Raw genomic sequence first — 115,343 nt, 5'->3', positions numbered from 1 at the left:
GGTCGGCTCGTCCAAGCTGCCCTATCCGAAGTTCCTGGTGTTCAACGTGATCGGCGGCGTCACCTGGGTCCTGACGTTCACGCTCGGCGGCTACTTCGCGGGCGAGGCGTTCGACCACGCCGCCAAGCTCGCGGGCCGGGGCCTCGCGGTCGGGATCGCCGTGCTCGCCGTCGCCGCGCTGATCGTTTGGGGCGTCCGCAAACACCGCCGCGAGAACGCCGAGGAGGCCGAGGTGGAGGCCGAGGAGGCCGCGGAGGGCGCGGACCGCTCGCTGGAGCAGACCCGCCCCTGACCCGTACCGGCCCCGGCCTGCCCCGGGCCCGCCCGGCGGTCAGGACGCGGCGTTCGGGGCGAGGGCGCGGCCGGTGACCAGCGGCAGGTCCAGGAACGTCCGGATGCCGGGCCCGGCCTCGCACACCACGGGGATCGCGTTGAGGGCGTGGGCGGCGGCGGCCGAGATGCCGTTGGACACCCAGTCCTCGCCGGTCGTCAGGGTGATCGACGGGCGGCCGTGCACGCGCACGGCGTAGCCGGGGCGGCCCCAGTCCGGGACGCGGGCGGCGTCGGCCTTGTGCACCGCCTCGACCGTGATCACCGGATGGCCGCCGACCAGCCCGCTGAACGTCCACCGGGCCGCCGCGACCGTCCCGCGCGGGATCCGCCCGGCCGAGATCGTGAAGTCGACGCCGGCCAGCTTGTAGTCCACGTCCACGTCCACCTCGTCCAGGTCGAGGCCGAGGCCGGCCGCGACCAGGTGCAGGCTCTCGCCGAAGCCCGCGCGCATCATGGTGCGCGCCGGGCGCAGCGAGCGCGCGTACGCCTCCTCGGTCTTCCCGAACCCGACCATGTGGTGGACCATCCGCCAGGACGGGTGGCCCGCGAAGTCGGAGCACTCCCGGGCGTACACGTGGGTGATCTGCCGGGCGAGCCGCGACAGCACCAGCGGCATGAGGTCGGCCATGAAGCCCGGGTTGACGCCGCTGCCGTGCACCGAGACGCCGCCGCGCTTGCAGGCGTCCTCCAGCTCGGCGACCAGGCGCGGGCCGTGGGCGTACGGGTAGACGAGGCCGGTCACCGAGATGAGGTTCTTGCCGGACGCCAGCAGCGCGCAGATCGTGTCGAGGTCGGCGTACGGCTCGCCGGGCGAGCCGGGCGCGTAGACGACGCAGTCGGCGTCGAGGTCGACGACGGCGGACAGGTCGCCGGTGGCGGGCACGCCCACCGGGTCCCGCCCGGCGAGGACGCCCGCGTCGACGCCGACCTTGGCGGGGTCGAACACGTGCACGCCCGCCAGCTCCAGGTCCGGGCGCTCCAGCACGCCGCGGATCACGCAGCGGCCGACCGCGCCCGCGGCCCACTGCACGACGCGGTACGGGCGGTCGCGCCGCGGCCGGGCCCGGTGCGGTCGGGGGTCGCCCGGCTGGCTCGCGGGGGCCGGTTTCATGGGACGGTCCTCCGTGCTCTCGCGGCGGCGGCGACGATTGAGGACACTACGCCGAAGATCCCGTCTCATGCAGTGTTTGGCGCAACTTTCACGATCTAGGTCGGCGTGGGGGACGGACCGGAAATCCCCGTGGTCCGCGCGGCGGGCGGGCCGGGACGGCCCGCCCGCGGACCGGCGCCGGGCGGCCCGGGGGTGCGCGGGGAACGTCCGAGGGGGGCGCGGCCGAGCGGGATTCGGTTTAGTGGTACCACTGGGTAACCCCTGGATGGTTTCCTAGGGGACGTAGTCGGTGCGTACGTGAGGAGACAGGGATGTCGGAACTGCGCTATGACGGCCGGGTCGCGGTCGTCACCGGGGCGGGCCACGGCCTCGGCCGCCAGCACGCGCTGGAGCTCGCCGCGCGCGGCGCCAAGGTCGTCGTCAACGACCTCGGCGGCGACCGCGCCGGTGTCGGCGCCGACGCCGGCCCGGCCCAGCAGGTCGTCGAGGAGATCAGCAAGAACGGCGGCGAGGCCGTCGCCAACCCCGACAACGTCGCCACCCCCGAGGGCGCGCAGGCGATCGTCAAGACCGCGCTCGACACGTACGGCAAGGTCGACATCGTCGTCAACAACGCCGGCATCCTGCGCGACAAGTCGTTCAAGAACATGTCGCCCGAGGAGTTCGACTCCGTCATCGCCGTGCACCTGCGCGGGTCGTTCCTGGTGGCGAGCGCCGCGTGGGCGCACCTGCGCGAGCAGGGCTACGGCCGGATCGTCAACACCTCGTCGCCGGCGGGCCTGTTCGGCAACTTCGGCCAGGCCAATTACGCGACGGCCAAGATGGGCCTGGTCGGGTTCACCAAGACCCTGGCCCACGAGGGCGCCAAGTACAACATCAAGGCCAACGCCATCGCCCCGGTCGCCTGGACCCGGATGACCGAGGACCTGCTGCCCGCCGACTTCGCCGACAAGCTGGGCGTCGAGCAGGTCACGCCGCTGGTGGCGTTCCTCGCGCACGACAGCAACGAGGACTCCGGCGAGGTCTACACCGTCGGCGGCGGCCGGATCGCGAAGATCTTCGTGGCCGAGGGGCCGGGCTGGGGCCAGAAGCGGACCCTGTCCGTCGAGGACGTCCGCGACAACTGGGCCGCGATCAACGCCCAGGACCCGCTGACCGTCTTCAAGAACGTGGGCGAGCAGATGGGGCCCCTCATCCAGCAGCTCACGTCCTGATCCGTGGGCGGTCTGAAGCTCGACCGGCGGGACGGGGTGCTCACCGTCACCCTGTCCCGCCCCGAGCGGCTGAACGCGGTCACGAGCGAGCTGACCGAGGAGCTCATCGACGTCCTGAACGGCCTGATGCGCGACCCGGACATCCGCGTGGTCGTGCTCACCGGCGAGGGCCGCGGATTCTGCTCCGGCATGGACCTCCAGGGCGACGGGCCCAGCTCGGGCAGCGGTTCGGGCGGGGATGACGGGTCCGGCGGCGGGCAGGGGCGCGTCCAGCGCATCTACGCGGGCATCGCGCGGGGCGGTGAGGTGACGGCGCGGCTGCGGGAGATCCCGCAGCCGGTCGTCGCGGCGCTGCACGGGCCGGTCGCGGGCATGGGCGTCTCGTGGGCGCTGGCGTGCGACCTGCGGGTCGCCGACCCGACGACCCGCTTCGTCGTGCCGTTCACCGATCTCGGGTTCTCGGCGGGCGACTGCGGGCTGTCGTGGCTGCTCCCGCGCCTCGTCGGGCCCGCGAAGGCCGCCGAGATCGCCTACCTGGCCGAACGGTTCGACGTGCGGCGGGCGGACGAGCTCGGCCTGATCACCGAGCTGGCCGAGGAGGGACGGGACCTGGAGGCCGCGCAGGCGCTCGCGGGCCGGCTGCTCGCCAAGGCCCCGTTCGGCCTGCGGCGGACCAAGGAGCTGCTCAACCTGGCCGTCGACGCCCCGGGCCTGCGGCAGCAGCTCGCGGCGGAGACGGGCGTCCAGACCCTGGGCTTCTTCACCGAGGACCTGGTCGAGGGGATGACCGCGACGCTCCAGAAGCGCCGCCCGTCCTTCAAGGACCGCTGAGCCGGAGGCGTCCGCGGGCGCGCCCGGCCGCGCCGCGCCGCCGTCATGAGCCCGTCATGACGGCGGCGCGCCGCGTTCCGGCGCTGTTCCGGCGCCGTCCGGCCTCGCCGGGGTCAGCCGCCGAGCGCGTTGCTCAGGGCCTCCACGTAGCGCAGGGCCGCGAGGCGCGCGAGGGCCGGGTGGGCTCCGAGCGGGGCCGAACGGCCCGCGCCGACGACGGCCGCGGCGGCGGCGATCCGCTCGTCGTCGGCCTCGGGCCCGATCAGGTGGGGCGCCACCGCGAGCGCGGCGGCGCCGGAGCCGCGCAGCTGCTCGGCGGCGGACTTCAGCGCGGCCTCGTCGTCCAGCGGGGCCGTGAACACCGGCGCGGCCAGCCGGGACGCGAGCAGCACGCTGGTCACCTCGGCCTGCCGGACCGCCGTTGCGTCGCCCGGGGTGGCGACGATGACGCCGGAGGCGGCGGTCACCATCGTCATCATCCGGATCCGGTCGGCGCGGGCGAGGCCCGCGTCGGCGAGCCGGTCGTGCAGCGCCTCGGCGATGAGCGGGTGCGGGCCGAGCGGCTCGGCCGCGACCGCGGGGGCGGGGGAGCCCGCCACGATCTCGCGCAGCGCCGCCTCCGGCGCGGGGTCGGGGCCGGTGATCAGCGGTACCACCACCGCCGCCGGCTCGTCCTGGCGCTGCTGCCGCAGCCCGGACAGCACCGCGCCGAGGTGCGCCTCGTCGCCCTCCAGATGCCCGACGTGCACGGGCTGTCCGGTGTGCTCGATCTCGACGTACCGGGCCAGCTCGGCGGCGATCTCGGCGCCGGGGGGCCGGCGCGCGGGGCCGGGTACGGCGAGCACCAGGGCGGGGGAGCCGGGGGGCAGCAGGAACGATTCGTCGCCGCGATGTCGGCCGCCGCGGGGCGTACGGCGGCGCCGCGACGGAAGTGCCTCGGATGCCTGGCTTTCGGGACTCACGGCGGGAATCGTAACGCTGTCGGTGCCGGGACGGAGATTCCCCGGCCCCGCAACGCCGGGCGATGGGTGCAATTTGGGGTGAACTGGCGTGAAAAGGTCGGAAGTTGGGACGGACGGCGCCCGCGCCCCTATGATCTTGCGACGACCGTCCGTCCGGGGGACGCCCCCGCAACGCCCCCAGCGACGGGGAGCCCGGCGCCCTGGTCCGTTCCAGGCCGGGCGCTCCCGTCAGGGACCCGAGGTGAACCCGATGACGCAGACCAACGGGGCCGGCGAGATGAACTGGCTCCTCAACGACTTCGCCGAGCGCGTGCCGACGGTGCGCCAGGCGGTGATCCTCTCCCGCGACGGCCTCGCCGTCGCGGCCTCGCGCGAGCTCGGCCGCGAGGACGCCGAGCATCTGTCCGCGCTCGCGGCCGGGGTGCAGAGCCTCGCGCGCGGCGCGGGCCGCCACTTCGCGGGCGGCAACGTCCGCCAGACCATCATCGAGATGGACGCGCTGCTGCTGTTCGTGACGGCGGCGGGCGACGGCACGTGCCTCGCGGTGCTGGCGTCCGCCGAGTCCGACGCCGGGCTCATCGCGTACGAGATGGCCGTGCTCATCAAGCGCGTCGGCCGCCACATGCAGGCCGCGCCGCGGGTCGGCGCGGGCGCGCACGCGGGCGGCGCCGCCCCCGGCGGCATGGGGCCGGGCGGGACGGGCGGCGGCATGGGCAGTGGAATGGGCTTCGATCCGCGCGGGTGACCCCGCCGTGCGCGCGGACCAGATCCGAACAGGATTCGGACCGCCGAAACCCCCGGCGAGCCCGACGTAGTAGGCTCCGCCAGACCCCCGTACACCCCGCCTCGGGAGGTTTCCCCGCATGTCGTCCCCCCGACTGCCAGAGGACGCTCTCGCGAGCCTGCCCGAGGACGCCGCCCCGGACCGGATCCCGGGCCCGGACGCCGGCGCCCGCGCCGCCGCTCCCGCGGGCGCGGCCGTGAGCAGGGCCGCGGACGGGACCGGGGCGCCGTGATCGCGCGCCGGCTCTCCTCCATCCGGGCGAGGATCACGCTGCTGGTCCTCGTGCCGCTGCTCGCGCTGGCCGGGCTGTGGATCTTCGCCACGAGCGTCACCTACGGGGACGCCGCGCAGCTGCTGTCGAGCAAGGAGTACCAGGACAAGTCGGTGCTGCCCACGCAGCGGCTGATCGACGCGCTCCAGAAGGAGCGGCGGCTGTCGCTGGCCCAGATCGGCGCGCCCCGCACCGCCGACCGCGGGGCCCTGCGGGCGCAGCGCGAGTCCACCGACGACGCCGCGGACGCCGTCCGCCGCCACAGCGGGGACGGCGGCCTGCGCGACGCGGTCACCCCCGAGGTCGTCGAGAAGATCGACGCGCAGGTGGCGCGGCTCGGCACGCTGGAGGCGGTCCGCCGGGGCGTGGACGACCATGCCGACCGCCCGCGCGTGCTGGAGCAGTACTCCGCGCTCATCGACTCCTGCTTCGCCGTCTACTACGCCACGGTGCCCGGCAACGGCACCGTCGCGATCGACGCCCGCACGCTGACCTCCGTCGGCCGCGCCCGCGAGTACCTGGCCCGCGAGGACGCCCTGCTGACCGGCGCGCTCGCCGCCGGCCGCCTCAGCGCCGCCGAGCGCGGCCAGTTCGCGCAGCTCGCCGGCGCGCAGCGGACCCTGTACGCCGACACGATCCCGACGCTGCCCGGCGCCGAGCGCGCGCGGTACGAGCAGCTGACCTCCTCGCCGGAGTTCGTCCAGCTCCGCTCCCTCGAAGACCAGGTCATCCGCGGCGCCGAGCACCCCGCCCGGACCCCGCGCGACGGCCAGGCCACCGGAACCGGCGGCCACACCGCCCGCACCCCCGCGCAGCCCGAGGGCCAGGGCGAGCGGGGCGCCGCGCCGCGCACCGTCCGCGCGAACGGCACCGTGCCGGAGGCGCCCGTCTGGCGGACGATCGCCGACACGGCCAGCAACCGGCTCTACCAGTTCGAGAACCGCGTCCTCGACCGCGTCACCGACGACGCCGAGGGCATCGCGGTCGGGGTGTTCGTCCGGCTCGGCATCGCGGGCGGCCTCGGCCTGATCGCGGTCGTCCTGTCGGCCTACATCGCGTTCCGCGTCTCGCGGCGGCTGCTGCGCGAGTGCCGCACGCTCGCCGCGGGCGTCGTCGACTTCACCCGGCAGCGGCTGCCGCTGCTCGCCGAGCAGGTCCGCGCCGGGCAGCCCGCGGGCGCCGACCTGAGCGACCTGCCGCGCTACGACTACCGGCTGGAGGAGATCCGGCAGATCGCCGAGTCGTTCGACCGGGCCCGCGAGGCGGTGCTGGTCGCCGCGGCGGGCGAGGTCGCCGCGCGGCGCGGCATCAGCGAGGTGTTCGTCAACCTCGCCCGCCGCAACCAGGCGCTGCTGCACCGCCAGCTCAGCCTGCTCGACACGATGGAGCGCCGCACCGAGGACCCGGCCGAGCTGTCGGACCTGTTCCGCCTCGACCACCTCGCCACCCGGATGCGGCGGCACGCCGAGGGCCTGGTCATCCTCGCGGGCAAGACCGCGGGCCGCGGCTGGCGCCGGCCCGTCCCGCTGGTGGACGTGGTGCGCGGCGCGGTCGCCGAGGTCGAGGACTACCCGCGCGTACGGGTCCAGCCGCTGCCGCGGATCGCGCTGCTCGGCTCGGCCGTCGCCGACGTGATCCACCTGCTCGCCGAGATCGTGGAGAACGCCACCACGTTCTCGCCGCCGCAGTCGCCGGTGCGGGTCAGCGGCCACCCCGTCCCGAACGGCTTCGCGATCGAGGTCGAGGACCGCGGGCTCGGCATGACCGACGAGGCGCTGCGCTCGGCGAACGCGCGGCTGTCGGACCCGCCGGAGTTCGACCCGTCCGACAGCGCGCAGCTCGGCCTGTTCGTCGTCGCGCGGCTCGCGCGCCGCCACGACGTCAAGGTCACCCTGCGGCACTCGGCGTACGGCGGGACGACGGCGATCGCCCTCATCCCGTCCACCCTCATCGTCGAGGCGCCCGACCCCGACACGGGGGGCCGCCGCTCCACCGGGCCCATGCGCACCCTCCCGAAGCCGGCGACGGCGCTGGAGCCGGCGCGCGCGTCGGCGGGCACGCCGCCGCAGACCGCCGGGATCGTCCGGCTGGTCGCGGAGGCCGAGCGGTCGCCCGAACCGGTCCCCGAGCCGCGCCGCGCGCCCGAGCCCGAACGCCCGCGCCCCGCCCCGCAGCACGCCCGCCCGGAGCCCGAGCACACCGAGCACACCGAGCGCGCCGAGCCGAAGCGTGCCGCGCCTGAACGCGTCGAGCCTCAGCGCGCCGAGCCGGAGGCGCAGGCGCCGCTCGCGGAGGGCGGGCTGCCCAAGCGCAGGCGGCAGACGCACCTGGCGCCCCAGCTCCGCGAACGCGTGGACGCGCACCTGGCCGCCGAGGGCCGGGCGCCGCAGGTTCCCGCGGACGCCCCCCTGGCCGCGCCGGTCCCGGACGCCCCGCGGCCCGAGGCCCCAGGCCCGAGGCCCCGCGCACCGAGGCTTGGGCCCCGGACGGCGGCGCGCCGCGTCCGGCTCCGGAGGCGGCGCCCGGGGCGCGGACGGAGAGCGGCGACCTGCCGGACGCCGAGGTCCCCGACGGGGAGGCCGTGGAGGCGCAGCGCTCGCCCGAGGCGATGCGTTCGATGATGTCCGCCATGCAGCGCGGCTGGCAGCGGGGCCGCCACGAGGCGGCCGAGGCAGGGCAGACCCCGAGTGAGCAGGAGGACGACACCACATGACAGAGGCACAGCACCCAGGCCCGGACGCCGCGGGCGCCGCGGGCGGCGAGCTGAACTGGCTGCTCGACAGCCTGGTGCAGCGGGTGGCCCAGGTGCAGAACGCGGTGGTGCTGTCGAGCGACGGCCTGCGGATCGCCGCGTCGCGCGGGCTCGCCCGCGAGGACTCCGACCACCTGTCCGCGGTCGCCGCCAGCTTCCAGAGCCTGGCGCGCGGCGCGGGCGAGTCGTTCGGCGGCGGCGCGGTCCGGCAGACGATCGTGGAGATGGAGTCGGCGTTCCTGTTCGTCACCGCGGCCGGGCGCGGCGCGTGCCTGGCGGTCCTCGCCGACTCCGACGCCGACCTCGGGATCATCGCGTACGAGATGGCGATGCTGGTGACCCGCGTCGGCCAGCACCTGTCGGCCAACCCCCGGGCCGTCCCGCTCGCCGGGCAGGCCGAGCCGGGCGGCGCGTAGGATGTCCCGCTCGGGAGGGACCGGGCCCGGCGGGGCGGCCTGGTTCGACGACGCGGCCGGCCCCGTCGTGCGCCCGTACGCGCTCACCGGCGGGCGCACGCACTACGACGGCGACGTGTTCGACCTCGTCGCGCTCATCGCGTCGGTGGACGGCGGCGGCGCGGCGGGGGACGGGCCGGGGCCGGGCCCGTCCGCGCCGCCCTGGGCGCCGGAACCCGAACATGAGATGATCTTGGAGCTTTGCCGCACCTCGCTGTCGGTCGCCGAGATAGCGTCGGAGCTGGAACTCCCCTCGGGGTCGTCCGGGTCCTGCTCGGCGACCTGCTCGATCACTCGCTGATCCAGGTCAGGCGCCCCGCGCCGGTGGCCCAGTTCCCCAGCGAGCGCGTACTCAAGGAAGTGATCGATGGAATCCGTGCGCTCTGACGCGGGACCGCCTCAGGGCGAGTCCGCGCTGACCGTCAAGATCCTTGTCGCCGGCGGCTTCGGCGTCGGCAAGACGACCCTGGTGAGCGCGGTCAGCGAGATCCGGCCGCTGCGCACCGAGGAGGCGCTCACCGAGAAGAGCGTCGGGATCGACGACACCACCGCCGTGGCGCAGAAGACGACCACGACGGTGGCGATGGACTTCGGCCGGATCACCCTGCCGAACGGGCTGGTCCTGTTCGTGTTCGGCACGCCCGGCCAGGACCGCTTCTGGTTCATGTGGGACGAGCTGGCCAAGGGCGCGCTCGGCGCCGTGGTGCTCGTCGACACCCGCCGCCTGGCCGACTGCTTCCCCTCGGTCGACTACTTCGAACGGCGCGGCGTGCCGTTCATCATCGGCGTCAACCACTTCGAGGGCGCCGGGAAGCACTCGCCCGACCAGGTCCGCGACGCGCTCGACCTGCCGTCCGACATCCCGGTGATCAACTGCGACGTGCGCGACCGCGAGTCGGCCAAGCACGTCCTGATCACGCTGGTCGAGCACATCATGCGGACGATGAGCGGGCGCCGGGACCCCGGAGCGCTCACCTACTGACCCGCTGACCCTCCCGCGCCGCTCGCGTCCCGTCGAGCCCTGGCGCGTCACCGCCCCCGGCCCCAGGGCCGAGGGGATCCGGGCGAGCCCCGGCCGGTGACGCGCCGGGGCTCGCGCCGTCGCACGCCCTGCTTTGTCCTGTGAGTGGAGAAAGTTCGCGAAATCTGGTGCAAAGGTCTTCTCAGCGCGGCGAAAGCCGGTTACGGTCGCGCCAGGCCCGGACGCGGGCCGCCCCGCAGGGCGGCCGGAACGGGCCCCGAGCGGACCCCGAAGGGACGGCGTGATGCGCATGTCGGCTCGACCGCAGAACGTGCACCAGGCACGCCTGCTGCGGCTGCTGCGCGACGAGGGCCCGCGTTCGCGCGCCGAGCTGGGCGACGTCGTCCGGCTGTCGCGCTCGAAGCTGGCCGTCGAGCTGGACCGGCTCGCCGGGCTCGGCCTGGTCGAGTCGGCGGGGCTCGCGGCGTCGCGGGGCGGGCGGCGGTCCGGGATCGTCCGGCTGTCGCCGAGCCTGCGGTTCGTCGCGTTCGACATCGGCGCGACCTCGATCGACGTCGCGGTCACCGACGGCGGGCTGGAGGTCCTCGGGCACGTCAGCGAGCCCTGCGACGTGCGGCAGGGCGCGACGGTCGTGCTGGAGCGGGCCCTGGACCTGTACGCCGGGCTCCGCGACCGGGGCCTGGTCGAGGGCCAGGTGCACGGGACGGGCATCGGCGTCCCCGGGCCCGTCAGCTTCCGCGACGGGATGCCGGTGGCGCCGCCGATCATGCCGGGCTGGGACCGGTTCCCGGTGCGCGAGGCGATCGGGCAGGAGCTCGGCTGCCCCGTCCTGGTCGACAACGACGTGAACCTCATGGCGCTCGGCGAGCTGCACTCGGGCCTCGCCCGCTCGGTGGACGACTTCCTGCTCGTGAAGATCGGCACCGGCATCGGCTGCGGCATCGTCGTGGACGGCGCGATCTACCGGGGCGTGTCCGGCAGCGCGGGCGACATCGGCCACATCCGCGTGGCCGACGACGGCCCGATGTGCGCGTGCGGCAACGCCGGGTGCCTGGAGGCGTTCTTCGGCGGCGCCGCGCTCGCCCGGGACGCGGCCGCCGCCGCCCGCTCGGGCCGTTCGCCGCAGCTCGCCCGGCTCCTGGAGGACCACGGGGAGCTGGCCGCCGCGCACGTCGCCGAGGCCGCCGCCGCCGGGGACGCCGAGTCGGTGCGGCTCGTCCGCGAGGGCGGCCGGCACGTCGGGCAGGTGCTCGCCGGGCTCGTCAGCTTCTTCAACCCTGGCCTGGTCGTCGTCGCGGGCGGCGTCGCGGGCCTCGGGCACACCCTGCTCGCGGAGATCCGCGGCGTCGTCTACCGCCGGTCGCTGCCGCTCGCGACCGGCAACCTCCCGATCGTGCTGTCCGAGCTCGCCGGCGCCGCCGGGGTGATCGGCGGCGCCCGGCTCATCAGCGACCACGTCTTCGACCCCGCCTGACCCCTCACACCCCTCACACCCCTCCGCTGTCCCCCCGTCTTCGCCCAGCCTGACCACACCCCCCGGGAGGCCCCATGGGCCCTGCGAAGAGTCCCCCGACCTGCTCCGGATGCGCGGGATCGTCAAGGAGTTCCCCGGCGTCCGCGCCTTGGACGGCGTCGACCTCGACGTCCGTCCGGGCGAGGTGCACTGCCTGCTCGGGCAGAACGGCGCGGGCAAGTCCACCCTCATCAAGGTGCTCGCGGGCGCGCACCGGCCCGACGCGGGCGAGATCCTGCTGGACGGCGAGCCGGTCCGGCTGGACGGACCGACCGCGGCCATGCGCGCCGGGATCGCGACCATCTACCAGGAGCTCGACCTGGTGGACGGCCTGTCGGTCGCCGACAACATCTTCCTCGGCCACGAGCGTGCCCGGTTCGGGTTCACCCGCCGCGCCGACGCCGAGCGGCGCGCCGCCGAGCTGCTCGGCCGCCTCGGGCACGGCGGGATCCCGCCGCGCGCCGAGGTCGGCCGCCTGCCCGCCGCGCGCAAGCAGGTGGTCAGCATGGCGCGGGCGCTGTCGCACCGGGCGCGGCTGATCGTGATGGACGAGCCGTCCGCCGCGCTCGCGCACGACGAGGTCGGCAACCTGTTCCGCGTCATCCGGGAGCTCACCGCGTCCGGCGTCGCGGTCGTCTACATCTCGCACCGGCTGGAGGAGATCCGCGAGATCGGCGACCGCGTCACCGTCCTCAAGGACGGCCGCGCGGTCGCGGGCGGCCTGCCCGCCCGCACCACCGCGACGGGCCGGGTGGTGGAGCTGATGACCGGCCGCGACATCGAGAGCGCCTTCCCCGAACGCCCCGCGCCCGCATCCGCGCCCATGGACGGAGACGGAGACGGGGACGGGCGCGGCGACGAGGTGCTGCGCGTCGAGGGGCTGTCCCTCGCCGGGACGTTCGAGGATGTCTCGTTCACCGTCCGCGCCGGCGAGATCGTGGGCCTCGCCGGGCTCGTCGGGTCGGGCCGTTCGGAGATCCTGGAGACCGTCTACGGGGCGCGCCGCGCGACCGCCGGGCGGGTGCTGGTCGACGGGCGCCGGGTCCGGCCCGGCGACACCCGCGCGGCCGTACGGCGCGGCATGGGGATGGCGCCCGAGGAGCGCAAGAGCCAGGCCCTGCTGCTGAACGAGACGGTCGCGGCCAACGTCACCGTCGCGGGCCTGGACCGGTACGCGGCGTTCGGCTGGCTGAGCCGCCGCCGCGAGCTGGCCGACGTCCGGCGCCAGATCGAGGCGCTCGACATCCGCCCGCCCGACCCGCGCCGGCCGGTCGCGACGCTGTCGGGCGGCAACCAGCAGAAGGTCGTCCTCGCCCGGTGGCTGCTCGGCGACCGGCGGCTGCTGATCCTGGACGAGCCGACGCGCGGCGTGGACGTCGGCGCCCGCGCCGAGCTGTACGCGGTGGTCCGCGAGCTCGCCGGGCGCGGCATCGCGGTGCTGCTGGTGTCGAGCGAGGTGCCCGAGGTGCTCGGCCTCGCCGACCGGGTGCTGGTCGTCCGCGAGGGCCGGGTGGTGCACACCGGCGCGGCCCGCGACCTGGACGAGCGCGCCGTACTCAACATGATCATGGAGGGGAGCGCGGCATGACCGACGCGAGCGTCACCCGGGCGGAACGGGCCCGGCCCTCGTGGCTGAGGGCCCCACGGACCCCGCGGCCGCCGCGGCCGGGCGGGAAGGGCGCCGGGGCCCGCCGGGGGCCGGGCGAGATCCGGCACGTCGGGCTCGTCGCCGCCCTCGTCCTGCTCGCGGCCGTCGGCCTCGTCACCGAGCCGGACAACTTCGCGACGTCCGGCAACGTGGTCGGGATCCTCGCGCTCGCCGCGACGATCGGCGTCATCACCGTCGGCGCCACGTTCGTCATCATCGGCGGCGGCATCGACCTGTCGGTCGGGGCGGTGATGGCGCTCGCGTCCGTCTGGGCCACGACCGTCGCGACCCAGTCGTACGGCCCGGTGGTGATGGTGGTCTGCGCGCTGCTCGTCGGCGCCGGAGCGGGCGCGGTGAACGGCCTGCTCATCGCCTACGGGCGGCTCGTGCCGTTCATCGCCACGCTCGCGATGCTGGTCGCGGCGCGCGGCCTCGCGCAGCGCATGTCCGACCGCAGGACCCAGCTCGTCAAGCCGGAGAACGACGCGATCGAGGCGCTGTCGACCACGAAGGCGCTCGGGCTGCCGCTCGTGGTGTTCGTCTTCGCGGCGGTCGCCGTCGCCGGATGGCTGCTGCTGAACCGCACCACGTTCGGCCGCCGCACCTTCGCGGTCGGCGGCAACCCGGAGGCGGCGCGGCTCGCCGGGATCGACGTGCGCCGCCACACCGTCCTGCTGTACGCGCTGTCCGGCCTGTGCTGCGGCATCGCCGCGGTGATCATCATGGCCCGGACCACCACGGGCTCCAGCACCCACGGGGACCTGTACGAGCTCGACGCGATCGCCGCCGTCATCATCGGCGGCACGCTGCTCACCGGGGGACGGGGCACCCTCGCCGGGTCGATCCTCGGCGTGCTCGTCTTCACCCTCATCACCAACCTGTTCATCCTGAACGGCCTGGAGACCAGCGACCAGCTCATCGCCAAGGGCGCGATCATCGTGGTCGCGGTCCTGCTCCAGCGCCGCGGCCTGCGCGCCCCCACCCCCTGAAACCCCCCGAGAACTCCCCTGGAGCACGCCATGAGCGACACCGGAAGCGTCCCGAGCCGCAGAGGGCTCCTCTTCGGAGGCGCCGCGATCGCGGCCGGAACCCTCGCCGCCGGATGCACGAGCAACGAGGAGAAGGAGCCCGCCGCCGCCGCGCAGACCGCGGGCGGAGGCGACAACGACAAGCCCGGCAAGCACGTCACGATCGGGTTCTCCGCCCCGGCCGCCGACCACGGCTGGCTCGCGGCGATCACCAAGAACGCGCAGGCGCAGGCCAAGCGGTACTCCGACGTGACGTTCAAGCCGGTCGAGCCCACCAACGACATCAACCAGCAGATCTCGGCCGTCGAGTCGCTGATCTCCGCGAAGGTCGACGCGCTGGTGCTCCAGCCGAACGACGGCGGGCAGCTCAACCAGGTCGCCCGCAAGGCCATGGACGCCGGGATCCCGGTCGTCAACCTCGACCGGGTGTTCCCCGACAAGCTCTCGTACCGGACGTGGATCGGCGGCGACAACTACGGCATGGGCGTCGCCGCGGGCCACTACGTCGGCAGGCGGCTGAAGGAGAAGGGCATCGCCAAGCCCGTCATCGTGGAGGTGCAGGGCATCGCGACGCTGCCGCTCACCCAGGAGCGCAGCAAGGGCTTCGCCGACGCGCTGAAGTCGTACGGCTTCTCGGTCACGGCCCGGCAGGACGCCAAGTTCACCGTCGAGACCGGCAACCAGGTCGCCGCCAACCTCCTCCAGGCCCACAAGAGGATCGACGCCCTGTGGAACCAGGACGACGACCAGGGCGTGGGCGTGCTCGCCGCGATCAAGCAGGCGGGGCGCAAGGAGTTCTTCATGGTCGGCGCCGCCGGGTCGGCGAACGCGATGCGCGAGATCAAGTCGGGCGGCGTGCTGGAGGCGACCGTCACCTACAGCCCGACGATGGCCGGGTCGGCGGTCCGGGTGGCGCGGCTGATCGCCCAGGGCAAGGGCCTGTCCGACCTGGTCGAGCTCCAGGTCCCGCAGTCGCTCACGCTCGCGTCCGAGACCGTGACCAAGCAGAACGTCGACCGCTACCTGCCGCTCGGCTTCGAGTCGTAGGCGGCGGGACACCACCGAAAGGGAGACGATGACGACCGTCGGAGTCGGGATGGTCGGGCACGCCTTCATGGGGCGCGCCCACTCCCAGGCGTGGCGCAACGTCGGGCCGTTCTTCGGCCCGCCGCTGAGCCCCGTGATGGCCGTGCTCGCGGGCCGTTCCGCCGAGCGCGCGGGCGCCGCCGCCCGCGCGCTCGGCTGGGCGGCCGTGGAGACCGACTGGAAGGAGCTGCTGCGCCGCGACGACGTCGACCTGGTCGACATCTGCACGCCGGGCGACAGCCACGCCGAGATCGCGGTCGCCGCGCTCGACGCGGGCAAGCACGTACTGTGCGAGAAGCCCCTCGCCAACACCGTCGCCGAGGCGGCCGCGATGGCGGACGCCGCCGAACGGGCCCGCGCGCGCGGCGTCCGGGCGATGGTCGGGTTCAACTACCGGCGCGTCCCGGCGATCGCGCTCGCGCGCCGGCTCGTCGCGGACGGCCGCCTCGGCGCGGTCCGCCAGGTCCGCGCCCAGTACCTCCAGGACTGGCTGGCCGACGCGGACGCCCCGTACACCTGGCGGATGGACCGCGACCGCGCCGGGTCCGGCGCGCTCGGCGACATCGGCGCGCACATCATCGACACCGTGCAGCACGTCACCGGGCAGCGGATCACCGGGGTCTCGTCGCTGCTCGGCACGTTCGTCCCCGAACGTCCGAGGCCCGGCGGCGGAACGGGCCGCGTCACGGTGGACGACGCGGCGCTGTTCATCGGCCGCACGGACGGCGGCGCGCTCGCCTCGTTCGAGGCGACCCGCGTCGCCGCCGGGCGCAAGAACGCCCTGCGCGTCGAGGTGAACGGCTCGGACGGCAGCCTCGCGTTCGACCTGGAGTCGCTGAACGAGCTGTGGTTCCACGACCGGGCCGAGGACGCGGAGACGGCCGGGTTCCGGCGGATCCTCGTCACCGAGCCCGTCCACCCGTACGCGGGGAAATGGTGGCCGCCCGGGCACCTGCTCGGCTACGAGCACACCTTCACCCACCAGGCCGCCGACCTGCTCACCGCGATCGCGGAGGGCGGCGATCCGAGCCCGTCGTTCGCCGACGGGCTCCAGGTGCAGCGCGTGCTGGCCGCCGTGCAGGCCGGCGCGGAGAGCGGCGCCTGGACCGACGTGGAGGGGAGCGCCTGATGGCACGACCGGTCACCCTGTTCACCGGCCAGTGGGCCGACCTGCCGTTCGAGGAGGTCTGCGCGCTCGCGGCGGGCTGGGGCTACGACGGGCTGGAGATCGCCTGCTCGGGCGACCACTTCGACGTCCCGGCGGCCCTCGCGGACGACGCGTACGCGGCGGGCCGCCGCGAGATCCTCGACCGGCACGGCCTGAAGGTGTGGGCGCTGTCGAACCACCTCGTCGGCCAGGCCGTCTGCGACGACCCGATCGACGAGCGGCACCGGTCGATCCTGCCCGCGCGGGTGTGGGGCGACGGCGAGCCCGAGGGCGTCCGCCGCCGCGCGGCCCGCGAGATGGAGGACACCGCGCGCGCCGCCGCCCTGCTCGGCGTGGACACCGTCGTCGGGTTCACCGGGTCGTCGATCTGGCACACCGTGGCGATGTTCCCGCCGGTCACCGACGCGATGGTCGAGCGCGGCTACGCCGACTTCGCCGCCCGCTGGCATCCGATCATGGACGTGTTCGACGCGTCCGGGGTGCGGTTCGCGCTGGAGGTGCACCCGAGCGAGATCGCCTACGACCACTGGACGACCGTCCGGACGCTGGAGGCCATCGGGCGCCGGCCCGCGTTCGGCCTGAACTGGGACCCGTCCCACATGCTCTGGCAGGACCTCGACCCGGCCGGGTTCCTGTACGAGTTCCGCGACCGGATCTACCACGTGGACTGCAAGGACACGAGGATCCGGCCCGCCGACGGGCGGCGCGGGCGGCTGTCCTCGCACCTGCCGTGGGGCGACCCGAGGCGGCGCTGGGACTTCGTCTCGACGGGGCGCGGCGACGTTCCGTGGGAGGACTGCTTCCGCGCGCTCAACGCGATCGGCTACGACGGCCCGATCTCCGTCGAGTGGGAGGACGCCGGGATGGACCGGCTCCAGGGCGCGCCCGAGGCGCTGGCCTTCGTCCGCGCCCTCGCCTCCCTCAGCCCGCCCGCCGCCCGCTTCGACGCGGCGTTCGCCAAGGACGACTAGCGCGCCGCCGGCCCGGCCGGCCCGGCGGAGTCGCCGGGCGGCCGGGCCGGGGCGGTCAGAGCGCGCGGAAGTCGGCGAAGTCGAAGCCGGGGGAGACGACGCAGCTCACGAGCACCTCGTCCGGCCCGGCGGGACGGGCGGCCTGCCACGTCCCGGCGGGCACGAGGGCCTGCGGCGCCTGCCCGGCCGCGACGTCCGCGCCGAGCGTGACCGTCTCCGGGGCCGCGGCGGGGCGGTCGCCCGTCCCGCCGAGCACCAGCGCCAGCGGCCCGCCGCGGTGCCACAGCCACACCTCGTCGGAACGGACCGCGTGCCAGATCGACTCCTCGCCCGGCGGCAGCAGGAAGTAGATGCCGGTCGCCGAGGCCCGCTCGCCCCCGTAGCCGTCCGGGACGAGGCGCGCGGGCGCCCGCCACGTCTCGCGGTACCAGCCGCCCTCCGGGTGCGGCAGCAGGTCCAGGGCCTCGGCGGTCGCGGGCCGGTCGAGCAGCGCCGTGTGCCGGCCGTCCGGCCCGCGCCGCAGGTAGCGCACGGCGGACGCCCGGGTGCGGTCGACCGCCCCGCGCGCGGGCGCCGGGCCGGGCTCGGGATCGAGGGCGACCGCGATGACCTGCCCGCCGGGGAACGCGTCGTCGGCGACGGCGAGGGCGTCCTCGGCCGGGGCCCAGGCGGCGCCCGCCTCGGGGAGAACGAACCGCGGCCCGGACTGGGCGCGCCAAGCGTCGAGCGTCGTCAGCAGCAGCACGCCCCGAGCCTAGTGACCGTTCCGGCGCGTCCCGGCACGCGGGTGCGCCGGCCGGGCGGCCGGGGGACGCGACCGGGCGGGCGCGGGCGCTGACCGGCCGGAAAACGCGTGGCACGGGTCCCGCGGGGCGTGAGATCATGGGAGGGACGAGTCCGCCGAACGGGAAGGGTGACATGCGCCAGGTCTTCGGAATCTCCGAGAGCCCCATCCGGACGAGAGTTCCCGAGGACTTGCACACCCATGGCCACCCTGAACATCGGCATCCTCGCGCACGTCGACGCGGGCAAGACCAGCCTCACTGAGCGGCTGCTGTTCGACACCGGCGTCATCGGCCGGCTCGGCAGCGTCGACGCCGGCGACACCCAGACCGACCGCGGCGAGCTCGAACGCCGCCGCGGCATCACGATCCGTTCGGCCGTCGCCTCGTTCACCCTGGACGGGCTGCGCGTCAACCTGATCGACACGCCCGGCCACGCCGACTTCGTCGCCGAGGTCGAGCGCGCCCTCGCCGTGCTGGACGGCGCGGTGCTCGTGCTGTCGGCCGTCGAGGGCGTCCAGCCGCAGACCCGCGTGCTGCTGCGGACGCTGCGCGACCTGCGGATCCCCACCCTGGTCTTCGTCAACAAGATCGACCGCGCGGGCGCGCGGCGCGACGGGACGCTGGAGGCCGTCCGGCGCAGGCTGACCCCGCGGATCGTCCCGCTGAACGACGTCACCGGGATCGGCACGGCCTCGGCCGCGCGTTCCGCCCGTCCGGGCCGTCGCTCACGCCGCCGCTGGACGCGGCCGAGGTGCTGGCCGACCACGACGACGGCCTCCTCGCCGACCTGGTCGAGGACCGCGAGCCGTCGCCCGAGGCGCTCCGGCGCGCGCTCGCCGCCCAGACCGCTGACGGGACCGCCCACCCGCTGTTCTTCGGGTCGGCGGTCACCGGGGAGGGCGTCGCCGACCTCCTGGAGGGGATCGCCACGCTCCTGCCGCCCGCGCCCACCGGGGACGCGGAGGAAACCGCGGGCGGAGCCGAGCCGCGCGGCACGGTCTTCGCCATCGAACGCGGCCCGGCCGGAGAGAAGATCGCCTACCTGCGCCTGTTCGCGGGCGAGCTGCGCGTCCGCCAGAAGGTGACCTTCCACGGCGACGGCGGCGAGCACACCGGGCAGATCACCTCGCTCCGCGTGGTCGGCTCCGACGCCGGGCTCCTCACCGCGGGCGACATCGCGCGGCTGGGCGGCCTCGCGGACGTGCGCGTCGGCGACCGGCTGGGCCCGCCCGCCGACGGCCCCGGGCGGCGCGCCTCGTTCACCGCGCCGAGCCTGGAGACGCTCGTGCGCGCGGACCGTCCCGGCGAGGCCCGCCGGCTGCGCGCCGCGCTCCTCGACCTCGCCGACGAGGACCCGCTGATCCGTGCCCGCCCCGCGCCGGACGGCGCGACGTCCGTGCTGCTGTACGGCGAGGTGCAGAAGGAGGTCATCGGCTCCAGGCTGCGCGAGGAGTTCGGCGTCGAGGCCGTCTTCGAGGAGAGCCGCCCCGTCTACACCGAGCGGCCCGCCGGAACGGGCGAGGCGGCCGAGGACATGGACTGGCGCCGCCGCACGCCCGACTTCTGGGCGACCGTCGGGCTGCGCGTCGAGCCCGCGCCGCCGGGCTCCGGGGTCGTGTTCCGGCGCGAGGTCGAGTACGGGGCGCTGCCGCACGCGTTCGACCGGGCGATCGAGGAGACCGTCCACCGCACGCTCGACCAGGGCCTGTACGGCTGGCCCGTGACCGACTGCGAGGTCGTCCTGACCGCCTCGGGGTTCGGCGGGCCGGTGAGCACCGCCGCCGACTTCCGCGGCCTGACCCCGCTCGTGCTGATGCGGGCCCTCGCCGCCGCGGGCACCCGGGTGTACGAGCCGTGCCACGCGTTCGAGACGGAGGTCCCGGAGGGCGCGCTGAGCCCCGTCCTGGCGCGCCTCGCCGCGCTCGGCGCGACGGTCGCCGAGCAGGCGCCCGCCCCGGACGGCTGGACGCTGCGCGGCGAGATCCCCGCCCGCCGGGTCGCCGAGGCCGAGCGGTCCCTCCCCGGCCTGACGCGCGGGGAGGGGGTGTGGACGTCGCGCCCGTCCGGCGACCGTCCCGTCTCCGGCGACCCGCCGACCCGGGCCCGCACGGACGGCGACCCGCTGGACCGGGCCGCCTACCTGCGCCATGTGGCCCGCAACGGCGCCTCCACCTGACCGCGGCGCGGCGAGCACCGGGCGGCGGACGGCGGGCGGGCCGCGGGCGCGGGCCGTTCCTCAGGGGGTGAGGACGATCTTGCCGGTGACGCGGTTCGTCTCGCCGCGCTCGTGCGCCTTGGCGGCCTCGGCCAGGGGCAGCACGGTGTCGATCTCGGCGCGCAGGCGGCCCGCCTCGACGAGCGCGGCGATCTCCTTCATGGCGTGCCAGTCCGGTTCCACGAGGAGCTGCTCGACGCGGATTCCGAGCTCGTCGGGGTCGGCCGCTCCGGCGGAGCCGCGCGCGATCGCGACGAGCACCCCGCCGCGGCGCATGGTGCGCAGGGAGCGCTCGCGGTAGTCGCCGCCGATCGTGTCGAGGACGACGTCCACGTCGCGGAGAGTCTCGGCGAAGTCGGTCTCCCGGTAGTCGACCGGCTCGTCCACGCCGAGGCGGCGCAGCAGGTCGTGCTTGGGCGAACTGGCCGTGCCGATGACGTACGCGCCGAGCGCCTTGGCGATCTGCACCGCGAGGTGCCCGACGCCGCCCGCCGCCGCGTGGACGAGCACGCGCTGCCCCTCGCGGACGTCCGCGGTGTCGACCAGCGCCTGCCACGCGGTCAGCGCCGCGAGCGGGACCGCGCCCGCCTGGACGTGGTCGACGTTCGCGGGCTTGCGCGCGAACGTGCGCGAGGGCGCCGCGACGTACTCGGCGAACGCCCCCGCCGACCGCGGGTATCGCAGCATCCCGAAGACCTCGTCGCCCGGCTTGTAGAGCGTCACGCCGACCCCGGTGGCCTCCACGACGCCCGACACGTCCCAGCCGAGGACGAACGGCGGTTCGAGGACCGACATCTTCGCCGCCCGGTGCTTCCAGTCGGTGGGGTTGAGCCCCGCGGCTTTCACCCGGACCAGGACCTCGGTCGGGCCCGGCTCCGGACGGTCGATCTCGACCTCCTTGAGCACCTCGGGACCGCCGAGGACGTCCTGCCTGATCGCGCGCATACGAGTTGACATGCGGACCAGCCTGCCCGGCCGGGCACCCGCCGTTAAGTGGCAGGATTGCCATTATGTGTAAGGATCCGGCCATGGAACGGCATCGGGTGGTCGTGCTCGCGCTGGACGGCGTGATCCCGTTCGAGCTGGGCATCCCCTCGCGGATCTTCGGCTCGGCGCGGGACGGCGCGGGCGAGCCGCTGTACGAGGTCGTCACGTGCACCCTGGACGGGCGGCCCGTGCGCACCGCCGCCGACTTCGCGATCGCCGCCGACCGCGACGCGTCCGCGCTGGCGTCCGCCGACACCGTGGTCATCCCCGCGCCCGCCCGGTTCGAGGCGCTGATCCCGGACGGCGCGCCCGCCGCGCCGCTCGCCGAGGCGCTCGCCCTCGTCCGGCCCGGGGCCCGGCTGGTGTCGATCTGCGTCGCCTCGTACGTGCTGGCCGCCGCCGGGCTGCTGGACGGCCTCGCGGCGACCACGCACTGGCAGCACGCCGAGCACTTCCAGCGGACGTTCCCGGAGATCAGGGTCGACCCGGACGTGCTGTTCGTCCAGGACGGCCGCGTCTACACCTCGGCGGGCGCCGCCGCGGGCGTGGACCTGTGCCTGCACCTGGTCCGCGCCGACCACGGCAGCGCCCTGGCCAACCGGGTCGCGCGCGCCTGCGTCGTCCCGCCCTGGCGGGACGGCGGCCAGGCCCAGTACGTCGAACGGCCCGTCCCCGAGCCCGCGGCCGCGAGCACCGGCCCGACCCGCGCGTGGGCGCTGCGCCACCTCGACCGCCCGCTCACCCTCGCCGAGCTGGCCGGGCACGCGGGCCTGAGCGTGCGCACGTTCAGCCGGCGGTTCCGCGACGAGGCGGGGACGAGCCCGGGCGCCTGGCTGATCCGGCAGCGCGTGGAGGCCGCCCGGCAGCTCCTGGAGACCAGCGACCTGACCGTCGACCAGATCGCGCGGCGCACCGGGTTCGGGACGGGCGCGTCGCTGCGCCAGCACCTGCACGCGGTGCTCGGCGTGTCGCCCAGCTCGTACCGGCGCGCGTTCCGGGGCGGCGTGCTCGCCGGGTCCTGACCCCGGCGTTCACCCGCGCGGGGAAGCGGGCGCGACCTGCGCGGGAGGCCGGGCGGCGGGGCGCGGGACGAGCATCGTGACCATGAAGACGACGCCCGGCGCGGCAGCGCCCGCCCCTGCCCCTGTCCCTGCTCCTGCCTCCGAACGGTCGCGGCGGCCGGCCCCCGCGCGGACCGGACGGCCGGTGCCGCCGTGGGCGAACCGGGTCGCGCACCTCGTCCCGTTCACGGTGCTGCCGTCGGGGGTGTGGAGGATCGCACTCGGCCTCGGCGTCCCGGTCGGCTTCCACGGCGAGCTGGCGGACCTCTACCACGCGCCCGACTGGCGGCTCACCCCGTACGTGTTCGCGCTCAGCCTCCTCGCCGAGGGCTGCGCGCTGCTGACGCTCGGCCTGGTGCGGCCCTGGGGCGAGGTGTTCCCGCGCTGGCTCCCGTTCGTCGGGGGAGGAACGTGCCGGTGCCGTTCGCCGTGGCGCTCGCGTCGGCGGGCGCGGTCGCCGTCACGCTGCTGTGCACGACCATGCTGTTCCAGGTCAGCGGGCCGGACGCGATGGGCGACCCGGACGCCCCGCGCGGGCTCGCGGCGTGGGTGATGGGGCTCTGCTACGCGCCGATGCTGCTGTGGGGGCCGCTGCTCGCCGTCGTGACCGCCGCCTACTACCTGCGCCGCCGCGGCCTCACTCCATCTCCGACAGGCGGGCGGGGTCGAACGCGACGGGGAACGGCCGCTCGACCGTGATCGTCTCCCCGGAACGGGCCTTGCGGGCGAGGCGGTAGCCGTCGCGGCGCAGCTCCAGCAGCGTCACCATCGGGCGCGGCTCCAGGTCGACCAGCCAGTAGTGCGGGATCCCCGCCGCGGCGTACTCGGCGACCTTGCTGACCCGGTCGGTGTGCTCGTTGCCGGTGCGGGGCGTGACGATCTCGGCGACCAGCAGCAGGTCGGGCCCGTAGTAGGTGCGGGTCCGTCGCTCCAGTGCGGTGCGGGCGACGTCGCGCCCGACCATGAACACGTCGGGCCTGCGGATCCCCGCGGGCGTGGTGACGTACTGCGGCGTCCCCGCGACGTGCACGTCGGCGTCGGCCTGCCGCGCCGCGTCCTTGAGGATGCCCTTGAGCCGCTCGGCCGCGTTGTCGTGCCACAGGTCGCCGGGCAGCTCGGTCAGCCAGCCGTCCGCCAGCTCGTAGCGGCGGCCCTCCTCCGGCAGCATGTCGAGGTCGTACAGCGTGTACGGGCCGTGCGCGTTGCCGACCGCGCCGCCGCCGACGCTCCCCCCGGTGGCGCCGCGCACCGCGCCTCCGCCGATGGCCGTTCCGCCCATGACCGGTCCCCCTCCAAGATCGACGGGCGGCTCCGAATCTAGTGGACGGGTCCGCGCCGGACCCGCAGGCGGGGAGGCGCGTCGGACGGCGGACGCGATCGCGGGTGCGGCCGGAACCGGCGGTTCGCCGGGAAAGTCGGAGAAGGTGAGTTACGATACATCTCGTTTCGCCGTGGACGCGGCCTTACAGCCGTTGGAGGCGCCGGGGTCGGAGGCACCGCCTCGGAGGGGAGATGTGATGAGCGTCGAACAGCGACCGCGCACCGCCGCGGACCCGCGCACCGCCGCAGCGGACCTGCGCGCGTCCGACCGGGAACGGGACGACGTGCTCGTGCGGCTGCACACCGCGTACGCCGAGGGGCGGCTGACCGAGGGGGAGCTGGACGAGCGCATCGACCTCGCGCTCGCCGCCCGCACCCACCGCGACCTGGGCAGGCTCTCCGCCGACCTGCCCGCTGCGCCGGACGAGGCGTCCGCGGGGGAGTGCCCCGGCGGCCGGCCCGCCGTGTCGCTCGCCGGCCGGTTCCAGCTCGCCTACAAGAGCCACGTCCGGCGCAGCGGCCGGTGGCCGCTGCCGACCTCGTTCACCAGCGTCGTCTACAAGGGCGGCTCGCTGCTCGACCTGCGCTGCGCGGAGCTCGGCGGCCCGGTCACCTCGATCCGCGTCCTCGCCTACAAGTCCACGGTCGAGATCCTCGTCCCGCCCGGCGTGCGGGTGGAGTTCGGCGGGCTCGGCGTGTCCGGCGACCTGCGCGGCCAGGCGCCGCCCGGCGCCCCCGTCCTGCGCGTGACCGGGATCGCCTACAAGGGGGCGATCGAGATGAAAGATCATATTCACCGCCCCTGAGGTGATAGGAACGCTCCGCGGCCTATCGGCCGCCGTTCACGTCGTTGTCCGCACGGGCGGCGCCGTGGCGCGGTTTGATGGTGAGCCATCGTTGACGGCTCGGTGGTGAAGGAGCGCGAGTGACGGCGAGGATCCCCGAACAGGACGGTGCCGACGTCGTGGCCGAGGGCCGCGCGCCGGCCGGGGACGGGCCGCTCGGGTCCCGGCGGATCCGCGGCCGCCTCACGTTCGGCGACGCGGCCGAGCTCGGCGGACGTCCCGCCGACCCCTCGACGTCCCCGTGGCAGCGCGCCCACACCGCCTGGCGCACAGCCGGCCTCGCCTGGGACGGCACCGACGCCCCTCCCGAGCCCGTCCCCAACGCCAAGCGCCCGGCGGACACCCCGAGAGTCCAGATAAGGCCGCCAAAGCCACCGCCAAAGCAAGCGCCAAAGCCACCGCCAAGCAAGCGCCTAAGAAGGCGGAGAAGCCGGTCGGGCGGACGGACGAGCTGGGGGTGAAGGTCGCGCCCATCCCGTCCGCCGAAGACGTCGCGGCGGCCGGGACGGAGACGCCCGCCGGGACGGCGCGCGGGCGGCGCAACCTCAAGCCGCTGGCCATCGCCGCCGGGGCCGTGCTCGTCGTGGGCGGCGGTGCCGTGTACGTCGCCGCGCAGGGTGATGGCAAGGGCACCAAGCGCGCGCGGGCCGCCGTTCCCGTCAACGCCGAACGGTTCTTCGCGACCGATCCGGCCGCCGAGTCCGACGGCATGGCGCAGGAGCTGTCGGCCGTCGCGTCCGCGGGCGACACGCTCGTCGCCGCCGGGACGGAGGCCCCCGCGGGCGCGCGTCCGGGCCGCGAGCGCGCCGAGTTCCTCGTGTCGGGCGACGCGGGCCGGAGCTGGCGCCTCGCCCGGGTCCGCGCCGCGGACGGCGCCGAGCCGTCCCCCGGCGACCGGCCGCGCCTGCTCGCCGGGACGGACGGGTCGTGGGTCGCGCTCGGCCAGAACCCGGCGGGGGAGACGGTCGCGTGGACGAGCGGCGACGGCGGGAGCTGGACGCGGCAGCCGCCGTCCGCGTTCGGCCCGAAGGACCGCGTGACCGGGCTCGTCCGCGTGGCCGCCGGGTTCGTGGCCGCCGGGACGACGCCGCCGAACGGCAAGGGCGAGCCGCGCGGCGTCCTCTGGACGTCGCCGGACGGGCGCGCGTGGCAGCGGGTGGAGGGCCTCGCCGCGACCGGCGTCACGGGCCTGGACCGCGTCGCGTCCGCCGGGAACGTGGTCGTCGCGCACGGCACGTCCGCCCGCACCGTGACCAGGAAGGGCAGGAAGGGCAAGAAGCGCAGGAGCGTGGTCCGGGGCGAGGGCGTGTGGCGCTCGTCGGACGGCGGGCGCACCTGGGCTCCGGTGAACGTCCGCCAGGCCAACGGCTCGTACGGCGCGGTCAAGGACCTCGTCGCGGGCCCGAAGGGCTTCTTCGCGGTACGCGAGGGCAAGAAGACGACGGGCAGGAAGAAGAAGCGCAAGACCCAGCGGTACGGCGTCGTGTTCGGCTCGCCGGACGGGCAGGCGTGGGCCCCCGTCGGGCAGGTCGGCGGAGCCCGCTACACCGGCACCGAACGACTCGGAGGATCCGCGGCGGGGCTCGCGGCGCTGGTGCGCGGCAAGGGCGGGACGTCGGTCCTGCGGAGCGCCGACGGCCGCTCCTGGCAGCCGGGCGCCCCGCTCGGCGGGCCGGTCGGCGTCGCCGCGCTGACGGTCGCGGCGGGCGGGACGCCGGTCGCCGCCGGGCGTACGGGCGGCGACGCGTTCCTGTCCGGGGCCGATCTCGCCAAGGTCGCGGGCGCGGTCACGTCCGAGCGCACGCTCCGGTCCGTCGCCGCGTTCGGAGACCGCGCCGTGGCGGTGGGCAGCACGAACGGCGCCCCCGCGATCTGGACGTCCCCGGCGCGTTCGGACGCCTGGACGCGGGCCAGGCTCCCGGCGGCCGCGCCGCGCCAGCGGCTGACCGACGTCGTGCACGGCCCGCGCGGCTGGCTCGCGGTGGGCCGCGCCGAGGGCAGGCCCGCGCAGCCCGTCACGCTGACGTCGTCCGACGGGACGGCGTGGACGAAGGCGCCGTTCCCCCGAGGCCAGGTCGCGGAGGCGGCCGTCGTCGGCCCGCACGGCTACGTGGCGGTCGGCGCGGCCGGGCCGAACGCCCGGTCGTGGCGTTCGGCCGACCTCGGCGCGTGGCGGCCGGGCACGGTCGGCGGCGGGGACGGCGCGTGGATGACCGACGTGGCGGCGACGTCCGCCGGGTACGCGGCGGCGGGCGGGCGCCGCGACGGCAGGCCCGCGCTGTGGACCTCGCCCGACGGGCTCAAGTGGACCCCGGCGACGCTGCCGCCCGGACTGGCCGGGCCGCTGGACCGGGTCGTCGCGCACGGCGACGTGCTGGTGGCGTCGGGCGCGGCCAACGCGATCACGTTCTCGCCGGACGGCGGCCGGACGTGGCAGGCGCGCCCGCTCACGGCCGCGCCCGAGCCGATCGCCGTCACCGCGCTCGCCGCCACGCCGAAGGGCTTCGCGGCGGCCGGCACGACGGGACGGCCCGGACGCCAGGACGTCGTCCTGTGGACGTCGGCGGACGGCGGCGTCTGGCGGCGCGCGCCCGGCCACACCGCGCCGGGCGGGCAGCGCCTCACCGCACTCACCGCCGTCGGGCCCGACCTGCTCGCGCTCGGCACGGACTCGGGGCACCGCGGCGAGACCCCGCTGCTGTGGCGCACCCCGATCGGCTAGGACGCCACCCTTCCATTACGGACGGTGACGAGCGCCATTCCGTACCCAGAACTCCCGAGATCATAGACGCCCAGGTGACAGGCCCGGAGCACACTATTCACTGTGGCTTGAATCACATTTTCGCCGATCGTTCCGCGTCTTCCGAAACGAGCACCGTCACGCTACGTTAATGCGACCTCGCTTCGGTCCTATTTCCGAGGAACGATGACGCGCTCCCATGAGAACGTGCGGACGAGCTACGGCGTGCGTCCGATGCGGACGTCCACCCCGCCGGACGGGCCGCCGCTGACCCGCCGCGACCTGCCCGCCCTCCCCGCCAGACCGGTCCTCGACCCGGCGCTCGGCATCGACGAGGGCGCCCTCGTCCGCCGGGGGCTCGCGGCCGGCGACTGGCGGGCCGCCAAGGAGGCGCTGGAACGCGCCACCGACCCCGACGCCCGCTACTGGCTCCTCGACCTCTGCGCCGAGCAGAAGGGCCGCCCGGACTGGCTGGACGACTGGGTCGCCGCCGAGCCGGACGGGGCGCTCCCGCTGCTCGTGCGCGGCGCGCACGGGGTGAAGTGGGCGTGGGAGGCGCGCGGGCCGTACCAGGCCAGGTACACCGGCGACGACGCGATGGTGGTCTTCCAGCACCGCCTGGTCACCGCCGAGGACGACCTGCTGCGCGCCGCGTCCCGCGACCCGAACGACCCGACGCCGTGGGCGTGCCTGCTGACGTCCGGACGCGGCCTCGGCGTCGGCGTGCCCGAGCTGGAACGGCGCTTCACCGAGGTGACCGTCCGGCACCGCTGGCACGTCGGCGCGCACGGCGGCATGCTCATGGGGACCAGCCGGAAATGGGGCGGCACGCACGACCTGATGTTCGACTTCGCGCGCGAGGCGGCCTCGCTCGCGCCGGCGGGAAGCCCGATCGCCGGCCTGCTCGCGGCCGCGCACCTGGAGCCCTACCTGTTCGAGTCCAAGGCGAGAATGGCCGCCTATCTCTCCCATCCGGAAGTGCGCGGGGAACTGCGCTGGGCGGCCGAGCGGTCGGTCCTGCACCCGGACGCCGTCCCCACCCTGGGGACGATCCACGCGCACAACCATTTCGCCTACTGCTTCGCGGCGGGCGGCGACGTCCAGGCCGCCGCGCGCCATTTCGCCGCGCTCGGTGGACGGGTCGCGAAGCAGCCGTGGTTCATGTTCACGCGGTTCTCGTCACCGGCGCGGCTCTACGGAAGGCACCGAAGGGCCGTCCGCAGGCGGCTGCCGCGCTGACGGCGGACCCGCCCCGGACGGCCCCCGCCGGTGCCGGCGATCACCCGTTGCAGCCGCAGGAGCAGCCCTTCGGGCAGGAGCAACTTCCGCCGTGTCCACAACTGCATCCACCTTTAGCCATGGACGAAACGTATCCTCGTGGGACAAGGCGGTCTATCACTCGGGCGCGACTTGGGGCTGTCCCCCCGGACACGGGCCGCGCGGGCCGTTCCGGGTCAGGCGCGGATGTGGAGGTCCACGCCGAGCAGGACCAGGAACCAGAGGAGGATGGCGAGCAGCGCGCTCACCACCCATCGGATCAGGGACGTGGTGATGTAGCCGCGGTCCCAGGCGACGAAGATGCCGATGATGACGTAGATGAGGCCGACGATGCCGATCCTCGGCGCGTATCTCCTGTAGGCCATTTGCGTCCTCCCGGTGGGGGGTGTGACGACCGACCGCTTCCCGGGGGAGGGACGGGAAAACACCGGAGGCGTTCGGGGCCGTACCGTGCCGAATCTTCGGTATGGCCGAAAGCCCACCGCCTACCGGCGGGCTCCGCGGCCGGACAGGTCGATGCGGACGATCGTCGGATCGCGGTCGCCGGGCCGGTCGGCGAACTCGGCCTCGCGGTGCACCACGTCGAACTCGTGCTTGCGGCGCGCGAGCGACGGGCTGATCAGGATGTGGTCGGTGACCTGCGAGTCGCCGGAGGCCACCGTCGTGTAGCGCTCGGCGGCGGGCAGCCGGGCGGGCAGGTCGGCGAGGCCCGTCCGCCGGGTGAACTCCTTGATCGTCACGGTGGACTCGCCCTCGTTGAGGTCGCCCGCCACGATCACGTCGGAGCCGCGCAGCGACCGGACGAAGGCCGCGACCACCTGCGACTGCGCGTCGCGCCGCCACTCGGTCGGACGGCGCGGGGGCTGGTGGCGGCCGAACACCGGCTGGTCGTCCGACGTCCTCGGGTACCACTGCCCGGCGACCACGACGATGCGGCGGCCCTTCCACCGCACCTCGCCCGCGAGGGGCTTGCGGGCGCCGCTCCAGACCGGGTTGGCGGGCGCGATCCGGCCGGGGCTGAGGGTCAGGCCCGAGGCGGTGGCGCGGGTCGCCGCGACCGTGAGGTCCCGGCGCGAGGCGGGCGGCGGGTCGTCGGAGCCGGACGGCGCGGGCCGGTCGACGAAGCTGAGGCCCCGGTCGGTGCGGAACAGGAACCCGGCGCGGTCGTTGGCGCCCCGCTGGCCGCCGTCGGCGTTGTCGCGCGGCGAGACCGACCGCCAGTCGTACGCCGGGCCGCCCGCGGCGCTGATCGCGGTGATGAGCTCGGCCGCCGTCTGGTCGGCGGCGACGGTGCCGTCGTCCTTCGGCCCGCTGTTGTCGTCCATGCCGCCGACCGCGATGAGGTCGGGCGACTTCAGGCCGTCCACCACGTCGCGCGCGACGGTCTCGTAGCGCTCGCGCGGGCTGTCGGGGCTGAGCCCGTCGAGGCCGGCGGTCGCGACGGCGAGCTCGCCCGGCCGCTGCGCGCGGGTCGCCTCCCGGGGCAGCCGGCCGTCCTCGGCCTTCGGCGCGGCGGTGGGCAGCAGCGTGAAGTCGCCGGCCACGTAGTCGATCACGCCCTCGACCGCGCCGGGCAGCCGGTCGCCGACGTTCACGGCGGGCAGCGGCGCGAGGGCGTCGTCGAGCAGGACGCGCTCGGCGCCGCCCTCCCGGAGCAGGACGCCGCCGCGCTTGGTCCGCGGCCCCGCGCCCTTGCCGCCTGCGGGCAGCACGGGGATCCGGCCGTCGCGGGTCGGGCCCACGGCGACGGCGTTCTCGATCCGGACCCGCATCCCTTCGAGCGCCTCGTAGAAGTCCAGCGCGCTGCGCGCGGGCGAGAGCCGGCCGCCCTTCTCGACGTTGCGCGGCGCGCCCGGCACGCGCGGCGCGTGCGGCGGCCTGCGCCCGCCCGGCCCGATCACGACGGGCGGCGGGAGCGGCCGGCCGTGCGCGTCGACCGCGGTGGCCGTCGCGTCGATCTCGGTACGGCTGAGGTTGGCCGAGGACGGGCCGCCGGGCCGGAACTCGCTGACCTTCCCGTCCACGCGGACCGCGTCGCCGACGGCGGCGGACGGGCGGGTGCGGGTGAAGACGAAGACGCCCTCGCTCGTCGCGGGGTTGCGGTCGGGCCGCGGGTCCTGCATCCAGAACCCGTTGCTCGTCAGGGCCGTCACGACCCCCGGGACCTGCGCCACGTCGCGGCCGTTCAGCGGCGACACGTGCCGCGCGCCCTGGACGTCGCGGATGCGGGTCGGGGACGGCGCGGCGGCGGCCCCGGAGGGCGCGGCGGCGGCCTGCGCGGCGGGCGCCGTGGCCGCGGCGACGAACGGCGCCGCGGCGAGGACGGCCGCCGCGATGGCCGTTCCGGTGCGGCCGGCCCGCCCCGTCCGCCCCGTTCCGAATGCGTTCGCCACCCACGCTCCCGAGTCCGTTGTGAACACGAAGAAGGATGACATGCCGGGCGTTCCGCGGACCAACCGGATCGCCGAAATCCCCCGTCCCGCAGGCGATGTCGCGTGCGAACGGGCCGCGCCCGGGGGAGGCGCGGCCCGTTCGCGCGGTGCGGGCCCGGGACCGGCCGGAGGACCGGCGGTCCGGGACCCGGCCCGGTCGAGGCTCAGTCGAAGAGGACGACCTGGCGGATCACGTCGCCGTTGGTCAGGGCCTGGACGGCGTCGTTGAGGTCCTCGAAGCGGATCCGCCGCGTGATGAGGCCGTCGAGGTCGAGCCGCCCCGCCCGCCACAGGTCCACGAACATCGGGACGTCGCGCTTGAGGTCGCAGCCGCCGTACAGGGACGCCTTCAGCGCCTTGCCGTCGAACAGCAGCCCGAACGCGCTCTGCGACCACTCGTCGTCGGCGGCCCCGGCGCCGACCACGATGACGTCGCCGCCGCGGCGGGTGGCGTTCCACGCGGTGGTGATCGCCGCCGCCTTGCCGACGACCTCGAAGGTGTAGTCGAAGCCCGCCCCGCCCGTGAGCAGCCCCTTGGTCTCGTCCAGGCCGTCCAGCGTCGCGGTGTGCGTCGCGCCGAACCGCTTGGCGATCGGGTGCTTGGCCTCGTTCGGGTCGATCGCGAGGATGGTGGACGCGCCCGCGATCCTCGCGCCCTGGATCACCGACAGCCCGACGCCGCCCGCCCCGACCACGGCCACCTTCGACCCCGGCTTGACCTTGGCGGTGTTGACGACCGCGCCGACGCCGGTCGGGATCCCGCAGCCGAGCAGCGCCGCGTACTCGAACGGCACGTCCTCGGCGATCTTGATGACGCCCTGCCGGGGGACCACGACCTCCTCGGCCCAGGTGCCGACGCCCGCCATGCCGAACGCGGGGGTGCCGTCGCCGAGCCGGAACGCCGGGTCGCTGAACGCCTGCGCGATGAACGTCATGCACAGGTACGGCTCGCCGCGCAGGCACTCGGGGCAGGCGCCGCAGTCGGGCGTCCAGTTGATCACGACGTGGTCGCCCGGCTGGACGTGCGTGACGTGCTCGCCGGCCTCGACGACGACGCCCGACCCCTCGTGGCCGATCACGGTGGGCGGCACCGAGGGCAGCACGCCGGTCATCGTGGACAGGTCCGAATGGCAGACGCCGGTCGCCTTGATCTGGACCTTGACCTGGTCCGGGCCCGGATCGACGGTGGTGACGTCGTCGCGCAGGTCCAGTTCCTTGTCGCCGACCTGGTGCAGTACCGCGGCGCGGGCCATGGCAGCCTCCACAGTGAGGGGCGGGCGCCGCCGCCGGCCGGCGGGACGTCCCGGATGGGGGTGGGTGAGGGGCCTGAAACGGGCGGGGCGGGCGGCGGGGGCTACTCGTCCAGGGACAGCGCGGCCTTCGGGCAGGACCGCACCGCGTGCCGGACCTTGTCCGCCTGCTCCGGCGGGACGTCCGGCATCAGGATGTCGAGCTCGTCGTCGTCGTTGAGGTCGAAGACCTCGGGGGCGAGCCCGACGCAGACCGCGTTGGCCTCGCACACCAGTGGGTCGACTCGTACTCTCATCGGCTTCTCCGTTCCCTTCCCGGTGAGCGTGCGGCGGCCGGGGAGGCGACGGCGCGAACGGTGCGGCCTCCGCCGGACCATCTCCGGGCCAACATACCGAACAAGGTTCGGTGATGGTCGTCATCCGGTCGATCGCGCGCTCACCCCGAAAGTAGAACACGTTTCAGTATGGAGCGGCAAGGCTCCCGCCCGACCAAAGTGGATCACCTCGGACCCCCGCGCCGGAACTCGGATACAGTGCGCCGCGGAAGGAGACCGATGACTGACACCAAGGCGTCCGCGGGCACGGCCCCGCCCGACGGCGCGGCCATGCCCGGGGACCTCCGGCGCGCCGCGCGCGCCGCGAAGGGCTTCATGCCGGACGCGGAGGGCCTGGCCCTCCACGCCGCCGCCCTGGAGTACGGGACCCGCCTGGCGGGCGCCGGCCCGCTGCTGGAGGTGGGGAGCTACTGCGGCAAGTCGGCCATCTACCTCGGCGCCGCCGCCCGCGCCGCGGGCACGGTCGTGGTCACCGTCGACCACCACCACGGCTCGGAGGAGAACCAGGCGGGCTGGGAGCACCACGACCCGTCCCTGGTCGATCCGAGCACCGGCCGGATGGACACCCTGCCGGTGTTCCGCAAGACGATCGGCGCGGCCGGGCTGGAGGACGTGGTCGTCGCGGTCGTCGGCGCGTCCCGTACCGTCGCGGCGTTCTGGCGCACGCCCCTCGCGCTGCTGTTCATCGACGGCGGCCACGCCGAGGAGCACGCGCGGGCCGACTACGAGGGCTGGGCGCACCACATCGCCGTGGGCGGCGCCCTCGCCATCCACGACGTCTTCGCGGACCCGGCCGACGGCGGCCAGGCCCCCTACCACCTCTACCTGCGCGCCCTGGAGAGCGGCGCCTTCGAGGAGCGCCGGGCCGAGGGCTCCCTGAGGATCCTGGAGCGCACCACCTCCGCGACCCCCTGACCCGCGACCGCCTGACCCGCGACCGCCTGAGCAGCCGCGCGCGCCGGTCCGCCCGCCCCGTTCAGCGGACGGGGCGGGCGGACCGGCGGACGGGCGACAGGACCGTCAGAGGCGCGTGCGGACCGGGTTGGCGACCGGCACCAGGGCGCAGCCGCAGGCGATGGGGTCGGACGCCTCGGACGGCCCGAGGGGCCGCCCCGCGATCTCCTTGAACAGCGCCGAGCCCGGCGACGTGCCGTCCAGCGCGTCGGCGGCCAGGATCACCGCGGCGGCCGTGTAGGTGGAGCGGTCGCCGGGGAAGTGCCGCTCGTTCTCGAACTGCCAGCCCGTCCAGTACGAGCCGTCCTCGTGCCGCAGGTGCTGGATCGTCCCGAACAGCTCCAGCGCCCGCTCGCGGTCGCCCGCCGCGTCCAGCGCCATCACCAGCTCGCAGCTCTCCGCCGCCGTCACCCACGGCTGGTCGGACACGCAGCGGCAGCCGAGCCCCGGCACGACGAAGGCGTCCCAGCCCTCCGCGATCCGCCGCGCGGCGGCCTCGCCGCGCACCGGCCCGCCGAGGACGGGGTAGTACCAGTCCATCGACCAGCGGCTCTTGTCCGCGAACGCCTCCGGGTGCGCGGCGACGACGTGGCCGAGCTGGTCGGCGGCCAGCTCCCACTCCGGCTGCGGCTCGCCGAGGTGCTCGGCGAGCGCGACCGCGCAGCGCAGCGACTGGTAGATCGACGAGCAGCCGGTGAGCAGCGCGTGGTCGGACGCCCGGCCGTCCTGGTGCCGGATCCAGATGATCTCGCCCCGGCGGGTCTGGAGGCCGAGCGTGAAGTCGACGGCCTTGCGGACCGTCGGCCACATCCGCCGCGCGAACTCCTCGCCGTCGCCGGAGCGCCCGGTGCACAGCAGCTCGTGCCACACGCCGACCGCGACGTACGCGGCGTGGTTGGACTCGCCGCCCGGCTCGGTGACCTCGCCGAGCACCCACTTGGCGGGCCACGACCCGTCGGGCCGCTGCGCGCCGCGCAGCCACTCGTAGGCACGGCGGGACTCCTCGCGCAGCCCCGCGACCGTCAGCGCCATCGCGGCCTCGACGTGGTTCCACGCGTCCACGTGGCCGGGGACGCCGTGGGTGGGGGAGAACCAGGGGATGGCGCCGGACTCCTCCTGCTGCGCCACGATGCTCTGGGCGGTCGCGACGATGTCGTCGGACGTCACGATGCCGGGGACTGAGGGCGGGGAGGCGGCCTCAGACCGCATCCGCCGTCTCCTTGGGCGCGGAGGCGGAGCTGCCCGCGGCGGCGGGCTTGGTGAAGTAGACGACGACGCTCTTGCCGATGAGCGGGTTCAGGACGTCCTCGGCGACGCGGGTCGCGAGGGGGCGCTTCATGATGTCCCAGACCAGGATGCGGTGGTACGCCTTGGCGAGCGGGTTGCCGTCGTTGTTCACGCCGACCGCGCACTTGATCCACCAGTACGGCGCGTGCAGCCCGTGCGCGTGGTGGTGCCCGTTCACCTCGAAGCCGATGGACTTGAGCTTGGCCTCCAGCTCGGCGCGCGTGTAGATCCGCACGTGCCCGCCGGGCGCGGTGTGGTAGTCCTCCGACAGGGCCCAGCAGACCCGCTCGGGCAGCCAGCTCGGCACGGTGACCGCGAGCCGCCCGCCGGGCCGCAGCACCCGCATCAGCTCGCGCATCGCCCGCATGTCGTCGGGGATGTGCTCCAGCACCTCGGAGGCGACGATCTTGTCGAAGTGGCCGTCGGGGAACGGCAGGTCGAGCGCGTCGCCCCGTACGGTCGCGGCGGACGCCTCCTCGGGGACCTCGCCCTCCAGCCGCATCGCGCCGAACATCTTCTCGACGCCGGCCAGCTCGTCCTCGTCGAGGTCGAACGCGACGACGTCGGCACCCCTGCGGTACAGCTCGAAGGCGTGCCGTCCGGCGCCGCATCCCATGTCGAGGACGCGTTCTCCGGGCAAGACGCGGAACCGCTGGAAATCCACGGTCAGCAGGGTCGTGCTCCTTCCGTACGGGGACGCTCGGGAGAGGGTCCCTCATGCACGCGGCGTACCCGTGCATGCACCTGTTACTTGTGCGCGCCGTGTCAGGTCGCGCCTCGCCCGCGGGCGGCGAGCCGCAGGTAGTTCTGCTGGGTGATGGCGGTGCGGTAGTGCTCGACGGTCGCCTGCGCGACGGCCCGCCACGCGAACCGCTCCTGGACGCGGGCGAGGCCCGCCGCGCCCAGCCGGCCGCGCTCCTCGGCGGAGTCGTGCAGGCGGCGCAGCACGGTGGCCAGCTCCTCCACGTCGCCGGGCTCGACCAGGACCGCGGCGTCGCCGACGACCTCCGGCAGCGCGCCCGCGCGGGACGCGACCAGCGGCGTGCCGGACGCCATGTGCTCGACGGCCGGCAGCGAGAAGCCCTCGTAGCGGGACGGGACGACCGCGACCTCGGCCGAGGCCAGCAGCTCGCCGAGCTCGGTGTCGCCGACGCCGCTGACGAACCTGACCCGCTCGCCGAGCGCCAGCTCGCGCACCAGCTTCTCGGTCGGCCCGTCCTTCTGCGGCCTGCTGACGACGATCACGTGCACGTCGCGTTCGGTGGCGACCTTGGCGACGGCGCGCAGCAGCACGTCCACGCCCTTGATCGGGGCGTCGGCGCTCGCCATCGCGACGATCCGGCCGCGGACGCGCTCGGCCGCGGAGCCGCGCGGGTGGAAGATGCGGGTGTCGACGCCGAGCGGCAGGATCTCGATGTCGCGCGGGTCGACCCGGAAGTCCTTGACGATGTCGACCTTGGACGACTCCGACACCGTCAGCACCGGGCCGACGCGCCGCGACACCTGCGCCTGCATGCCGACGAAGCCGTACCAGCGGCGCTTGCCGAGCTTCTGCTTGAGGCCCTGCGCGGCCTCGATCTCGATCCGCCGGTCGACGCTGATCGGGTGGTGGATGCTCGTCACCAGCGGCAGGCCGAGCCTGGCGATGCCGAGATTGCCGAGGCCGAGCACCTGGTTGTCGTGGGCGACGTCGAAGTCGCGGCGGCGGCGCCGCAGCTCGCGCAGCACCCGCAGGCTGAAGGTCAGCGGCTCGGGGAAGCCGCCGGTCCGCATGTGCGCGAACTCCAGCACGTCGATCCAGTCGCGGAACTCCGCGAGCGCCGGGGTGCGGAACGGGTCCTCGTCGCGGTACAGGTCGAGGCTCGGGATCTTCGTCAGCGCGATCGCGTCGCGGTCCAGGTCCGGGTAGGGCTGGCCGGACAGCACCTCGACGGTGTGCCCGAGGTCGACGAGCTCGCGGCTCAGATGCCGGAGGTAGACTCCCTGGCCGCCGCAGTGCGGCTTGCTCCGGTACGAGAGCAGGGCCACGCGCAGCGGCTCCGCCTCCCGGCCGGGGGCCGGCGCGCCGGCCGGTGGCCCGCCGGGCGCTCGGCCGCCCGGCGGCTGGTCTGCCTCACCCACGTCGGCCCCTGCTCACGCACCACTCCTGTCAGTCGCGGGACACCGGGCGCAGGCGCACCGGCATCTCCTTGACGCCGTTGATGAAACTAGACCTTAGCCTGCGTACGTTACCGGAGAGTTCAATATTGGGCATGGCGTCCAAAAGTGTTTCGAAGAGCACACAGAGCTCCAGACGGGCCAGATGGGCGCCCAGGCAGAAGTGCGGCCCGCCGCCCCCGAACCCGAGGTGCGGGTTCGGGTCGCGGCCCACGTCGAACGCGAACGGGTCGTCGAACACCGACGCGTCCCGGTTGGCCGAGGCGTAGAACACCACGACCTTGTCGCCCTCCGCGATCCTGCGTCCGCGCAGCACGGTGTCGCGCACGGCCGTACGGCGGAACAGGTTGACGGGGGTCACCCAGCGGACGATCTCGTCGGCCGCCGTCCGGACGAGCGCGGGGTCGGCGCGCAGCCGCTCCCACTGGCCGGGATGCTCGAACAGCGCGAGCATCCCGCCGGACGCGGCGTTGCGCGTGGTCTCGTTGCCCGCGACGGACAGCAGCATCACGAACAGCTCGAACTCGTCGCCGGTGAGCACCTCCCCGTCCGGGCCCGGCTGGAGCAGCCGCGTGACGATGTCGTCGCGCGGGCGCTCGCGGCGCTCGGCGGCGAGGGCGGCGGCGTAGGCGTAGAGCTGGGTCGCGGCCCGCGTGCCCTCGTCCGGCGACCGCTGGAACTCCGGGTCGTCCGCCCCGATCAGGGTGTTGGACCAGTTGAAGATCTTCTCGCGGTCCTCGGGCGGGGCGCCGAGCAGCTCGCAGATCACGTAGAGCGGCAGCGGCGCCGCGAGGTCCCGCACGAAGTCGGCGGCCCCGTCCCCGTCCCCGGCCCCGCCGCCGTCGCGGCGCAACGCCTCGGCGACGAGGTCGCGGCAGATCTCCCTGATGTGCCGCTCCAGCACGCCGATCGCGCGCGGGGTGAACCCGCGGTTGACGATGCCGCGCTTGCGGGAGTGCTCCGGCGGGTCCTGGTTGAGCATCATCATCCGCTGGAGCGCGAGGTGCTCGTCGGCCGGCTCGTCGAACAGCGCGAGCCGCTCGTACGAGGAGAAGACCTCCGGGTGCCGGGACACGTGGACGACGTCCTCGTGCCGGGTGACGGCCCAGAACGGCGGGTTGCCCCGCTCCGGGTCGCCGTGGTGGCGGTGGACGGGATCGTGCTCGCGCAGCCACGCGAGCTGCTCGTGCGGGACCCCGTTCTCCTCGTACGTTCCGGGTGCGACCAGTTCGATCTCTGGAGTGGTCATCGCCGCAACCTCCTCGTCGGGCGGTGCTCCGGGGGACAGGGCGGGTACCGGTTCGATACCCAGCGGTCACCGCGTCCTGGTGGGGGACGGGGTGAAACTGACGGGCAGCTCCTTCAGACCGTTGACGAAGTTGGAGCGCAGCCGCCGGGCCTCGCCCGCCTGCCGGATGTCGGGCATCCGGTCCAGGATCGTCTCGAAGATGATCTTCAGGTTCATCCGGGCCAGGTGGGTGCCGAGGCAGAAGTGCGGTCCGCCGCCGCCGAAGCCGATGTGCGGGTTCGGGTCGCGGCCGACGTCGAAGCGGAACGGGTCGTCGAAGACCCGCTCGTCGCGGTTGGCCGAGCCGTAGAACAGCACGACCTTGTCGCCCTCCTTGACCGCCGTCCCGCCGAGTTCGGTGTCCTGCGTCGCCGTGCGGCGGAACAGGTTGATCGGGCTGACCCAGCGGACGATCTCCTCGACCGCCTTCGGCAGCAGGCTCCGGTCGGCCCTCAGCCGCTCCCACTCGTCCGGCCGCTCGAAGAACGCCTGCATGCCGCCCGCCGTCGCCGTCCGCGTCGTCTCGTTCCCGGCGATCGAGAGCATGAGCACGAAGAGCTGGAACTCCTCGCTGCTGATCCGGTCGCCGTTCTCGTCGGGCGCGAGCAGCTTGGTCACGATGTCGTCGCGCGGCGTCGCCTCCCGCTCCCGCGCGAGGTCGGCCGCCCAGCCCATGAACTCCGCGGCGAACTGCTGGGACTCGGTGCGGTCCCCGATGTACTCGGTGTCGTTGAACGCCACGAGCTTGTTGGACCAGTTGAAGATCTTCTCGCGGTCCTCCAGCGGCGCGCCGAGCAGCTCGCAGATCGTGTAGAGCGGCAGCGGCGCGGCGAAGTGCTCGACGAAGTCGCACTCGCCGAGCGAGGCGGCCTCGTCGATGAGCTGCTCGCAGATCCGCCGGATGTGCCCCTCCAGCTTCTTGATCATCCGGGGGGTGAAGCCCTTGTTCACCATGCCGCGCAGCTTGGTGTGATCCGGGGGGTCCTGGAAGAGCATCATCATCCCGTAGAGGGCGATCTCCTCGTCCGCGAACTCCTCGAACATCGCGGTCCTGGTGTGGGAGGAGAACAGCTCCGGCCGCCGGGACACGCGGATCACGTCCTCGTGCCGGGTGACCGCCCAGAACCCCGGCACGCCCTCGTTCGGGTCGGCGTGCCAGTGCACCGGGTCGTTCTCGCGCAGCCAGGCGAACTGCTCGTGCGGGATGCCTCCGCGCTCGTAGACATCGGGGTCGATGATGTCGATCTCAGGTGCCATTCGAGGTTCCTTCGTGCCGGCGGGTGGGCGGACGGTTCGCGTCGGGGGTACGGGTGGCCGCGGTGGCGTGCGGGGGCGCGTCTCTGGGCTGGCGGGTCTCTGGGCGGGCAGGCTGGCGGGCGGGGCGCGGCGTGCGGGCGCGGGCGTGCGAGGGGGACGCGGCGGCGCCGGAGGCGCCCGGCGGCCGCCGCGGGTCAGTCGAAGGCGAGCGCGGACGCGGCGGTGAAGCCGGCCGTGCCGGTGGACAGGGACGGGCCGAGCGCGTCCGCGAGCCCGGCCGCGGTCCAGACGCCGTCGGAGGTCACCTCGTGCGCGACCGTCGGCGGCGCCATCACCGCGACCCGGCCGCCGTACACGACGAACACCTGGCCGGTGACCCGTTCGGCGGCGGGGGCGGCCAGGTAGGCGACGAGCGGCGCGACGTGGTCCACCGAGAGCGGGTCCGGGCCGTCCTCGGGGGGCGGTCCGAACACGTCCGCCGTCATGCCCGTGCGGGCGCGCGGGCAGATCGCGTTGGCGCGCACGCCGTAGCGCCCGCACGCCTGAGCGGTGGAGACCGTCAGCGCCGCGATGCCGCCCTTGGCCGCCGCGTAGTTGGGCTGGCCGGGCGCCCCGAGCAGGAACGCCTCCGACGCGGTGTTGACGATGCGCCCGTACACCGGCCCGCCGGCCTCCTTGGACCTGGCGCGCCAGTACGCGGCGGCGTGCCGCGAGGTGACGAAGTGGCCCTTCAGATGGACGCGGACGACGGCGTCCCACTCGTCCTCGGCCATGTTGAACAGCATCCGGTCGCGCGTGAAACCGGCGTTGTTGACCAGGACGTCCAGCCCGCCGAACTCGGCGACGGCCGTCTTGACCAGGCCCTCGCCGGTCGCCCAGTCGCCGGCGTCGCCCGGCAGCGCGACGGCCTCCCCGCCGTTCGCGCGGATCTCCTCGGCGACGGCGTGCGCCGCGTCGCCGGACAGGTCGTTCAGGACGACCCTGGCCCCGGCGGCGGCCAGCGCGAGGGCCTCGGCCCGGCCGAGCCCCTGCCCGGCGCCGGTGACCGCGGCCACCCGGCCCGTGAGGCGTACTTCCTGGTCGGTCATGCCGTCCCTTCCGTGCCGGACACCGTTCCTCGGCGGCCCCGCGTCGCGCCGCGCGGACCCTCGCCCGGCGACCCCCGCCCGCGCCGCCGCCCGGCCGCCCGGCCGGATGATTGAGCGCTTGCTTGGTCAACGGACATAGAACACGTTCTAACATGAGACTGGAGTCTCAACAAGGGTCTGGACGGGGGAGTGACATGGGTCGCACCCCGGTGCGCGGCCGCCCGCCGGCCGGGGCGCCGGGAGCCGGACGGCGCCGGATCAGCGCAGGACGAAGCGCAGCGGGTCGTCCGCGCCGTCGCGGCGCGCCACGCCGCGGCGTTCGAGCGTGCGCAGGTGCGCGGCGGCCTCGCCCGCCGCCATCCGCCGGGCCTGCGGCTCCATCGCCGCCCACGGGTGCCGCCACGCCAGCCCGGCCGCCAGCTCCCACAGCGTGGCCGGACGGGACGACAGCAGCGCGGTGACCTCGGCCAGCCGCTCCTCGTGGTGCCCGATGATCTCGTGCGCGCGGGCGGCGAGGCCGGTGAAGCGGTACTGGTGCGCGGGCAGCACGTCGTCCGCCGCGACCCCGGCGACCCGGCCGAGCGAGCCGAGGAAGTCGCCGAGCGGGTCCACGCCCTCCAGGTCGTACGGGTAGAGCCCGATGTGCGGGGTGATCCGCGGCAGCACGTGGTCGCCGGTGAAGATCCGGCCGCCGTCCTCCAGGTGCAGGCAGATGTGGCCGGGGGAGTGGCCGGGCGTCCAGATCACGCGCAGCGCCCTGCCGGGCAGGTCCACCAGGTCGCCGTCCGACAGTTCGCGGTCGGGCACGGCGGGCGGGTCCACGTGCTCGCGGCGCCCGGCGCCGTGCGCGGCCACCTCGCCCTCGTCCGCGCCGGCCCGGCGCATCGCGCCGAGTTCCCACGAACGGTCCGCGTCCCGCTCGACCACCTCCCGGAACAGCCGGACGACCGCCGCGTCGGCGTGGTGCATCGCGATCCACGCCCCGGACGCCTCGCGCACCCGCCCCGCGAGGCCCGCGTGGTCGGGGTGGTGGTGCGTGACCACCACCCCGCGCACGTCCGCGACGTCCATCCCGAACGAGGCGAGCCCGCTCTCCAGCGCCGACCACGCGTCCTCGTGCTCCCAGCCCGCGTCGATCAGGACGGGCCCGCCCGGGCTCTCCAGCGCGTACACCAGCGTGTAGGCGAGCGGGTTCCCCGGTATCGGCACCGGAACGCTCCACAGCCCTCCGCCGAGCTCCATCGGCTCGCTCGCCATGACCGCTCCTTCCGTAGGCCCCCGTGCGGCAGGACCCCGCCCGTCCGGGCTCCGTTCGGCCGGGCTCCGTTCGACCGGGCTCCGTTCGACCGGGCTCCGTTCGGGCGGGACAGGCCCGTCGGGGCTGCGCGCCGAGGGGTCAGAGGCGTTCGAGGATGGTGGCGCTGGACAGCGCTCCGCCGCAGCACATCGTCACCAGCGCGGTCGCCGCGTCCTGGCGCTCCAGCTCGTGCAGGGCCGTGGTGACCAGGCGGGCCCCGGTCGCGCCGACGGGGTGCCCGAGCGCGATGGCGCCGCCGTTGACGTTGACCCGGTCCATGTCCGGGCCGTGCACCGACGCCCAGGACAGCACGACCGACGCGAACGCCTCGTTGATCTCGGTGAGGTCGATGTCGCCCATGGTCATCCCGGCCCGGACGAGGACCCGCTCGGTCGACTGGACGGGGCCGTCCAGGTGGTAGTACGGCTCGGAGCCGACGAGCGCCTGCGCGCGGATCCGGGCGCGCGGGCGCAGGCCGAGGGAGCGGGCCCGCTCCTCCGACATCACGAGGACGGCCGACGCGCCGTCGGAGATCTGGGACGACGTGCCCGCCGTGTGGAGGCCCTCGGGGCCCATCACCGGCTTCAGCTTGGCGAGCCCCTCGGCCGTCGTCTCGCGCAGGCCCTGGTCGCGGGTGACCGTGCGGGTCTCGCCCGTGGGGGCGCCCTCGGCGTCCAGGACCGGGGCCTCGATCGGGGCGATCTCGCGCTCGAACCGGCCGTCCGCCCACGCCTTCGCCGCGCGCTGCTGCGAGCGCGCGCCGAACGCGTCGAGGTCCGCGCGGCTCAGGCCGCGCCGCTTCGCGATGCGCTCGGCCGCCTCGAACTGGTTGGGCATGTCGATCGACCAGTCGTCCGGCCGCGGGTTCGCGGGCAGCACGTTGCTGCCGAGCGGCGCCCGGCTCATCACCTCCACGCCGCAGCCGACCGCCACGTCCACCACGCCGGCCGCGACCTGCGAGGCGGCCAGGTGCACCGCCTGCTGCGCGGACCCGCACTGCGCGTCGATCGTGGTCACGCCCGTCTGCCAGGGCAGCCCGGCGTACAGCCAGGCGTACCGGCCGACGTGCCCGCCCTGCTCGCCCGCCTGCGTCACGCAACCGGCGAAGACCTGTTCCACCTGCGCGGGGTCCAGGCCGGTGCGCTCGACCAGCGCGGTCAGCGCGTGCGCGAGGACGGCCTGGGCCTTCAGCCCCGCCAGCCAGCCGTTGCGCTTCCCGAGCGGCGTGCGCACCGCATCGACGATCACCGGGTTGCCCATGCCGTCTCCTTCTAGAACGTGATTCACTTTTGACTGTAACGTGTTCTAGTTTTGAGGGGAAGGGCGGGGGGCCCGGCGATCGTCGGCGCGTGCGGCCGGGCGTACGGTCACGCGTAGCGGACGCGCAGTTCCTTGACCCCGTTCAGCCACGCCGAGCGGAGCCGGCGCGGCTCGCCGACCCGCGCGATGCCGGGCATCCGGTCCGCGATCGCCTCGAACATCAGCCCGATCTCCAGCCGGGCCAGGTTCGCGCCGATGCAGTAGTGCGCGCCCGTCCCGCCGAACCCGAGGTGCGGGTTGGGCGAGCGGGTGACGTCGAACCGGTCGGGGCGCTCGAACACCTCCTCGTCGAAGTTGGCCGAGCTGTAGTACATGGCCACCCGGTCGCCCGCCCTGATCGGCACGCCGCCGAGCTCGGTGTCGCGCACGGCCGTCCGCTGGAACGCGGTGACCGGCGTCGCCCACCGCACCACCTCGTCCGCCGCCGTCTCCGGCCGCTCCGCCCGGTACAGCTCCCACTGCTCGGGGTTGTCCATGAACGCGACCATCCCGTGCGTGATCGCGTTGCGGGTCGTCTCGTTCCCGGCCACCGCGAGCAGGATCATGAAGTAGCCGAACTCGTCGTCGGTCAGCCCGCGCCCGTCCACGTCGGCCTGCACGAGCTTGGTGACGATGTCGTGCGCCGGGCAGCCGCGCCGCTGCTCGGCCAGGTTCATCGAGTAGCCGATGATCTCGGCGGCGGCGCAGGCCGGGTCCGCGTCGTACTCGGGGTCGTCGTAGCCGAGCATCTGGTTGGACCAGTCGAACAGCCGCCGCCGGTCCTCCTGCGGGACCCCCATCAGCTCCGCGATCGCCTGGAGCGGGAGCTCCGCCGCGACGTCCGCGACGAAGTCGCCCTCCCCGCCCTTGCGCCGCGCCTCCGCGACGATCCGCTCCGCGCGCTCCTTGAGCGCGTCGCGCAGGCCGTTGACGACGCGCGGCGTGAACCCGCGCGCCACGATCCGGCGCAGGGCGGCGTGCTGCGGCGGGTCCATGTGCAGCAGCAGGTTCTCGCGCTGGAGGTCGAGCTCCTCCGCGGAGAACGACTCGTTGAAGCGGATCACCGCCCCGTTGGCGTTCGCCGAGAACAGCTCGTGGTCGCGCGAGATCTCCTTGATGTGGGCGTGCTTGCTGACGACCCAGAAGCCGTCGTCGTCGAACCCGGTCCGCCCGCGCGGCTGGGCGTTCCACCACGGCCGGGCCGTGCGGCGCATGGCGGCGAACTCGGCGAGCGGCACCCGCTCGGCCATCAGGTCGGGACAGCAGACGTCGAACCCGGCGGGGATCCCGGCCGGCGCGGCGTGGCTCCCGGCGGGCGCGGTCGGGGTGGCGGCGGGCTCAGAAGCGGTGGCGGTCACGGCACGTTCCTCCCGATCAACGTGACTGATCCACCTCACCGTAGAACCCGTTCCATGGCCCGGACAAGAGTGAATGAGACTTGAGTCTAAACAAGAGTCTTAACCAATCGCTTGGTTGTTGAACGGGCGCGCTCGGCCCCCGCCCATCAGGGGTTATGTGATCAAGTCGGCCCTATCGCACATCGCGCGATCAGTCTCAAGAGGGTCGCGCCGGATTGACCGGTGACCTTCGTCACTCGGCCGTCGGCATAGATATAGAACGTGTTCTAGGAAAGTGCCGGTTCTGTGTGTCCGCGGCGGGCCGTACGCTGCTGCCTACCTTCGCGTCCCTTCCCCCGCGCCGGAGAGTCCGCCATGCCCGACGAGCAGGAGCGGCGGCAGGAGCCGCCCGCCTTCGATGAGGAGTTCATCCGAGGCGCGGCGTTCACCGAGCCGTCCGCGCGTGAACGGGCTCAGAGGCCCGGCCCGCTGGCCCGGTGGCGCGCCCGCCGCATCCGCCGCGACGTCCGCGCCCCCGGCGAGCGCCGCCTGCCCCGGATCGGCGTCCCGTTCCGGCGGTCCCCGCGCGGCTACCGCGAACCGAGCTACGCGCGGTCGGTCTTCCGGCTCGTCGCGGCCGTCGCCGCCCTCGTGGCGATCTCCGTCGGCCTGTGGTGGTGGCAGCACGAGCCGCGGGACGGCGCGCCGCCGCCGTCCGCCGCGGCGCCCGAGCCCGTCACGCCGCAGGACCCGACGGTGGGCGACCCGTTCGCCGGCTCGCCCGCCAAGTCGTACGCGCCCGGCGAGTGGGGCATCCAGATGCCCGACCCGGAGGCGATGGGCGGGCTGTCGCGCGGCGAGCTCGGGATGGCGTACGGCCACATCAAGAAGCTCCTCGCCGCGGGCAACCTCGACCCCGCCACCGTCTTCGGGGCCGTACGGCCGCGTTCGCCAAGCTCCTCGATCCCGAGCAGCGGTCCGCGTTCGAACGCGGCCTGGACCGCAGGGGCTCCCGCAACACGCGCTCGTGGCTGACGTCGTTCGCGCCCGGCGTCGCCGAGCAGGTCGGCGACGTGGTGAAGGTCGACGGGAAGGTCACCGCCCGCAAGGCGAGGGACCAGGGCCGGACGGGCGTGAAGGTCGAGACCGTGCACAACTTCGTGTACGCGGTGCGGCGGCCGGGACGTCCCGACACCGTGACGCGCGTGATCCTGCGCCGCGCGACCGAGGTGTTCGTCTTCCGCGACCGTACGGGCGTCACGATCTGGCTCTCCCGTTCCGACCGGACCGTCACGCCCGCGAAGTGCGACACCGAGAACGAGCCGTACGTCCACCCGGAGTTCGACGGCGAGGCGGCGGGGACCGGCCCGTCCGGACGGCCGCTCGACCCCTACGACCTGTCCCAGGAGCCCGAGCCCGGCAAGTGCTCGACGGCCACCAGGATCTAGCGGCGCCGTTCACGCTGGTCACCCGCCGGGGGTCCGCATGTGGCCAGGCCCGATCGGCCGTGCCCGCGCACCGGGGGAACGCTCGATGACTCAAAGGGGTAAGTGCCGGCACTCACCACGAACCGGGCTACATCGCCCACCGGGGATCCGCAGGGACGCCCTGTCCGCGGACGGGCGCCGCCGGTGAACCTGGTCTCCGCCGGACACCGACACGAGGGAACCCGGGGGAACCATCCGATGAGAGCACGCATCGCCGCCGTCGCGGCGCACCTGCCGGAACGCCGGATCAGCAGCGCCGAGGTCGAGGCCCGCGTCGCCGCCGAGAGCGCCGGGGCGGGCGGCTACCGGCCTCATCCGACGATCGTCGAGCGGATGACGGGGATCCGGTCGCGGCACGTGATGGACGACGGCGAGCAGGCGTCCGACCTGGCCGTCGCCGCGGCCCGCGCCGCGCTCGCCGACCGCGGCGCCGCGCCGGACCGGCTCGACCTGCTGATCTTCGCGTCGGCCTCGCAGGACCTCGTCGAGCCCGCCACCGCGCACATCGTCGCGGCCAAGCTCGGCGCGTCCTGCCCGGTCTTCGACGTCAAGAACGCCTGCAACAGCTTCCTCAACGGCCTCCAGACCGCCGACGCCCTGATCCGCACCGGCCAGCACGAGCGGGTGCTCGTGTGCACCGGGGAGAGCCCGTCGCGCGCGATCCGCTGGCGGGTCCGCGACCGGGCCCAGTTCGTGGACGCGTTCGCGGGCTACACCCTGTCCGACTGCGGCGCCGCGATGCTCGTCGAGGCCGCCCCGGACGGCGGGATCTTCTACCGCGACTTCGCCGCCGTCTCCACGGCCTGGGACATCGGGACGCTGCCCGGCGGCGGGTCGATGCGCCCGCGCGACGCCGACGCCACCTACTTCAGCGGGGACGGCCGCAGGCTCAAGGACGCCTTCCTCGCGCACGGGCCGGAGATCTTCCTGACCGCGCTGGAGAAGACCGGCCTGACGTGGGACGACTTCGCCGTGGTGGCCGTGCACCAGGTGACCGTGCCCTACCTGGAGGTGCTGCGGGACGTCCTCGGCGTCCCGCATGACCGGCTGGTCGTGACGCTGCCCGAGCACGGCAACGTCGCGTCCGCCACGCTCCCGCTCCAGCTCGCCACCGCCGTGCGCGAGGGCCGCTGCCGCCCCGGCGACCGCGTCGCGCTCGTCGGGCTCGCGGGCGGCGTCAGCCTCGGCGTCCTGTTCGCCGAGCTGTGAGCGGAGGCCGCGCCATGGACCTGTGGGTCGTCATCCCCGCCTACGACGAGGAGCGCTCGATCGGCGCGACGCTGCGCCGCCTCGCCGAGCAGAACGACGCCGACTTCACGCTCGTCGTGGTCGACAACGGCAGCACCGACGGCACCGCCGACGCGGTCCGCGCGTTCGCCGAGGCCCATCCGAAGCTCGACCTGCGGATCGTCGTGGAACCGGAGAAGGGCACCGGCGCCGCCTCCGACACCGGCGTCCGGCACGCCATCGCCGCCGGTGCGACGCACGTCGCCCGCACCGACGCCGACTGCCTGCCGCACCGCGACTGGACGGCCGCCGTGAAGCGGGCGTTCGACGACGGGCTGGAGATGGTCAGCGGGCCGCTGCGGCCCCGCACCGACGAGTTCCCGCTGAAGCTGTGGGAACGGCGGCTGCTGCCGTCGGTGATCGCCGCCGCCGCGCTGTTCGGCCGGTTCCGGCCGGGCAACCAGGACCCCCTGCACCTCGGCCCGTACGTGATGATGCCCGGCTGCAACGTCGCGATCACCGCGGAGCTGTACGAGCGGTCGGGCGGCTTCCCGCGCACCCGCATCGAGGACCTCCACGAGGACCGCGCCCTGGTCAACCGGGTCCGCTACCTCACCGCCGCCTACGGCCTGCGCCGCGACGTCGTCGTGTACGGGTCGGTGCGGCGGCTGCGCGCGTACGGCCTGGTCGGCACGCTCGGCTGGTACGCCGACCACCGCAACCGGCCCGCCGTCGTGGACATCCGGTGACCGCCGCGACCGCCTGGGAGCGGCGGCTGTACCTCGCCGCGCACCCGTTCGCGTACCCGCTGCTGCGCGGCCTCGCCCGGCGCGGCCCGGTCGTCCGCGTGCCCGGCGTCGGGGTCGTGGTGAACGACGCGTCCGCCGCCCGCGAGGTGCTCATGGACGGCGACGCGTTCCGCAAGGACGGGCCCGGCTCGCCCGGCGACCTGTGGACGCCGGTCCTCGGACCGTCCGTGCTGCTCAACATGGAGGGCGAGGCGCACCGCGCGCTCCGCCGCCGCCTCGCCGGGCTGTTCACCCCGGCTACGCCGAGGGGCTGTGCGAGCGGGTCCTCGCCGAGCCGCTCGCGCGGATCGAGGCCCGGCTCGCGCACGGCGATGCCGTGGACCTCGCCGACGCCATGCGGGTGCTCGCGGGCGCGGTGATCGGCGAGGTGGTCGGGCTGGACGCGGGCGCCGGCCCGCGCGCCGAGGCCGCCTACCGGGACCTGTTCGAGCAGGGCGAACGGATCGTGTCGATGGTCTCGCTGCGCACCCGGCGGCTGTCCCCGGAGGCCGTCGGACGGGCCCGCGCGGTGCTCGGCCCGCTCGGAGACATCGCCGCCAAGGCGTACGCGGACGGCGACGAGCGCACGGTCATGGGCCGGATGCGCGCGCTCGGCCTGTCGGAGGACGAGGCGCGCGGCGCGGCCGGGGCGTTCTTCCTGACCGGCACCGAGACCGTCGCGACCCTGCTGCCCCGCCTGATCGCCCTCCTGCACGACTCCGGCGCCCTCGGCCGCGTCGCCGCCGACCTCACCGCCCCGGCGGACGCCGCCCCGGCCCCGGGCGGCGCTCCGGCCACGGGCGGCGGGCTGCTGGATCGGGCGATCGACGAGGCGATGCGGGTCGCGACGCCGACGCCGGTGATGCTGCGCGGCGTGCGCCGCCCGGCCGCGGTCGGCGGGGTGCGGGTCCGGCCGGGCGACCGGGTGGTGATCGCGACGCACAACTGCTGCCGCGCGTACGGGCCGTTCGACCTGGACCGGCCCCCGCCGGCCGAGCCGCGGCGCCTGTGGTTCGGGGCGGGGCCGCACTTCTGCATCGGCTACCCGCTCGCGATGGCGGAGGTCCGCGCCGTCGCGCGGACGCTGCTCGCGGCCGGGCCGCTGGAGATCACGCGCCGTTCGGCCGCGCGCGGCGTGCTCATCCCCGCCTACGCGCGGCTGGACGTCCGGGTGGCCGGGCGCGGAACGGAAAGGGGAACGCCGTGACGCTGGTCAGGCGCCTGCTCGACCAGGCCGCCCGCACGCCCGGCGCCGTCGCGCTCGTCGCGGGGGACGGGACCGCGACGACGTACGGGGAGCTGCGCCACCGCGTGCTCGCCGTCCGGCACGGGCTGCTGGCCGAGGGGCTCGCGCCGGGGGACGGCGTGCTGTTCTCGGTCCGCCCGTCGCCGCGCTCGCTCGCGCTCGCCCTCGGGATCGTCGCCGCCGGAGGCGTGGTCGTGTTCGCCGACCCGGGCGCGGGACCGGAGATGTTCACGGCCCGGCTGCGCCTCGCGCGGCCCCGCTGGTCGGCCGCCGAGTCGGTCCTGTACGCCGGGAGCCGACTGCGGCCCGTCCGCGCGTACGCGCGCCGCCGCGGCCTGCTCCTGCCGAACCTCGCGGACCTCCCCGGCCCCTCGGTCGCCGACCGGATGCGGCACGTCCACGTCGGCCCGCGCCTCCCGGGCGTCCCGCGCGGCGCCCTGTCGTTCGACCGGCTCGGCCGCGGCCCGGCGCCCGATCCCGGCCCGGACGGCGACGGCGCGCCGGACGCGCCCGCCGCCGTGATCTTCACGTCCGGGACGACCGCGAACCCCCGCGCGGTCGTGCACACGCAGGCGTCGCTCGCCGCCGCGCTCGACCTGTTCCGCGCGCGCATGCCGCTCGGCCCCGGCGACGTCGTCCACACCGACCAGCTCATGCTCGGCCTGCCCACCCTGATCTCCGGGGCCCGCTGGTCGATGCCGCCGCTCTCCTGCCCGCCCGGACGGTTCGCCGCGCAGCTCGCCGAACGCGGCGCGACGCACACGTTCTGCGTGCCCGTCCACCTCGCCGAGATCCTCGACGCTTGCCCCGTGCTGCCGCCGGGCCTGCGGCACGTCCTGCTCGGCGCGGCGCCGGCCCCGGCCGGGATCCTGCGGCGCGCCGTACGGGCCGCGCCGGGCGCGGAGGTGCTGTCGGTGTACGCGATGACCGAGATCCTCCCCGTCGCCATCGCGTCCGCGCGGGACAAGCTCGCGCACACCGCGTCCGGCGCCGACGGCGACCTGCTGGGCGAGCCGCTCACCGCGGCGGCGTTCGCCCCGGACGGCGAGCTGCTGCTCTCCGGACCGAACCTGTGCCGCGGCTACCTGGGCGAGGAGCCGCTGGACGAGCTGCCGACCGGCGACCTCGCCCGGCTGGACGGCTCCGGGCGGCTCGTCCTCCTCGGCCGCAAGAAGGACATGCTGATCCGCGGCAAGTTCAACCTCTACCCCGGCCTGTACGAGCCCGCGATCGCCGCGCTGGACGGCGTCGCCGAGGCCGCGATCGTCGGCGTCCCCGACCCGGAGACGGGCGACGAGCAGGTCGTGCTCGCCGTCGTCGGCGACGCGGCCGGGCTCGCGCGGCGGCTGCCGGGCGTGATCGACCACGACGCGCTGCCCGACCGGATCGTGGAGCTGCCCGAGCTGCCCCGTTCAGGCCGCGGGCGCAAGCTCGACCGCGAGCGGCTGCGGGCCCTGGTGGGCGGGGCGCGGGAGGCGGGCGGATGAGGATCGCCGTGACGGGCGCGTCCGGCTTCGTCGGCGGCGCGCTCTGCCGGGCGCTCGCCGAACGGGGCGTCGAGACGCTGGCGTTCGGCCGCCGGGACGCCTCGGCCGTCCCGCCCGGCCACCTCGCCGGAGCGGCCTACCGCGCGTGGGACATCACCGCCGGGCCGCTGCCGGACCCGCCGCGCGCCGACGCCGTCGTGCACTGCGCGGGCGGCGTCACCGACTGGGGGCCGGCCGCGCCGATCTTCGCCGCCAACCTCGCCGGGACGGTGCACGCCCTCGCCTCGTTCCCCGGTGCCCGGTTCGTCCACCTCAGCACCGCGAGCGTGTACGACCCGCTGCGCCCCACCGTCATGGCCGCCGAGAGCGAGGCGCCCGTCGCCCGCTACCCCAACGCCTACGGCGCGTCCAAGGCGGCGGCCGAACGCGCCGTCCTCGCCGCGATGGCCGACCGCGACGCGATCGTCCTCAGGCCGCACGCGGTGTACGGACCGGGCGACACGACCCTGCTCCCGCGCGTGCTGTCGGCGGTGCGCGGGCCGCTGCTGCCCGCCGTCGGGAGCGGGCGCACGCGGGTCAGCCTGACCTCGGTCGCCAACCTCGTGCGGGCGTGCCTGCTCGCCGCGTCCGGGCCCGTCCGCTCCGGCGTCTTCAACGTCACCGACGCCGCGCCCGTCACGCTCGACGCCGCGTTCCGCGCGATCCTCGCCGAACGCGGCGTCCGGGCCCGTCCGGTGTACGTCCCGGCGCGCGCGGCCATGCCCCTCGCGGCGGCGGCGGAGGGCGCGTTCCTCCTCGCGCGCAGCCGCCGCCCGCCGCGCCTCACCCGCTACGCCGCCGGGCACCTCGCCGTCGAGCGCACCCTCGACATCACCGCCGCCCGCGCCGTCCTCGGCTACGAACCGGACGCCACGTCGTTCGCGGGCGCCGCGGCCTGGTGACCCGCGCGGGCGGACGGCGCGGGCTCGGGGTAGCGCCGGGCGGACGCGGTGAGCAGCGCGATGAGCGCGGACGTCCCGGCGGCGGCGCAGGAGAGCGCGAACGCGCCCGCGTGCCCGGCCGTCTCGGCGATCGGGCCGGACGCCATCGCGCCCGCGGACGTGCCGAGGATGATCCCGCTGCCGAGCAGCGCCATCGCCTCGGCCATGCGCTCGGGCGGGGCGACCCGTTCCGTCAGGGCGAACATCGTGATGATGTTGGGCGCGTAGGTGAGGCCGAGCACGGTCACGGCCAGCGACAGCGTCCCGAGCCCGTCCACCGCGAGCAGCGGCAGCGCCACCGCGCACTGCGCGGCCGTGACCAGCCGCAGCCGCAGGCGCGGCCCGATCCGCGCGGGCCGGACGGTCATCAGCAGGCCGACGAGCGCGCTCGGGACGCCCATCAGCGCGTAGACCAGGCCCGCCGCGTCCGGCCGTCCGAGGTCCTCGGTGAGGTCGGTGACGCCCGTCTGGATCGCGCCGAACACCGTCCCCTGCAACGCCATCCCCGCGACCAGCAGGCAGATCGCCGGGCTCAGCAGCGGCGCCCGCGCCGTCCGCCCGCGTCCGTGTCCGGGGATGGGCGCGGTCGCGGGCCGTCCCGGCCGCGCGGACGGGTGCAGGGCGAACAGCGTCCCGAAGACCGCGCCGAGCGAGGCGGCCAGCAGCAGCCCGGCCGCCGGGTCGGCGGCGGCGAGCACGCCGACCAGTGCGGGCCCGGTGACGAAGCCGGTCTCGTCGATCGTCCCGTCGAACGACAGCGCGGCGGCCGTCACCCGCGGCCGGCCGCGCGACAGCGCGATCAGTCGGCTGCGCGCGAGCGGCCCGACCTGCGGCACCGACAGCCCGGCGGCGAACGCGATGGCCGCGAGGACCGGCGCCGCGCCGTCCGACAGCGCGACCAGCAGCGCGATCGCGGACGCGTTGGCCAGGGCCGCCGCGAGCCCGACCGGCCGCTGCCCCCGCCGGTCGGCGAGCCGCCCGACCAGCGGCCCGCCGAGCGCCTGCCCGAGCGCGAGCGCCCCGGCGACCAGGCCCGCCGTGGAGATGCTGCCGCTGCGGTCGTTGACCAGCAGCAGCGAGCCGATCGGGCACATCGCGGCGGGCAGCCGCCCGAGCAGCGAGACCGCCGGGAGCACGGGGCCGGTCAGCGCGACGACCTCGCGGAAGGGGAGGGCCATGACCTGCTCTCCGGTCAGGAGACGGGCGGCCCCACCCCGGGTGGAGGGGTGGGGCCGGACTCGGGGGGCGTCAGGAGCGCAGCCGCTTGACCGCCGTCTCGACCTGGTGCCCGTACGCGGTGTCCGCGGCGTGGAAGTGCGCGACGCAGCGTTCGACGATGCCGTCGTCGGAGACCCGCGACAGGCCCCCGGCGATGTTGGCGACGAGCCGGGCCTGCGCGGCGGGGTCCATGAGGCGGTACAGCGCGCCCGCCTGCGTGAAGTGGTCGTCGTCGCGGTGCTCGGCCGGCGGGTGCGCGCCCGTCGTCCCGGCCACCTCGATGCCCGGCGCCAGCGGCCGTCCCGTCTGGACGGGCCCGCCGAAGCCGTCGGGCCCGTAGTTCTTCGCCCGCCCGCCGTTGCCGTCGAACCGCATCGCGCCGTCCCGCCCGTTGTTGGCCGCGGTCGTGGCGTGCGGCGCGTTCACCGGGAGCTGCGTGTGGTTGACGCCGAGCCGGTAGCGGTGCGCGTCGCCGTACGCGAACAGCCTCCCCTGGAGCATCCGGTCGGGCGACGGCCCGATGCCGGGCACGAAGTTGTTGGGCGAGAACGCGGCCTGCTCGACGTCGGCGAACACGTTCTCCGGGTTGCGGTCGAGCACGAGCCTCCCGACGCGGTGCAGCGGGTAGTCGGCGTGCGGCCACACCTTCGTCACGTCGAACGGGTCGAACCGGTAGGACGTCGCGTCCTCCACCGGCATGAGCTGCACGTGCATCGTCCACGACGGGAACATGCCGCGCTCGATCGCCCGGTGCAGGTCCTGCTGGTGCGAGCCCGCGTCCCGCCCCGCCAGCTCCGCCGCCTCCTCCGAGGTCAGGCAGCGGACGCCCTGGTCGGTCGTGAAGTGGTACTTCACCCAGTGCGCGCGGCCCTCGGCGTTGGCCCACAGGTAGGTGTGCGAGCCGAACCCGTTCATGTGGCGGTACGAGGCCGGGATGCCGCGGTCGCCCATCAGCCACGTCACCTGGTGCGTGGACTCCGGCGAGCGGCTCCAGAAGTCCCAGACGTTGTCGGGCTCCTGCACGCCGGTGAACGGGTCGCGCTTCTGGCTGTGGATGAAGTCGGGGAACTTCAGCGGGTCCCTGATGAAGAAGACCGGCGTGTTGTTGCCGACGAGGTCGTAGTTGCCCTCCTCGGTGTAGAGCTTCACGGCGAACCCGCGCGGGTCGCGGACCGCGTCGGCCCCGCCGAGGCTGTCGGCGACGGTCGAGAACCGCACGAACGCCTCGGTGCGCTTGCCCACCTCGGACAGGAACGCCGCGTGCGTGTAGGAGGTGACGTCGTCGGTCACCTCCAGGCGGCCGAACGCCCCGGCGCCCCGCGCGTGGACGACCCGTTCGGGGATCCGTTCGCGGTTGAACCGGGCCAGCTTCTCGATGAGCTGCTGGTCCTGGATGAGGAGCGGCCCGCCGGGCCCGCGGACTGGCTGTTCTGGTCGTCCGCGACCGGGGCACCGGACTCGGTCGTCAGCGTCGGTCGGCTCAAGACTCACCTCCATAAGGTGAGGCGACCGTACGGTCGCGCGCCCCGGCCCGGTCAAGGCCGCGCCCGGATCTCTGGAGGAAGCTCCTCAACCGAGGCGCAGAGCGAGGAAGAAATCGACGCGATCCTCCAACCGGCTCAGCCTGCGGCCCGTCAGCTCCTCGATCCGCTGGATCCGGTACCGCACCGAGTTCACGTGCAGGTGGAGCTGCTCGGCGCACCTCGTCCAGGAGCCGGAGTTCTGGAGGAACGTCTCCAGGGTCCGGATCAGGTCGGCCTTGTGCACCTCGTCGTAGGTCCGCAGCGGGTCCAGCAGCCGCACCCGGAACATGTGCCGGACGTCGTCGGGGACGCTCGCCAGCAGCAGCACGTGCGTCGCCAGCTCGCCGTGCCCGACGACGCAGACCGGGTCCGTCCGCCCGGCCGCGAGCCGCCGCGCGTACCGCGCCTCCTCGACGGCGCCGCGCAGCTCCCCGGCGGTCACGACGTCGCTGACGCCGAGGGCGAGGCCGCTGCCCTCCAGCCCCGGCGCCAGCGCCTCCAGCGCGCGCTGCACCTCCCCGGCGACGTCCCGCCCGCCGTCCCCGACGGGCAGCAGCGCGATCGCCTCGTCGTCCAGCAGGCCCACCACCGGCCGCGGCCCCGGCAGGGCCTCCGCCAGAACGGTCCGCAGCTCGCCCGGCCGCAGCGGCCCCCGCGCCGCCGCCGCGACCGCGACGAACGACGACCGCGCGTCCAGCCCGGTCAGCTCCAGCCGGGGCAGGACCTCGTCGGGCGCCGCCGCGGAGACCACCAGCCGCACCAGCTCCTGCGCGAGCCGCCCCTCCACGCTCAGCCGGTCGTCCAGGCGGGCGCGCTCCAGGGCCACGATCGCGGCCAGCTCGCCCGTCAGCGCGCGCCGCTCGGCGGGCCACTCCTCCCAGTCGCCCTCGCACGCGATGAACCAGTCGGCGACCCGGGACACGGTGTCCTCGGCCACCGGGAAGATCGACGTCCCGGCGCCCGCGAGCCGGTGCGGCAGCCGGGGCGCGGTCAGGAACGCCCGCGCCAGCGCCGCCGGATCGACCCGCCCGGGCAGCGGGTGCGAGCCGGCGACGACGCGCCCGGTCGGGGTCAGCACCCAGCAGCGCATCCCGAGGTCGCGGCCCACCAGGTCCAGGACGGCGTCCAGCCCGGCGCCCTCCGCCACCCCCGCGACGAGCTGCCGGTGCCGGTCCAGCACGGCGGCGAGGTCGGCCGCCCGCGCCGTGGACAGGCGCCGCACCACGTGCTCGGTGATCGTCGCGAACGCCACGTCCGGCGCGACCTTGAACAGCGGCAGCCCGTACCGGCGGCACGCGTCCACCAGGTCGTCCGGGATGTTCCCGGCGACCAGGTCCCACGCCGCGAGCGCCGACACCCCCGCCTTCGCGAGCGCCCGCACGAACACCTCGGAGTCGCCGGGCTCGGACCGCCAGACCAGCCCCGTCAGCACCAGCTCCCGCCCGCTCAGGTACCGGCCGGGCTCCAGCAGGTCGGTCGTCACGACCCACCGGATCGTCCGGTCCAGCTCGTCCTCGCCGGTGATCACCTCCAGGTGGAGATCGCCCATCGCGAGCAGTGCGCGCAGCTTCATAGGCCGTTACTACCACCCCGCGCCGCGCGGCTCCCCGGTCCGGGAGCGCCGGGGCCGACGATTGGAACATCGCACGAAATGTCCCCCGTGAGCGGGGTCACAGTTCGGACTTCCTGTCCCTCGACCCGGCCCCTGACCGCTGTGTGTACTGCTGGCAGGCCCGTCGCCAGGACGGGGAAAGAGACCTTGCGAGGAGGCGATGTGCCGGTGACCACGGAAGGCGGGACGGGCCGCTTCGACGCGCTGCCCCCGGGGACGCGGAGTCGGAGCTGCTCGCCTGCTGCGCCTCCCGCCGCTGGGCGGCCGAGGTCGCCGCCGGGCGGCCGTACGGCGGCCCGGCGGCGCTCCGGGCGGCGGCGGCGACGGCGCTGGAGCGCCTGGACTGGGCCGGCGTGGAGGAGGCGCTCGCCGCGCACCCCCGGATCGGCGACCGGGTGCGGGGCGGGGACCGCGAGTCGTCCTGGTCGCGGGGCGAGCAGGCCGGGATGGACGGCGCCGCCGCGGACCTGCGCGCCGCGCTCGTCGAGGGCAACCGGGCGTACGAGGCGCGCTTCGACCGGGTGTTCCTGATCTGCGCGACCGGCCTCAGCGCCGCCGAGATGCTGGCCGCCCTGCGCGCCCGCCTCGGCAACGACGAGGAGACCGAGCGCGCCGCCGTCCGCGCCGAACTGGCCAAGATCGTCGATCTGCGCCTGCGCAAGCTGCTGAGGGAGGACGCGTGAGCCTGTCCACGCACGTGCTGGACGCGGCGCGGGGCCGTCCCGCCGAGGGCGTGGCCGTACGGCTCGAACGGCGCGACGAGGGCGGCGGGTGGACGCCGCTCGGCGAGGCCCGCACGGACGCCGACGGGCGGATCCGCGAGTGGCCGGGCGGACCGCCCGGGGCGGGCGCGCACCGGCTGGTCTTCGACACGGCCGGACTGTCGGACTTCTACCCCGAGGTCGCGGTGGCGTTCACGCTCACCGACCCGGAACGGCACTGCCACGTGCCGCTGCTGCTGAGCCCGTTCGCCTACTCGACCTACCGAGGGAGCTAGACCGCATGGCCATCGTTCTCGGCCCCAACCGCTACGGGAAGGCGGAGACGCGCGTCGTCCGCGTCACCAAGGACGCCGGGGTGCACCACGTCAAGGACTGCAACGTCAGCGTCTCGCTGTCGGGCGACATGGACCAGGTGCACCTGAGCGGCGACAACGCCGCCGTGCTGACCACCGACGCGCAGAAGAACACCGTGTTCGCGTTCGCCAAGAAGTACGGGATCGGGGAGATCGAGGAGTTCGCGCTGACTCTCGCGCGGCACTTCGTGGACTCGCAGCCGACGATCCGCCACGCCCGGGTGGAGGTCGAGGAGTACGGCTGGGACCGGATCCCCGTCCAGGAGGCCCCGCACCTCGGGCTGCGCGCCGAGCAGCACTCGTTCGTCCGGAACGGCTCGGAGGTGCGGACGGCGCTGGTGCACAGCGACGGGTCCGGCGCGGACGAGTCGGTGGTGTCGGGGCTGACGGACCTGGTGGTGCTCAACTCCACCGGCAGCGAGTTCCACGGCTACATCGAGGACGAGTACACGACCCTCCAGCCGACGGACGACCGGGTCCTCGCCACCGCCGTCACCGCCCGCTGGAGGCACCGCAGCGCGGAGGCGGCCACGGCGTTCGGGCGTTCCTACAGGGCCGCGCGGCAGTGCCTGCTGGAGGCGTTCGCCGAGACGCACAGCCTGTCGCTCCAGCAGACGCTCTACCAGATGGGTCGCAGGGTGCTGAACGAGCGCCGCGAGATCTGCGAGGTGCGGATGGCGATGCCCAACAAGCACCACTTCGTGGTGGATCTGGAGCCGTTCGGCATGGACAACGACAACGAGGTCTTCTACGCGGCCGACCGCCCGTACGGGCTGATCGAGGGCAGCGTCCTCACCGACGACGCCCCCGACCCCCTGTTCGCCTGGGAATGAGAGATTCTGAGGATATGGACTTCCTACGTCCCATGACCTGGGAGGACGCGCTGGCCGCCAAGGCCGCGCACCCCGGGGCGCTGCCCGTCCAGGGCGGCACCGACGTCATGGTGGAGATCAACTTCGATGTGCGCCGCCCGGAGGCGCTGCTGGACCTGAACCCGGTCCGCGAGCTCGCCGAGTGGGACGCCGTGGACGGGCGGCTGCGCGTCGGCGCCGGCGTCCCGTACGTCCGGGTGATCGCCGAGCTGGGGGACCGGCTGCCGGGCCTCGCCCAGGCGTCCCGCACGGTCGGGTCGCCGCAGATCCGCAACCGGGGCACGGTCGGCGGCAACCTCGGCGCGGCCTCGCCCGCCGGGGACTCGCACCCGCCGCTGCTCGCGGGCGGCGCCGAGATCGAGGTCGAGTCGGCCGCGCGCGGCGTCCGCATGATCCCGGCCGCCGACTTCTACACGGGCGTGAAGCGGAACGCGCTGGAGCCCGACGAGCTGGTCCGCGCGTTCTGGACCCGTCCCGCGGCCGGGCCGCAGTACTTCTCCAAGATCGGCACCCGGAACGCGATGGTGATCGCGGTCTGCTCGTTCGCGATCGCCCTGCACCCGGGGGAGCGCCGCGTCGGCACCGGCGTCGGCTCGGCCGCGCCGACCCCGCGCCGCGCCGCGGCCGCCGAGGAGTTCCTGTCGGCCGAGCTGGACTGGGAGGGCCGCGGCCCCCTGCCGGACTCCGTCGCGCGGCGCTTCGGCGACCTCGTCCGCGAGGCCGCCGCGCCGATCGACGACGTCCGCGGCACCGCCGACTACCGCAGGCACGCCCTCGCGGTGATGGCCCGCCGCACCCTCGCCTGGGCCTGGAACGACCACCGCGCCGGAACGGCCGGAAAGGAGGCGTCCTGATGCGCGTCAACCTCACCGTGAACGGCTCGAAGGAGACCGTGGACGACGTGTGGGAGGGCGAGAGCCTGCTCTACATGCTGCGCGAGCGGATGGGGCTGCCCGGCTCCAAGAACGCCTGCGAGCAGGGCGAGTGCGGCTCCTGCACCGTCTACCTGGACGGCGTCCCGGCCTGCTCCTGCCTGGTCGCCGCCGGGCAGGCCGAGGGCCGCGAGGTCCGCACCGTCGAGGGCCTCGCGGAGGGCTCGACGGGGGCGGGCGACCAGCGCCTCGACCCCGTCCAGGAGGCGTTCGTGGAGGCGGGCGCCGTCCAGTGCGGCTTCTGCACCCCGGGCCTGGTCGTCCAGTCGCACGACCTGATCGAACGGGTCCCCGACCCGTCCGACGCCGAGATCCGCGAGGCGCTCGCCGGCAACCTGTGCCGCTGCACCGGCTACGAGAAGATCCTCGACGCCGTCCGGCTCGCCGCCCGCCGGAAGGCGGCGGCCAGGTGACCGTCCAGATCATCGAGAACGCCCACGTCGCGACCGTGTCGGGCGGGGAGCACCCGGGCGGGCACATCGTGATGGACGGCGACCGGATCACCGCCGTCGGGCCGGGCCCCGCGCCGCGCGTCGAGGGGGCCGTCCGGATCGACGGCACGGGCCTGCTCGCCACCCCGGGCCTGGTCAACACCCACCACCACCTCTACCAGTGGGCCAGCCAGGGCCTCGCCACCGACAGCACGCTGTTCGAGTGGCTGGTCACGCTGTACCGGCCGTGGGCGAAGATGGACGCCGAGGTCGTCGCGGGCGCCGCGAGCGCAGGCCTCGGCTGGCTGGCGCTGTCGGGCTGCACGACGTCCAGCGACCACCACTACGTCTTCCCGAAGGGCCGCGGCGACCTGTTCGCGGCGGAGATCGAGGCGGCGGCGGAGCTCGGCGTCCGGTTCCACCCGTGCCGCGGGTCGATGGACCGCGGCCGGTCCCAGGGCGGGCTGCCGCCGGACGAGGTGGTGGAGGACCTCGACACGGTCCTCGCCGAGACCGAGGCCGCGATCGACCGCTACCACGACGCCTCGTTCGGGTCGATGCTGCGCGTCGCGGTCGCGCCCTGCTCGCCGTTCTCGGTGAGCCGGGAGCTGCTGACCGGGTCGGCCGAGCTGGCGCGCCGCAAGGGCGTGCGGCTGCACACCCACCTCGCCGAGACGCTCGACGAGGAGGCGCACACGACCGAGCAGTTCGGGATGACGCCCGCCGAGTACCTGGACGGCATCGGCTGGCTCGGCCCGGACGTGTGGCTCGCGCACTGCGTGCACCTGCACGACACCGACATCAAGCGGCTCGCCGAGACCGGCACCGGCACCGCGCACTGCCCGAGCTCCAACGCCCGCCTCGGCGCCGGGATCGCCCGCGTGTCGCACCTGCTGGAGGCGGGCGCGACCGTCGGGATGGGCGTGGACGGGTCGGCGTCGGCCGAGCTGGTCCCGCTCGCCGGGGAGATCCGGCAGGCGGTCTACATGCAGCGCGCCCGGTACGGGCCGACCGCGCTCACCGCCCGGCAGGCGCTGGAGATCGCGACGCTCGGCGGCGCCCGCTGCCTCGGCCGCGAGGACGAGATCGGCTCGCTGGAGCCGGGCAAGCTCGCCGACGTCGCCCTGTGGCGGGTGGACGGCTTCCACCGGGCCGTGGACGACCCGGTCACCGCGCTCGCGTTCGGCGGGACGCCGCCGCTGGAGCGCCTGCTCGTCGGCGGGCGGACCGTCGTCGAGGACGGCACGATCACGACCGTTCCCCAGGACGAGGTGGGGCGGCGCGGGGCGGACGCCCACCGCCGCCTCATGGGACTCGCCGAGGAGGTTCTGTAATGGCGGCCCCCATCAAGAGCCCGGGGCGCGTGTCCGCGCCCGGCGACGGAGGCGTCGGCGACAGCCCGCTGCGCCCGGACGGCACCCTCAAGGTCGCCGGGGAGTTCGCGTACGCGTCCGACCTGTGGATCGACGGGATGCTGTGGGGCGCGACGCTGCGCAGCCCGCACCCCCGCGCCCGGATCGTGTCGGTCGACGTCGGCCCGGCCCTCGCCGTGCCCGGTGTGCGCGCCGTCCTCACCCACGAGGACGTGCCCGGCCGCAAGCTGTTCGGCCTCGACGACCCCGACCAGCCCGTCCTCGCGTTCGGCGAGGTCCGGCACCAGGGCGAGCCGGTCGCGCTCGTCGCCGCCGACCACCCCGAGACCGCGCGGCGCGCCATGGAGCGGATCGCGGTCGAGTACGAGGTGCTGGAGCCCGTCACCGACCCGCGCGCCGTGATCGCCGACCCGGAGGGGCTGAAGGTCCAGGACCGCGGCGGCATCGTCCGCCACCAGCCCGTCGTCGTCGGCGACGTCGCCGCCGCCAAGCGGGCCGCCGAGGTCGTCGTGGCCGGCGAGTACGAGGTCGGCATCCAGGACCAGGCGTTCCTCGGCCCCGAGGCCGGCCTCGCGATCCCGGCCGAGGGCGGCGGCCTCGACCTGTACGTCTCCACGCAGTGGATGCACCAGGACGTCCGGCAGATCGCGCCGTGCCTCGGGCTGGACGAGGAGCAGATCCACATGACGCTCGCGGGCGTCGGCGGCGCGTTCGGCGGGCGCGAGGACCTGTCGATGCAGATCCACGCGGGCATGCTCGCGCTGCACACCGGCAGACCGGTGAAGATGTCCTACAACCGGTACGAGTCGTTCTTCGGGCACGTGCACCGGCACCCCGCGCAGATGCGGTACGAGTACGGCGCCGCCGCCGACGGCACGCTGCTGTACGCCGACGTGGAGATCGTCCTGGACGGCGGCGCGTACACCTCCTCCACCGTCAACGTCACCGGCAACGCGGCGTCGCTCGGCGTCGGCCCGTACGAGATCCCCAACATCAGGATCGACGCGTACGGCGTCTACACCAACAACCCGCCGTGCGGCGCCATGCGCGGGTTCGGCGCGGTGCAGGCGTGCTTCGCGTACGAGTCGATGATGGACCGGCTCGCCGACGCCTGCGACCTGTCGCCGGTGGAGGTCCGCCGCCGCAACGCCGTCAGCCAGGGGTCGCGGCTCGCGACGGGCCAGGTCATCGAGGCGCCCGCGCCGCTCGCCGAGATGCTCACCCGCCTTGAGGCGATGCCGATGCCGCCCGCCCTCGACACCGCCTCCGGGACGGCCGACCTGCGCGACCTGCCGGGCGGCGCGTCCCAGACCACCCACGGCGAGGGCGTCGTGCGCGGCGTCGGCTACGGCGTCGGGATCAAGAACATCTGCTTCTCCGAGGGCTTCGACGACCTGTCCACCGCCCGGGTCCGCCTGGAGGTGATCGGCGGCGAGCCGACCGCGCTCGTGCACACCGCCGCCGCCGAGGTCGGACAGGGCCTGGTCACCGTCGAGGCGCAGATCGCCCGCACCGAGCTCGGCGTGCAGAAGGTCGTCATCGCGCCCGCCGACAACCGGGTCGGCGACGCGGGCTCCAGCTCCGCGTCGCGCCAGTCGTACATGACGGGCGGCGCGGTCAAGACCGCCTGCGAGGCCGTCCGCGCCGAGCTGCTCGCCCTCGCCGGGCGCCGGCTCGGCCGCGCCCACGGCGACCTCGCCGTGGCCGGCGGCAAGATCGTGTCGCGGGCGGGCGGCGTGCTCGCCTCGATCGAGGAGGTCCTCGGCGGGGACGCCATCGAGGAGACCCGCGAGTACCACCACCGGCCGACCGCGCCGATGGACCCCGTCACCGGGCAGGGCCGCAGCCACACCCAGCTCGCCCTGTGCGTGCACCGCGCCGTCGTGGACGTGGACGTGGACCTCGGCCTGGTCAAGGTCGTGGAGCTCGCCGCCGTCCAGGACGTCGGCAGGATCCTCAACCGGCTGTCGCTGGAGGGCCAGATCCACGGCGGCTCCGCGCAGGGCCTCGGCCTCGCCGTGATGGAGGAGATCGTCGTCTCCGGCGGCCTGGTCCGCAACCCCTCGTTCACCGACTACCTGATCCCGACCATCCTCGACATGCCGCCGATGCGGCTCGACATCCTCGAGAACCCCGACCCCGAGGCCCCATACGGGCTGCGGGGCGCCGGAGAGCCACCCACGCTCTCCTCCACGCCCGCGATCGTCGCCGCGATCCGCGACGCCACGGGCAGGGCGCTCACCCGAGTGCCGGTCCGACCGGAGCACATCGTCGCCTGACCCGCGCGCCGCGCGGCACCGCGCGGCGCGCACCGCGCGCTCCACCGCAGTTGATCAACAGGGGCGGCCCGTCCGTGTGCTTGGGGGACGGCGGGCCCCGGCCCCACAACCGCACCGATCGAAACGACGGACGGCCCGTCCGCGCAGGACGGGCCGCCCGCGGGTCGATCACACCCCGAAAGAGGGCCCGAACCGTGACCGAGACCCAAGCCCCATCCCCGAAGTCGCCAGGACCGGAACCGTCCGCCACGCGAGGCCCGGCCCCGTCCGGGAACCCGCTCGACCGCCTCTTCGACCTGACCGGACGCGGCACGACCGTCGGCCGGGAGGTGCGCGGCGGCCTCACGACGTTCGTCGCGATGGCCTACCTGATCGTCCTCATCCCGCTGATCATCGGTGACGCCGAGGACGTCACCGGCGCCAAGCTCGACCCCGCGCAGCTCACCACCATGGTCGCGCTGTCGGCCGGGCTCACCACCGTCCTCATGGGCGTGGTCGGGAACGCGCCGCTCGCGATGGCCGCCGGACTCGGCGTCACCCCGATCGTGGTGTTCCAGGCCGCGCCGCACATGACCTGGCCGCAGGCGATGGGCCTGGTCGTCCTCGAAGGCGTCGTGATCGTGCTGTTCGCCCTGACCGGCGTACGGCAGCTCATCATGGACGCGATCCCGCTCGCGCTGAAGCAGTCCATCGGCGTCGGCATCGGCGCGTTCATCGCCCTGATCGGGCTGGTGGACGCCGGGTTCGTCGGCCACCACGAGGCCGCGTCCACGGCCGTCGGGCTCGGCGTGATGGGCAAGCTCGCGGGCTGGCCGGTCCTGGTGTTCTGCGCGGGGCTGATCCTCACCCTCGTGCTGTTCATCCGCAGGGTGCCCGGCGCGATGCTGATCGGCATCGCCGCCGCCACCGTGTTCGCCGTCGCGGTGAACTCCGCGGCGACGATCGACCCCAAGACCTGGGGGCCGGTCGTGCCTGAGGTGCCCGACTCGGTCGTCGCGACGCCCGACTTCGGGCTGCTGTTCGAGATCGACCTGTTCGGCGGGTTCGAGCGGGCCGGGGTCGTCACCGCGACCGTCGTGCTGTTCACGCTCGTGCTGTCCGGCTTCTTCGACGCGATGGGGACGATCCTCGGCGTCTGCGAGGAGGCCGGGATGACCGACGAGAAGGGCAGGCTGCCCGGCCTCAGCCGCATCCTCACCGTGGACGGGTTCGGCGCGATCGTCGGCGGCGGGGTCAACGGCTCGGCCAACACCGCCGTCGTCGAGTCCGCCGCCGGGGTCGCCGAGGGCGCGCGGACCGGCCTGGCGAGCGTCGTCACCGGCCTGCTGCTCACCGCGCTGATCTTCGTGACCCCGCTCGCCGGGGTGGTCCCCGTCGGCGCCGCCGCCCCCGCCCTGGTGCTGGTCGGCGCGCTGATGATGACGCACGCCCGCAAGATCGACTGGGAGGACCTGGAGATCGCCGTCCCGGCGTTCCTCACCATCGTGCTCATGCCGTTCACCTACTCGATCACGGTCGGCGTCGCCGCCGGCGTGCTCGCCTACACCGTGCTCAAGCTCGCCCGCGGCAAGGTCGCCGAGATCCACTGGCTGCTCTACCCGCTGTCGCTGATCTTCATCGCCTACTTCGCGCTGCATCCGATCGAAGAGGCGCTCGGCATCAAGTGAGGGAAGTGAGGACCGTCTATGCGTGAGATCGCCGCCCGGCTCCGCGCCTGGAACGGCGCGGGCACCGCCTACGCCGTCGCGACCGTCGTGTCGGCGCGGGGCAGCGCCCCGCGCCCGCCCGGCGCCGCGATGGCCGTGTCCGCGGACGGCGAGGCCGCCGGCAGCGTGTCCGGCGGCTGCGTCGAGGGCGCGGTGTACGAGCTGTGCCGCGAGGCGCTGCGCACCGGCGAGCCCGCCCGCGAGAGCTTCGGCTACAGCGACGACGACGCGTTCGCCGTCGGGCTGACCTGCGGCGGGACGGTCGAGGTGCACGTCCGCCCCGGCCCCGTCCCGGACGCGGGCCTGGCGGCGGTCTCACGCGGCGAGCACGTGGCGTTCGCCCAGGTCGTCCCCGGCGGCGACCTGCTGGTGGTGTGGCCCGACCGGCACCACGGGACGACCGGCCGCGCCGACCTGGACACGGCGGTCGTCGGCGAGGCGCGCGCCATGCTCGATGGCGGCCGGACCGGTATGCGGACCGTCCGCTGCCGCGACGACCTGTCGGTCTTCGTGCAGTCGTTCTCGTCCCCGCCCCGGCTGCTGGTGTACGGCGCGATCGACCACGCGGCGGCGCTCGCGCGGCAGGGGTCGTTCCTCGGCCACCGGGTGACGGTGTGCGACGCGCGGCCCGTGTTCGCGACGCCCGCCCGCTTCCCGGACGCGGACGAGGTGGTGGCCGACTGGCCGCACCGCCACCTGGCCGCCGAGGCCGAACGGGGCGCGCTGGACGGCCGCACGGCCGTGTGCGTCCTCACCCACGACGCCAAGTTCGACGTGCCGCTGCTCGCGGTCGCGCTGCGGCTGCCCGTCGCGTACGTCGGCGCGATGGGGTCGCGGCGCACCCACCGCGACCGGCTCGCACGGCTCCGCGAGGCCGGGCTGTCGGACGGGGAGCTGGCGCGGCTGCGCTCCCCGATCGGGCTCGACCTCGGGGCCCGCACGCCCGAGGAGACCGCCGTGGCGATCGCGGCGGAGATCGTCGCCGCGCGCCGCGGGGGCTCCGCGCTGCCCCTCGGGCGGACCGGCGGGCCCATCCACCACGATCGGCCGGCCGCCGCCCATGTGGCGTAGCGGACGGCCCGGACACCGAGGAGGACACCTGCCATGCCGCTGATCTTCCTGAACGGCGGGGCGATGCGCGGGGACCGCTGCACCACCTGCTGGACGGCGCGCGCCTGGTCGCCACGACCACCACCGCGCCCCGCTACCGCTTCTACTCGGTCGGGGACCAGTGCCCCGCCCTCTCGCCCGTCGCGCACGGCGGCACCGAGGTCGCCGGCGAGGTCTACGACGTCCCGATGGACGTGCTGCGCGACCGGCTGCTGCCCGCCGAGCCGCCCGAGCTGGAGCTCGGCGTGATCGAGCTGGCCGACGGGTCGTCCTCGCTCGCCATGCTGCTGCGGCGGCCCCACACCTCGTACGCCAGGCTGACCGACATCAGCGAGCACCGCAGCTGGCAGGCGTACCGACGAACGAAGGAGGCCGCTTGATGCGGCGATATGCCGTCAACTGCTCGATCCTCTTCACCGACCTCCCGCTGCTGGAACGGCCCGCAGCGGCGCGGGCGGCCGGGTTCGGGGCGGTGGAGTTCTGGTGGCCCTGGCCGAACGCCGCCGTCCCATCGGACGGCGAGGTGGACGCGTTCTGCCGGGCCGTCCAGGACGCCGGGGTCGAGCTGATCGGCCTCAACCTCTACGCGGGCGACATGCCCGCGGGGGAGCGCGGCGTGCTGTCGGACCCGGCGCGGACCGCCGAGTTCCGCGACAGCGTCGGTGTGCTGCTCGCGATCGCCGAGCGCACCGGCGTCCGCTCGTTCAACGCCCTCTACGGGCAGCGCCTCGACGGGGTGCCCGCCGCCGAGCAGGACCGCGTCGCCACCGCCAACATCGCGTACGCGGCGCGGGCGGTCGGCGCGATCGGCGGGACCGTGCTGATCGAGCCGCTCGCGCGGGGCCTGAACGGCGCGTACCCGCTGGAGACCGCCGCCGACGCGATGGCCGTCGTGGAACGCGTCCGCGCGGAGGGCCCGGACAACGTCCGGTTCCTCTTCGACAGCTTCCACCTCGCCAGCAACGGCGACGACCTGGAGAAGGCGGCCCGCGCGTACGCCGCCGACATCGGGCACGTGCAGATCGCCGACGCCCCCGGCCGCGGCCGTCCCGGAACGGGCGGCATCGACTTCGCCGCCCTGTTCGGCGTGCTCGACGCCATCGGGTACGGCGGCTGGGTCGCGCTGGAGTACAAGCCCCAGGGGCCGATGGAGCAGGAGTTCACGTGGATGGAGGTCCACCCGTCATGAGCAGGATCGGATTCATCGGCCTCGGCATCATGGGCGCGCCGATGGCGGCGCACCTCGTCGCCGCCGGGCACGACGTCACCGGCTACGACGTCGTCCGCAAGGGCCTGGACGCGCTGGTCGCGGCGGGCGGGACGGAGGCGTCCGGCGTCGCGGAGGCGGTCGCGGACGCCGAGGTCGTCGTCACCATGCTGCCGCAGGACGAGCACGTCGAGGACGTCTTCTTCGGCGCCGCCGGGATCCTGGAGAACGCCAAGCCCGGCACGCTCTACATCGACTTCTCCACGATCCGCCCGGAGACGTCCGTCCGGGTCGCCGAGGCGGGTGCCGAACGCGGCCTGCGGGTGCTGGACGCCCCGGTCAGCGGCGGCGAGAAGGGCGCCGTGGACGCCGTCCTGTCGATCATGGTCGGCGGGTCGGAGGCCGACTTCGCCGCCGCCGCGCCGGTCCTGCGCGCCGTCGGCAGGACGGTCGAGCGGGTCGGCGGCAGCGGCGCCGGGCAGTACGTCAAGGCCGCCAACCAGCTCATCGTCGGCGGCACGTTCGCGCTGGTCGCCGAGGCGATCGTGCTGATGGAGGCCGCCGGGGTGGACGCCAAGGCCGGGATCGACGTGATCGCGGGCGGGCTCGCCGCCAGCCGCGTCCTCGACCTCAAGCGCGACTCGATGCTGGCCCGCGAGTTCGCGCCCGGCTTCCGCATCGACCTGCACCACAAGGACATGGGCATCGCCACCGCGGCGGCCCGCACCGCGGGCGTGTCGCTCCCGATGACCGGCATGGTCGCCCAGCTCGTCGCCGCCGCCCGCGCCCAGGGCCACGGCTCGCTCGACCACTCGGCGCTGCTCAAGGTCGTCGAGGACCTCTCGGGCCGTACCCGGGCCGCCTGACCGTTCGCCCGACCTACCGCCCCGACCAGAACGGACGGCCGGCCCCCGACCGAGCGCCAACTCCAACCAGGAGGCCGGCCGTCCGCCCCAGAAGGGACATTCAAACATGCCGAAGATCCCCGTGATGAGCGCGGTCGTCGAGGTCCTCAAGTCCGAGGGCGTCGACATCGTGTACGGGTGCCCGGGCGCCGCGATCCTGCCGCTGTACAAGGCGATGGAGCAGGACGGCGGCATCGCGCACCTGATCGTCCGGCACGAGGAGGGCGCCACCCACATGGCCGACGGCTGGTCGCGGACGACCGGGAACGTCGGCGTCGCGATCGGCACCTCCGGCCCGGCCGGCACCAACATGATCACCGGGCTCTACACCGCGCAGGCGGACTCGGTGCCGATCATCTGCGTCACCGGGCAGGCCGCCACCTCCAAGCTGCACCAGGAGGCGTTCCAGGCGGTCGACATCGTCGAGATCGCGCGGCCCGTCACCAAGTGGGCCGTCCAGGTGAAGGAGGCCGCGCAGGCGCCGTGGATCTTCCGCGAGGCGTTCCGGCGCGCGCGCTCCGGACGGCCCGGGCCGGTGCTGATCGACCTGCCGATCGACGTGCAGAAGCAGCTCGTCGAGTGGGACGCGGAGATCGACGCGCCGCTGCCCGTCACCCCCGTCGAACCGCACGCGCCGCGCGTCGAGCGCGCCCTGGACCTGCTCCTGGAGGCCGAGCGCCCGCTGATCCTCGCGGGCGGCGGCGTGATCCTCGCGGACGCGCACGAGGAGCTGCGCGAGCTGGCCGAGCTGCTCCAGGTCCCCGTCCAGGCCACGCTGATGGGCAAGGGCTCGTTCGACGAGGACCACCCGCTGTACGCCGGGATGACCGGCATCCAGACCTCGCAGCGGTACGGCAACGCCTCGTTCCTCGAATCGGACCTCGTGCTCGCCCTCGGCGCCCGCTTCGGCGACCGGCACACCGGCGAGCTGGACGTCTACCGCGAGGGCCGGCGCTTCGTCCACGTCGACATCGACCCGACGCAGATCGGCAAGGTGTTCGGCCCGGACCTCGGCGTCGTGTCCGACACCCGCCTGTTCCTGCGCGCCATCACCGACCTCGCGCGCGAACGCGGCGTGACCGGCGCGCCCGGCGCGTGGACCGAGCGCGTCCGGGAGCTCAAGGCGACCCTCACGCGCCGCGAGGACTTCGACGACACCCCGATCAAGGCGCCGCGGATCTACAAGGAGATCAACGAGTTCTACTCGTCCGACACCTACTTCGTCACCGCGATCGGGCTCTACCAGATCTGGGGCGGCCAGCACCAGAAGGCGCCGAAGCCGCGGCACTACCAGGTCTGCGGGCAGGCCGGGCCGCTCGGCTGGGAGATCCCGGCCGCGATCGGCGTCAAGACCGCCCTCGCGCGGACCGAGCCGGACGCCGAGGTCGTCGGGATCGTGGGCGACTACTCGTTCCAGTTCCTGGTCGAGGAGCTGGCGGTCGCCGCGCAGTACCGGATCCCGTTCGTCCTCATCATGATCAACAACGAGTACCTCGGGCTGATCCGGATGGCCGAGGACCACGGCGGCTACGCCATGGAGTACGAGGTCGACATCCACTACGACGCCACCGGCTCCGACAACGTCAAGATCATGGAGGCGTACGGCTGCTCCGGCCGCCGCGTGCTGGAGCCCGGCGAGATCCGGCCCGCCCTCGAATGGGCCCGCAAGGAGGCCGAGCGCACGTCCCGGCCCGTCCTGGTCGAGATCATGATCGAGCGGGAGTCGAACACGGCCAACGGCGTCCGGATCGACGCGATGAACGAGTACGAGCCGCTCCCGGAGCCCACCGCATGATCCACCGAACGCCCTTTCAGGGACAATCGTGAACAGAGCACAGCAACCCGCCAGGGGAGGGGCCGCGTGAACGACGGCTACGACCTGGTGGTCCGGTCCCGGCGGGCCGTCCTCCCCTACGGGGAGCGGCCCGCCGCCGTCGCGGTGCGGGACGGCCGGATCGCCGCCATCCACGACGTCGGCGTCCCCCTCCCGGCCGCGGCCGAGGTGGACCTGGGCGACCTCGCCCTGCTGCCCGGCCTCGTCGACACCCACGTCCACGTCAACGAGCCGGGCCGCACGGAATGGGAGGGGTTCGCCACCGCCACCCGCGCCGCCGCGGCCGGCGGCGTGACGACCCTGATCGACATGCCGCTCAACTCGATCCCGCCGACCACCACGCCCGCCGCGCTCGCCGCCAAGCGCGCGGCGGCGCGCGGCGCCTGCCACATCGACGTCGGCTTCTGGGGGGGCGCGGTCCCCGGCAACGTGCCGTCCCTGCGCCCGCTGCACGACGCCGGGGTGTTCGGGTTCAAGTGCTTCACCGCCGACTCGGGCGTCCCGGAGTTCCCGCCGCTGTCCCCCGACGGGATGGCGGAGGCGTTCCGCGAGATCGCCTCGTTCGGCGGCCTGGTCATCGTGCACGCCGAGGACCCCGAGGCGCTCACCGCGCCGTCCGACGGCGGCTACCCGGCGTTCCTGGACTCCCGACCGCCGTCCTCCGAACGCCGCGCCGTCGAGCACGTCATCCGCCTCGCCGAGCAGACCGGCGTGCGCGCGCACATCCTGCACCTGTCGAGCGCCGACTGCCTGGAACCCCTCGCGAAGGCCCGCTCCCGCGGCCTGCCCGTCACGGCGGAGACCTGCCCCCACTACCTCACGCTCTCCGCCGAGGACGTTCCGGACGCCTCCGCCACCTCCTACAAGTGCTGCCCGCCGATCCGCGACGCCGCCAACCGCGAGGCGCTCTGGACGGGCCTCGCCGAAGGCGTCATCACGGCCGTCGTCACCGACCACTCGCCGTCCACGCCCGAACTCAAACAGGGCGACTTCGCCACCGCCTGGGGAGGGATCTCCTCCCTCCAACTCGGCCTGCCCGCCGTCTGGACCGCCGCCCGCGCCCGCGGCCACGGCCTCGGCGACGTCGTCCGCTGGATGGCCGAGAACACCGCCGCCCTCGCCGGCCTCGCCCGCAAGGGCCGCATCGCCGTCGGCAACGACGCCGACCTCGTCGCGTTCGCCGCCGACGAGCCGTTCACCGTGGACCCCGCGAACCTGCACCACCGGCACCCGGTCACCCCGTACGCCGGCCGCACCCTCACCGGCGCCGTGCAGGCCACCTGGCTGCGCGGCGCCGTCGTCGACGGCACCCCGTCCGGCGAGCCGCTGAACCGATAGGAGAGTACGTGTCGGATTTCACCTCCCTGCCCGACCTGGCGGTGCGGACCCTCGGCGGGTCCGTGATCGCCGCCAGCGACGAGTCGTTCGAGGAGAAGGAGAACCTCCTCAACCCGTGGGCCCCGAGGTTCTCCCCGGGCACGTTCGGCCCGAAGGGGCAGGAGTACGACGGCTGGGAGACCGCCCGGCGCCGCCCCGACGCCAACGGCGACCTCGGCCACGACTGGGCGCTCGTCCGCCTCGGCCTGCCCGGCGTCATCCGCGGCGTCGTGATCGACACCGCCTGGTTCAAGGGCAACTTCCCGCCGCACGCCTCCGTGGACGCCTGCGCCGTCGAGGGCCACCCGTCGCCCGCCGACCTCGCCGCCGCCGACTGGACGGAGATCGTCCCGCCGAGCCCGCTCAAGGGCGACACCGCCCACGCGTTCGACGTCGCGTCCGGCCGCCGCTTCACCCACGTCCGCCTGAACATGCTCCCCGACGGCGGCATCGCCCGCCTCCGCGTGCACGGCGACGTCGTCCCGGACCCGCGCCTGCTCACCGGCCTCACCGTCGACCTCGCCGCCCTGGAGAACGGCGCCCGCGTCGTCGGCTGCTCCAACATGTTCTACTCCTCGCCGGACAACATGCTGTTCCCCGGCCTCGCCCGCAACCAGGCCGAGGGCTGGGAGACCGCCCGCCGCCGCGACCCGGGCCACGACTGGGCCGTCGTCCGCCTCGCCGCCCCGGGCCTGGTCCGCCTCGCCGAGATCGACACCACCCACCTGAAGTTCAACGCCCCCGCCGCCGTCACCCTCTCCGGCGCGTCGTCCCCCAACGGCCCCTGGCGCGACCTGCTCCCGCGCACCCCCGTCCAGCCCGACGCCCGCCACCGCTTCCGCCTGGCCCCCGGCGAGCCGTTCACCCACGTCCGCGTCGACCTGCACCCCGACGGCGGCCTGGCCCGCCTCCGCCTCCTCGGCGACCTCACCCCCGAAGGCGAACGAGCCCTCCATACCCACTGGTCCACCACAATGTGACACCGATCACTCACGCTATGAAATCACCCACCGTGGGTGATGACTGAGTAACTTTCCGTCACATGGTCAGCAAGCGCCACGAGGGCCCGATCCACATCATCCGCAACAACCCGGAGGTGATAGCCCACTTACTCCGCGACGCGTTCGGCCTCGTCCTGCCCGAGTACACGTCCGTGATCAACGGCTCGGAGGAGTTCACCCAGGTCGCCCCCGCCTCCTACCGGGGCGACAACGTCGTCCTCCTCTGCGGGAAGGACCCGGCCCGCCCGTCCCTGGCGGTCGTCGCGGAGACCCAGCTCAAGATCGACAGCGACAAGCCGTTCACCTGGCCGGTCTACGCCTCGGTCCTCAGGGAACGCAAGCGCTGCGACGTCCTCCTGGTCGTCTTCTGCACCAGGAAGAGCGTCGCCGCCTGGGCCGACACCAGCATCGACCTCGGCCACTCCCGCTTCCAGCTCCGTCCCCTGGTGATCGGCCCCGGCACCGCCCCCCTCGTCACCACCACCGGCGAGGCCGCCCGCAGACCCGAACTCGCGATCCTCGCCACCCTCGTCGGAGCCGCCGGCGAACCCGACCAGGCGTCGATGGAGATCGTCCACGCCGCCCTCGCCACTCTCAACAACGCAGGTCACAAAGACGCGGTTCTGTATTCTGAGATGGTGCTCGACGCGCTCCCGAAGGCCGCGCAACGCATCCTGGAGGCACTCATGACCACCGGCACCACAGAGTTCAAAAGCGACTTCGCCAAACGCCACGAGGCCCGCGGGAAAGCCGAGGGCAAGGTCGAGGGTGAGGCGAAGGCGCTTCTGCTGGTTCTGGCGGCCCATGGGATCGAGATCTCCGAGGAGCAGCGGGAGATGGTCACTGGGTGCCAGGACACCGCCGTGCTGGAGGAGTGGCTGAAGCGGGTCGCCACGGCAGAAACGATCGAGGACGTTCTCGGGTGAGGTGAACGGGCCGGGGACGGCCACGGAGAGGTCGCTCCAGTGAAGAGCGGCCCCGCGCGGTGTGCGCGGGGCCGCTTTTCGGTCACTGCTCCTCGGCGGGCTCTTCCTCCAGGAGGTCGTCGAACTCGCCGTCCTTGACGCCCAGGATGAAGGCGTCCCACTCGGCCTCGGTGAAGTAGAGGATCGGGCCCTCGGGGTTCTTCGCGTCGCGCATCACGACGGCCCGCTCACCGAAGTCCTTGTGCTGGACGGGAACGTCCTTGCCATCGATGAACTCGATGATGACGCCGTCCGTGAGGATCGGCTCGTGCTCGGTCACTGCGCACCTTCTTCGTACCGGCTCCTGGTCGGCTCCAAATCTAGTGCGCGGCGCCGCGTCCGAGCGCGGGTTCAGGGCCGGTCGAAGCCGAGGGTGTACTCGCCGGAGCCGCTGTAGGCGTGCACGCGGTAGCGGTACGTGCCCGGGGTCCCGTTGTAGTTGATCGACTCGTCCGGGTCGGGGCTGGTGGACTGCGCGACGGTGGTCCAGGCGCCGCCGTTCTGCTTCTGGAGGTAGAGGTCGAAGTCCACCCCGGCGGGGCCGTCGAGGCACGCGCGGTGGGCGCCGGACGCGGTGGTGGTGTAGTTGCCGTTCGGCTGGTACTGGTTGCCGCCGCTGGTGAGCGAGGCGCTCACCTTGGTCTGGTACTGGTCGCACGCGCCGCCGGGCGGGTTGCCGCCCTCGGTGACGATCTCCCGGCCCTGCTGGGCGAGGATCTGGAGCACCTCGCCGACGGGCTGGAAGTACGTCTCGTCGCCCGAGCCCTGGCCGTTGTTGCACGACCCGGAGCCGCCGGACGTGATGCCCTGCGCCTGGCCGCCGGACTGCGTGATCAGCGCGCCGCCCGAGTCGCCCGGGTCGGCGCAGATGGCGGTGCGGATCAGCCCGGTGACCGTGCCCTCCTGGTACTGGACGGTCGCGTTGCGCTGGGCGATCGTCGCGCACCACAGGCGGGAGTTGGTGGTGCCGCCGGAGCGGCACACCGGGGTCCCGACGGGGGCCTCGGTCGCGCCCTGCACGCTCTCGTACGTGCCGTTCCACCGGTTGACCTTCGGCGTCGGCGTCCACTGGCTGTTGGTGTTGACCCACGCGTAGTCGTTGCCGGGGAACGAGGAGCCGCCGAACGTCCCTTGCGACACCTGGTTCGAGCCCGAGGTGGTCTCGCCGGTGTCACCGCAGTGGCCCGCGGTGATGAACCCGTTGGTCACCGAGAACGCGACGGAGCAGCCGTACTGGGTCGTCCAGTAGCGTTCGCCGCCGACGATGTCGTAGAGCGGGCGGGGCTTGGCGGTGGTCTTGACGATCCGCACCGCGCCCGCGTCCACGCCGCTCGCGGCGACGAACCTCTTGGCGGCGGCCACCGAACGGGCCTGCACGACGACGGTGTTGGTCTCGTTGTCGACGTACCAGGCGTTGACCGTCTTCGCCGCCGAACGGGCGTGCGCGTTCAGCGTGCTCTGCACGGAGCCGAGCGCGCGTTCGCTGTGCCGGACGACCTTCGGCTGGGCGCCCGCCGCGCGGATCGTTCCCGCGGCGGAGGCGTCGGTGGTCGCGACGACGACCTTCCCCTTCGCGTTCTCGGGGACCCACGCGCCGCCGAAGCGCGAGCCGAGCTTCATGCGCAGATCCTTCTGGATCCGGGCGGCGGGGTCGGTGGACGGAGCGGGCGCGGCCGGCCGGGCGGGCGCGGCGGCGGTACCGGGACTCGCGTGAACGGGGCTCGCCAGGGCGGCGACCAGAGCGGCCGACCCGGCGACGCCCACAAGGAGGCGTGCGCGATCCATGTGACTCTCCATGGGAGATTGCGGGGGAGGGGAGAGAGATGGGGCGCCCTTTTGCCGGACTGTACGGCGGGGCCCGGACGCCGACAACGCATCGCCTCCAAGTGGTTTTTCACTGTTGATTGCGTTGGCGTCGAACGACCGCGAACGCGCGCGGGGGGATCGGCGAACGAAAGGTGACCCCCCACGCTGCGGGAAGGCGCACTGTGTTGGCCATAGACAAGGCAACGGCGACGAACCGTCCACCGCGAACGACCGACGCCGAGATCCTCCGGACGTCGATGCGGGAGCCCGAGGCGTTCGCCGCCCTCTTCGACCGCTACTACACCGCGATCCACGGGTACGCCGCGCGGCGGCTCGGGCACGGCCTCGCGGACGACGTCGCCGCCGAGACGTTCCTCGTCGCGTTCGACCGGCGCGGGAGCTACGACACGGGCCGCCCCGACGCGCGGCCCTGGCTGTACGGGATCGCGTCGAACCTCATCGCCCGGCACCGCCGCGCGGAGGTCAGGCAGTACCGGGCGCTCGCCCGTACCGGCGCGGACGACGTGGCCGAGGGGCACGCGGACCGCGTCGCGGGACGGCTCGACGCGCAGGCCGCGCGCGGGCCGCTCGCCGAGGCCCTCGGCGACATCGCGGACGGCGACCGCGACGTGCTGCTGCTCGTCGCCTGGGAGCAGTTCGCCGTGCAGGAGGCGGCCGAGGCGCTCGGCATCCCGCCCGGCACCGCGCGGTCGCGGCTGCACCGGGCGCGCAGGCGGATCCGCGCCGCGCTCGGCGAGACCGACCCCACGACCCTCGGAGAGGACCTCGACCGATGAACGACCTGGACCTCCTGCGCGGCGCCTGGGACGAGCCCGCCCCGCCCGCCCGCGCCGCCCGCGAAGCCGCCCGCGCCGCGCTGCTCGACCGCGCCGCCGCATCGAAGGAGACCATCGTGCCCCCTACCACCGTGCCCCCCGCCACCGAGACTCCCGCGGCCGCCGCGCGCCGTACGCGGCGCGTCCGCCTTCCGAAGGCGGGCGTGCGCCTCGCGGCCGTCGGAGTGCTGGCGGCGGCCATCGCCGCCGGGGTCACGGTCGTGCAGGGCTCCGGAGGCACCGACGAGCACGGGCGGCCCCGGTCGGCCGTGCCGGGCGTGCCGGCCGGGCCCGTCGCGAACGCCTCCGAGGCCCTCGAACGGGCCGCGCGCGCCGCCGAGTCCCGGCCGTTCACCCCGCCCCGGCCGGACCAGTGGATCTTCACCGAGTTCCGGGGCCGGAAGGGCTCGACCCCGAACGGCCCGCTGTCCCGCGATCCGGGGAAGATCCGCGTCACGCGGCACTGGCAGCGGGCCGACGGCAAGAAGGCCGCGCTGATCGAGAAGGGCCGGCTGGAGATCCTCGGTACCATGCCGACGACACCGCCGTCCGACTACCCGTCCCTCGCGGCGATGCCGACCGAGCCCGGCGCCCTGCTCGCGTGGGCGTACAGGGGGCTCGGCGGGCTGGGGGAGACGGCCGAGGGGCGCTACTCGACCACGTACACCATGCTCGGGGCCGTCCTGCGCGACAACGTCCTGCCGCCGAAGGTGGAGGCGGCGCTGTACCGCGCGATCAAGCGGATCCCCGGCGTGCGGCTGGAGCGCGGGGTGGACGCCGCGGGCCGTCCGGCGCTCGCGCTCGGCCGCCTCACCGAGGGCTGGCTGAGCGAGCAACTGCTCATCGACCCGAAGACGTACACCTACCTGGGTGAACGTTCGGTCGCCGTCAAGGACCACACCAGCCGCGGCGACGACGGGTCGCTCACCTACCGCAAGGGCGACCTCGGCATCCTGTCGGTGCGGCTGAAGGCCGCCGTCGTCGACAAGCCCGGCCAGACCGCGCCCTGACCGCGCCGCCCGCGTCCGCCGCGCACCCGCGCGGCGGGCACGGCGGGCGCCGGCGCGTCAGAAGCCGGTGAGCAGCCTGGAGGCGGCCGTCTCCAGGCGCTGCTGGATCTCCTCGGCGGTCGCGTGGCCGCGCAGCATCTCGATCATCTCCATCGTCCAGACGCTCGATAGCGCCTTGGCGACGACGCGGCGCTCGTCGTCCGCCGGGATCTCCGACTCGGGGCCGACGGCGGCGCGCAGCAGCAGCCCGGTCATCCGGTCGCCGAAGTCGGTCTTGACGTCCGACAGCAGCAGCGAGCGGATCAGCGCCTCGGCGAGCTCGGGCTCGCGCATCAGCCCGCGCGTCGCCCGCATCAGCACCTCGACGGCCCGCTGCGGCGACGCCCCGGCGCGCGGCGGGCGGCGCTCGATGCTGCCCTCCAGCAGGTCGAGCTCCTCGCTGACGACCGCGACGACCAGGTCCATCTTCGAGGGGAAGTAGCGGTAGAGGGTGCCGAGCGCGACGCCCGCGCGCTCGGCGACGGTGCGCATCTGCATCGCCTCGATGCCGCCGCGCGAGGCCAGCGCGGCGGCGGCCTGGACGATCCGCTTGCGCCGCTGGTGCTGGCTGCGCGACCGTACACCCTGCTGAACCGGCTGACCGGCGGTCTTGCCGTCGGCCGCCGTCGGTTCTGCGGTCACGGTGCCTACCCCTTCCCCGCACGGGCCCGACGCCCGTGCACCTGCCCCGGCCCTCCAGCCTACAGGCCCTTTGAGAACGTGTTATCTAAAAGCGCGCTGGAGAGCCGCTGGAGCCTTCCTCGACCTCACCGACAACCCGCACTTACTCGGAAAAGGCGAGCAGGTCGGGACGCCGCCATGGTCCTAGAATGCGTTCTAGTTGAGATCGTCCGCCCGGACCGCCGCCGGTACTGTGGAACGCCGGTGAGTACCGTATCGCGGTGGGGAGTGGAACGGGCGTGGGACCCAACGGCAGGCCGTCCCGCCGGGGCTGGTCGGCACGGCAGCTCCAGATCCTCGACCAGTTCGAGGGCATCATGGTCCGCGAGGGCTTCCGGCACCTGACGATCGGCGACCTGGCCGGACGGCTGCACTGCTCCCGCCGGACCCTGTACTCGCTGGCGCCGAGCAAGGAGGGCCTGGTCCTGCTCGCGCTCGGCCGCCTGCTCGACCGCACGGGCGACTCGGCGCGCCGCCGCGCGGAGGAGGGCGCCGATCCGGGCGTCCGGATCGAGGCGTACCTGGAGGCGGCGATCGAGCCGCTGCGCGCGGCGTCCCCCGCGTTCGGCGCCGACGTCCAGGCGTACGCGCCGACCAAGCGCCTCTACGACCGCCACCAGGAGCTCACGATCGGCGCCCTCGAACGCCTCGTGGACGAGGGCGCCCGCAGTGGAGCGTTCCGCCGCGCCAACCCGGCGCTGATCGCGCAGATCCTGGACGCGGCGCTGACCCGCCTGCGCGACCCCGCCGTCCACGAGAAGGCCGGCGTCACCCGCCCCGAGGCGTTCGCCGAACTCGCCGCCCTCCTGCGCCACGGCCTCCGGCCCGCGGACCCGGCCCGCTGACCCGCCCGCGGCGACCGAGGCGAACCGCCGGGCCCGGTCTGTCCTGGGCGGGGACGAGAACTCGTTCCCTTCGGGGTTTGGCGGGGTGGGGGCGGATGGGGGCGTAGGTGGTTTTCCGCTGGGGGGAACGTGGGTGATCACGGCTCTGGACACCGACTAGAATCTGTTCTAGTTTTGCGGCCGTAGGGCGGAGCTGGAGGTGGGCGCGGGTGACCGTGGCACGACTGCTGGAGGCGCGGGCCTCCGACGACCGTCCCGGTCTGCGGTGCGCCGGGGACGGCAGGGCCTGGACGTGGCGCGAGGTCGTCGCGGAGTGCGCCGCGCGGGCCGCGTGGCTGGAACGGCGCGGCGGCGGGGACCGGCCCCTGCACGTGGGCGTGCTGCTCGACAACGTTCCCGAGATGGTGTTCCTGCTCGGCGGCGCGGCGCTGTCCGGCGCGGTCGTGGTCGCGCTCAACACCACGCGCAGCGCGGCCGAGCTGGCGGGCGACGCCGAACGGGCCGACTGCGACCTGGTCCTCTACCAGGAGCGGTACGCCGGGCTCGCGCGCGGCCTCGGGCCGTCGATGGACGTGGACGGCGAGGCGTACCGGGCGGAGCTGAAGCCGGCGCCGCCGCCCCGGACGGACGGGATCGCGGACGGCACGCTGCTCATGCTGATCTTCACGTCCGGCACCTCGGGCCGGCCCCGCGCGGTGCGGGTCACGCACCGCAAGGTGGCCGTGCCCGGCGAGAACCTGGCGGGCCGGATGCTGACCGCGGGCGACGTCGTCTACTGCCCGATGCCGCTGTTCCACTCCGGCGCGATCATGGCCGCCTACGCGCCCGCGCTGGCCGCGGGGGCCGAGCTCGTCCTGCGGGAGCGGTTCTCGGCGTCCGGGCTGCTGCCCGACGTCCGCGCGTTCGGGTGCACCTACCTGCACTACGTCGGCAAGGCGCTGTCGTACGTCCTCGCGACGCCGGGCCGCGAGGACGACGCCGACAACCCCCTGAAGTTCGCGTTCGGCAACGAGGCGGCGCCGCTCGAACAGCGGGCGTTCGGCGAACGGTTCGGCTGCTTCGTGGTGGACGCCTACGGGTCGTCGGAGACCGCGATCTCGTTCTCGCCCGACCCCACCGGGCCGCCGGGCGCGCTCGGCCGGCTCACCGAGGGCGTCAAGATCCTCGACCCGGAGACCGGCGCGGAGTGCCCGCCCGCGCGGCTCGACGCCGACGGGCGGCTGCTGAACGGCGACGCGGCGATCGGCGAGATCGTCAACACCGAGGGGCACGGCCTGTTCGACGGCTACTACAACGAGGACGCGCCCGACCGGCTCCGCGACGGCATGTTCTGGAGCGGCGACCACGCCTACGCCGACGAGAACGGCTACGTGTTCTTCACGGGGCGTTCCGCCGACCGGCTCCGCGTGGACGGCGAGAACTTCGGCGCCGCCCAGGTCGAACGGGTCCTCGCCGAGCTGCCGGGCGTACGGCGGCTCGCGGTGTACGGGGTGCCCGACGTCGCGTCCGGCGACCAGGTGATGCTCGCGCTCGTCCCCGACGGGGACCCGGACGCGTTCGACCCCGAGGCGTTCGCCGCGTACCTGCGCGGGCGCCGCGACCTCGGCCCGAAGTGGCCGCCCCGGTACGTGCGGGTGTCGGCGGAGCTGCCCGCCACCGCGTCCAACAAGATCCTCAAGCGCCGGCTGGCTCAGGACGGCTGGCGCACCGGCGACCCGGTGTGGTGGCGGCCCGGCCGCGAGCTGACCTACCGGCGGATGACCCCCGATGACGTGGCCCTGCTCCGGACGGAGTTCGAACGGCGCGGCCGCCTGCACCTCCTGGAAGGGAGCGGATGAGTGGACTTCAACCTCGACGAGGCCCAGCAAGACCTGCGGGGGCTCGCCGCCGACCTGCTCGCGCGCGAGGCGTCCCAGGAGCGCCTGGAGGGCTTCGAGAAGAGCGGCGCGGCCTATGACGCCGGGACCTGGAAGGCCCTCGCGCAGGCCGGGCTGCTCGGCGCGACGCTGCCGGAGGAGGTGGGCGGCGCGGGCCTCGGCCCGGTCGAGCTGACCGTGGTGCTGCGGGAGATCGGCGCGGCCGTCGCCCCGGTGCCCGCGTACGCCTCGCTCGCGCTCGCCGCGCTGCCGGTCGCCCGGCACGGCACCGCGGAGCAGAAGGCGCTGCTCGCGCCGCTGGCCGAGGGCGGGACCGTGCTGACCGGCGCGTACCGCGAGGTCGGGCCGGCGGGAGTGATCGCCGCGACCGCGCGCCCGGACGGCGGCGGCCACGTGCTCGACGGCGTGAAGACCTTCGTGCCGTACGCCGCCGAGGCGGCCCGCGTGCTGGTCCCCGCGCGCGTCGAGGGCGGCGGGATCGGGGTCTTCCTGGTCGAGCCGTCCGCCGCCGGGGTGGCGCTGACGCCGCACCCGTCCGCGACGTCCGAGCCGCTGTCGCGGATCGAGCTGAACGGCGTGCGCGTCGGCCCGGAGGCGCTGCTCGGCGGCCGGGCGGACGGGGCGGCCTGGGACACGCTGCGCCGTTCGGCCGTGATGGGCGCGGTCGCGCTGTCGTCCGGGGTCATCGACGGCGCACTGAAGATCACCACCGAGTACGTCAAGACCCGCGAGCAGTTCGAACGGGCGCTCGCGCAGTTCCAGGCCGTCACCATGCAGATCGGCGACGTCTACATCGCCAAGCGCGCACTGGACGTGGCCGTGTGGGCGGGCGCCTGGCGGTTCGGCGAGGGCGCGCCCGACGTGGACGAGGTCCTGGCCATCGCCGCGTACAACGCCGCCGACCCGGTCGTGAAGGCCCTCTACACCTGCCAGCACCTGCACGGCGGCATCGGCCTCGACGTCACCTACCCGCTGCACCGCTACTTCGCCTGGGCCAAGCACGTCGGGCATCTGCTCGGCGGCGCGGAGGACCAGCTCGACACGCTCGGCGCGCTCGTCGCCGCCGGACAGGAGGCGTGAGTTGTTCATCGACCTGACGGACGAGCAGAAGAAGCTGCGCGCCGAGCTGCGCGAGTACTTCACCGGCTGCCTGGACGCCGAGCAGCGCGCCGCCATCGCGGACGACCCGTTCGGCACGTCCTACATGGAGCACTGCAAGCGGCTCGGCCGCGACGGGATGCTCGGCGTCGCGTGGCCGAAGGAGTACGGCGGGCGCGGCTACGGCCCGATGGAGCAGCAGATCTTCGCCAACGAGATCGCGCGCGCCGAGGTCCCGTACCCGATCATCACACTGAACTCCGTCGCCCCGACGATCCTCCAGTACGGCACCGACGCGCAGAAGGAGTTCTTCCTCCCGAGGATCCTCGCGGGGGAGTGCCACTTCGCGATCGGCTACAGCGAGCCCGGCGCCGGCACCGACCTCGCGTCGCTGCGCACGACGGCGGTGAAGGACGGCGACCACTACGTGGTGAACGGCCAGAAGATCTTCACGTCGGGGGCGCACTACTCCGGCTACATCTGGCTCGCCGCGCGCACCGACCCGGACGCGAAGAAGCACAAGGGCATCTCGATGCTCATCGTGGACTGCGATGACCCGGGGTTCTCGTGGACGCCGATCGTGACGATGGACGGCCGCCACCACACCAACTCCACGTACTACCAGGACGTGAAGGTCCCGGCGGACATGCTCATCGGCGAGGAGAACAAGGGCTGGGACCTCATCGTCAACCAGCTCAACCACGAGCGGGTGACGCTCGGCCCGGCGGGCAACATCGGGCACACCTACGACCGGTTCGAGCGCTGGGCCCGTACCGCCAAGGGCCGCGACGGCCGCGCGCCGATCGAGGAGCCCGCGGTGCGCCGCGCGGTCGCGCAGGTGTACGGCTACCTGCGCGTCAACGAGTTCCTCAACTGGCAGGTCGCCGCGAACCAGGACCTCGGCTGGCTCGGCGCCCCGGACGCGTCCGCGACCAAGATCTACGGTTCGGAGCGGATGCAGGACGTCGGCCGGATCGTCGGCGACGTCCTCGCCCGCTACGGCGACCCCGGCGACCCGGCGACCGCCCGGTTCATCGAGGTGCTCGACCACGGGGTGAAGGGCGCGGTCGTGCTGACGTTCGGCGGCGGCGTGAACGAGATCCAGCGCGAGCTGATCGCGATGATCGGCCTCGGGCTGCCCCGGGCGCCCCGCTGACACCGGCACCGGACAGGAGACAGGACGTGCATGAGGAGTTGACCGCCGTCGCGGACCGGCTGGCGGCGGCCGGCGAGCGGCCCGCGGCGCCGTGCCAGGACCCGGTGAACGCGGCGATGATCCGCAACTGGACCCAGGCCCTCGGCGACCCCGGGAACTGGGACGACGTCGCGCCGCCCGCCATGATCCAGGTGTGGTCGATGCCGGGCCTCGCCGAGGCCAAGGCGGGGAGCGTCGCCGACGAGCCGCTGCGGATGCTGAACGACAACGGTTACACCGGCGTCGTCGCGACCAACTGCGAGCAGACCTACGACCGGTACGTGAAGGTCGGGGAGACGCTGCGCTCGACGATGCGGTTCGGCGGGGTCACCGGGCCGAAGACGACCGCGATGGGCGAGGGCTACTTCGTCACCTGGTACCAGACCTGGTACGGCGCCGACGGCGGGCGCGTCGCCGAGATGCTGTTCCGCGTCCTGAAGTTCAAGCCCCGGCAGCGGTCCGGCAAGGGCGGGGGCGGCGCCGCGAAGAAGGCCGGCCGCTACCCGCTGCGCCCCGCGATCGGGCAGGACACCGCGTTCTTCTGGGAGGGCGTCGACGCGGGGGAGCTGCGCGTCCAGCGCTGCGCCGCGTGCGGGACGCTGCGCCACCCGCCGGGCCCGATGTGCCCGCGCTGCCACTCGACCGACCGCGACCACGTCGTGGCGAGCGGGCGCGGCACCGTGCACAGCTACGTCGTCCACCACCACCCGCCGGTGCCCGGCCGCACGCCGCCGTACGTCGTCGCGGTCGTGGAGCTGGAGGAGGGCGTCCGGATCGTCGGCAACGTCAACGGCTGCGCGCCCGAGGACGTCAAGGTCGGCATGCCCGTCCGGCTGACGTTCGAGCGGATGGACGACGAGCTGACCCTCCCGCAGTGGACCCCGGCCGACGCGCCGCCGCCCGAGCCCGAGCCCGAACCGGAGGCGAGGACGGTCCCGGAGGGCGCGCTGGAGATCGAGCTGACGCCCACGTTCGTGATCGCGACGGCGCTCGCCACGCGCGACTTCACGCCCGTCCACCACGACACCGCGCTCGCCCGCGCGCAGGGCTCCAAGGACATCTTCGTCAACATCCTCACCACGATGGGGATCGTCCAGCGGTACGCGCTGGAGGCCGTGGCCGGCGACGCGCCGGACGCGGAGCTGGAGAGCATCGCCGTGCGGCTCGGCGCCCCCGCGTACGCGGGGGACACGCTGGTCGTCACCGGCGAGCGGGTGGACGAGCGGACGCTGAAGGTGCGCGGCGAGGTGTCGCTCGGCGACCACGTCACCGCGACCGTACGGCTCAAGGAGAGGGGGCCGCCCGATGAGCGTGTCCGGGAAGGCGGCGATCGCGGGGATCGGCGCGACCGAGTTCTCCAAGGAGTCGGGCCGCTCGGAGCTGCGGCTGGCGGCCGAGGCGTGCCTGGACGCGATCCGCGACGCGGGCCTGAAGCCGTCCGACGTGGACGGGCTCGTCACGTTCACCGCCGACGCCAACTCCGAGATCGCCGTGCAGCGGGAGCTCGGCATCCCCGCGCTGCGGTTCTTCTCCCGCGTCGACTACGGCGGCGGCGCGGCGTGCGGGACGGTCGCGCACGCCGCGATGGCCGTCGCGACGGGCCAGGCCGACGTCGTGGTGTGCTACCGGGCGTTCAACGAGCGGTCCGGGCACCGGTTCGGGCAGGCCAGCCCGTCGTCGCGGGCCGACTCGACGGGCCTGGAGTTCTCCTGGCACCTGCCGTTCGGGTTCGCGACGCCCGCCGCGTGGGTGGCGATGCAGGCCCGCCGCTACATGCACGAGTACGGCGCGACCAGCGAGGACTTCGGGCGGGTCGCGGTCGCGATGCGCCGGCACGCCTCGACCAACCCGAAGGCGTGGTTCCACGGGCGGCCGATCACGCTGGACGAGCACCAGGCGTCCCGGTGGATCGTCGACCCGCTGCACCTGCTGGACTGCTGCCAGGAGTCGGACGGCGGCGTCGCGATCGTCGTCACCAGCGCGGAACGCGCCCGCGACCTCCGCCAGCGGCCGGTCGTGATCAACGCGGCGGCGCAGGGCACCGGCCCGGACCAGATGATGATGTTCGGCTACTACACCGGCGACCTGGCGTCGCTGCCCGCGATGGGCACCGTCGGCGACACGCTCTGGCGGCAGTCGGGCCTCGGGCCCGGCGACGTGCAGACCGCGATCCTCTACGACCACTTCACGCCGTTCGTCCTCGTCCAGTTGGAGGAGCTGGGCTTCTGCGGGCGCGGCGAGGCACGCGACTACATCAAGGACGGCGGCATTGAGCTGGGCGGACGGCTTCCGGTCAACCCGAACGGGGGTCAGCTGGGTGAGGCGTACATCCACGGCATGAACGGCATCGCCGAGGGCGTCCGGCAGGTGCGCGGCACCTCGGCCAACCAGGTCCCGGACGTGAGCAACGTGCTGGTGACCGCGGGGACCGGCGTCCCGACCAGCGGACTCGTGCTCGGCGCCGCCTGACCCGGGCGCCCCCGCCGCCCCGGGCGCCGCCGCGAGCGCGGCGCCCCTGCCGGACCCGGCGGGCCTCCGTACGCGATCGCGCCCTCGTACGGAGGCCCGCCGTCAGCCTCTCCCGGCCGCCGTCACCTTGACGCCGGCGTTTTTACGCGCTTTCACGTCGTCCTTGACGCCCCCGTCCGCGCCAACGGCGGCACCGCCGCCCGTGTCGGCCGGGCCGTCCGCCGTGCCGTCCGCCGGGGCGGACGCGAAGTTCACGCCGTTCTCCAGGATCGCGAACGCGTCGTCGGCGGCCTCGGCCAGCGAGGTGTAGCCGAGGTCGGCGGAGTGCATCGCCTCCACGGCCGCCTGGAAGCCGCAGCCGATCGTCGAGGCGACGACATGGGGGCGCAGGTCGGCCGCGGGGTCGACGTTCATCCGCCGCGCGACCGCGCGCGTGATCAGCTCCATCTTCTTCTGCGTGTGCTCCAGGCTGCCCGCCATCAGCGTGCCGCTCTCGTTGGTGAGCTGGAGCAGGCAGGTGAACCGGCCGGGGTCGAAGCCGAGCCCGCCCGCCTCGCAGGTGTGGCAGACCGACACCACGGCGCGGCGCAGCGCCGTCATGACCGGCTCGTCCGCCGGGCGCGCCGCGAAGGCGTCGAGCACGCCGTGCATCAGCTCCTCTTGGAAGGTGAGCGCGACGTCCTCCTTCGAGGCGAAGTAGCGGAAGAAGGTGCGGGACGAGACGTCGACGGCGTCGGCTATCTCCTCGACGGTGGTGGCGTCGAAGCCCTTCGCGGAGAAGAGCTCGAACGCCGCGTCGATCAGCGCTTCGCGCGTGCGCATCTTCTTGCGCTCGCGGCGGCCCATGGGCCGGGGGCGAGGACCCGCGGGACGGGCCTCGGGGGCGGACGCGGTCATGTGCGAAGTGTAACGACCCGGAGATCCTCAGCCAAGTGACAAGGCGTGACGAGTGTCACGGTACGAATATTGGCAGTCGTACGCCATGGGCATTTGACGACAAGTGTCATCTCATGACAGTTTGAGGCCGGTCAGTTCTCGCACTCCGCCTGGAGGCCCTTCCATGTCCAGTTCCGCCGACACCGGCGTCCTGCCACCCGGTCCCCACCCCGCGGGGCCGCCCGCCCGGTCCCGCGGCCCGTCCCGGGCGCGGTCCGGGCGGCCCGGGCACGGCCACCCGTGGCTCACCCTCCTCGCCGTCGCGCTCGGCGTGATGATGGTCGGGCTCGACGCCACGGTCGTGTCCATCGCCAACCCCGCGATCGCCAAGGACCTGAACGCCGACCTCGCCGGGCTCCAGTGGGTCACCAACGCCTACCTGCTCACGCTCGCCGTCACGCTCGTCCCGGCGGGCAAGATCGCCGACCGGTTCGGGCGCCGCCGCACGTTCCTGGCGGGAGTGATCGGCTTCGCCGTCTCCTCGGTGCTGATCGGGCTGTCCGGCGGCCTCGGCATGGTGATCTTCTGGCGCGTGGTGCAGGGCTTCGCGGGGGCGCTCCTGCAACCGGCCAGCCTCGCCATCCTGCGCAACTCCTTCCCCGCCGAACGGCTCAACGCGGCCATCGGCATCTGGGGCGCCACCGTCGGGGTGTCCATCGCGGGCGGCCCGATCGTCGGCGGCCTGCTCGTCCAGCACGTCAACTGGGAGTCGGTGTTCTTCCTCAACGCCCCGCTCGGGCTGCTCGCGCTGGCGGTCGGGCTGTGGGTGATCCGCGAGTCCCGCGACGAGGAGGCCGCCGGGTCGTTCGACCTGCCCGGCGTCGCGCTGCTCAGCGGCGCCCTGTTCGGCCTGGTGTGGGGCCTGATCAAGGCGGGCGAGGACGGCTTCGGCGACGCGGTGCCGCTGCTGTCGTTCGCCGCCGCGGTGGTGCTGCTCGCCGCGTTCGTGGTGAACGAGCTGCGCGTCGAGCGCCCCCTGCTGCCGCTGTCGCTGTTCCGCTCGGTGTCGCTGTCGGCCGCGACGGGGCTGATCGTGCTCGGCTTCTTCGGCATGTTCGGGACGATCTTCTTCATCACCCTCTACCTCCAGCAGGTGCACGGCCTCGGCCCGGTGGACGCGGGCGTGCGGCTGCTGCCGATGACCGCCGTGTTCATCGTCGCCTCGCCGCTCGCCGGGGCGCTGACCAGCCGGTTCGGGCCGCGGCTGCCGCTGGTGCTCGGGATGCTGTTCACCGCGGCGGCGATGTTCGGCCTCTCGCGGGTCGGGGCCGACGCCCCGTACGTGCAGCTCTGGCCGTGGTTCGTGCTGGTCGGCCTGGCGTTCGGCTTCGTCATGGTGCCCGGCACCGAGGCGATCGTCGGGAACGCGCCGAAGCACCTGGCGGGCGTCGCCGGAGGGCTCCAGCAGACCGCCGCGCAGATCGGCGGCGTCCTCGGCACCTCGGTCCTCGGGACGCTCCTGTCCACCCGCGTCGGCGACGTCCTGGTGGGGCGCCTGACCGAGGCGGGGGTGCCGGACGCCGCGGCCGGGAGGCTCGCGGGGCAGTCGGGCCTGGTGTCCCAGGGGGTGGCGCCCGTCCCGCCGGGCACGCCCGCGCCCGCCGCCGAGGCGATCACCACCGGCAGCCACCTGGCGTTCATGGACGGCTTCCAGTCCGCCCTGACGGTCGCGGGCGTGGTCGCCCTGGTCGCCGTCCTCGCCGCGCTCCTGGTGAAGCGGGGACAGACGCCGGTCGAGGGCGCCGCCGCGCTATGACCGCGCGGGCTTGCGGGCCGAGAAGCGGAACGAGGTCTTCCCCCTCGTGATCGAGACGTCCTCGAAACCGGCCGCCTCCAGGCGGGCGGGCAGGGTCTCCGGCGGAACGACCACGAGGGTGTCGAAGAGGTGGATCAGCCGGAACCCGAACGAGTCGAGGCCGTCGCTGCCCGCGAACACCCCGCCCGGCCGCAGCACCCGGTGCGTCTCGGCGAACAAGCGGTCCTGGGCGGCGGGCGACGGCACGTGGTGCAGCATCGTGAAGCAGCACGCGCCGCTGAACGAGCCGTCCGGGAACGGCATCGCCGTCCCGTCGCCCTCGACCACGTTCACCGTGGGCCCCGCCAGCCGGCGCAGCCGCGCGGTGAGGTCCGGGTCGATCTCCAGCGCGGTCAGGCCGGGCGCCCGGCGGCGCAGCACCCGGGTGGTCGCCCCGTAGCCGGGCCCGACCTCCAGGGCGTCCGGCCCGAGATCGGCGCCTTCGAGCGCCCAGGGCAGCAGGGTCCTCTCCACCTGGCGGGCCCAGACCGTCGAGCGGCAGCACCACTGGTGGAAGCGATTCATCGGCATGGTCCGACGCTAGAGTCGGGACGGGACGCCGGATACGAGGTGAGAAGACGGATGATGTCGCGATCCGGACAGACCGGGGAGGCGGAGGCGCGGGACGCGTTCGCCCTCCACGAGCCCGGCGGGGCGCTCATCATCGGCAGCTTCGCGATGCCGTCCTGGCGGAGCTTCGGGCGGCACGAGCACGACTGGCACCAGATCGCGTGGGCGGCCGAGGGCGTCCTGCTGGTCGAGGCGGCCGGGGCGACGTGGGTGCTGCCGCCGCCCCGCGCCCTCTGGATCCCGGCGGGCGTGCCGCACGCCACGTCCGCGCACGTCCCGGCGAAGATGCGGAGCCCGTACCTGCGCCCGGACGCGTGCCCGGTGGACTGGACGGAGCCGACGGTGATCAACGTGTCGCCGCTGCTGCGCCAGCTCATCCTGTACCTGGCGGACCCGGGGCTGGACGACGGCGCCCGCGTCCGCGGCGAGGCCGTCGTGCACGACCTGGTGGAGCCCGCGGCGGTCGGCACCGCGGGCGTCGCGGTGCCGATGCCCGCGGACGCCCGGGCGCTGCGCGTCGCCGAGGCGCTGCTCGCCGACCCCGCCGACGGCCGCACCCTCGACGCGTGGGGACGGCTCGTCGGGGCGAGCGGCCGGACGCTCGCGCGGACCTTCGAGGCGGAGACCGGGATGAGCTTCGGGCGCTGGCGCACCCAGGTCCGGATGCGCGCGGCCCTCGGCCACCTCGCCGAGGGCCTTCCGGTCACGTCCGTGGCGCACCGTGTGGGATATGTGACGCCGAGTGCGTTCGTGGCCGTTTTCCGCCGGGCTTTCGGCGTATCCCCGGCCCGCTACTTCCAGAGCGCTTAGGCTTGCCGGGATGATGGGCGGGTTTCTGAAGCGGTACCCGATGCCGCTGGCGTTCCTGGGTCTGTTCGGCGCGATCTGGGTGGTGCAGGAGTACGCGCTGCCCCCGGCGGCGCGCCACGACCTGATCGCCTGGGCGAGCACCAACCTGGCGAACCTGACGGTCAACCCCGTCGGCACGATGATCGTGTCGGCGTTCGTCGCCGAGGGCTCCCAGGCCGTGCTGCTGGTGGTGATCGCGCTCGGGCTGTTCCCGGTCACCCGCAGGTTCGGCAACCTGCGCGCGGTGCTGCTCGTCGCGGCGGCGCACGTGCTCGGCACGGTGGTCAGCCAGGGCATCGCGTTCGTCCGGCTCGAACTCGGCCTGCTGACCGACTCGGTGCGGACGATCCCCGACGTCGGCCCGTCCTACGTGCTGTCGGCCGCGCTCGTCGCCGCCGTCCTGTACGGGCCGGGCCGGGTGCCGAGGCTGCTCGCCTTCGCCGGGTGGGCCGCGCTGTCCCCGTACCTGTTCGACGGGTTGGCGTCGCTGGAGGTCGCGGCGGTCGGGCACGCCGTCGCGATGGTGAGCGGCGCCGCGGTGGGCGGCGTCCTGCTCCTGCACGAGCGCCGCCGGGCCCGGACCCGCACGCCGGACGCCCGCGACGGCGGAGGCCCCGGCCCCTCCCCGCCCCCGCCTGACGCACGCCAGGACGGCGGGCGCGGGCGCGGCCTCAGCCGGTGCGGCTCAGCCGGACGGGCTCGGGGCCGGGTTGGACGTCGGGGTGGGGCTCGGCTCGCCGGTCGGCGGGTCGGTGGGCTCGCCGGGCGGGTCGGTCGGCGGGGTCTCGGACCCGTCGTCCGGGGGCGTGGTCGGCTTCGTCGGCGGCGTGGACGGCTCGTCCGGCGGCTTCGGCGTGCCGGTGCCCGGCTTGGAGGGCGTTCCGTCGCCGCGCTCGGAGGGCGCGGTCGGCTTGGACGGCCTGCCGCCCGGCGACGTCGAGCCGGGCGTGCCCGGGTTCGCGGCCGAGCCCGGCGCGCCGGGGCCCGCGGGCGCGGGCGGGTCGTCGAACGCGCTGGTCACCGGGTTGCCGTTCGCGCCGTTCGGGCCGCCGGTCGAACGCTCCGCGCCGGTGCTGCCGGGCGGGGGCGTGGAGCCCGGCTGCGGGCTCGCGCCCGCGGGCTCGGTGTGCCCGTTGCTGGCCGAAGGGACGAGTGAGCTGCTGTTCCCGCTGCCCTTGAACGACGGCCACGACGCCAGCAGCCCGATCGCCGCCGCCACGGACGCGGCTACGCCCGCGAGCGCGCCGATGCCCTTGGCGAGGCCGCGCTTCGGCCTGGCCGCCGCCGCGGCGGAGCCGGGGCCGATCACCACGAGCGGCGTCGGCGCGGTGACGCTCGGCAGCGAGCGCGTGGCCTCGGCCTCGCAGACCTCCACCACCCGTTCGCGCAGCCCCTCCGGCGGACGCGAGGGCGCGCGCTGCGCGAGCAGCCTCGGCAGCCTGCCCTTCTCGAACGCGGCGATGAGCTCCAGCGGCGTCTCGGACGTGCCGCGCATCAGCGTGTCGAGGACGACCCGTTCGAGACGCGTGCGGGCGGCGTTCAGGAGCTGGGCGACGGTGTCGGGCGCGATGCCGAGCACGCGGGCGATGTCGGGGACCTCCAGCCATTCGCCCGCCCACAGCAGCAGCACCTCGCGGTGGTCGGCCCGCAGCGCGGCCGCCGCGCGCAGCAGCGGGTCGGAGCCGTCGAACGCCGGCGCCTCCCCGGAGAACGCGCCGCGCTCGGCGCACGCGGAGCGCGACAGCGAGTACAGCCAAAGCACGCTGTCCCCGCGCGGCGGCTGGTGGACCGCCGCCGTGAACGCGTCGGCGACCGCCGCCGCGGCCGCGCGGTCGCCGAGCAGCGACCAGCAGTGCGCGTAGAGGCGAGCGGCGTGCGCGTCGTAGAGGGAGCCCGGGTCCCCGCGCATGTGACCTCCGTTGTGACCCGGCCGGCAGCCTGCCCGGCCCGGCACCGGCCGCTCCGCGGTTCGGGCGGACCGGTGGGTATCGGGACTCTAGTGCACCGGGTCAATGTCTGAGAAGTCCGTGATGCCCGGCGTGTCGGAACGAACGTTAGGTGCCGGAACGGGCGCTGTCTGTGGTGTTCAAGGAGATTTAAGCAAATTACTCAGAATCGTCCGATTTCTGATCCGGTTCACCGGGGAACGTCTCGACCTTGTTGTCGAACAGGGGAGCCCGCATGACCCGGCTCACGGTGGACGGCGTCTACCAGCACATCCGCGGAGTCTGCTTCAAGAACGGCCCGCCCGGCACGGTCGGCGCGGAGACCGAGTGGCTCGTGGTCGACCCGGCCGACCCGGCCGCGCACGTGCCCGCCGCGCGCGTCCGCGAGGTCGTCCGGGCCGCCGGAGCGCCGCCCGGCGGGAGCAGCGTCACGTACGAGCCGGGCGGCCAGCTCGAACTGAGCTCCGCGCCCGCGCCCGGCCTCGCCCCGCTGCACGCCGCCCTCGCGCGCGACATCGGGCACGTGCGCGGCGCGCTCACGGGCGAGGGGCTCGACCTCGCCGGGCACGGCGTGGACCCCGTGCGCGCCCCGGTGTTCCAGGCCGAGCACCCGCGCTACCGCTGCATGCGCGACTACTTCACGGCGGGCGGGTTCACCGACGCGGGCCTCGCGATGATGTGCTCGACCGCGTCGGTGCAGGTGTGCCTGGACATCGGCGCGGACGACGCCGACACCGTCCGGCGCTGGCGGCTCGCGCACGCGCTCGGCCCGGTGCTGGTCGCCGCGTTCGCCAACTCGCCCCTACGGGCCGGGCGGCGCACCGGGCTGCGCTCGTCGCGGCAGGGCGTCTGGACCGACCTCGACCCGTGCCGCACCCTGCCCGTCCTGCACGACGGCGCGGACGGCGACCCCGCCGAGGCGTGGACGCGGTACGCGCTCGACGCGCGCGTGATGGTCGTCCGCACCGCCGCGGGCGACTGGGTGGCCGACCCCGGGATGACGTTCCGGGAGTGGCTCGGCAAGGGCGAGCCCGGACCCGAGGACCTCGCCTACCACCTGTCCACGCTGTTCCCGCCCGTACGCCCGCGCGGCTGGCTGGAGCTGCGGATGATCGACGCGCTGCCGGACCGGTACTGGCCCGTCCCGGTCGCCGTCGCGACCGCCCTGCTCGACGACCCGCGCGCGTCGGCGGTCGCCGAGGAGGCGACCGAGCCCGTGGCGTTCCGCTGGGCTGAGGCCGCCCGCGGCGGCCTCGCAGACCCGGCGCTCGCGGCGGCGGCCCGGCGCTGCTTCCGGGCCGCGCTGGGCGCGCTGCCCCGGCTCGGCGCCGCGGACCTGGCCCCGGTCGTCGCCGAGTACGCCGACCGCTACGTCGAACGGGGCCGCAGCCCCGCCGACGACGCGACCGCGCACGCCCCCGGCCGGCCGTCCGCCCCCGGCGGCCTCCCGGCCCCCGCCCCCACGACCGAATCGACCACCGCCCCCACGACCGCCCCGACCCGGAACCCATGACCACGCTGGAGGACACCGACCCATGGCAGGCGCGATGAGACCCGAACCGGGCACCCTGGACGAGGGCGCGCTGAAGGAGCTGATCGCCGGGGAGCTCGGGGCCGTGCGCGAGCGCAGCCACGGGCTCACCACCGAGGTGCTGGACGAGGCGGGGCTGACCGCGCAGGTCTCCCCGCTGATGTCGCCGCTGGTCTGGGACCTGGCGCACGTCGGCAACTACGAGGAGCTGTGGCTGCTGCGCGCGGCGGCGGGCGCCGAGGCGATGCGCCCCGAGATCGACGGGCTGTACGACGCGTTCGAGCATCCGCGCGCCGAACGGCCGACGCTGCCGCTGCTGCCCCCGCGCGAGGCGCGCGCCTACATCTCGGCCGTCCGCGCGAGGGTGCTGGACGCGCTGCCCGCCGTCCGGTTCGAGGGCGGCGGCCCGCTGACGGCGGGCGGGTTCGTGTACGGGATGGTCGTCCAGCACGAGCACATGCACGACGAGACGATGCTCGCCACGCACCAGCTCCGCAAGGGCGCGCCCGCCCTGCTCGACCCGCCCGCGCGCGTCGCCCCGACCGGGCCGGGCCCGGCGCCGGAGGCGAGGTGCTCGTGGAGGCGGGGCCGTTCGAGATGGGCGTCTCCGACGACCCGTGGGCGTACGACAACGAGCGGCCCGCCCACACCGTCCACCTGCCCGCCTACCACATCGACGTCGAACCCGTGACGAACGCCGCGTACCTGGCGTTCATGGAGGCGGGCGGCTACGGCGACCCGCGCTGGTGGACGCCCGCCGGATGGGAGTGGCGGTCGTCCGGCGGCAAGGACGCGCCCGCGTTCTGGACGCGGGAGGGCGGGCAGTGGCTGCGGCGCCGCTTCGGCCGCGTCGAGCCCGTCCCGCCGGGCGAGCCGGTGCAGCACGTGAGCTGGTACGAGGCGGACGCGTACGCGCGGTGGGCCGGGAAGCGGCTCCCGACGGAGGCCGAGTGGGAGAAGGCCGCCCGCTGGGACCCCGACGCGGAGCGCTCGCGCCGCTACCCGTGGGGCGACCTCTACGAGGACGGCCGCGCCAACCTCGGCCAGGTGGCCCTGCACCCCGAGGAGGCTGGGACGTACGCGTCCGGCGCGTCCGCCTACGGCGTCCGCAAGCTCCTCGGGGACGTGTGGGAGTGGACGTCGTCCGACTTCCACGGCTACCCGGGATTCACGTCGTTCCCCTACAAGGAGTACTCGGAGGTGTTCTTCGGCCCCGAGTACAAGGTGCTGCGGGGCGGATCGTGGGCCACGCACCCGCTCGCCGTCCGCGGGTCGTTCCGCAACTGGGACTACCCGATCCGGCGGCAGATCTTCAGCGGCTTCCGCTGCGCCCGCTCCGCCGATCCGGGAGAACGGACCGCACCGGCGCCGGGGGAGGTCCGCTGATGTGCCGCCACCTCGGCTACCTCGGGCCCGCGCGCACCCTGCATGACCTCGTGTACGACGGCGAGCACTCCCTGGAGAGCCAGTCGTACTCGCCGCGCATGTGCAAGGGGAACGTCCTCAACGCCGACGGCTTCGGCGTCGGATGGTACGGCGCGGACGGGCGTCCCCCGGCCCGCTTCCGGCGGGCCCAGCCGATCTGGACGGACCAGTCGTTCCGCGAGATCTCGGCGGCGGTGGAGACGACCTGCGCCGTCGCCGCGCTCCGTTCCGCCACGCCGGGCTTTCCCGTGGACGAGTCGGCGGCGCAGCCGTTCCGCGCGGGCGGGCGGCTGTTCAGCCACAACGGCAAGGTGGAGGGCTTCGCGGGCGTCGAGGGCAAGCTGCGCGAGCTCGCCGGGGACCTGTCCGCGGTGCCCGACGCCCGCGCCGCCGTCGACTCCGCCCTGCTGCTCGCGCTCGCCGCCCGCCGCTGGGCCGAGGGCGACGGCCTCGGCGACGGCCTCGCCGCCGTCGTCCGCACCGTCGCGGCCCTCGCGCCCGGCGACTACAACCTGCTCGCCGCCGACGGCGCCGCGCTCGCCGCGACGGCGTGGGGCGCCTCGCTGTTCGTCCGCGCCTCGCCCGCCGAGATCGTGATCGCGTCGGAACCGCTCGACGACGACCCCGGCTGGCGGATCGTGCCCGACCGCTCGCTCGTGACCGCCGGCCTCGCCGCCGGCGTCCGCACGCACCCGCTCTAAGGAGAACCCGTGGACCGGTTCCTGACCGCCGACGACCTCGCCAAGACGCTCCGCCGGGACGTCCGGGAGGGCCTCGGCGGCACGCCCAAGACGCTGCCGCCCAAGTGGTTCTACGACGAGCGCGGCAGCGCGCTCTTCGAGGAGATCACCGCTCTGGAGGAGTACTACCCGACCCGCCGCGAACGCGAGATCCTCACCGCGCGGGCGCCCGAGGTCGCCGCCGCCACCGGCGCCCGCACGCTCGTCGAGCTCGGCGCCGGATCGGGCGAGAAGACCCGCCTGCTGCTGAACGCGCTGCGCGGCACGCTCCGCTCGTACGTCCCGGTGGACGTCAGCGGCGACTTCCTGGAGGAGGCCGCCGCCGGGATCGCCGCCGACCATCCCGGGCTGGCCGTGCGGACCGTCGTCGCCGACTACGAGCAGCACCTGCACCTGCTGCCGTCCGGCGAGCGGCGGCTGATCGCGTTCCTCGGCGGGACGATCGGCAACCTGCCGCCCGCCGGGCGCGCCGGGTTCCTCGGCGGCCTGCGCGCCACCATGGCGGACGGCGACTTCCTGCTCCTCGGCGCCGACCTGGTCAAGGACGAGCAGCGGCTCGTGCGCGCCTACGACGACGCGGCGGGCGTCACCGCCGAGTTCAACCGCAACGTCCTGCGCGTCATCAACCGCGACCTCGGCGCCGACTTCGACGTCGAGGCGTTCGAGCACGTCGCGCGCTGGAACCCCGAGGAGGAGTGGATCGAGATGCGGCTGCGGTCCGTCCGCGACCAGACCGTGCGGGTGGCGGGCCTGGACCTCGACGTCGCGTTCGCCGCGGGCGAGGAGATGCGCACCGAGGTGTCGGCCAAGTTCCGCCGCGAACGCCTGGAGTCGGAGCTCGGCTCCGCGGGGCTCGCGATCACCAGGTTCTGGACGGACGAGGCGGGCGACTTCTCCCTCACCCTCGCCCGCCCCGCCGCCTAGGCGGCCGGGACCCGCTCGGGCGAGCACGCCTACCGGGAGCGGGAGGGACGCGCCAGGCCCAGCCGGCGGAGGTCGGCGGCCAGCAGGGACGCCATGTAGCGGTGGCCCTCGGGGGTCGGGTGCGTCCCGTCCCGCTTGATGTACCTCGCCGCGGTGCCCGTGCCCGCGGTGCGGCTGCCAGTGATCCACCGCTCGCCCACCGGGTCGACGAACGGCGCGCGGAACTCCTGGGCCAGCGCCCGCAGCCCGTCGCGGATCGCGAGGATCGACGGGGCGGCGTCTCGTTCCCCCAGATCGGGCCGATCAGCGCGAGGCGCGTCCTCGGCCACCGCTGCCGGGCCCGTTCGAGAACGATCCGCGCCGCGCCCGTGACCTGGTCCGGCGGGTAGCGGTGGTCGTTGTGGCCGCCCGACACCACCAGCAGGTCCGGGGCCGGGCGCCATCCGAGCTGGCTCTCGAAGAGCTGGATGTAGGCGCTGCGCCGCACGCCGCCGTTGACGAACCCCGTGCCCGCCTTGCCCGCCACGACGACCTGCCAGCCGAGCAGCCGGGCGACCGCGGACGCGTAGGTGGTCTCGGGCAGCGCCCCGCGCTCGCCCACCGTGTAGCTGTCGCCGAGGAACATCACCACCGGCGCGCTCGCCACGTGCTTCGTCGCGGGCGAGGCGGCCTTTTGGACCCGCCCGGTCGCCGCGGTGCAGCCGGAGGCCGTCAACGGGCCAAGGCACAGCGCGAGGATCGCCGCGCCGCGGCGGGCGCGGCGAGATGTCATCAAGGAACCACCAAAATCCGGGAAGGTGCTCGCATCTTACTGAGGACACCGCCCGGCCCGTGCCCACTCCGCCCCGTTCCGCGCGCCCCCGAACGGCCCGCCTGCCGATCGCCGTGGGGGCTCGGGCGCGGCTCGGGCGGCTCGGGGGCGGCTCGGGGCCGGGGAGCGACGTCGTCGGGCGTTCATCGGACGGTCACGTTCCGGCTCAGGCGGGGCTACCCGCTACCGGGAGCCTTCCGCGGTGACCCGAGTCGAACGCCTCCGCGAGCTGGATCTGCTGCGCTTCCTCGCGGCGCTGGCGGTGGTGCTCTACCACTTCACCGGGTTCGGCGGGCCCGGCCCCTGGCCGCGGTACGCGCGGAACGTGTTCCCCGAGCTGGAATGGGCCACCCGCTACGGCTACCTCGGCGTGGACCTGTTCTTCATGGTGAGCGGGTTCGTGATCCTGATGAGCGCGTGGGGACGGGGGCCGGGGGAGTTCGGGATCTCCCGGATCGTCCGGCTGATGCCCGCGTACTGGGTGAGCGTGCTGCTCGGCGCCGCCGTCTACGCGTCGTTCCACCTGGGCAAGGGCGTGCCGGGCCTGGTCGTCCCCAACCTCACGATGCTCCAGGGCGGCCTCGGCGTCGGCAACGTCGACGCCGTCTACTGGACGCTCTGGGTCGAGGTGCACTTCTACTTCCTCGCCGCGCTGCTCGCCGCGGCGGGGATCACCTACCGGTCCTGCCTGGTGTTCATGGCGCTCTGGCTGTTCGGCGGGGTCTTCGCGGACGAGTCGGGCTCCAAGCTGCTCCAGGTGATGCTCGTGCCGACCTGGAGCCCGTACTTCGTCGCGGGCATGGCGCTGTTCATGATCCACCGGTTCGGCCCGACGCTGCTGCTGTGGGGGTACGTCGCGGTGTCGTGGCTGCTCGCGCTGCACTGGGGCGCCTGGCGCGCCGGCCACGTCTTCCGGACCGCCGACGAGCGCGTGGTCGCGGCGGCCGTCACGGCGATCTTCGCCGTGATGATCCTGGTCGCGACGGGCCGGCTGGCCCGGCTGCGCTGGCGCGGCCTCACCGTCCTCGGCGCCCTGACGTACCCGCTGTACCTGACCCACTCGCAGGTCGCGCTGCCGCTGCTCGACCGCGCGTACCCGGCGCTGCCGCGCTGGCCCGCGCTCGCGCTGCTGACCGCGGCCTGCCTGCTGGTCGCCTACGCCGTCCACCGCCTGGTCGAACGCCCGGCGGGCGCCTGGCTCCGCGCCGGCCTGAAGGCGTCCCTCGCCCCCTTGCGCGCCGCCGGACGCGGCACGGCCGCGCCCGTCCACGCGCTCCCGCTCCCGCTCCCGCGCTCACCGTCCGCGCACGACGACCTGAACGAGCCGCCCGCCGCCGAACCGCGCGCCGCCGATCCACGCGCCGCCGAACCACAGGCCGCCGAACCGCGCGCCGCCGAGGCGCCCGGCCTCCTGCGGCCGTCGCCGCACTGACCGTCCGCTCCGCGCGCCGGACCCGGAGGCCCGGCGCACGGAGAGCCGGTGAGCCGTGAGCCGGTGAGTCAGTCGGAACGGCCGAAGCGCCGGCCGCCGATGACGAGCATGACCAGCCCGGCGACGGTGATGAGGGCGAGTTCCAGCGCCACCGGCGGGGCCCACCCTCCCCACGTCGGACCGTTGAACAGGCGCGGCGTCACCGGGCCGGAGAAGCTCGCGGTGATCGTCCGGCGCAGGGCGTCCACCGCGTAGCTGACCGGGTTGAGGGTGACGCCCCAGCTCAGCCAGCCGGGCAGCCCGGACGGGGGGAACATCGCCCCGGACAGGAACAGCAGCGGCGTGGCCAGCACGCCGAGCAGGGCGTGGAACGTCTCGACGCGGCGGATCAGGACGGCGAGCATCGTGCCGAGCGCGGTCAGCATCAGCGCGATCACCGCCATCTCGCCCAGCAGCGCCGCCATCATCACCGGGTCGTACGGGACCCCGGCGACCCCGGCGAGGGGCAGCAGCAGCACTCCCTGGCAGGTGGCCATCGTCGCGCCGGCCAGGCACTTGCCGATGAGCAGCGTCTCGCGGCGGACGGGCGCCACGACCATCTCGCGCAGGAAGCCGAACTGCCGGTCGGTGACCAGCGACACCCCCGCCGAGATCGCGGGGGACTGGACCATCATGATCAGCATCCCCGGGAACAGGAACGTGCGGTAGTCGGCGCCGTTGGACGAGGGCAGCAGCGAGGACAGGCCGACGCCGAGGACGAGCAGCAGCATCAGGGGCTGGAGGAGGGTGACGCCGATCTTCACTCGGTCGCGGACGTAGTGCAGCATGTCGCGGTGCCAGACGACCTGCACGGCGCGCAGTTCGTCGGCGAGGCGTCCGGTGCCGGGCAGGGCGGGCACCGCGGGGGCGGTCGTCACGGCGTGGCCTCCTGGGGGGTGGTCCCTCCGCCGTGCACGCGGGGGCGGTCGGCGCGGATCCGGGGGCGGCGGGCTCTCCGAGCCCGGGGTCCGGCGCGCTCTCCTCGCGGATGTCGCGGCCGGTGTAGTGGAAGAACACGTCGTCGAGGCTGGGGCGGACGACCGTGACCGACTCGATCGCGACGTCCAGCCGCGCGCACATCCGGGGGACGAACGCCGCGCCGTCGCCGACGCGGACGGACAGGCCCGCCGGCGTGCGGTCGGCGTCCAGCCCGAACGCCGCGCGGAGCTGCCCGGCCGCGCTGTCGTCGTCGCCGGTGCGCAGCTCGACCCGGTCGGCGCCGATCACGCTCTTCAGCTCGGCGGGGGAGCCCTCCGCGACGATCCGGCCGTCGTCGATGATCCCGATCCGGTCGCACTGCTCGGCCTCGTCCAGGTAGTGCGTGGTCAGGAACAGCGTGATCGTCTCGTGCCGCCGCAGCTCGTGCAGGTGGTCCCAGACCTGGGCGCGGGTCTGCGGGTCGAGCCCGAGCGTGGGCTCGTCCAGGAACAGCACGCGCGGGCGGTGCATGAGGCCGCGGACGATCTCCAGCCGCCGCTTCATCCCGCCCGAGTACGTGCGGACGAACGCGTCGCGGCGGTGGCCGAGGTCGACGAGGTCGAGCAGCGTCGCGGCGCGGTCGCGGGCCGTCTCGGAGGTGAGGCCGTACAGGCGCGCGTGGAAGCGAAGATTCTCCCAGGCGGTGAGGTCCTGGTCGAGGGTCATCTCCTGGAAGACCAGACCGATGTTGCGCCTGACCTGGTGGGGGTGGCGCAGGACGTCGTACCCGGCGATGGACGCGCTGCCCGCGGTGGGGGCGGTCAGCGTGCACAGCATCGCGATCGTCGTCGTCTTGCCCGCCCCGTTCGGGCCGAGGAATCCGAACGTCTCGCCCGCCCCGACCGTGAGGTCGACCCCGCGGACGGCCGTCGCTTCCGGGTAAGACTTCGCGAGCCCCCGCGCATGGATGGCGTGGACTCCAGGTAGGGCCGCATTCGAGGGCGCAGAGCGGACCAATTTCGGGTCGTGCCTGGTAGTGGAGCGGAACCAGCGTGTGATCATCTGACTGACTCCTCGGGTTGACTGCCGATCCTTGCCCCGCCGCCGATTCTCGATCATGTCCCGACGGGTGGACATTCGAGCCGCGTTGGTGCTGACTGTAGTCGTACGGACACCGAACGTATCCAAGGAGGAAACATGTCCGCACTTATCGAGCCCCGCGACGCCGGCGTCATCGAGCTCACCGCCCTGACGGCCCTGCCGTCGGACGCCCCCGAGTTCCAGGCCAACAGCTGCACCCGGTGCCACTGGGGCCGGACGATCCTGTGCGACGACTTCAGCACCCAGGCCTGACGTCGCCTCCCCCGTGCGCATGACGTCCGACCCTGACTGAAGGCGCACGGAAGCACTAACCGCTGAGGGGCCATCGACGACCGATGGCCCCTCAGTCGTGCCGGGCCACCCCCGCGCAACGCGGGCCACTGACGAAGGGGCTACCGAACGTGCTTGACGACAAATCCACCACGCCGGGCGAGCGGGACGTCCGCGAGGAGCTGGCGGGCCCGGCCGCGGAGGCCGGGCGCACCCTGTCCGGCCACGGCGTGTGGCTCGCGGTCGACGACCCGGGCTTCCGGCTGCCGGGACAGGGCTGGAAGATCCACGTGTCGGCGCGGCCGTCCACGCTGCTGGAGACCGTCCGCCGGGCGCTGCCCGCGCTGCTGGCCCGGCCCTGCCACTTCAAGATCATCCGGTCGGGGGAGCGGCTCCGCGACCTCAACTCCTCCAACAGCCATCCCGGCTCGATCGGCAAGGCGATCACCGTCTACCCCGCTCCGGGCGACGCCGGCCGCCTCGCCCGCGCGCTCGCCGCCGACCTCGCCGGGCTGGAGGGGCCCCGCATCGTCAGCGACAAGCGCGTCGCCCCCGACGCCCCCGTCTACTACCGCTACGGCCCGTTCCGCGGCGCGTACGAGGTCAACGAGGACGGCGACCTGGAGATCGTCGTCACCGACCCGGACGGCGACACCCACCCCGGAGCCGCCACCGAGAAGTACTGGCAGCCGCCGTGGTCCCCCGACCCCTGCGCCGAGCCGGTCGAGTCCGTGCCGGCGACCGTCACGCCGCTCCGGGCCGTCCCCTCCGGTGACGGGGCGTCCGGCGGGGCCGCGGACGGCGCGGGCGGCGACGCGCCGCGGGTGCTGCTCGGCGGCCGGTACGAGCCGGTGCGGGCGCTGACGCGCAACGCGAAAGGGCAGGTCTACCGCGCGCGCGACGTGCGCGAGGACCGCTCGGTGATCGTCAAGGAGGCCCGCGCGTACGTCAACGAGGACCGGCTCGGCCGCGACTCCCGGCTCCGGCTCCGCAACGAGCTCTACGTGCTCGGGCTGCTGTCCGGCGTCGAGGGCGTGCCGACGGCGCTCGACCACTTCCGGCACGGCGACCGGGAGTACCTCGTGATCGACGACATGGGCTCGATGGCGCTCGGGCAGGAGGTCGGCGAGCGCGGCCTGTACGGCGCCGGCGGCCCCCGCGACCTCCGCGCGCTCGCGAGCGCGCTGCTCCGCATCCTGGACGCGGCGCACGAGCGCGGCGTCCTCGTCCGCGACCTGGCCCCGACCAACGTCGTCGTGGACGACGAGACGGGGCGTCCCGCGCTCGTCGACTTCGAGATCAGCCACGCGGAGGGCCCCCAGCTCTTCGGGTGGACGCCCGCCTACAGCCCGCCCGAGCAGGAGCGCGACGAGCCCGCCACCCGCGAGTGCGACTACTACTCCCTCGGCGCCACCCTCTTCTACGCGGCGACCGGCCTCGCGCCCACCTGGCTCATCGGCGACCCGCGCAACCACGACCCCGTCCGCGCGGCCGAGGCGCTGGACGGCCGCGGCGGGATGACCGAGCAGATCCTGGGCCTGCTCGACGTCGTCCCGGCGCGGCGCGCGGCCGCCGCCGAGGACATCCGCGCCGGACGCTTCACCGACCGCCCGCTGGCGAGCACGCGCCGCGCCCCGGACCGCGACCGGCTGGAACGGGTCGTCGCGTTCAGCCTCACGGAGACGACCCGGTACGCGCGCGAGGTGATGACCAGCACCGACTTCAGCCTGGGGCGCGTCGGCGGGCCCATCAACATCTACCGGGGCAGCTCCGGCATCGGCCTGGAGCTGCTGCACCACGTGCACGACGACGACGCCCGCGACACCGTTCGGGGCCTCGCCTACTGGACGGCGGGATTCCAGGAGCTGCGCAACGCCCGCCCCGGGCTCTACACCGGCAGCACCGGCACGGCGCTGTTCCTCGCCGCGGCCGGGGCGGCGCTCCACGACGAGGCCCTCACCGCGATCGCCGCGCCGATGGGCCGCCCGCCCCTCGCCCGCATCTCCGCCGAGGACCAGCACACCGGGCTCGCGGGCATCGGCACCGGCCAGCTCCTGCTGTGGGCGCTGACGGGCGACGAGTCCCGCCTCGACCTCGCCCGCGGCTGCGCCGAACGGCTCGTCGCCCGCGACCACACCCGCGCCGTCCGCGAGGACCCGCCCGACTACGCCGACTGCGGTTCGGTGTCGCGGACGCTGGGGTTCTCGCACGGCGTCGCGGGCTCCTCGTTCTTCCTGCTCGACCACTGGGCGGCGACCGCGGACGAGGCCGCCGGGCAGGCCGCGCGGGAGGGCTACGCCGTGCTGACCGAGCACCTCCCAGGGTTGCTGCGGGCCGCGCGGGACGTGTCCGCCAAGCCGATGCACGCGGCGTTCTGCCAGGGCCTCGCCGGGATCGGCGCTTCGTTCGTGCGGGCCGCCCGCGTATTCGGAGACGACGCCTACCTGGAACCGGCCCGCGAGGCCGCCGCCGTCTGCCACGACCTCGCGCCGCGCATGTACTCGCTGACGCAGTGCTGCGGCCTGGTCGGGCTCGGCGAGCTCTTCCTCGACCTGGCTCGCGCCACCGGCGAGCCGGAGGACGAGCAGCGGGCCTGGCGCGTCGCGGGCCTGCTGCTCGCGCGCTCCGCCGGGACGGAGGACGCGCCCGTGTTCCCCGACTCGTCGGTCAACGAGAGCAGCGGCGACTGGTCCGGCGGAACCTCGGGCATCCTGACGTTCCTGCGGCGGCTCCGCGACCCGGAAGCGCCGCGGCTGCTGCTCGACCCGTTCGTCCTGCCGGAGCCGGCCTCGGCCGGTGCGGCCGCCGCCCGTCCGGCCGTGCCCGCTGACCCGGCGCCGAACGGCGCGGCGGCGACGCCCGCGCCGCGTCAGGGCCAGGACCGCGAGGCCGTCCCCGGATGACCCGCGAACGCCGGTGCGGTGGAGGGACGGGCGTCCCCTCCACCGCACCGGTGTGAGACGTCAGGGGCGAGGAGGGTCCGCCCGGCGGTAGAGGTTCCAGACCGCTTCGCCGAAGTACGGACTCCAGAGGGTCGTGTTCTTCAGGTTGGTGTTGGCGGCCACCCCGTTCACCGAGCCGACTCCCGATGCAGTCTCGTAGCGTGACAGCCAGGGGCCGCCGCTCACCCCGGTGGTGAGCGTGCACGGCATCTTCAGGCGGGGCCCCTCCGGAGCGGCGTCGCCCGTGCAGAAGTACTGATGGTCTCCGGGATAGGGCGGCAGGACCGGATATCCGAGAATGGTCAGGTGCCGTTTCCGGGCCATTCCCGTTTCGAGTCCGTTCCCGCCGACCGTTCGGACGAGGTCGCTCTTCCCTCGTGCGGCCACCTTCACGAACGCGACGTCGTAATCGGCGCGTTCCTGCTCGACCCATCCGGCGAACGACGTCAGCCATTCCGCCTTCCACAGCCCGAACGGCTGCTTCCCGTAGGCGAAGTCGGGCGCGAACGTCCAGTTGAGGTGCCAGTCGCCCTTGCGGCTGTCGTGCACGCAGTGTCCGGCGGTGCTGAGCAGGTTCCCTGAGGGGCTGTTGACGACGGCCGCCGAGCAGGAGTAGTCCATCTTGTTCTTGGCGTTCCGGAAGAACACCTTGCCGACGGTCCGGCTGGCGGGCGCCGGTTTCCCTTCCTGTTCACCGTTGGCGGGCGTGGCCTGCCCGTTGGGCTGGCCCGCAATTGCGGAGGGCGGCGCTTTCGGGGGCACTGAGCGTTGGGTCTCCCTGGCGGCGATGCGGGTCGCCTGGGCGTTCTCCCCGTGTGCCTCGTGCTCGTGGTCGTGCTCGTTCGGGGTGAACGGGGCGTCGGCGGGGTTCGCGGCGGCGCGGCGGAGCCGTTCGGGAGTCCAGTAATCGGACAGGTCGTTCTCGGGGGCGGGCGACAGGCGGTGCGCGTCTTTGGTGAATCGGGCCTTAACGGTGATGGGGCGTGCCGGGTCATTCCGTGGCGCGGCGTCGGCGGGCGGGACGGCGGCGGACGCTGATCCGGCCGTCAGTACCGTTCCGACTGCGAGCGATATCTGTATTTTGATGGCATTCTTCATTGCATTCCTCTCTGGTCCTCGGAATTGCTTCCCCCGTGCCGCCGGGCGCAAGCCGGACGGGTGGGTGGCGCGGCGGTGACGTTTCCGAGGGGCCCGGCGCTGAAGAGGGAAGGGACGGGCGGCCCGCTGTGAGCGGGCAGCGGGCCGCCCGTCCCGCTTCGACCCGCTTTCGTCCCGCCCGAGCGGTACCGGTTCGGGCGGCGGGGACCGGTATGTATGGCCCCACCGGAAGCAGGGCTTTCCTTGTGACTCGCGCGCTTCGCGTGTTTGCCTACTGTGCGTAGTCGAGCGAGGGAGCGCAGTCATGGGCCACGGGACCCCGCACGTCCGGCCGACCGTCGTCGGGCCCGCGCTCGAAGCACGGCTGCGGGCCGCCCTCGGCGCCGGTGAACGGCTCGCGGACCGCCTGACGTCGGCGTTCGAGAGGGCCTACGGGGCCGGGCTCGGCGAGCTCCGCGTCCACACCGGGCCGGAGGCCGACCTGGCCTGCCGCGCGCTGGACGCCGACGCGTTCACCGCCGGGGCCGACGTCTTCTTCCGGGACGGCGCGTACGCTCCGCACACGCGAGCCGGTCTGGAACTGCTCGCGCACGAGGTCGCCCACGCCGTCGAGCAGGGGGAGGCCGACCGGCGTCCTCGCGCGGCGGGCGCGGTCGTGTCCCGTCCCGGCGACGCCTGCGAGGCGCGCGCCGACGCGCTGGCCCGCGCGTTCACGCGCCGCGAGCGCGGAGGACTGCCGGGCCCACGCGGCTCGTCCGGGCCGTTCCGTCCGGCGGGGCGTGCCGTGCGGCGGCTGGGCGGCGCGGAGCGGCTCGTCGTCCAGCGGCACGCGTCCTGGGAGCACCGCCTGCTCGGGGACGCCCCGCCCGCCGACCTCGAAGCGATCACCCTCAGGCGGCCGACGCGCGAGCAGAAGCTGAACGACCTCGCGGGGTTCCTCGCCATGTGGCAGGACTATCCGCAACGGGTCACCAAGGAGGCGGTCGAGGCCAGGTACCCGACGATCAGGACGCTGGTCCTCAGGGGCAGCGGCCAACTCGTCACGTACGGGGAGCTCAACACCCTGGCCGACTACCTCGCGAGCCCGGCGGCGATCGACAGCCTGCCCGAGGGGATCCTGAAGCCGATCCTCCAGTCCGTCCGGCAGGAGGGGTACTACTGGGTGCACCGGCTGCTCGGCAAGACGCCGCCGAAGGAGGGGTTCGTCGGCGCGGTCGTGGCGAGGATCGGCTGGGACTTCGTGGACCTGCTGCTCCAGACCAAGGCGCTCGACCTGCTCACCGCCGCCGTCGGCAAGAAGGGCGTCGACCACTACAACGCCGTGGTGGGCCGCAACGCCTGCCACTTCGCGCCGAGCTCGTGGTACCGGTGGGAGCAGTTCCACCTGATCGCCCGCGACTACGCGACGCAGGCCCGGTACGCCCCGACCGCGGCGGAGAAGAAGCGGCTTACGGAGCTGGCGTGGATCAACCACGGCTACTCCGACCACTTCCTGCAGGACTCGTTCGCGGCCGGGCACCTGGTCAACAAGACGCTCGTCATGCAGTGGTTCATCGAATGGGCGGACGGCAGGCCCGTTCCGGTGGCGGACTGGCAGATGGTCAGGCACATGACCACCGCGCGGCAGCCGGGACTGGCGACGCGCGGCCTCTACGACGGTTTCCTGGACGCGTCCCAGCGGGGAACGGCCCGCGACCCGCAGACCGCCGAGGAGCAGTGGTCGATCGAACGCCGCATGGACGTCGCGGGCGTCGGCACCGACACGTTCCGCAGCCGGATGGACGCCTACAAGCACTACATCCGGCTCATGCGGAACTCGGGGGCGCAGGTCTCCAGCGGCGTGCTCCACGACCACTTCTGCAAGGAGGGGCTGTACGTCGCGTCCACGGCGCACCCCACCGCGTACGAGGTCTACGGCGACTGCCACATGATGGACGGCGGCGACGGCGTGCGCATCGCGGCCGAGACCGCGCAGCTCTCCCAGGCGGCGATCGTCGACCTGCTCTCCGGCGGCACCACGCCGATCACGACCGCGCAGATCTTCGGCCGCTTCCCGACGCGGGTCCGGCAGGGCGGCTCGCTGGTCTCCCTCCAGGCGTGGAACGACGCGCAGAAGCCCCTCGCCGAGACGCTGTTCCTCAACAAGAAGATCGTCGCGGCGCGGGTGAGCGTGCCGCGCCTCGACAACCTCACCCTGGACACCACCGGCGGATGGCGGTGGGACGCCGTCCCCGGCAGCCTCACCGACATCGCGGTGGGAGGCGACGGCACCGTCTGGGGGGTCAGCAGGACCGCGACGTCCGACCAGCGCGGCTACACCGTGCAGAAACTCAACGGAGCCGTCTGGGAGACGGTCGAGGGGGCCGGCGGCGTCGCCATCGCCGTGGACGGCGCGGGCGTCCCCTACGTGCTCGACACCGCCGGCACCGTCCGCAAGCACGCGGGCGGCGAGTGGACGGCCCTGTCCGCCGAGGGCGTGCCGTCAGGGCAGACGCCCCGCGACATCGGCGCGGGCTCGGACGGCTCGGTCTGGGTGACGACCCGCTCCGTCCTGCTGCGCTGGACCGTGGACCGGTGGAAGCAGACGCCGGCCGCGGCCGGCGCGCTGTCGGTGGCGCCGAGCGGCCTGCCCTGGATGGCCGGCACGTCCAACGAGATCGCCTCCGCCACCCCGGGCGCGCTGCTCGGCAAGGGCTGGCGCGCCCTGCCCGGGTCGGCGTCCGACATCGCCGTCTCGACCGGCGTGCTGCCCACCGCCTGGATGGTCGGCACCGACCACGACGCGAACGCGGGCGGCGCGACCGTCCACGCGTGGAACGGCGGCTCCTGGGACGCGGTCCCGGGCTGCCGGGGCGTCCGGGTGGCGGTCGGCCCGGACGGGACGCCGTGGGTCGTCGACGTGTCCGGCGGCGTCCACCACCTCGTCCCCGACGACGTCTCCCTCGTCGCGTTCGCCACGTCCGACCAGGGGAAGGTCGCCGGGACCGCCACCGCGTCGCGGGGCGCCCTCTACCCCGACGACTACGTCACGATCGACGGGTCGTCGGACCTCAGCGGCGCCATCAAGGGCCGGTCGGACGCGTGCGTCTACACGATCATGATGATCACGATCCCGGACCTGCGCTACGACTACCAGGTCAGGGTGGACGCCAAGGGGCCCGCGGCCTCAACTCGGGGAGTCTTTACCTGACGTTCGTCGACGAGTCGGGCACCCAGCACAAGCTCCGCGTCTGGGACTCCAAGCGCGCCTGGCACACGGTCTCCTTCCGGGGGCCGCAGCCGGGGATCAAGGAGATCCGCTGGAGCGACAAGTCCTGACATCGTGGGGCCGTGATCGATGTCGCGGTCGTGGCCTGCACCCTCGTCGCCGTGATCGCCGTCCCGAGGCTCCCTCCCCATCCGGTCTCGGGACGGTCCGCCCGGTGGGCGGCCCCCGGCGTCTCGCTCGCCGCCGTCGTGGCGCTGGTCTACGCCAACCAGGTCCTGTTCACCGTGTACGTCCTGCGCGTCCACGGCGGCGACCCGTCCTTCATCGCCCGCCACCTGCCGTCCGGCTGGTTCGCGATCGCGGACGGCCCGCCCCTGGACGCGTTCGCGCGCCGCTTCCCGGCCCCGGACCTGCTCTCCGTGACCGTCCTACGCGTGCAGGCGTTCCTGGAGCTGCCCTTCGTGCTCCTCGCGTACGGGACCGTCCTGCACAGGCTCGACCACGACCTGTACCGCCGCGTCGCCCGCTCGGCCGTCCTCTGGGCCGCGTCCGCCTCGTACACCCTGGTCTTCTGCCTGGTCGAGTGGGACCTGCGCACCCCGTACACGGCCCAGGACATCGCCATCCGGATCTGCGCGGCCGTCGCGGCGCCGCTGTGGATCCGCTGGACCGCGGCCCGCGCGCCCGCTCCCCGTCCGGCCGGCCTCGCCGCCTTCGCCGCGTTCGCGCTGGCGCTCGGCTACATCGTGCTGACCGTGTACGACACCGCGCTGCTCTACAACCTGTCGCACCTGCGGCCCGCGGGCCCGGCGGCGGCGCTCGCCGTTCTCCTGCTGGCCCATCGCCTTCCAGGCGGGGAACCCTCCGGCCCGGCTTTGCGGACCATCGCCGCAGGGCTCCGCTGGGGCCTGGCGCTCTTCTTCGTTCCTGCCTTGGCCATCCGCTACGGGGTCAACTTCGCGACCCCCTGGGTGGCCGCCGCCGCGGCCGTCCTCATAGCGGTGGCCGCGACCGCGTTCGCCGTACGGGAATCCCTGGACGGCCGAAGGCAGATCCTCGTGTGGGCCCTCCGGATGGCCGCGGCCACGGTCGTCGGCTTGCTCGCGGCGTACGCGGCGGCGCGGGCGTTCCCGGACACGCACTACGAGGCCGCGTTGCTCCGGGCGGCAGCCGCCTTCTTCGCAACCATCGTCCTCGCCGCCCACCTAGCGGACCGCCGCACCCGCCCCTGAACCGCGGGGCGCGCCTGGCGTTCCATCCCCACACGACGGACGCCGACGTGGACGCTGCTCTGAACGCGCCGGCCTGAGGAGGGACGTCAGTCGACGGGGCGGAGCTCGTCGGCGTAGCTGACGGACAGGCGGCGCATGAGGCCGGTCTCGTCGATGGAGTACTGGCCCAGCCGCCAGAGCGGCGGCGAGTACGCGTGGATGGAGACCGACGCGCGGGCCGACCCGACGAGGCGGTGGATGTGGTCCGGGCCGAAGCAGAACGAGACGCCTTCGCCCATGACGGTCTGGACGTGCGCTCCGCCGATGCGGGGGTTGTTCTCTTCGAGCGCGCCGGAGACGACGCGGACGGCTCCGGACGAGACGTCGTGGTCGTGCCATCCGGTGTCGTTCTGGGGCGTCCAGCAGAGGAGCCACACGTCCACGTACTCGTCGCGGTAGAGGGAGGCGTAGTGGCGCTCGTCGTCGGAGAACGCGACGTGCTGGCGCCACAGTTCGGGGCGTTCGGCCAGGTCGTCCACCAGGGCGCGCAGCTCGTGCTTGTCGAGCGGGCGTGCGGGGAGGTTCTCCAGGTGGGTCGTCTCTGGGGCCGTTGATGGCACGGGGCTATTCCTTTCCTTTCAGCAGGCGGCGGGGGTTCGCCACGCGGATCGCGTGGTGGGCGGCGTCGCCCAGGTACAGGTCGCGGGGGCCCGCGTACGGGCGGTCGGTGCCGTGCACGATCGCGTCGATGCCGAGGGCGCGCATGGTGGCGTCGGCGGCGCGCGGTCCGTAGGAGGACGTCTCGACGTAGGCGGACGGGTCGATCTCGTTGCGTCCGCCTCCCCGCGCGGTGAAGCGTTCGCCGTGGAGGGGGGCCAGGCCGGCGAGCATGGCGAAGCAGACGCGCAGGCGCGGGTGGCGCGGCCTGCCGAACGCCCGGAACGCGAACCACGCGGCGTGCATCTGCTGGACGTACGGCACGAGCGCGGGCCACCACCCGGGAACGCCCGCCGAGGCGGGGGCGGCGCCGGGGTGGACGAAGAGGGGCACGTCGCGTTCTTCGAGGACCGACAGCAGCGGGGCGCAGCGCTCGTAGCCGGCGGGGTCCTGGAGGGCGGTCGCCGGGAGCTGGAGGCCGGCGAAGCCCTCGGCGAGGACCTCGGTCAGGGCGGCGGGGTCGATCTCGCTCAGGCAGGCCGAGGCCCAGGCGCCGAACGGCGCGGGGAGGGCGGCGGCGCCTTCGTGGTAGGCGGCCAGAAGCGGACGCGCCTCCGCGGGGGGCAGCCATTCGATGCCGAGCGGCGACGAAAGGGAGACCAGGGCGGCGGCGAGGCCGTCGCCCTCGGCCTGGGCGGCGCGGGCGGCGGGGTCGTGGTCGGCGGGATCGACCTCGTACGGGGGCTCCCCGTCCAGGTGGAGGGTCCAGCCGTCGAGGAACGGCGGCGTGCGGCGGGCGCGGAGGGCGGCGAGGAGGGGCGCGCCCCAGAGGTGCTGATGAATGTCGGTCGCGTTGGTCACACGCACATCCTTCCTCCTCCCACGCGACTGAACCGCATCAGTGAATCGCTTCAGTGAACCGGTTCAGTGCCCGCCGCGTCAAGTCGGTGCCGCTGTTTCGTCGGTGCCAGCCTTTAGGGTTGACGGGTGCCAGACAGGCGCAAGCGCGCGACCATCCGGGAGGTGGCGCAGGCGACGGGGTTGTCGCCTGCCGCCGTGTCGTACGCGCTGCGCGGGATCCAGACCTCGGAGGAGACCCAGCTACGGGTCCGGGCGGCGGCCGAGGAGCTCGGCTACGAGGCGCATCCGATCGCCCGCGCGCTGGCCAGCGGGCGCACCGGCCAGGTCGGGCTGCTGTGCGGCTCGCTGGAGGACTACTGGCAGCAGTCCCTGGCCGTCGGCATCGGCCGGGCGCTGCTCGCCCGCGACCGCTACGCGCTGATCGTCGACGCCGGCGGCGACCCCGAGCGCGAGCTGGCGCTCGCCCGGCGGCTGCGCGACCAGCGGGTCGACGGGCTGATCGTCCAGCCGCTCGACCCGGCCGCGGAGCTCTGGGCCGAGCTGGCCGAGACGATCCCGGTGGTGTCGATCGGCGACGCGCTGCGCGGCGGGCGGGCGCAGGGCGAGGTCGTGTTCGACAACCGGCGCGGCGTGACGCTCGCCCTGGAGCACCTGCGCGACCTCGGCCACCGGCGCGTGACCGTGCTCACGCCGACGCTCGCGCGCACCCCCGACCGGCCCGCCGACGTGCACGTCAACGCCGAGGCCGAACGGCTCGGCCTGCGCGTCGAGGTCGTCGTCGCGCCGCAGGCCCTCGCCGAGGCGACCGACGTGGCGGTCGGCATCCTCGCGCGCCCCGACCCGCCCTCGGCGATGTTCTGCTTCAACGACTCCATCGCCTACGGCGTCTACGCGGCGACCCGCGAGCTCGGCCTCGCCGTGCCCGGCGACGTGGCGGTGTGCGGCTACGACGACCATCCGATGTCGGCCCTGCTCACCCCGCCGCTGACCAGCGTCGACTGGGACATCGACGGCATCGTCCACGACGCGGTCCGGCTCGTGGTCGACAGCATCGAGGGCAAGCCGCGCGAGCGCCGCGTCGTCCGCGAGCCCGCGCTGCGCGCCCGCCAGTCCACCGACGTCCCCTCCGGCGCGCGGGCCGCGCGCCGGGCCGACGGCGGTCAGGAGCCGTAGCCCTGGACGCGGGCGAGCCGAGGCAGCAGGTCGGCGGCGACGGCGATGTCGTCGTCGAGCGGCCGGTCCTCCACGCGCGGGTCCAGCACGGCGGCGGCCTGGTCGTGGGCGGCCTTGAGCGGTCCGCCGGCCGGGGCGCGGCCCTGCATCCGCAGCGCGCGGGCGGCGGCGACCAGCTCGCAGCCGAGCCCGATCCGGTACGCGGCGACGGCGTCGGTGGTCGCGCGGGCCGACTGGGTGGAGAAGCCCGCGTGCTCCTCGACGCCCCGCGAGAGCACGGCGCTGCCGAGCGCGGCGGGCGTGGCGAGGCGGCGCACGTCGGCGAGCGCCGAATGCGCCACGTACTCCAGGATCATGATCCCCGACGACGCCTCGGTGGCCCCCTGGAAGGGGTAGAGCCCGGTGAACGAGGGCTCGGCGAGCGTGCCGAGCCGGGCCGCCGACAGCGCCATCGTCTGGAAGAGCGCGGCGCGTGCGGTGTCGAGGGCGAGCCCGACGTAGGCGGTGTGGAAGTTGCCGTTGTGCCAGACGGTGTGCCCCGCGACGTCGACCAGCGGGTTCTCGGCTGCGGCGTTGACCTCCCGCGTGACGACCGCCTCGGCGTACCCGGCGGCCTCCAGCGCCGGGCCGTGCACCTGGGGGAACGCCCGGTAGCCGTACGGGTCCTGGATGCGGGCGGGCGCGGCGCGCTCGAAGGCGAGCAGGGCCCGCATGGCGGCGGCGGCCTCCCGCTGGCCCGGGTGCGGGCACGCGTCGTGCACGGCGGGCGCGTACGGCTCCTCCGAGGCCCGCACGGCGAAGTGCGACAGGGCGGCGACGACGGTCGAGGCGGCGAGCAGCTCGCGCAGGTCGGTCACGGCGAGCGCCGACTCGCCGAGGGTGGCGGCGTTGGAGCTGATGAACGCCAGCGCGTCCGACGAGCGGAGCGTGAAGCCGGGGCCGCGCTCGGGCGCGCCGTCCGGCCCGGCCAGCCACGCCCGCTCGCCGAGCAGGCAGAGCGCGGTCGAGGCGAGGGCGGTGAGGTCGCCCGTGCCGATCGCCCCGTACACCGGGACGGGCGGGAGCAGGCCGAGGTTCAGCACGTCCGCGAGGGCCTGGAGCGCCCCGGGCTCCACGCCGGAGCCGCCCGCCGCGAGCTGGTTGAGCCGTACGGCCAGCATCGCCCGCACGATCTCCGGCGCGATGAGCGGGCCCGCTCCGGCCGCGTGGCTGCGCAGCAGCCGCAGGCCGTGCGCGTCGGCGTCCTCCCACTCGACGTCCACGACGCGGTTGGCGCCGACGCCGGTCGTCCGGCCGTAGACGGGCTGCGCGTCGGCGACCTCCCGGGCCACCCGCCAGGCGGAACGGGCACGTTCCAAGCCGCTCGGGTCTATGGCGACGATCACATCCTCGCGGGCGGCGCGGGCCACCTGGGCACAGGTCAGGCCGGTGCCGTCGATAACGATTCGGCTGTTCTCCACGGGGCCACGCTACTTTCTTCACTATTCAGATCGATAAGCTCAGGATGTGATGTCTTGACCAGGTTGGAACGTTGGTCCCGATCGGAGCTTTGGCTACTGTTGAGTACCGGCCGAATCCGATCACCGGACCACCACCACCGCTGCCAGCGACCGGAACGACGGCGTTACCGACGCCCGACGAGGACGTGAATCGTTTGATCACCTTTGAGGGCGTGACCAAGCGCTACCCCGACGGCACCGTCGCGCTCGACGACGTGAGCCTGGAGTGCCCCACCGGCCGCATCACGGTGTTCGTCGGCACCTCGGGCGGCGGCAAGACCACCGCGCTGCGCACCATCAACCGGATGGTCGAGCCCACCGGCGGCCGGGTGCTCATCGATGGGCGGGACGTGCTCGAACGCAAGTCCAGCGAGCTGCGCCGGGGCATCGGCTACGTGATCCAGCACGCCGGGCTGTTCCCGCACCGCACCATCGAGGACAACATCGCGACCGTCCCGTACCTGCTGCGCTGGAACCGGAAGAAGGCCCGCGACACCGCCCACGAGCTGATGGAGCGCGTCGGGCTGGAGCCGGGCATGGCCAAGCGCTACCCCTTCCAGCTCTCCGGCGGCCAGCAGCAGCGCGTCGGCGTCGCCCGCGCGCTCGCCGCCGACCCGCCGATCATGCTGATGGACGAGCCGTTCAGCGCGGTCGACCCGGTGGTGCGGCACGAGCTCCAGGAGGAGTTCCTCCGGCTCCAGGCCGAACTGCACAAGACCATCGTGTTCGTCACCCACGACATCGACGAGGCGATCAAGCTCGGCGACCGGATCGCGGTGTTCCGCACGGGCGGGCGGCTGGTCCAGGTGGCGAGCCCCGAGGACATCCTCGCCCGCCCCGCCGACGACTTCGTCGCGGGCTTCATCGGCCACGACCGCGGCATCCGGCGGCTGTCGTTCATCCCGGCGACCGACGCGCCGCTGACCGAGCGCTCGGTGCTGGCCGCCGACGCGCCGGTCGCCGACGCCCGCGCCGCCGGGGACGAGTGGACGCTGGTGATCGACGCCGACCGCCGCCCCCTCGGCTGGGCGTCCGCCGAGGTGCTGCCCGCCTCCGGCACGGTCGGCGACGCGCGGCTCGCCCCGATCGGCCACACGTTCGACATCGAGGGCGACTCGGTGCGCGCCGCGCTCGACGCCGCGATCCTGTCCCCGTCCGGCCGGGCGGTCGGCGTGGACGGCGCGGGCCGCCTCGTCGGCGTCGCCGACCAGGCCGACCTGAGCGCCACGATCACGGCGGCCGTGGCCGCCGAGGCCGCCGAGGCCGAGGCCGTGAGCGCGGGCGCGGCGGCGGGCGCGGCGGCGGACGGGGCGGACCCGAAGGACGCGGGCTCGGGTGATCGGCCCGCGGCGGGCGCGGACGGCGGTGGCGGCTGATGGAGATCGACTGGGGCTGGATCGGGGAGCACGTGCCCGATCTCACCGACCGGGGCGTGATCCACCTGCGGCTGTCGCTGCTGCCGGTGGTGTTCGGGCTGGTCATCTCGCTGCCGCTCGGCGTGCTGTGCCGCCGCTTCGGGTGGCTGTACCCGCCGACGCTGACGATCGCCAACGTCCTGTACGCGATCCCGTCGCTGGCGCTCTACATGGTGTTCATCCAGTACACCGGGGTCAACGCCTCGACGGTGATGATCCCGCTGACGCTCTACAGCCTGTCGGTGCTCGTGCCGAACGTGGTGGACGGGCTCGGCTCGGTGCCCGACCCGGTGCGGCAGGCGGCGACCGCGATGGGCTTCGGCACGCTGCGCCGCCTCGTCCAGGTCGAGCTGCCGATCGCCGTCCCCGTGGTCATCGCGGGCGTACGGGTCGCGTCGGTCTCCTCGATCAGCCTGGTCAGCGTCGGCCAGCTCATCGGGCAGGGCGGCCTCGGCTACGACATCATCCGCGGGTTCCAGCTCGACTTCCCGACGCAGATCCTCGCCGGCTCGCTGCTGATCATCGTGCTGGCGCTGGTCGTGGACGCGATCCTGGTGCTCGTACAGCGGCTGCTCACCCCGTGGGCGCGGGCGCGGGGGAGGACGGCGTGAACGACCTCTGGAACCAGATCGAGCTCGTCTCCGAGTGGCTGTCGGCCTCGGCCCAGTGGCACGGCGACGACGGCATCCCGCACCGCCTGCTCCAGCACCTCCACTACAGCGGCCTGTCGCTGCTGTTCGCGGCGCTGATCGGCCTGGCGTTCGGGCTGCTCGTCGGGCACACGGGCCGCGGCGGGTTCCTCGTCGCGAGCCTCGCCAACATCGCGCGCGCCGTCCCGACGATCGGGCTCATCCTGCTCGTGGTCACCGTCGCGGGCCTCGGCGTCACGCCGGTGCTGGTGGCGCTGACGGCCCTCGCGATCCCGCCGATCCTGGTCAACACGTTCGAGGGGATCCGCGGGGTCGACGCCGACGCCAAGGACGCGGCGCAGGGCATGGGCATGACCGGCTGGGGCGTGCTGTGGCGCGTCGAGGCGCCGATGGCGCTGCCGCTGATCCTGCTCGGGCTCCGCACCGCGGCGATCCAGATCGTCGCGACCGCGACCATCGCGGCGTACCCCGGGCTCGGCGGCCTCGGCCGCTACATCGTGGACGGGCTGGCGCGCAACGACTACGAGCTG

The 115,343-nt window shown here is 74.4% G+C and carries 99 protein-coding genes and 5 pseudogenes (2 of these 104 running past the window's edge); 70 read left to right on the top strand and 34 right to left on the bottom strand.

Features of this window, described 5'->3' with window-relative positions; genetic code table 11:
• Positions 1-292 carry the 3' end of a DedA family protein gene (locus tag GEV43_RS05910; protein ID WP_160819810.1) on the top strand. 389 nt of this gene lie to the left of the window's left edge, so 292 of the gene's 681 nt are visible here — the last part of the coding sequence; its start codon lies beyond the left edge, outside the window; it ends in the stop codon at positions 290-292.
• A gap of 39 nt (positions 293-331) precedes the next feature.
• Here GEV43_RS05910 and GEV43_RS05905 read toward each other — a convergent pair whose 3' ends face one another.
• Complete coding sequence (locus tag GEV43_RS05905) at positions 332-1,444, bottom strand: dihydrodipicolinate reductase (RefSeq protein WP_160819809.1); 1,113 nt, start codon at positions 1,442-1,444, stop codon at positions 332-334.
• A 311-nt stretch (positions 1,445-1,755) separates the two neighbouring features.
• Here GEV43_RS05905 and GEV43_RS05900 point away from each other — a divergent pair, with 311 nt between their 5' ends.
• Together GEV43_RS05900 and GEV43_RS05895 are read left to right on the top strand one after the other, a co-directional pair.
• Entirely contained in the window at positions 1,756-2,658 is a 903-nt protein-coding gene (locus GEV43_RS05900) for an SDR family oxidoreductase (RefSeq protein WP_160819808.1), read from the top strand.
• 3 nt (positions 2,659-2,661) lie between these two features.
• Positions 2,662-3,489: an enoyl-CoA hydratase/isomerase family protein gene (locus GEV43_RS05895; RefSeq protein ID WP_160819807.1), complete on the top strand. Its 828-nt coding sequence runs from the start codon at positions 2,662-2,664 to the stop codon at positions 3,487-3,489.
• Positions 3,490-3,602: 113 nt separating this feature from the next.
• On the opposite strand, the gene GEV43_RS05890 is transcribed toward GEV43_RS05895, so the two are convergent.
• Positions 3,603-4,451, bottom strand: a complete 849-nt coding sequence (locus GEV43_RS05890) for a sirohydrochlorin chelatase (RefSeq protein WP_160819806.1) — start codon at positions 4,449-4,451, stop codon at positions 3,603-3,605.
• Positions 4,452-4,701: 250 nt separating this feature from the next.
• Here GEV43_RS05890 and GEV43_RS05885 point away from each other — a divergent pair, with 250 nt between their 5' ends.
• The 11 genes and pseudogenes from GEV43_RS05885 to GEV43_RS05835 all read left to right on the top strand — a co-directional run bounded on the left by GEV43_RS05885 (position 4,702) and on the right by GEV43_RS05835 (position 17,109).
• The gene (locus tag GEV43_RS05885) at positions 4,702-5,196 is read left to right on the top strand and encodes a roadblock/LC7 domain-containing protein (RefSeq protein WP_160819805.1); all 495 of its coding nucleotides are present in this window, start codon (positions 4,702-4,704) and stop codon (positions 5,194-5,196) included.
• Between the two features lie 267 nt (positions 5,197-5,463).
• Entirely contained in the window at positions 5,464-8,127 is a 2,664-nt protein-coding gene (locus GEV43_RS05880) for a nitrate- and nitrite sensing domain-containing protein (protein ID WP_206681074.1), read from the top strand.
• Positions 8,128-8,215: 88 nt separating this feature from the next.
• Positions 8,216-8,674 (top strand): roadblock/LC7 domain-containing protein, encoded by a 459-nt coding sequence (locus tag GEV43_RS05875; RefSeq protein ID WP_160819804.1) that lies wholly within the window; start codon positions 8,216-8,218, stop codon positions 8,672-8,674.
• A gap of 1 nt (position 8,675) precedes the next feature.
• Positions 8,676-9,100 (top strand): annotated as a pseudogene (locus GEV43_RS05870) (DUF742 domain-containing protein).
• On the top strand, positions 9,081-9,695 hold the full coding sequence (locus GEV43_RS05865) for an ATP/GTP-binding protein (RefSeq protein WP_160819803.1): 615 nt from the start codon (positions 9,081-9,083) through the stop codon (positions 9,693-9,695). Before GEV43_RS05870 ends, GEV43_RS05865 begins: the two are co-directional and overlap by 20 nt.
• Before the next feature lie 289 nt (positions 9,696-9,984).
• Entirely contained in the window at positions 9,985-11,169 is a 1,185-nt protein-coding gene (locus GEV43_RS05860) for an ROK family transcriptional regulator (RefSeq protein ID WP_160819802.1), read from the top strand.
• Between the two features lie 109 nt (positions 11,170-11,278).
• The gene (locus GEV43_RS05855; protein WP_160819801.1) at positions 11,279-12,796 is read left to right on the top strand and encodes a sugar ABC transporter ATP-binding protein; all 1,518 of its coding nucleotides are present in this window, start codon (positions 11,279-11,281) and stop codon (positions 12,794-12,796) included.
• Positions 12,793-13,845 (top strand): ABC transporter permease, encoded by a 1,053-nt coding sequence (locus tag GEV43_RS05850; protein WP_160819800.1) that lies wholly within the window; start codon positions 12,793-12,795, stop codon positions 13,843-13,845. The genes GEV43_RS05855 and GEV43_RS05850 overlap by 4 nt, the downstream gene beginning before the upstream one ends.
• A gap of 30 nt (positions 13,846-13,875) precedes the next feature.
• Entirely contained in the window at positions 13,876-14,931 is a 1,056-nt protein-coding gene (locus GEV43_RS05845; RefSeq protein ID WP_160819799.1) for an ABC transporter substrate-binding protein, read from the top strand.
• A gap of 28 nt (positions 14,932-14,959) precedes the next feature.
• Complete coding sequence (locus tag GEV43_RS05840) at positions 14,960-16,099, top strand: Gfo/Idh/MocA family protein (protein ID WP_160819798.1); 1,140 nt, start codon at positions 14,960-14,962, stop codon at positions 16,097-16,099.
• Positions 16,099-17,109, top strand: a complete 1,011-nt coding sequence (locus tag GEV43_RS05835; RefSeq protein ID WP_160819797.1) for a sugar phosphate isomerase/epimerase — start codon at positions 16,099-16,101, stop codon at positions 17,107-17,109. Before GEV43_RS05840 ends, GEV43_RS05835 begins: the two co-directional genes overlap by 1 nt.
• 55 nt (positions 17,110-17,164) lie before the next feature.
• On the opposite strand, the gene GEV43_RS05830 is transcribed toward GEV43_RS05835, so the two are convergent.
• Complete coding sequence (locus tag GEV43_RS05830) at positions 17,165-17,854, bottom strand: cupin domain-containing protein (protein ID WP_309239473.1); 690 nt, start codon at positions 17,852-17,854, stop codon at positions 17,165-17,167.
• A gap of 240 nt (positions 17,855-18,094) precedes the next feature.
• On the opposite strand from GEV43_RS05830, the gene GEV43_RS53635 reads away from it, so the two are divergent.
• Both GEV43_RS53635 and GEV43_RS53630 read left to right on the top strand, forming a co-directional pair.
• Positions 18,095-18,979, top strand: a complete 885-nt coding sequence (locus tag GEV43_RS53635; RefSeq protein WP_160819796.1) for a GTP-binding protein — start codon at positions 18,095-18,097, stop codon at positions 18,977-18,979.
• A gap of 449 nt (positions 18,980-19,428) precedes the next feature.
• The gene (locus GEV43_RS53630) at positions 19,429-20,070 is read left to right on the top strand and encodes a hypothetical protein (protein WP_302931163.1); all 642 of its coding nucleotides are present in this window, start codon (positions 19,429-19,431) and stop codon (positions 20,068-20,070) included.
• 60 nt (positions 20,071-20,130) lie between these two features.
• Here GEV43_RS53630 and GEV43_RS05815 read toward each other — a convergent pair whose 3' ends face one another.
• A complete protein-coding gene (locus GEV43_RS05815) occupies positions 20,131-21,054 on the bottom strand; it encodes an NADP-dependent oxidoreductase (protein WP_160824335.1) in 924 nt (307 codons plus the stop codon).
• Between the two features lie 83 nt (positions 21,055-21,137).
• On the opposite strand from GEV43_RS05815, the gene GEV43_RS05810 reads away from it, so the two are divergent.
• Positions 21,138-22,118 (top strand): GlxA family transcriptional regulator, encoded by a 981-nt coding sequence (locus tag GEV43_RS05810; RefSeq protein WP_241682799.1) that lies wholly within the window; start codon positions 21,138-21,140, stop codon positions 22,116-22,118.
• A gap of 184 nt (positions 22,119-22,302) precedes the next feature.
• Positions 22,303-22,710 carry a hypothetical protein gene (locus tag GEV43_RS05805; protein WP_175249985.1) on the top strand — a complete coding sequence of 136 codons (408 nt, stop codon included), beginning with the start codon at positions 22,303-22,305 and terminating at the stop codon, positions 22,708-22,710.
• Positions 22,711-22,794: 84 nt separating this feature from the next.
• Here GEV43_RS05805 and GEV43_RS05800 read toward each other — a convergent pair whose 3' ends face one another.
• Positions 22,795-23,436, bottom strand: a complete 642-nt coding sequence (locus GEV43_RS05800) for a Uma2 family endonuclease (RefSeq protein WP_160819793.1) — start codon at positions 23,434-23,436, stop codon at positions 22,795-22,797.
• A 238-nt stretch (positions 23,437-23,674) separates the two neighbouring features.
• Between GEV43_RS05800 and GEV43_RS05795 the strand changes: the two genes are divergently transcribed.
• From GEV43_RS05795 to GEV43_RS05785, 3 genes are all read left to right on the top strand, one after another.
• Positions 23,675-24,283 (top strand): DUF1707 domain-containing protein, encoded by a 609-nt coding sequence (locus GEV43_RS05795; RefSeq protein ID WP_160819792.1) that lies wholly within the window; start codon positions 23,675-23,677, stop codon positions 24,281-24,283.
• Between the two features lie 496 nt (positions 24,284-24,779).
• Positions 24,780-27,044, top strand: a complete 2,265-nt coding sequence (locus tag GEV43_RS05790) for a hypothetical protein (RefSeq protein WP_160819791.1) — start codon at positions 24,780-24,782, stop codon at positions 27,042-27,044.
• Between the two features lie 204 nt (positions 27,045-27,248).
• Positions 27,249-28,301 carry a hypothetical protein gene (locus GEV43_RS05785; protein ID WP_160819790.1) on the top strand — a complete coding sequence of 351 codons (1,053 nt, stop codon included), beginning with the start codon at positions 27,249-27,251 and terminating at the stop codon, positions 28,299-28,301.
• Positions 28,302-28,516: 215 nt separating this feature from the next.
• Here GEV43_RS05785 and GEV43_RS05780 read toward each other — a convergent pair whose 3' ends face one another.
• From GEV43_RS05780 to GEV43_RS05765, 4 genes are all read right to left on the bottom strand, one after another.
• Positions 28,517-28,705, bottom strand: a complete 189-nt coding sequence (locus GEV43_RS05780; protein WP_160819789.1) for a hypothetical protein — start codon at positions 28,703-28,705, stop codon at positions 28,517-28,519.
• A gap of 120 nt (positions 28,706-28,825) precedes the next feature.
• Complete coding sequence (locus GEV43_RS05775; protein ID WP_160819788.1) at positions 28,826-30,733, bottom strand: endonuclease/exonuclease/phosphatase; 1,908 nt, start codon at positions 30,731-30,733, stop codon at positions 28,826-28,828.
• Positions 30,734-30,936: 203 nt separating this feature from the next.
• Entirely contained in the window at positions 30,937-32,025 is a 1,089-nt protein-coding gene (locus GEV43_RS05770; RefSeq protein WP_160819787.1) for a Zn-dependent alcohol dehydrogenase, read from the bottom strand.
• Between the two features lie 101 nt (positions 32,026-32,126).
• Complete coding sequence (locus GEV43_RS05765) at positions 32,127-32,318, bottom strand: ferredoxin (protein WP_160819786.1); 192 nt, start codon at positions 32,316-32,318, stop codon at positions 32,127-32,129.
• A gap of 258 nt (positions 32,319-32,576) precedes the next feature.
• On the opposite strand from GEV43_RS05765, the gene GEV43_RS05760 reads away from it, so the two are divergent.
• Positions 32,577-33,272 (top strand): class I SAM-dependent methyltransferase, encoded by a 696-nt coding sequence (locus GEV43_RS05760; RefSeq protein ID WP_206681072.1) that lies wholly within the window; start codon positions 32,577-32,579, stop codon positions 33,270-33,272.
• 105 nt (positions 33,273-33,377) lie between these two features.
• Here GEV43_RS05760 and GEV43_RS05755 read toward each other — a convergent pair whose 3' ends face one another.
• The 9 genes from GEV43_RS05755 to GEV43_RS05715 form a co-directional block, all read right to left on the bottom strand.
• Entirely contained in the window at positions 33,378-34,520 is a 1,143-nt protein-coding gene (locus GEV43_RS05755) for a prenyltransferase (RefSeq protein WP_160819785.1), read from the bottom strand.
• Positions 34,510-35,271 (bottom strand): class I SAM-dependent methyltransferase, encoded by a 762-nt coding sequence (locus tag GEV43_RS05750; protein WP_175250354.1) that lies wholly within the window; start codon positions 35,269-35,271, stop codon positions 34,510-34,512. Before GEV43_RS05750 ends, GEV43_RS05755 begins: the two co-directional genes overlap by 11 nt.
• 92 nt (positions 35,272-35,363) lie before the next feature.
• On the bottom strand, positions 35,364-36,626 hold the full coding sequence (locus GEV43_RS05745) for a glycosyltransferase family 4 protein (RefSeq protein ID WP_160819783.1): 1,263 nt from the start codon (positions 36,624-36,626) through the stop codon (positions 35,364-35,366).
• 121 nt (positions 36,627-36,747) lie between these two features.
• Positions 36,748-38,004 (bottom strand): cytochrome P450, encoded by a 1,257-nt coding sequence (locus GEV43_RS05740; protein WP_160819782.1) that lies wholly within the window; start codon positions 38,002-38,004, stop codon positions 36,748-36,750.
• A gap of 66 nt (positions 38,005-38,070) precedes the next feature.
• The gene (locus GEV43_RS05735) at positions 38,071-39,300 is read right to left on the bottom strand and encodes a cytochrome P450 (protein WP_160819781.1); all 1,230 of its coding nucleotides are present in this window, start codon (positions 39,298-39,300) and stop codon (positions 38,071-38,073) included.
• A gap of 194 nt (positions 39,301-39,494) precedes the next feature.
• Entirely contained in the window at positions 39,495-40,388 is an 894-nt protein-coding gene (locus tag GEV43_RS05730) for an SDR family NAD(P)-dependent oxidoreductase (RefSeq protein ID WP_160819780.1), read from the bottom strand.
• A 258-nt stretch (positions 40,389-40,646) separates the two neighbouring features.
• On the bottom strand, positions 40,647-41,645 hold the full coding sequence (locus tag GEV43_RS05725; protein ID WP_241682798.1) for an MBL fold metallo-hydrolase: 999 nt from the start codon (positions 41,643-41,645) through the stop codon (positions 40,647-40,649).
• Between the two features lie 139 nt (positions 41,646-41,784).
• The gene (locus tag GEV43_RS05720; protein ID WP_160819779.1) at positions 41,785-42,945 is read right to left on the bottom strand and encodes a steroid 3-ketoacyl-CoA thiolase; all 1,161 of its coding nucleotides are present in this window, start codon (positions 42,943-42,945) and stop codon (positions 41,785-41,787) included.
• Positions 42,946-43,052: 107 nt separating this feature from the next.
• Complete coding sequence (locus GEV43_RS05715) at positions 43,053-44,234, bottom strand: cytochrome P450 (RefSeq protein ID WP_160824332.1); 1,182 nt, start codon at positions 44,232-44,234, stop codon at positions 43,053-43,055.
• Positions 44,235-44,696: 462 nt separating this feature from the next.
• On the opposite strand from GEV43_RS05715, the gene GEV43_RS05710 reads away from it, so the two are divergent.
• The 8 genes from GEV43_RS05710 to GEV43_RS05680 all read left to right on the top strand — a co-directional run bounded on the left by GEV43_RS05710 (position 44,697) and on the right by GEV43_RS05680 (position 51,497).
• Positions 44,697-45,356, top strand: a complete 660-nt coding sequence (locus GEV43_RS05710; protein ID WP_160819778.1) for a hypothetical protein — start codon at positions 44,697-44,699, stop codon at positions 45,354-45,356.
• A gap of 38 nt (positions 45,357-45,394) precedes the next feature.
• Positions 45,395-45,769, top strand: a complete 375-nt coding sequence (locus tag GEV43_RS05705; RefSeq protein WP_160819777.1) for a hypothetical protein — start codon at positions 45,395-45,397, stop codon at positions 45,767-45,769.
• A 237-nt stretch (positions 45,770-46,006) separates the two neighbouring features.
• Positions 46,007-47,017, top strand: a complete 1,011-nt coding sequence (locus GEV43_RS05700) for a 3-oxoacyl-ACP synthase III family protein (RefSeq protein ID WP_160819776.1) — start codon at positions 46,007-46,009, stop codon at positions 47,015-47,017.
• Between the two features lie 14 nt (positions 47,018-47,031).
• Positions 47,032-47,784 (top strand): glycosyltransferase family 2 protein, encoded by a 753-nt coding sequence (locus GEV43_RS05695; RefSeq protein WP_160819775.1) that lies wholly within the window; start codon positions 47,032-47,034, stop codon positions 47,782-47,784.
• The gene (locus GEV43_RS49490) at positions 47,781-48,203 is read left to right on the top strand and encodes a hypothetical protein (protein WP_241682797.1); all 423 of its coding nucleotides are present in this window, start codon (positions 47,781-47,783) and stop codon (positions 48,201-48,203) included. The genes GEV43_RS05695 and GEV43_RS49490 overlap by 4 nt, the downstream gene beginning before the upstream one ends.
• Positions 48,161-49,030, top strand: a complete 870-nt coding sequence (locus tag GEV43_RS54610) for a cytochrome P450 (protein ID WP_309239472.1) — start codon at positions 48,161-48,163, stop codon at positions 49,028-49,030. The genes GEV43_RS49490 and GEV43_RS54610 overlap by 43 nt, the downstream gene beginning before the upstream one ends.
• The gene (locus tag GEV43_RS05685; protein WP_160819774.1) at positions 49,027-50,556 is read left to right on the top strand and encodes a class I adenylate-forming enzyme family protein; all 1,530 of its coding nucleotides are present in this window, start codon (positions 49,027-49,029) and stop codon (positions 50,554-50,556) included. Before GEV43_RS54610 ends, GEV43_RS05685 begins: the two co-directional genes overlap by 4 nt.
• On the top strand, positions 50,553-51,497 hold the full coding sequence (locus GEV43_RS05680) for an NAD(P)-dependent oxidoreductase (RefSeq protein ID WP_160819773.1): 945 nt from the start codon (positions 50,553-50,555) through the stop codon (positions 51,495-51,497). Before GEV43_RS05685 ends, GEV43_RS05680 begins: the two co-directional genes overlap by 4 nt.
• On the opposite strand, the gene GEV43_RS05675 is transcribed toward GEV43_RS05680, so the two are convergent.
• The 3 genes from GEV43_RS05675 to GEV43_RS05665 all read right to left on the bottom strand — a co-directional run bounded on the left by GEV43_RS05675 (position 51,452) and on the right by GEV43_RS05665 (position 55,850).
• Entirely contained in the window at positions 51,452-52,714 is a 1,263-nt protein-coding gene (locus GEV43_RS05675; protein WP_160819772.1) for an MFS transporter, read from the bottom strand. The two genes, GEV43_RS05680 and GEV43_RS05675, sit on opposite strands and share 46 nt — an antisense overlap.
• Before the next feature lie 70 nt (positions 52,715-52,784).
• Positions 52,785-54,245, bottom strand: coding sequence for a catalase (locus tag GEV43_RS05670; protein ID WP_309239471.1), 1,461 nt, complete (start codon positions 54,243-54,245; stop codon positions 52,785-52,787).
• Between the two features lie 78 nt (positions 54,246-54,323).
• Positions 54,324-55,850 (bottom strand): PucR family transcriptional regulator, encoded by a 1,527-nt coding sequence (locus tag GEV43_RS05665; RefSeq protein ID WP_160819771.1) that lies wholly within the window; start codon positions 55,848-55,850, stop codon positions 54,324-54,326.
• 143 nt (positions 55,851-55,993) lie between these two features.
• On the opposite strand from GEV43_RS05665, the gene uraD reads away from it, so the two are divergent.
• From uraD to GEV43_RS05585, 16 genes are all read left to right on the top strand, one after another.
• Positions 55,994-56,572, top strand: a complete 579-nt coding sequence (uraD, locus tag GEV43_RS05660) for a 2-oxo-4-hydroxy-4-carboxy-5-ureidoimidazoline decarboxylase (RefSeq protein WP_160819770.1) — start codon at positions 55,994-55,996, stop codon at positions 56,570-56,572.
• Entirely contained in the window at positions 56,569-56,886 is a 318-nt protein-coding gene (uraH, locus tag GEV43_RS05655; protein ID WP_160819769.1) for a hydroxyisourate hydrolase, read from the top strand. Before uraD ends, uraH begins: the two co-directional genes overlap by 4 nt.
• Positions 56,887-56,891: 5 nt before the next feature.
• Entirely contained in the window at positions 56,892-57,797 is a 906-nt protein-coding gene (gene pucL, locus GEV43_RS05650; protein ID WP_160819768.1) for a factor-independent urate hydroxylase, read from the top strand.
• A gap of 14 nt (positions 57,798-57,811) precedes the next feature.
• Positions 57,812-58,690 (top strand): xanthine dehydrogenase family protein subunit M, encoded by an 879-nt coding sequence (locus GEV43_RS05645; RefSeq protein WP_160819767.1) that lies wholly within the window; start codon positions 57,812-57,814, stop codon positions 58,688-58,690.
• Entirely contained in the window at positions 58,690-59,181 is a 492-nt protein-coding gene (locus tag GEV43_RS05640; RefSeq protein WP_160819766.1) for a (2Fe-2S)-binding protein, read from the top strand. Before GEV43_RS05645 ends, GEV43_RS05640 begins: the two co-directional genes overlap by 1 nt.
• Positions 59,178-60,533 (top strand): 8-oxoguanine deaminase, encoded by a 1,356-nt coding sequence (locus GEV43_RS05635; protein ID WP_309239470.1) that lies wholly within the window; start codon positions 59,178-59,180, stop codon positions 60,531-60,533. The genes GEV43_RS05640 and GEV43_RS05635 overlap by 4 nt, the downstream gene beginning before the upstream one ends.
• Positions 60,533-62,851 (top strand): xanthine dehydrogenase subunit D, encoded by a 2,319-nt coding sequence (gene pucD / locus GEV43_RS05630; protein ID WP_175249984.1) that lies wholly within the window; start codon positions 60,533-60,535, stop codon positions 62,849-62,851. The genes GEV43_RS05635 and pucD overlap by 1 nt, the downstream gene beginning before the upstream one ends.
• A 194-nt stretch (positions 62,852-63,045) precedes the next feature.
• A complete protein-coding gene (locus tag GEV43_RS05625) occupies positions 63,046-64,518 on the top strand; it encodes an NCS2 family permease (protein ID WP_160819765.1) in 1,473 nt (490 codons plus the stop codon).
• A gap of 18 nt (positions 64,519-64,536) precedes the next feature.
• A complete protein-coding gene (locus tag GEV43_RS05620) occupies positions 64,537-65,628 on the top strand; it encodes an XdhC family protein (protein WP_160819764.1) in 1,092 nt (363 codons plus the stop codon).
• 77 nt (positions 65,629-65,705) lie between these two features.
• On the top strand, positions 65,706-66,047 hold the full coding sequence (locus tag GEV43_RS55860) for a gamma-glutamylcyclotransferase (protein WP_375539083.1): 342 nt from the start codon (positions 65,706-65,708) through the stop codon (positions 66,045-66,047).
• Entirely contained in the window at positions 66,047-66,856 is an 810-nt protein-coding gene (locus GEV43_RS05610) for a hydroxypyruvate isomerase family protein (protein WP_160819763.1), read from the top strand. The genes GEV43_RS55860 and GEV43_RS05610 overlap by 1 nt, the downstream gene beginning before the upstream one ends.
• Positions 66,853-67,740 (top strand): 2-hydroxy-3-oxopropionate reductase, encoded by an 888-nt coding sequence (locus GEV43_RS05605; protein ID WP_160819762.1) that lies wholly within the window; start codon positions 66,853-66,855, stop codon positions 67,738-67,740. The genes GEV43_RS05610 and GEV43_RS05605 overlap by 4 nt, the downstream gene beginning before the upstream one ends.
• Before the next feature lie 106 nt (positions 67,741-67,846).
• Positions 67,847-69,574, top strand: coding sequence for a glyoxylate carboligase (gcl, locus tag GEV43_RS05600; RefSeq protein ID WP_160819761.1), 1,728 nt, complete (start codon positions 67,847-67,849; stop codon positions 69,572-69,574).
• A gap of 66 nt (positions 69,575-69,640) precedes the next feature.
• Complete coding sequence (gene allB / locus GEV43_RS05595; protein ID WP_160819760.1) at positions 69,641-70,951, top strand: allantoinase AllB; 1,311 nt, start codon at positions 69,641-69,643, stop codon at positions 70,949-70,951.
• An 8-nt stretch (positions 70,952-70,959) separates the two neighbouring features.
• Positions 70,960-71,970 carry an allantoicase gene (gene alc / locus GEV43_RS05590; protein ID WP_309239469.1) on the top strand — a complete coding sequence of 337 codons (1,011 nt, stop codon included), beginning with the start codon at positions 70,960-70,962 and terminating at the stop codon, positions 71,968-71,970.
• A 62-nt stretch (positions 71,971-72,032) separates the two neighbouring features.
• A complete protein-coding gene (locus GEV43_RS05585) occupies positions 72,033-72,917 on the top strand; it encodes a hypothetical protein (RefSeq protein WP_160819759.1) in 885 nt (294 codons plus the stop codon).
• An 82-nt stretch (positions 72,918-72,999) separates the two neighbouring features.
• Here the strand turns inward: GEV43_RS05585 and GEV43_RS53625 are convergent, their stop codons facing one another.
• Both GEV43_RS53625 and GEV43_RS05575 read right to left on the bottom strand, forming a co-directional pair.
• Complete coding sequence (locus GEV43_RS53625; RefSeq protein ID WP_309239468.1) at positions 73,000-73,236, bottom strand: DUF397 domain-containing protein; 237 nt, start codon at positions 73,234-73,236, stop codon at positions 73,000-73,002.
• Between the two features lie 71 nt (positions 73,237-73,307).
• Positions 73,308-74,741 carry a S1 family peptidase gene (locus GEV43_RS05575; protein WP_160819758.1) on the bottom strand — a complete coding sequence of 478 codons (1,434 nt, stop codon included), beginning with the start codon at positions 74,739-74,741 and terminating at the stop codon, positions 73,308-73,310.
• 278 nt (positions 74,742-75,019) lie between these two features.
• Here GEV43_RS05575 and GEV43_RS05570 point away from each other — a divergent pair, with 278 nt between their 5' ends.
• A complete protein-coding gene (locus GEV43_RS05570; RefSeq protein ID WP_160819757.1) occupies positions 75,020-75,559 on the top strand; it encodes an RNA polymerase sigma factor in 540 nt (179 codons plus the stop codon).
• A complete protein-coding gene (locus GEV43_RS05565; protein ID WP_160819756.1) occupies positions 75,556-76,608 on the top strand; it encodes a CU044_5270 family protein in 1,053 nt (350 codons plus the stop codon). The genes GEV43_RS05570 and GEV43_RS05565 overlap by 4 nt, the downstream gene beginning before the upstream one ends.
• A 57-nt stretch (positions 76,609-76,665) precedes the next feature.
• Here the strand turns inward: GEV43_RS05565 and GEV43_RS05560 are convergent, their stop codons facing one another.
• Positions 76,666-77,289, bottom strand: coding sequence for a TetR family transcriptional regulator (locus tag GEV43_RS05560; protein WP_160819755.1), 624 nt, complete (start codon positions 77,287-77,289; stop codon positions 76,666-76,668).
• Positions 77,290-77,567: 278 nt separating this feature from the next.
• On the opposite strand from GEV43_RS05560, the gene GEV43_RS05555 reads away from it, so the two are divergent.
• The 6 genes and pseudogenes from GEV43_RS05555 to GEV43_RS05530 all read left to right on the top strand — a co-directional run bounded on the left by GEV43_RS05555 (position 77,568) and on the right by GEV43_RS05530 (position 84,812).
• On the top strand, positions 77,568-78,173 hold the full coding sequence (locus GEV43_RS05555; protein ID WP_160819754.1) for a TetR/AcrR family transcriptional regulator: 606 nt from the start codon (positions 77,568-77,570) through the stop codon (positions 78,171-78,173).
• A 209-nt stretch (positions 78,174-78,382) separates the two neighbouring features.
• Complete coding sequence (locus tag GEV43_RS05550; protein ID WP_160819753.1) at positions 78,383-80,011, top strand: AMP-binding protein; 1,629 nt, start codon at positions 78,383-78,385, stop codon at positions 80,009-80,011.
• Positions 80,012-81,130, top strand: a complete 1,119-nt coding sequence (locus tag GEV43_RS05545; protein ID WP_160819752.1) for an acyl-CoA dehydrogenase family protein — start codon at positions 80,012-80,014, stop codon at positions 81,128-81,130.
• Position 81,131: 1 nt separating this feature from the next.
• The gene (locus GEV43_RS05540; protein ID WP_160819751.1) at positions 81,132-82,304 is read left to right on the top strand and encodes an acyl-CoA dehydrogenase family protein; all 1,173 of its coding nucleotides are present in this window, start codon (positions 81,132-81,134) and stop codon (positions 82,302-82,304) included.
• 116 nt (positions 82,305-82,420) lie between these two features.
• A pseudogene (locus GEV43_RS55855) lies at positions 82,421-83,554 on the top strand (OB-fold domain-containing protein); the annotation flags it as partial.
• 94 nt (positions 83,555-83,648) lie between these two features.
• A complete protein-coding gene (locus GEV43_RS05530) occupies positions 83,649-84,812 on the top strand; it encodes a lipid-transfer protein (RefSeq protein WP_160819750.1) in 1,164 nt (387 codons plus the stop codon).
• Between the two features lie 102 nt (positions 84,813-84,914).
• On the opposite strand, the gene GEV43_RS05525 is transcribed toward GEV43_RS05530, so the two are convergent.
• Entirely contained in the window at positions 84,915-85,709 is a 795-nt protein-coding gene (locus GEV43_RS05525; protein ID WP_160819749.1) for a TetR family transcriptional regulator, read from the bottom strand.
• Positions 85,710-85,872: 163 nt separating this feature from the next.
• Here GEV43_RS05525 and GEV43_RS05520 point away from each other — a divergent pair, with 163 nt between their 5' ends.
• On the top strand, positions 85,873-87,504 hold the full coding sequence (locus GEV43_RS05520) for an MFS transporter (protein ID WP_160819748.1): 1,632 nt from the start codon (positions 85,873-85,875) through the stop codon (positions 87,502-87,504).
• Here GEV43_RS05520 and GEV43_RS05515 read toward each other — a convergent pair.
• Entirely contained in the window at positions 87,499-88,074 is a 576-nt protein-coding gene (locus GEV43_RS05515) for a class I SAM-dependent methyltransferase (RefSeq protein WP_160819747.1), read from the bottom strand. The genes GEV43_RS05520 and GEV43_RS05515 overlap by 6 nt on opposite strands.
• Before the next feature lie 51 nt (positions 88,075-88,125).
• Between GEV43_RS05515 and GEV43_RS05510 the strand changes: the two genes are divergently transcribed.
• Together GEV43_RS05510 and GEV43_RS55850 are read left to right on the top strand one after the other, a co-directional pair.
• Positions 88,126-88,923 (top strand): helix-turn-helix transcriptional regulator, encoded by a 798-nt coding sequence (locus tag GEV43_RS05510; RefSeq protein ID WP_206681070.1) that lies wholly within the window; start codon positions 88,126-88,128, stop codon positions 88,921-88,923.
• Between the two features lie 10 nt (positions 88,924-88,933).
• Positions 88,934-89,440, top strand: a pseudogene (locus GEV43_RS55850) (rhomboid-like protein); the annotation flags it as partial.
• Positions 89,441-89,647: 207 nt separating this feature from the next.
• Here the strand turns inward: GEV43_RS55850 and GEV43_RS05500 are convergent.
• Positions 89,648-90,871 carry a hypothetical protein gene (locus tag GEV43_RS05500; protein ID WP_160819745.1) on the bottom strand — a complete coding sequence of 408 codons (1,224 nt, stop codon included), beginning with the start codon at positions 90,869-90,871 and terminating at the stop codon, positions 89,648-89,650.
• 272 nt (positions 90,872-91,143) lie between these two features.
• Between GEV43_RS05500 and egtA the strand changes: the two genes are divergently transcribed.
• The 4 genes and pseudogenes from egtA to egtD all read left to right on the top strand — a co-directional run bounded on the left by egtA (position 91,144) and on the right by egtD (position 95,528).
• Complete coding sequence (gene egtA / locus GEV43_RS05495) at positions 91,144-92,421, top strand: ergothioneine biosynthesis glutamate--cysteine ligase EgtA (RefSeq protein ID WP_160819744.1); 1,278 nt, start codon at positions 91,144-91,146, stop codon at positions 92,419-92,421.
• 34 nt (positions 92,422-92,455) lie between these two features.
• Positions 92,456-93,825, top strand: a pseudogene (egtB, locus tag GEV43_RS05490) (ergothioneine biosynthesis protein EgtB).
• A complete protein-coding gene (gene egtC, locus GEV43_RS47135; protein ID WP_175249983.1) occupies positions 93,825-94,565 on the top strand; it encodes an ergothioneine biosynthesis protein EgtC in 741 nt (246 codons plus the stop codon). Before egtB ends, egtC begins: the two are co-directional and overlap by 1 nt.
• Positions 94,566-94,574: 9 nt before the next feature.
• The gene (egtD, locus tag GEV43_RS47130; protein WP_309239467.1) at positions 94,575-95,528 is read left to right on the top strand and encodes an L-histidine N(alpha)-methyltransferase; all 954 of its coding nucleotides are present in this window, start codon (positions 94,575-94,577) and stop codon (positions 95,526-95,528) included.
• On the opposite strand, the gene GEV43_RS05480 is transcribed toward egtD, so the two are convergent.
• Entirely contained in the window at positions 95,503-96,300 is a 798-nt protein-coding gene (locus GEV43_RS05480; RefSeq protein ID WP_241682795.1) for an SGNH/GDSL hydrolase family protein, read from the bottom strand. The genes egtD and GEV43_RS05480 overlap by 26 nt on opposite strands.
• A 241-nt stretch (positions 96,301-96,541) precedes the next feature.
• On the opposite strand from GEV43_RS05480, the gene GEV43_RS05475 reads away from it, so the two are divergent.
• On the top strand, positions 96,542-97,771 hold the full coding sequence (locus tag GEV43_RS05475) for an acyltransferase (RefSeq protein WP_160819743.1): 1,230 nt from the start codon (positions 96,542-96,544) through the stop codon (positions 97,769-97,771).
• A 68-nt stretch (positions 97,772-97,839) separates the two neighbouring features.
• Here GEV43_RS05475 and GEV43_RS05470 read toward each other — a convergent pair whose 3' ends face one another.
• Both GEV43_RS05470 and GEV43_RS05465 read right to left on the bottom strand, forming a co-directional pair.
• Complete coding sequence (locus tag GEV43_RS05470) at positions 97,840-98,688, bottom strand: ABC transporter permease (RefSeq protein ID WP_309239466.1); 849 nt, start codon at positions 98,686-98,688, stop codon at positions 97,840-97,842.
• A gap of 178 nt (positions 98,689-98,866) precedes the next feature.
• A pseudogene (locus tag GEV43_RS05465) lies at positions 98,867-99,790 on the bottom strand (ABC transporter ATP-binding protein); the annotation flags it as partial.
• Between the two features lie 135 nt (positions 99,791-99,925).
• Here GEV43_RS05465 and GEV43_RS46760 point away from each other — a divergent pair.
• Together GEV43_RS46760 and lanL are read left to right on the top strand one after the other, a co-directional pair.
• Positions 99,926-100,081, top strand: a complete 156-nt coding sequence (locus tag GEV43_RS46760) for a hypothetical protein (protein ID WP_164717175.1) — start codon at positions 99,926-99,928, stop codon at positions 100,079-100,081.
• 149 nt (positions 100,082-100,230) lie between these two features.
• Positions 100,231-103,002, top strand: a complete 2,772-nt coding sequence (gene lanL, locus GEV43_RS05460) for a class IV lanthionine synthetase LanL (RefSeq protein WP_309239465.1) — start codon at positions 100,231-100,233, stop codon at positions 103,000-103,002.
• Between the two features lie 60 nt (positions 103,003-103,062).
• Here the strand turns inward: lanL and GEV43_RS47125 are convergent, their stop codons facing one another.
• Positions 103,063-104,139, bottom strand: a complete 1,077-nt coding sequence (locus GEV43_RS47125; RefSeq protein ID WP_175249982.1) for a serine protease — start codon at positions 104,137-104,139, stop codon at positions 103,063-103,065.
• Positions 104,140-104,443: 304 nt separating this feature from the next.
• Between GEV43_RS47125 and GEV43_RS05450 the strand changes: the two genes are divergently transcribed.
• Positions 104,444-107,329 (top strand): DUF4157 domain-containing protein, encoded by a 2,886-nt coding sequence (locus tag GEV43_RS05450; protein ID WP_160819741.1) that lies wholly within the window; start codon positions 104,444-104,446, stop codon positions 107,327-107,329.
• A 140-nt stretch (positions 107,330-107,469) separates the two neighbouring features.
• Positions 107,470-108,579 (top strand): hypothetical protein, encoded by a 1,110-nt coding sequence (locus GEV43_RS05445; RefSeq protein ID WP_160819740.1) that lies wholly within the window; start codon positions 107,470-107,472, stop codon positions 108,577-108,579.
• 86 nt (positions 108,580-108,665) lie between these two features.
• On the opposite strand, the gene GEV43_RS05440 is transcribed toward GEV43_RS05445, so the two are convergent.
• Both GEV43_RS05440 and GEV43_RS05435 read right to left on the bottom strand, forming a co-directional pair.
• Positions 108,666-109,178 (bottom strand): cysteine dioxygenase family protein, encoded by a 513-nt coding sequence (locus GEV43_RS05440; RefSeq protein ID WP_160819739.1) that lies wholly within the window; start codon positions 109,176-109,178, stop codon positions 108,666-108,668.
• 4 nt (positions 109,179-109,182) lie between these two features.
• Positions 109,183-110,076, bottom strand: a complete 894-nt coding sequence (locus GEV43_RS05435; RefSeq protein WP_160819738.1) for an amidohydrolase family protein — start codon at positions 110,074-110,076, stop codon at positions 109,183-109,185.
• A gap of 126 nt (positions 110,077-110,202) precedes the next feature.
• Here GEV43_RS05435 and GEV43_RS05430 point away from each other — a divergent pair, with 126 nt between their 5' ends.
• Positions 110,203-111,249 carry a LacI family DNA-binding transcriptional regulator gene (locus tag GEV43_RS05430; RefSeq protein ID WP_160819737.1) on the top strand — a complete coding sequence of 349 codons (1,047 nt, stop codon included), beginning with the start codon at positions 110,203-110,205 and terminating at the stop codon, positions 111,247-111,249.
• Here the strand turns inward: GEV43_RS05430 and GEV43_RS05425 are convergent.
• Entirely contained in the window at positions 111,237-112,709 is a 1,473-nt protein-coding gene (locus GEV43_RS05425; RefSeq protein WP_160819736.1) for an aromatic amino acid ammonia-lyase, read from the bottom strand. The two genes, GEV43_RS05430 and GEV43_RS05425, sit on opposite strands and share 13 nt — an antisense overlap.
• A 194-nt stretch (positions 112,710-112,903) precedes the next feature.
• Here GEV43_RS05425 and GEV43_RS05420 point away from each other — a divergent pair, with 194 nt between their 5' ends.
• The 3 genes in view from GEV43_RS05420 to GEV43_RS05410 are tightly spaced (each overlapping or abutting the next) and all read left to right on the top strand, a layout consistent with a single transcriptional unit that may run on beyond the window.
• Positions 112,904-114,124: an ABC transporter ATP-binding protein gene (locus GEV43_RS05420; RefSeq protein WP_160819735.1), complete on the top strand. Its 1,221-nt coding sequence runs from the start codon at positions 112,904-112,906 to the stop codon at positions 114,122-114,124.
• Positions 114,124-114,774, top strand: coding sequence for an ABC transporter permease (locus GEV43_RS05415; protein ID WP_160819734.1), 651 nt, complete (start codon positions 114,124-114,126; stop codon positions 114,772-114,774). Before GEV43_RS05420 ends, GEV43_RS05415 begins: the two co-directional genes overlap by 1 nt.
• On the top strand, positions 114,771-115,343 hold the 5' portion of the coding sequence (locus GEV43_RS05410) for an ABC transporter permease (RefSeq protein ID WP_160819733.1). Its footprint extends 117 nt past the window's final position; 573 of the gene's 690 nt are visible here — the first part of the coding sequence; it begins with the start codon at positions 114,771-114,773; its stop codon lies beyond the right edge, outside the window. Before GEV43_RS05415 ends, GEV43_RS05410 begins: the two co-directional genes overlap by 4 nt.

It is taken from the genome of Actinomadura sp. J1-007 (assembly GCF_009793335.1).
GTDB classification, from domain to species: Bacteria; Actinomycetota; Actinomycetes; order Streptosporangiales; family Streptosporangiaceae; genus Spirillospora; species Spirillospora yumaensis.
The sequence above is the reverse complement of the archived record's forward strand: the minus strand, read 5'-3'. Positions and strand labels throughout refer to the sequence as shown.

Bases quoted from the DNA above. Each gene is read 5' to 3' on its own strand.
- GEV43_RS05905 (WP_160819809.1), bottom strand. From the start codon at position 1,444: ATGAAACCGGCCCCCGCGAGCCAGCCGGGCGACCCCCGACCGCACCGG.
- GEV43_RS05900 (WP_160819808.1), top strand. From the start codon at position 1,756: ATGTCGGAACTGCGCTATGACGGCCGGGTCGCGGTCGTCACCGGGGCG.
- GEV43_RS05885 (WP_160819805.1), top strand. From the start codon at position 4,702: ATGACGCAGACCAACGGGGCCGGCGAGATGAACTGGCTCCTCAACGAC.
- GEV43_RS05875 (WP_160819804.1), top strand. From the start codon at position 8,216: ATGACAGAGGCACAGCACCCAGGCCCGGACGCCGCGGGCGCCGCGGGC.
- GEV43_RS05865 (WP_160819803.1), top strand. From the start codon at position 9,081: ATGGAATCCGTGCGCTCTGACGCGGGACCGCCTCAGGGCGAGTCCGCG.
- GEV43_RS05860 (WP_160819802.1), top strand. From the start codon at position 9,985: ATGTCGGCTCGACCGCAGAACGTGCACCAGGCACGCCTGCTGCGGCTG.
- GEV43_RS05855 (WP_160819801.1), top strand. From the start codon at position 11,279: ATGCGCGGGATCGTCAAGGAGTTCCCCGGCGTCCGCGCCTTGGACGGC.
- GEV43_RS05850 (WP_160819800.1), top strand. From the start codon at position 12,793: ATGACCGACGCGAGCGTCACCCGGGCGGAACGGGCCCGGCCCTCGTGG.
- GEV43_RS05845 (WP_160819799.1), top strand. From the start codon at position 13,876: ATGAGCGACACCGGAAGCGTCCCGAGCCGCAGAGGGCTCCTCTTCGGA.
- GEV43_RS05840 (WP_160819798.1), top strand. From the start codon at position 14,960: ATGACGACCGTCGGAGTCGGGATGGTCGGGCACGCCTTCATGGGGCGC.
- GEV43_RS05835 (WP_160819797.1), top strand. From the start codon at position 16,099: ATGGCACGACCGGTCACCCTGTTCACCGGCCAGTGGGCCGACCTGCCG.
- GEV43_RS53635 (WP_160819796.1), top strand. From the start codon at position 18,095: ATGGCCACCCTGAACATCGGCATCCTCGCGCACGTCGACGCGGGCAAG.
- GEV43_RS53630 (WP_302931163.1), top strand. From the start codon at position 19,429: ATGGACTGGCGCCGCCGCACGCCCGACTTCTGGGCGACCGTCGGGCTG.
- GEV43_RS05815 (WP_160824335.1), bottom strand. From the start codon at position 21,054: ATGCGCGCGATCAGGCAGGACGTCCTCGGCGGTCCCGAGGTGCTCAAG.
- GEV43_RS05810 (WP_241682799.1), top strand. From the start codon at position 21,138: ATGGAACGGCATCGGGTGGTCGTGCTCGCGCTGGACGGCGTGATCCCG.
- GEV43_RS05800 (WP_160819793.1), bottom strand. From the start codon at position 23,436: ATGGGCGGAACGGCCATCGGCGGAGGCGCGGTGCGCGGCGCCACCGGG.
- GEV43_RS05795 (WP_160819792.1), top strand. From the start codon at position 23,675: ATGAGCGTCGAACAGCGACCGCGCACCGCCGCGGACCCGCGCACCGCC.
- GEV43_RS05785 (WP_160819790.1), top strand. From the start codon at position 27,249: ATGACGCGCTCCCATGAGAACGTGCGGACGAGCTACGGCGTGCGTCCG.
- GEV43_RS05780 (WP_160819789.1), bottom strand. From the start codon at position 28,705: ATGGCCTACAGGAGATACGCGCCGAGGATCGGCATCGTCGGCCTCATC.
- GEV43_RS05770 (WP_160819787.1), bottom strand. From the start codon at position 32,025: ATGGCCCGCGCCGCGGTACTGCACCAGGTCGGCGACAAGGAACTGGAC.
- GEV43_RS05765 (WP_160819786.1), bottom strand. From the start codon at position 32,318: ATGAGAGTACGAGTCGACCCACTGGTGTGCGAGGCCAACGCGGTCTGC.
- GEV43_RS05760 (WP_206681072.1), top strand. From the start codon at position 32,577: ATGACTGACACCAAGGCGTCCGCGGGCACGGCCCCGCCCGACGGCGCG.
- GEV43_RS05755 (WP_160819785.1), bottom strand. From the start codon at position 34,520: ATGCGGTCTGAGGCCGCCTCCCCGCCCTCAGTCCCCGGCATCGTGACG.
- GEV43_RS05740 (WP_160819782.1), bottom strand. From the start codon at position 38,004: ATGACCACTCCAGAGATCGAACTGGTCGCACCCGGAACGTACGAGGAG.
- GEV43_RS05735 (WP_160819781.1), bottom strand. From the start codon at position 39,300: ATGGCACCTGAGATCGACATCATCGACCCCGATGTCTACGAGCGCGGA.
- GEV43_RS05730 (WP_160819780.1), bottom strand. From the start codon at position 40,388: ATGACCGACCAGGAAGTACGCCTCACGGGCCGGGTGGCCGCGGTCACC.
- GEV43_RS05725 (WP_241682798.1), bottom strand. From the start codon at position 41,645: ATGGCGAGCGAGCCGATGGAGCTCGGCGGAGGGCTGTGGAGCGTTCCG.
- GEV43_RS05720 (WP_160819779.1), bottom strand. From the start codon at position 42,945: ATGGGCAACCCGGTGATCGTCGATGCGGTGCGCACGCCGCTCGGGAAG.
- GEV43_RS05715 (WP_160824332.1), bottom strand. From the start codon at position 44,234: ATGGCCGAGCGGGTGCCGCTCGCCGAGTTCGCCGCCATGCGCCGCACG.
- GEV43_RS05710 (WP_160819778.1), top strand. From the start codon at position 44,697: ATGCCCGACGAGCAGGAGCGGCGGCAGGAGCCGCCCGCCTTCGATGAG.
- GEV43_RS05700 (WP_160819776.1), top strand. From the start codon at position 46,007: ATGAGAGCACGCATCGCCGCCGTCGCGGCGCACCTGCCGGAACGCCGG.
- GEV43_RS05695 (WP_160819775.1), top strand. From the start codon at position 47,032: ATGGACCTGTGGGTCGTCATCCCCGCCTACGACGAGGAGCGCTCGATC.
- GEV43_RS05680 (WP_160819773.1), top strand. From the start codon at position 50,553: ATGAGGATCGCCGTGACGGGCGCGTCCGGCTTCGTCGGCGGCGCGCTC.
- GEV43_RS05675 (WP_160819772.1), bottom strand. From the start codon at position 52,714: ATGGCCCTCCCCTTCCGCGAGGTCGTCGCGCTGACCGGCCCCGTGCTC.
- GEV43_RS05665 (WP_160819771.1), bottom strand. From the start codon at position 55,850: ATGAAGCTGCGCGCACTGCTCGCGATGGGCGATCTCCACCTGGAGGTG.
- pucL (WP_160819768.1), top strand. From the start codon at position 56,892: ATGGCCATCGTTCTCGGCCCCAACCGCTACGGGAAGGCGGAGACGCGC.
- GEV43_RS05645 (WP_160819767.1), top strand. From the start codon at position 57,812: ATGGACTTCCTACGTCCCATGACCTGGGAGGACGCGCTGGCCGCCAAG.
- GEV43_RS05640 (WP_160819766.1), top strand. From the start codon at position 58,690: ATGCGCGTCAACCTCACCGTGAACGGCTCGAAGGAGACCGTGGACGAC.
- pucD (WP_175249984.1), top strand. From the start codon at position 60,533: ATGGCGGCCCCCATCAAGAGCCCGGGGCGCGTGTCCGCGCCCGGCGAC.
- GEV43_RS05620 (WP_160819764.1), top strand. From the start codon at position 64,537: ATGCGTGAGATCGCCGCCCGGCTCCGCGCCTGGAACGGCGCGGGCACC.
- GEV43_RS05610 (WP_160819763.1), top strand. From the start codon at position 66,047: ATGCGGCGATATGCCGTCAACTGCTCGATCCTCTTCACCGACCTCCCG.
- GEV43_RS05605 (WP_160819762.1), top strand. From the start codon at position 66,853: ATGAGCAGGATCGGATTCATCGGCCTCGGCATCATGGGCGCGCCGATG.
- gcl (WP_160819761.1), top strand. From the start codon at position 67,847: ATGCCGAAGATCCCCGTGATGAGCGCGGTCGTCGAGGTCCTCAAGTCC.
- GEV43_RS05585 (WP_160819759.1), top strand. From the start codon at position 72,033: ATGGTCAGCAAGCGCCACGAGGGCCCGATCCACATCATCCGCAACAAC.
- GEV43_RS05575 (WP_160819758.1), bottom strand. From the start codon at position 74,741: ATGGATCGCGCACGCCTCCTTGTGGGCGTCGCCGGGTCGGCCGCTCTG.
- GEV43_RS05570 (WP_160819757.1), top strand. From the start codon at position 75,020: ATGCGGGAGCCCGAGGCGTTCGCCGCCCTCTTCGACCGCTACTACACC.
- GEV43_RS05565 (WP_160819756.1), top strand. From the start codon at position 75,556: ATGAACGACCTGGACCTCCTGCGCGGCGCCTGGGACGAGCCCGCCCCG.
- GEV43_RS05530 (WP_160819750.1), top strand. From the start codon at position 83,649: ATGAGCGTGTCCGGGAAGGCGGCGATCGCGGGGATCGGCGCGACCGAG.
- GEV43_RS05525 (WP_160819749.1), bottom strand. From the start codon at position 85,709: ATGACCGCGTCCGCCCCCGAGGCCCGTCCCGCGGGTCCTCGCCCCCGG.
- GEV43_RS05520 (WP_160819748.1), top strand. From the start codon at position 85,873: ATGTCCAGTTCCGCCGACACCGGCGTCCTGCCACCCGGTCCCCACCCC.
- GEV43_RS05515 (WP_160819747.1), bottom strand. From the start codon at position 88,074: ATGCCGATGAATCGCTTCCACCAGTGGTGCTGCCGCTCGACGGTCTGG.
- GEV43_RS05510 (WP_206681070.1), top strand. From the start codon at position 88,126: ATGATGTCGCGATCCGGACAGACCGGGGAGGCGGAGGCGCGGGACGCG.
- GEV43_RS05500 (WP_160819745.1), bottom strand. From the start codon at position 90,871: ATGCGCGGGGACCCGGGCTCCCTCTACGACGCGCACGCCGCTCGCCTC.
- egtA (WP_160819744.1), top strand. From the start codon at position 91,144: ATGACCCGGCTCACGGTGGACGGCGTCTACCAGCACATCCGCGGAGTC.
- egtC (WP_175249983.1), top strand. From the start codon at position 93,825: ATGTGCCGCCACCTCGGCTACCTCGGGCCCGCGCGCACCCTGCATGAC.
- GEV43_RS05480 (WP_241682795.1), bottom strand. From the start codon at position 96,300: ATGACATCTCGCCGCGCCCGCCGCGGCGCGGCGATCCTCGCGCTGTGC.
- GEV43_RS46760 (WP_164717175.1), top strand. From the start codon at position 99,926: ATGTCCGCACTTATCGAGCCCCGCGACGCCGGCGTCATCGAGCTCACC.
- GEV43_RS47125 (WP_175249982.1), bottom strand. From the start codon at position 104,139: ATGAAGAATGCCATCAAAATACAGATATCGCTCGCAGTCGGAACGGTA.
- GEV43_RS05450 (WP_160819741.1), top strand. From the start codon at position 104,444: ATGGGCCACGGGACCCCGCACGTCCGGCCGACCGTCGTCGGGCCCGCG.
- GEV43_RS05415 (WP_160819734.1), top strand. From the start codon at position 114,124: ATGGAGATCGACTGGGGCTGGATCGGGGAGCACGTGCCCGATCTCACC.